This is a genomic window from Ruminococcus bromii (genome assembly GCF_002834225.1).
Taxonomy (GTDB): Bacteria; Bacillota; Clostridia; order Oscillospirales; family Acutalibacteraceae; genus Ruminococcoides; species Ruminococcoides bromii.
Map to the genome: position 1 here is coordinate 1 of NZ_NNSR01000056.1, position 83,909 is coordinate 83,909.

General features: G+C 40.7%; 78 protein-coding genes, 1 tRNA gene and 1 pseudogene. 34 read left to right on the forward strand and 46 right to left on the reverse strand.

Annotation, left to right across the window (positions count from 1 at the left end):
* On the forward strand, positions 1-1,033 hold a 1,033-nt coding region (locus RBATCC27255_RS05785), incomplete at its 5' end, for a sodium-dependent transporter (protein ID WP_101029138.1).
* A 204-nt stretch (positions 1,034-1,237) separates the two neighbouring features.
* Here the strand turns inward: RBATCC27255_RS05785 and RBATCC27255_RS05790 are convergent.
* From RBATCC27255_RS05790 to RBATCC27255_RS05835, 10 genes are all read right to left on the reverse strand, one after another.
* Complete coding sequence (locus RBATCC27255_RS05790) at positions 1,238-1,711, reverse strand: flavodoxin (RefSeq protein WP_101029139.1); 474 nt, start codon at positions 1,709-1,711, stop codon at positions 1,238-1,240.
* A gap of 20 nt (positions 1,712-1,731) precedes the next feature.
* The gene (locus tag RBATCC27255_RS05795; RefSeq protein ID WP_101029140.1) at positions 1,732-2,166 is read right to left on the reverse strand and encodes a cupin domain-containing protein; all 435 of its coding nucleotides are present in this window, start codon (positions 2,164-2,166) and stop codon (positions 1,732-1,734) included.
* A 20-nt stretch (positions 2,167-2,186) separates the two neighbouring features.
* Positions 2,187-2,693 carry a flavodoxin gene (locus RBATCC27255_RS05800; RefSeq protein WP_101029141.1) on the reverse strand — a complete coding sequence of 169 codons (507 nt, stop codon included), beginning with the start codon at positions 2,691-2,693 and terminating at the stop codon, positions 2,187-2,189.
* 368 nt (positions 2,694-3,061) lie between these two features.
* The gene (gene nrdR, locus RBATCC27255_RS05805; RefSeq protein ID WP_101029142.1) at positions 3,062-3,520 is read right to left on the reverse strand and encodes a transcriptional regulator NrdR; all 459 of its coding nucleotides are present in this window, start codon (positions 3,518-3,520) and stop codon (positions 3,062-3,064) included.
* 99 nt (positions 3,521-3,619) lie between these two features.
* Positions 3,620-4,972 carry a D-alanyl-D-alanine carboxypeptidase family protein gene (locus RBATCC27255_RS05810; RefSeq protein WP_101029143.1) on the reverse strand — a complete coding sequence of 451 codons (1,353 nt, stop codon included), beginning with the start codon at positions 4,970-4,972 and terminating at the stop codon, positions 3,620-3,622.
* A 27-nt stretch (positions 4,973-4,999) separates the two neighbouring features.
* Complete coding sequence (gene recG, locus RBATCC27255_RS05815) at positions 5,000-7,045, reverse strand: ATP-dependent DNA helicase RecG (RefSeq protein ID WP_101029144.1); 2,046 nt, start codon at positions 7,043-7,045, stop codon at positions 5,000-5,002.
* A 122-nt stretch (positions 7,046-7,167) separates the two neighbouring features.
* Positions 7,168-8,814 carry a DAK2 domain-containing protein gene (locus RBATCC27255_RS05820; protein ID WP_101029145.1) on the reverse strand — a complete coding sequence of 549 codons (1,647 nt, stop codon included), beginning with the start codon at positions 8,812-8,814 and terminating at the stop codon, positions 7,168-7,170.
* Positions 8,815-9,035: 221 nt separating this feature from the next.
* Positions 9,036-9,809, reverse strand: a complete 774-nt coding sequence (locus tag RBATCC27255_RS05825) for a TIGR00282 family metallophosphoesterase (RefSeq protein ID WP_101029146.1) — start codon at positions 9,807-9,809, stop codon at positions 9,036-9,038.
* Positions 9,810-9,890: 81 nt separating this feature from the next.
* Positions 9,891-11,069 (reverse strand): sporulation protein YqfD, encoded by a 1,179-nt coding sequence (locus RBATCC27255_RS05830; protein ID WP_101029147.1) that lies wholly within the window; start codon positions 11,067-11,069, stop codon positions 9,891-9,893.
* 9 nt (positions 11,070-11,078) lie between these two features.
* Positions 11,079-11,351, reverse strand: a complete 273-nt coding sequence (locus RBATCC27255_RS05835) for a YabP/YqfC family sporulation protein (protein ID WP_101029148.1) — start codon at positions 11,349-11,351, stop codon at positions 11,079-11,081.
* Positions 11,352-11,453: 102 nt separating this feature from the next.
* Between RBATCC27255_RS05835 and RBATCC27255_RS05840 the strand changes: the two genes are divergently transcribed.
* The 3 genes from RBATCC27255_RS05840 (at position 11,454) to RBATCC27255_RS05850 (ending at position 14,885) form a co-directional block, all read left to right on the forward strand.
* A complete protein-coding gene (locus tag RBATCC27255_RS05840; RefSeq protein WP_169923275.1) occupies positions 11,454-12,494 on the forward strand; it encodes a nucleoside recognition domain-containing protein in 1,041 nt (346 codons plus the stop codon).
* 13 nt (positions 12,495-12,507) lie between these two features.
* A complete protein-coding gene (asnB, locus tag RBATCC27255_RS05845; RefSeq protein WP_101029150.1) occupies positions 12,508-14,340 on the forward strand; it encodes an asparagine synthase (glutamine-hydrolyzing) in 1,833 nt (610 codons plus the stop codon).
* A 110-nt stretch (positions 14,341-14,450) separates the two neighbouring features.
* Positions 14,451-14,885, forward strand: coding sequence for a phosphatase PAP2 family protein (locus tag RBATCC27255_RS05850; protein ID WP_169923276.1), 435 nt, complete (start codon positions 14,451-14,453; stop codon positions 14,883-14,885).
* A 139-nt stretch (positions 14,886-15,024) separates the two neighbouring features.
* Here RBATCC27255_RS05850 and mscL read toward each other — a convergent pair whose 3' ends face one another.
* From mscL to RBATCC27255_RS05885, 7 genes are all read right to left on the reverse strand, one after another.
* Positions 15,025-15,462, reverse strand: a complete 438-nt coding sequence (mscL, locus tag RBATCC27255_RS05855; RefSeq protein ID WP_101029152.1) for a large conductance mechanosensitive channel protein MscL — start codon at positions 15,460-15,462, stop codon at positions 15,025-15,027.
* Positions 15,463-15,495: 33 nt separating this feature from the next.
* Positions 15,496-16,722, reverse strand: a complete 1,227-nt coding sequence (gene tyrS, locus RBATCC27255_RS05860) for a tyrosine--tRNA ligase (protein ID WP_101029153.1) — start codon at positions 16,720-16,722, stop codon at positions 15,496-15,498.
* 73 nt (positions 16,723-16,795) lie between these two features.
* A complete protein-coding gene (locus RBATCC27255_RS05865) occupies positions 16,796-17,557 on the reverse strand; it encodes a ComEC/Rec2 family competence protein (protein WP_101029154.1) in 762 nt (253 codons plus the stop codon).
* Positions 17,558-17,687: 130 nt separating this feature from the next.
* Complete coding sequence (locus RBATCC27255_RS05870) at positions 17,688-19,601, reverse strand: YgiQ family radical SAM protein (protein WP_101029155.1); 1,914 nt, start codon at positions 19,599-19,601, stop codon at positions 17,688-17,690.
* Positions 19,602-19,630: 29 nt separating this feature from the next.
* Positions 19,631-22,387, reverse strand: a complete 2,757-nt coding sequence (locus RBATCC27255_RS05875) for a DNA translocase FtsK (RefSeq protein WP_242958584.1) — start codon at positions 22,385-22,387, stop codon at positions 19,631-19,633.
* Between the two features lie 21 nt (positions 22,388-22,408).
* The gene (locus RBATCC27255_RS05880; RefSeq protein WP_101029156.1) at positions 22,409-23,368 is read right to left on the reverse strand and encodes an undecaprenyl-diphosphate phosphatase; all 960 of its coding nucleotides are present in this window, start codon (positions 23,366-23,368) and stop codon (positions 22,409-22,411) included.
* 142 nt (positions 23,369-23,510) lie between these two features.
* Positions 23,511-24,317 (reverse strand): ClpP family protease, encoded by an 807-nt coding sequence (locus RBATCC27255_RS05885; RefSeq protein ID WP_101029157.1) that lies wholly within the window; start codon positions 24,315-24,317, stop codon positions 23,511-23,513.
* A gap of 234 nt (positions 24,318-24,551) precedes the next feature.
* Here RBATCC27255_RS05885 and RBATCC27255_RS05890 point away from each other — a divergent pair, with 234 nt between their 5' ends.
* On the forward strand, positions 24,552-25,850 hold the full coding sequence (locus RBATCC27255_RS05890; protein ID WP_147639973.1) for a hemolysin family protein: 1,299 nt from the start codon (positions 24,552-24,554) through the stop codon (positions 25,848-25,850).
* A gap of 46 nt (positions 25,851-25,896) precedes the next feature.
* Here the strand turns inward: RBATCC27255_RS05890 and RBATCC27255_RS05895 are convergent, their stop codons facing one another.
* The 12 genes from RBATCC27255_RS05895 to RBATCC27255_RS05950 all read right to left on the reverse strand — a co-directional run bounded on the left by RBATCC27255_RS05895 (position 25,897) and on the right by RBATCC27255_RS05950 (position 36,366).
* The gene (locus RBATCC27255_RS05895; protein WP_101029159.1) at positions 25,897-26,289 is read right to left on the reverse strand and encodes a putative ABC transporter permease; all 393 of its coding nucleotides are present in this window, start codon (positions 26,287-26,289) and stop codon (positions 25,897-25,899) included.
* A gap of 67 nt (positions 26,290-26,356) precedes the next feature.
* Entirely contained in the window at positions 26,357-26,935 is a 579-nt protein-coding gene (locus RBATCC27255_RS05900; protein WP_101029210.1) for a ribonuclease M5, read from the reverse strand.
* The gene (holA, locus tag RBATCC27255_RS05905; RefSeq protein WP_101029160.1) at positions 26,935-27,978 is read right to left on the reverse strand and encodes a DNA polymerase III subunit delta; all 1,044 of its coding nucleotides are present in this window, start codon (positions 27,976-27,978) and stop codon (positions 26,935-26,937) included. The genes RBATCC27255_RS05900 and holA overlap by 1 nt, the downstream gene beginning before the upstream one ends.
* Position 27,979: 1 nt before the next feature.
* The gene (locus RBATCC27255_RS05910) at positions 27,980-30,223 is read right to left on the reverse strand and encodes a ComEC/Rec2 family competence protein (protein WP_101029161.1); all 2,244 of its coding nucleotides are present in this window, start codon (positions 30,221-30,223) and stop codon (positions 27,980-27,982) included.
* A 12-nt stretch (positions 30,224-30,235) separates the two neighbouring features.
* A complete protein-coding gene (locus tag RBATCC27255_RS05915) occupies positions 30,236-30,763 on the reverse strand; it encodes a hypothetical protein (protein WP_101029162.1) in 528 nt (175 codons plus the stop codon).
* 369 nt (positions 30,764-31,132) lie between these two features.
* Entirely contained in the window at positions 31,133-31,669 is a 537-nt protein-coding gene (locus RBATCC27255_RS05920) for a phosphoribosyltransferase family protein (protein WP_015524158.1), read from the reverse strand.
* Positions 31,670-31,684: 15 nt separating this feature from the next.
* Entirely contained in the window at positions 31,685-32,026 is a 342-nt protein-coding gene (locus tag RBATCC27255_RS05925; RefSeq protein WP_101029163.1) for a histidine triad nucleotide-binding protein, read from the reverse strand.
* A gap of 113 nt (positions 32,027-32,139) precedes the next feature.
* Positions 32,140-32,865 (reverse strand): glycerol-3-phosphate 1-O-acyltransferase PlsY, encoded by a 726-nt coding sequence (gene plsY / locus RBATCC27255_RS05930; RefSeq protein WP_101029164.1) that lies wholly within the window; start codon positions 32,863-32,865, stop codon positions 32,140-32,142.
* A complete protein-coding gene (gene der / locus RBATCC27255_RS05935; RefSeq protein WP_101029165.1) occupies positions 32,865-34,187 on the reverse strand; it encodes a ribosome biogenesis GTPase Der in 1,323 nt (440 codons plus the stop codon). The genes plsY and der overlap by 1 nt, the downstream gene beginning before the upstream one ends.
* 4 nt (positions 34,188-34,191) lie before the next feature.
* Entirely contained in the window at positions 34,192-35,499 is a 1,308-nt protein-coding gene (locus RBATCC27255_RS05940) for a DUF512 domain-containing protein (RefSeq protein WP_101029166.1), read from the reverse strand.
* Positions 35,500-35,655: 156 nt separating this feature from the next.
* A complete protein-coding gene (rpmF, locus tag RBATCC27255_RS05945) occupies positions 35,656-35,844 on the reverse strand; it encodes a 50S ribosomal protein L32 (protein ID WP_015524162.1) in 189 nt (62 codons plus the stop codon).
* Between the two features lie 27 nt (positions 35,845-35,871).
* Positions 35,872-36,366 carry a YceD family protein gene (locus RBATCC27255_RS05950; protein WP_101029167.1) on the reverse strand — a complete coding sequence of 165 codons (495 nt, stop codon included), beginning with the start codon at positions 36,364-36,366 and terminating at the stop codon, positions 35,872-35,874.
* 421 nt (positions 36,367-36,787) lie between these two features.
* On the opposite strand from RBATCC27255_RS05950, the gene RBATCC27255_RS05955 reads away from it, so the two are divergent.
* The 5 genes from RBATCC27255_RS05955 to RBATCC27255_RS05975 all read left to right on the forward strand — a co-directional run bounded on the left by RBATCC27255_RS05955 (position 36,788) and on the right by RBATCC27255_RS05975 (position 40,442).
* Positions 36,788-37,483 carry a radical SAM protein gene (locus RBATCC27255_RS05955; protein WP_101029168.1) on the forward strand — a complete coding sequence of 232 codons (696 nt, stop codon included), beginning with the start codon at positions 36,788-36,790 and terminating at the stop codon, positions 37,481-37,483.
* A 1-nt stretch (position 37,484) separates the two neighbouring features.
* Complete coding sequence (locus tag RBATCC27255_RS05960; protein WP_015524165.1) at positions 37,485-38,198, forward strand: queuosine precursor transporter; 714 nt, start codon at positions 37,485-37,487, stop codon at positions 38,196-38,198.
* Positions 38,199-38,495: 297 nt separating this feature from the next.
* A complete protein-coding gene (locus RBATCC27255_RS05965; protein ID WP_101029169.1) occupies positions 38,496-38,876 on the forward strand; it encodes a BlaI/MecI/CopY family transcriptional regulator in 381 nt (126 codons plus the stop codon).
* Between the two features lie 60 nt (positions 38,877-38,936).
* A complete protein-coding gene (locus RBATCC27255_RS05970) occupies positions 38,937-40,133 on the forward strand; it encodes a M56 family metallopeptidase (RefSeq protein ID WP_169923277.1) in 1,197 nt (398 codons plus the stop codon).
* A 3-nt stretch (positions 40,134-40,136) separates the two neighbouring features.
* Entirely contained in the window at positions 40,137-40,442 is a 306-nt protein-coding gene (locus RBATCC27255_RS05975; protein ID WP_101029171.1) for a hypothetical protein, read from the forward strand.
* A 56-nt stretch (positions 40,443-40,498) separates the two neighbouring features.
* Here RBATCC27255_RS05975 and RBATCC27255_RS05980 read toward each other — a convergent pair whose 3' ends face one another.
* Both RBATCC27255_RS05980 and RBATCC27255_RS05985 read right to left on the reverse strand, forming a co-directional pair.
* Positions 40,499-41,668, reverse strand: a complete 1,170-nt coding sequence (locus RBATCC27255_RS05980) for a DNA recombination protein RmuC (RefSeq protein ID WP_101029172.1) — start codon at positions 41,666-41,668, stop codon at positions 40,499-40,501.
* A 67-nt stretch (positions 41,669-41,735) separates the two neighbouring features.
* Positions 41,736-42,662: a S1 RNA-binding domain-containing protein gene (locus tag RBATCC27255_RS05985; RefSeq protein WP_101029173.1), complete on the reverse strand. Its 927-nt coding sequence runs from the start codon at positions 42,660-42,662 to the stop codon at positions 41,736-41,738.
* A 366-nt stretch (positions 42,663-43,028) separates the two neighbouring features.
* On the opposite strand from RBATCC27255_RS05985, the gene RBATCC27255_RS05990 reads away from it, so the two are divergent.
* The 5 genes from RBATCC27255_RS05990 to RBATCC27255_RS06010 all read left to right on the forward strand — a co-directional run bounded on the left by RBATCC27255_RS05990 (position 43,029) and on the right by RBATCC27255_RS06010 (position 49,754).
* Positions 43,029-44,045 carry a peptidylprolyl isomerase gene (locus RBATCC27255_RS05990; RefSeq protein WP_101029174.1) on the forward strand — a complete coding sequence of 339 codons (1,017 nt, stop codon included), beginning with the start codon at positions 43,029-43,031 and terminating at the stop codon, positions 44,043-44,045.
* A 9-nt stretch (positions 44,046-44,054) separates the two neighbouring features.
* On the forward strand, positions 44,055-44,903 hold the full coding sequence (locus RBATCC27255_RS05995; RefSeq protein ID WP_101029175.1) for an HAD family hydrolase: 849 nt from the start codon (positions 44,055-44,057) through the stop codon (positions 44,901-44,903).
* 818 nt (positions 44,904-45,721) lie between these two features.
* On the forward strand, positions 45,722-46,648 hold the full coding sequence (locus tag RBATCC27255_RS06000) for an AAA family ATPase (protein ID WP_101029212.1): 927 nt from the start codon (positions 45,722-45,724) through the stop codon (positions 46,646-46,648).
* Positions 46,649-46,650: 2 nt separating this feature from the next.
* The gene (locus RBATCC27255_RS06005) at positions 46,651-47,613 is read left to right on the forward strand and encodes a DUF58 domain-containing protein (protein WP_101029176.1); all 963 of its coding nucleotides are present in this window, start codon (positions 46,651-46,653) and stop codon (positions 47,611-47,613) included.
* A complete protein-coding gene (locus RBATCC27255_RS06010) occupies positions 47,610-49,754 on the forward strand; it encodes a transglutaminaseTgpA domain-containing protein (protein ID WP_101029177.1) in 2,145 nt (714 codons plus the stop codon). The genes RBATCC27255_RS06005 and RBATCC27255_RS06010 overlap by 4 nt, the downstream gene beginning before the upstream one ends.
* A 96-nt stretch (positions 49,755-49,850) precedes the next feature.
* Here the strand turns inward: RBATCC27255_RS06010 and RBATCC27255_RS06015 are convergent, their stop codons facing one another.
* From RBATCC27255_RS06015 to RBATCC27255_RS06025, 3 genes are all read right to left on the reverse strand, one after another.
* A complete protein-coding gene (locus RBATCC27255_RS06015) occupies positions 49,851-50,033 on the reverse strand; it encodes a hypothetical protein (protein WP_101029178.1) in 183 nt (60 codons plus the stop codon).
* Between the two features lie 88 nt (positions 50,034-50,121).
* Positions 50,122-50,640, reverse strand: a complete 519-nt coding sequence (locus RBATCC27255_RS06020; protein ID WP_101029179.1) for a hypothetical protein — start codon at positions 50,638-50,640, stop codon at positions 50,122-50,124.
* Complete coding sequence (locus RBATCC27255_RS06025; protein ID WP_101029180.1) at positions 50,637-51,152, reverse strand: nucleotidyltransferase; 516 nt, start codon at positions 51,150-51,152, stop codon at positions 50,637-50,639. Before RBATCC27255_RS06025 ends, RBATCC27255_RS06020 begins: the two co-directional genes overlap by 4 nt.
* Before the next feature lie 181 nt (positions 51,153-51,333).
* Here RBATCC27255_RS06025 and RBATCC27255_RS06030 point away from each other — a divergent pair, with 181 nt between their 5' ends.
* The 4 genes from RBATCC27255_RS06030 (at position 51,334) to RBATCC27255_RS06045 (ending at position 54,190) form a co-directional block, all read left to right on the forward strand.
* Positions 51,334-51,774, forward strand: a complete 441-nt coding sequence (locus RBATCC27255_RS06030) for a LytTR family DNA-binding domain-containing protein (RefSeq protein ID WP_101029181.1) — start codon at positions 51,334-51,336, stop codon at positions 51,772-51,774.
* Positions 51,775-51,783: 9 nt separating this feature from the next.
* Positions 51,784-52,230 carry a DUF3021 family protein gene (locus RBATCC27255_RS06035; protein ID WP_101029182.1) on the forward strand — a complete coding sequence of 149 codons (447 nt, stop codon included), beginning with the start codon at positions 51,784-51,786 and terminating at the stop codon, positions 52,228-52,230.
* 114 nt (positions 52,231-52,344) lie between these two features.
* Positions 52,345-53,256: an ABC transporter ATP-binding protein gene (locus RBATCC27255_RS06040; RefSeq protein WP_101029183.1), complete on the forward strand. Its 912-nt coding sequence runs from the start codon at positions 52,345-52,347 to the stop codon at positions 53,254-53,256.
* Position 53,257: 1 nt separating this feature from the next.
* A complete protein-coding gene (locus RBATCC27255_RS06045) occupies positions 53,258-54,190 on the forward strand; it encodes an ABC transporter permease (protein WP_101029184.1) in 933 nt (310 codons plus the stop codon).
* Positions 54,191-54,245: 55 nt separating this feature from the next.
* Here the strand turns inward: RBATCC27255_RS06045 and RBATCC27255_RS06050 are convergent, their stop codons facing one another.
* From RBATCC27255_RS06050 to RBATCC27255_RS06075, 6 genes are all read right to left on the reverse strand, one after another.
* Positions 54,246-55,358, reverse strand: coding sequence for a 5-methyltetrahydropteroyltriglutamate--homocysteine S-methyltransferase (locus RBATCC27255_RS06050; protein ID WP_046433635.1), 1,113 nt, complete (start codon positions 55,356-55,358; stop codon positions 54,246-54,248).
* Positions 55,359-55,458: 100 nt separating this feature from the next.
* Positions 55,459-56,355, reverse strand: coding sequence for a LysR family transcriptional regulator (locus tag RBATCC27255_RS06055; RefSeq protein WP_101029185.1), 897 nt, complete (start codon positions 56,353-56,355; stop codon positions 55,459-55,461).
* Positions 56,356-56,386: 31 nt separating this feature from the next.
* A complete protein-coding gene (locus RBATCC27255_RS06060; RefSeq protein ID WP_101029186.1) occupies positions 56,387-56,908 on the reverse strand; it encodes a nitroreductase in 522 nt (173 codons plus the stop codon).
* Between the two features lie 13 nt (positions 56,909-56,921).
* Positions 56,922-57,461 (reverse strand): nitroreductase family protein, encoded by a 540-nt coding sequence (locus tag RBATCC27255_RS06065; RefSeq protein WP_101029187.1) that lies wholly within the window; start codon positions 57,459-57,461, stop codon positions 56,922-56,924.
* A gap of 61 nt (positions 57,462-57,522) precedes the next feature.
* Positions 57,523-58,449, reverse strand: coding sequence for an AEC family transporter (locus RBATCC27255_RS06070; protein ID WP_169923278.1), 927 nt, complete (start codon positions 58,447-58,449; stop codon positions 57,523-57,525).
* A gap of 69 nt (positions 58,450-58,518) precedes the next feature.
* Entirely contained in the window at positions 58,519-58,701 is a 183-nt protein-coding gene (locus tag RBATCC27255_RS06075) for a DUF1540 domain-containing protein (RefSeq protein ID WP_015524182.1), read from the reverse strand.
* Positions 58,702-58,821: 120 nt separating this feature from the next.
* On the opposite strand from RBATCC27255_RS06075, the gene RBATCC27255_RS06080 reads away from it, so the two are divergent.
* The gene (locus RBATCC27255_RS06080) at positions 58,822-59,154 is read left to right on the forward strand and encodes a hypothetical protein (protein WP_101029189.1); all 333 of its coding nucleotides are present in this window, start codon (positions 58,822-58,824) and stop codon (positions 59,152-59,154) included.
* Between the two features lie 185 nt (positions 59,155-59,339).
* Here RBATCC27255_RS06080 and RBATCC27255_RS06085 read toward each other — a convergent pair whose 3' ends face one another.
* From RBATCC27255_RS06085 to RBATCC27255_RS06095, 3 genes are read right to left on the reverse strand one after another with little or no spacing between them, the layout of a single operon-like run.
* Positions 59,340-60,065: a hypothetical protein gene (locus RBATCC27255_RS06085; protein WP_101029190.1), complete on the reverse strand. Its 726-nt coding sequence runs from the start codon at positions 60,063-60,065 to the stop codon at positions 59,340-59,342.
* Positions 60,066-60,100: 35 nt separating this feature from the next.
* A complete protein-coding gene (locus RBATCC27255_RS06090; RefSeq protein WP_101029191.1) occupies positions 60,101-60,637 on the reverse strand; it encodes a hypothetical protein in 537 nt (178 codons plus the stop codon).
* Positions 60,638-60,655: 18 nt separating this feature from the next.
* Positions 60,656-61,477 carry a hypothetical protein gene (locus RBATCC27255_RS06095; protein ID WP_101029192.1) on the reverse strand — a complete coding sequence of 274 codons (822 nt, stop codon included), beginning with the start codon at positions 61,475-61,477 and terminating at the stop codon, positions 60,656-60,658.
* A gap of 200 nt (positions 61,478-61,677) precedes the next feature.
* On the opposite strand from RBATCC27255_RS06095, the gene RBATCC27255_RS06100 reads away from it, so the two are divergent.
* From RBATCC27255_RS06100 to mreB, 5 genes are read left to right on the forward strand one after another with little or no spacing between them, the layout of a single operon-like run.
* Positions 61,678-63,003, forward strand: a complete 1,326-nt coding sequence (locus tag RBATCC27255_RS06100; RefSeq protein ID WP_101029193.1) for a Mur ligase family protein — start codon at positions 61,678-61,680, stop codon at positions 63,001-63,003.
* A gap of 2 nt (positions 63,004-63,005) precedes the next feature.
* Positions 63,006-63,728 (forward strand): glutamine amidotransferase, encoded by a 723-nt coding sequence (locus tag RBATCC27255_RS06105; RefSeq protein ID WP_101029194.1) that lies wholly within the window; start codon positions 63,006-63,008, stop codon positions 63,726-63,728.
* 6 nt (positions 63,729-63,734) lie between these two features.
* A complete protein-coding gene (gene recD2, locus RBATCC27255_RS06110; protein WP_101029195.1) occupies positions 63,735-65,948 on the forward strand; it encodes an SF1B family DNA helicase RecD2 in 2,214 nt (737 codons plus the stop codon).
* On the forward strand, positions 65,932-66,594 hold the full coding sequence (locus RBATCC27255_RS06115) for a ComF family protein (RefSeq protein ID WP_101029196.1): 663 nt from the start codon (positions 65,932-65,934) through the stop codon (positions 66,592-66,594). The genes recD2 and RBATCC27255_RS06115 overlap by 17 nt, the downstream gene beginning before the upstream one ends.
* A gap of 36 nt (positions 66,595-66,630) precedes the next feature.
* Complete coding sequence (gene mreB / locus RBATCC27255_RS06120; protein ID WP_101029197.1) at positions 66,631-67,647, forward strand: rod shape-determining protein; 1,017 nt, start codon at positions 66,631-66,633, stop codon at positions 67,645-67,647.
* Positions 67,648-67,852: 205 nt separating this feature from the next.
* On the opposite strand, the gene RBATCC27255_RS06125 is transcribed toward mreB, so the two are convergent.
* Positions 67,853-68,431, reverse strand: coding sequence for a hypothetical protein (locus tag RBATCC27255_RS06125; protein WP_101029198.1), 579 nt, complete (start codon positions 68,429-68,431; stop codon positions 67,853-67,855).
* A 174-nt stretch (positions 68,432-68,605) separates the two neighbouring features.
* The gene (locus RBATCC27255_RS06130; RefSeq protein ID WP_101029199.1) at positions 68,606-71,797 is read right to left on the reverse strand and encodes an alpha-amylase family glycosyl hydrolase; all 3,192 of its coding nucleotides are present in this window, start codon (positions 71,795-71,797) and stop codon (positions 68,606-68,608) included.
* A gap of 520 nt (positions 71,798-72,317) precedes the next feature.
* Between RBATCC27255_RS06130 and RBATCC27255_RS06135 the strand changes: the two are divergent.
* From RBATCC27255_RS06135 to RBATCC27255_RS06175, 9 genes and pseudogenes are all read left to right on the forward strand, one after another.
* Positions 72,318-73,361 (forward strand): annotated as a pseudogene (locus tag RBATCC27255_RS06135) (ABC transporter ATP-binding protein); the annotation flags it as partial.
* 384 nt (positions 73,362-73,745) lie between these two features.
* Positions 73,746-74,537 carry an ABC transporter permease gene (locus RBATCC27255_RS06140; RefSeq protein ID WP_101029201.1) on the forward strand — a complete coding sequence of 264 codons (792 nt, stop codon included), beginning with the start codon at positions 73,746-73,748 and terminating at the stop codon, positions 74,535-74,537.
* Complete coding sequence (locus RBATCC27255_RS06145) at positions 74,537-75,343, forward strand: ABC transporter permease (protein WP_101029202.1); 807 nt, start codon at positions 74,537-74,539, stop codon at positions 75,341-75,343. The genes RBATCC27255_RS06140 and RBATCC27255_RS06145 overlap by 1 nt, the downstream gene beginning before the upstream one ends.
* Before the next feature lie 32 nt (positions 75,344-75,375).
* Positions 75,376-76,464, forward strand: coding sequence for an ABC transporter substrate-binding protein (locus RBATCC27255_RS06150; protein WP_101029203.1), 1,089 nt, complete (start codon positions 75,376-75,378; stop codon positions 76,462-76,464).
* Between the two features lie 386 nt (positions 76,465-76,850).
* A complete protein-coding gene (locus RBATCC27255_RS06155; RefSeq protein ID WP_101029204.1) occupies positions 76,851-77,672 on the forward strand; it encodes an ABC transporter permease in 822 nt (273 codons plus the stop codon).
* 12 nt (positions 77,673-77,684) lie between these two features.
* Complete coding sequence (locus tag RBATCC27255_RS06160; protein ID WP_101029205.1) at positions 77,685-78,431, forward strand: ABC transporter ATP-binding protein; 747 nt, start codon at positions 77,685-77,687, stop codon at positions 78,429-78,431.
* Between the two features lie 71 nt (positions 78,432-78,502).
* Positions 78,503-79,597 (forward strand): NAD-dependent epimerase/dehydratase family protein, encoded by a 1,095-nt coding sequence (locus RBATCC27255_RS06165; RefSeq protein ID WP_101029206.1) that lies wholly within the window; start codon positions 78,503-78,505, stop codon positions 79,595-79,597.
* The gene (locus RBATCC27255_RS06170) at positions 79,597-81,474 is read left to right on the forward strand and encodes a LicD family protein (protein WP_101029207.1); all 1,878 of its coding nucleotides are present in this window, start codon (positions 79,597-79,599) and stop codon (positions 81,472-81,474) included. The genes RBATCC27255_RS06165 and RBATCC27255_RS06170 overlap by 1 nt, the downstream gene beginning before the upstream one ends.
* Before the next feature lie 235 nt (positions 81,475-81,709).
* Positions 81,710-81,796 (forward strand) — tRNA-Leu (locus tag RBATCC27255_RS06175).
* A 1,000-nt stretch (positions 81,797-82,796) separates the two neighbouring features.
* Here the strand turns inward: RBATCC27255_RS06175 and RBATCC27255_RS10465 are convergent.
* Positions 82,797-83,909 (reverse strand): hypothetical protein (locus RBATCC27255_RS10465; RefSeq protein WP_169923279.1); only part of this gene is annotated, 1,113 nt, incomplete at its 5' end.

Genomic DNA, 83,909 nt, shown 5'->3' on the forward strand with positions numbered 1-83,909 from the left:
TTGGATGTTAGATTACTTCTATAAATTTGCAACGGGAACATTTAAAAGCGGAATGAACTCAGAACAGGTTTCGGGAGTGTTTAACAACCTTATGGCATCGCCTGTTGAGATGATTATATGGCTTGCGATAATCGTTGTATTCGGATTTTTTGTATGCAGTCGAGGACTTCAAAAAGGCATTGAAAAGGTCAGCAAGGTTATGATGGTTGCGTTGCTTGCACTGATTATTATTCTTGCAATCAACAGTATGATGCTTTCAAATGCGGGAGAAGGCTTGAGCTTTTATCTTGTTCCCGATTTCGGAAAGGTTAAAGATGTAGGACTCGGCAAGGTAATCACCTCTGCAATGAGTCAGGCGTTTTTCACACTCGGACTCGGAATCGCATCAATGGAAATTTTCGGCAGTTATATGAACAAAGACCGCACGCTTTACGGTGAGGCTGTTCAGATTTGTGCATTGGACACTTTTGTTGCAATTGTTGCCGGACTTATCATCTTCCCTGCTTGCTTTTCATTTGGCGTTCAGCCCGACCAAGGACCTGCCCTTATTTTTGTGACGCTTCCGAATGTTTTCGTAAATATGACGGGCGGTCGGATTTGGGGTACGCTTTTCTTTCTGTTTATGACATTCGCAAGCTTTTCAACGGTTATTGCCGTGTTTGAAAACCTTGTTGCTTTTCTTACCGACACATTCGGCATGAGCAGAACAAAGGCGTCAATTATCAATGGAATTATTATGTTCTTTGCGTGTCTGCCGTGTATTTTTGGATTCAACATTTGGAGTGACTTCAACATTCTCGGCAAAGGTGTGCTTGACCTTGAGGACTTCGTTGTCAGCAACCTTCTTCTTCCGATTGGCGCAATGGTTTATCTCCTGTTCTGCACAACAAAATTCGGCTGGGGCTTTGACAATTACTTTGAAGAATGTAACACGGGTAAAGGTCTTAAACTTTCAAGAGTGCTGAAGCCGTACCTTAAATACGCACTCCCCGTGCTGATTGTTATTGTGTTCGTTCAAGGCTTTATAGGGTAGGATTAACAATCCCCTACGGCTCAAATTGTGCAAATTCGAACAATGTTACATTCCGACAAAATAACATATAAAACAAAAAACTGTACAACCCATAATGACCCGACCCCCAAAAGTTAGACCAAAAAAATCTAACTTTTGGGGGTCACCACATAATCGGCTGTACAGTTTTTTTATTTTTGCGGTAGAACCGCATTACAGAAAGGCTTATTTAATTGAATCAATCCATTTTTGAATTTCAGACTTTGGTGTACGCAGAACTGATTCGTCAAAACGGATATTCATTCCCTGCTTTACATCGGCTGTACCGCAGGCATTTGCAAAATCTTTGAATGTGTGACCAATCCAACCGCCGTTGGTTGCAAACGGATAAACCGTCTTGCCCGAAAGGTCATTTCCCTTGAGAAATGTGTGCATTGCAGGGGCAAAAGTGTACCACCAAACAGGTGTTCCGAGAATTACCTCGTCATACTTGCTAAGGTCAATATTAAGCGATTTTATTTCGGGACAATATCCGCTGTTCACTTCATCCTGTCCTTGATTTACAACCGAGTTGTAGTCGCCGTCATACGGAACAACAGTTTCGATTCTTGCAATGTCAGCACCCGTGCTTTTCTGAATCATCTCGGCAATGCTTTTTGTGTTGCCACGATAGGAATAATAAACGATAACTTTTTTCATATTCAGAAGCCGCCTTTCGATTAACCGAGTTTATTATATTCTTCATCGGTTACGGGTTCACACCACTCGTTTGAACATTCTTCGCCCGGCATTTCGGTTGCGATGTGTGAGAACCAACTGTCCTTTTTAGCACCGTGCCAATGCTTAACCTCGGCTGGAATTACGATTACCTTACCCGGTGTAAGGCTTACAGGCTCTTTGCCCTCTTCCTGATACCAACCCTCACCTGCTGTGCAGATGAGGAGCTGACCGCCGCCGCTCTTTGCGTGGTGAATGTGCCAGTTGTTACGACAACCAGGTTCAAATGTTACATTTAAAAGGTGAAGTCCGTCCTCGGGCTTTGTGAGTGGATTTAGGTATGACTCTCCGATAAAATACTTTGCATAGGCTGTGTTTGGAGTGCCTGTGCCGAATACATTCTGCTTTTCAAATTCATCCTTGTCTGCAATTTTCATAATATTATCTCCTTGTGTAATTAAAATTTTTTAATCCAATCATTAACAATGCCTTCTGCCTTATCGGCATCACTTCCGAACAAGGAAAGTCCGTTTGTTACGGTTGCACCTTTGGCAGTATTTTTAATATCATTGACTGTGTTTGAAAGTCCGCTTCCCTCGTGAGTGCAGAACGGATGAATTGTTTTGCCCGTAAAATCAAATGTTTCAAGGAAAGTATAAACCGCCATAGGCATTGTTCCGCAGTAGTTTGGATAGCCGAGATAAATTTCATCGTAATCGTCAAGATTCGGCAATGAAACAAGTTCGGGTCTTGCCTTTGATTTAAGGTCTTTAACCGACTGAGCAACACATTCCTTGTAGTTTGCGGAATACGGAACTTTCTGCTCAATTTTAAACATATCGGCTCCTGTGAGGTCTGAAATCATTTTTGCAACCTTTTCGGTGTTGCCGACTTTTACATAGCGGTACTGACCGCCGAAATAATTTTCATCTGCTCGTGAATAAAATGCAATTAACTTTGCCATTGTAAATCTCCTTTGTTTCAGAATTTTTACTATTTTTCAGTTTGTTTTTTACTTTACAGGAATATATTACACCCTGAAGTTGACTTTAAGTCAAGAGGCATTTTTGATTTTTTCGTATAATTTTTAATTAACTGCATAGGTTGCTTTCCGTACAACACTCTTAGCTTAAATATTCTGCTGTTACTTGTGGGCATCCGATGAACTCCTCTATTTAAAATTGCAAAAGCAATCGCTATACTTACGCTCGGGCATAGTATGTTTTTGATATTGCAAACTATCTGCACGAACGGAGAGTTGCGGTACACCGCAAAAAAATACTGTACAACCGAGAAAGGCTGTACAGCATCGGAATTATTCTTTATAAGAAACTATTTCTTTTCAGTAAGAAGCTTATTGAGTTCGTCCATAAAGGTGTTAATATCCTTGAACTGACGATAAACTGATGCAAAACGGACATATGAAACCTCGTCAATATTCTTGAGCTGATCCATTGCAAGCTCACCGATTTGCTTTGAAGTAATTTCACGTTCAAGGCTTGACTGAAGCTGAGCCTCAATATCATTGACCATATTTTCAATCTGTTCAATTGAAACGGGACGCTTCTCGCAGGCACGGAGAATTCCGCCTGTAAGCTTGTTGCGGTCAAAAACCTCACGGGATTTGTCACGCTTAACAACAATTATCGGAACAGTTTCAATCACCTCATGTGTGGTAAAGCGTTTGCCACATCTCAGGCACTCTCTTCTTCTGCGGATTCTTTCGCCGTCATCGGCAGAACGGGAGTCGATAACCTTGCTTTCTTCATAACTGCAATATGGACACTTCATATGAAAACCTCCGAATAATTATTCCCTAAAATAATTATAACATACCGTTTTCAAATTTCAAGTATAGAAAATTTACAATTTAATTACACTTTTATTTCATCAGAGATTGCGGTAATGCTTGACATTTCTCTTCTTCTTTTTGCGTTTCGAACTGATTTTTGAAATAATAAGGTAAATAATCAGGATAAGAACAATGAGTGCGATAACCACAATAAACCAGTATGATTGGAACACTGTGCCGATAACATTGAACACATAAAGGATTCCGCTGAGTTCTATTTTTTCGCCTGCAACAACATTAACCTCGGCAAGCTTTTGCTTTTTGCTGTTTTCGTCTGCCTTATAGTAAATTGTAGCCTTGCCGACTACCGTGCCTTTGTCGATTGGAGCGTCAATACTTTCGGGAACATCCTGTTCAATAATTATATTCTCATCAGTGCAGTCTTTAGGAACAATTGCGCTGAGGTCGGTTTCGGGATAAAGCAATGTACTGTTTTTGCCCCAAGCAAGGTTGACCTTTACTTCGCAAAGCGGCTTTGACGATGTTGCTACCGTGTTCATTTCAAGACTTGTCAATGCCCATCGAAAAAGGTCAGCGGCATCGGTCATTGTTGCGTAATCCTCGGTCACACCCTCTTCATAAGGAGCGTGAAGAAGAATTGCCATATATGAATAGCCGTCAGCCGACGCTGTTGTTACAAGGCATCTGCCTGCCTCGTTGGTTGTACCCGTTTTGATGCCCTTTGCATACATATAATAATACTCGCCGCCTCGGTTAGCGTCAATGAGGTAGTTAGTGGTAACAAGGGGTGTATCGTCACCGTCACAAGTGTATGTGCAGGTGTTTGTGATTTCTTCAAAACGAGGGAGCGTGAGCGCATATGTAGTGATTTTGTACATATCACGGGCAGTTGTATAGTGGTTAGGATCGTGAAGTCCGTCAGGATTTGCAAAATGGGTATTTTTGCAGCCAAGCTCCTTTGCCTTTTCGTTCATCATCTCAACAAAATTATCAACATTTCCGTCGCCGATATAATCGGCAAGAACCATTGCGGCATCGTTACCCGAGGGAACCATCATGCTGTAGAGCAGGTCGATTGCTGTCATACTCTTGCCGACATGATTTTCAACATTTGCAAGGGAACTGCCTGTGTTTTTGAGAACATCAAGAACCGACTGCTTAATCGGAATTTTTGTGTTGTCAAGGTCGGCAATGTTTTCAACCGCAATTATGTAGGTCATAATCTTTGTTGTGGATGCAGGATAACGCTTTGCATCTGCATCTTTTTCATACACGGTCTGACCTGAATCCATATTCACAAGCAATATTGAATCCGACTGTGTTTTTACATCATTGGGATAGGACGCAGCACCCGCTGTTGTAAAGGCGGAACAGATAATGATGCAAAGCATACAGAGAAGTGAAAGTGTTTTGATTGCTGTTTTTCTCATTTACTTAATTCTCCCATTTATAGTTTGTCAGTTTAAAGCATTTTGTCCGCCGCGATCAAACAGGCGGTCAATCTCTGCTTTTAAAAGTCGTATTTCATCGTTTCGGATATCACCGTAACGGTTCATTATATAATCTGCAATTTTTTGCGAAAGCTCAAGGCTTTTTGTGTCGGCAAAATCGGCAATTGACATCTGCGGCAGACCGTGCTGTCTGTGACCGAAAAAGTCGCCCGGACCTCTCATTTTCAAATCCTCATCGGCAATGACAAAGCCGTTGTTCGTTGAACACATAACCTCAAGCCGTTCTCTTGTTGTTCTGCTGCCTTTGTCACTGATGAGAATACAATAGGACTGCGAACTACCTCTGCCTACTCTTCCCCTCAGCTGATGAAGCTGTGAAAGTCCGAATCTTTCGGCGTTTTCAATCACAATAACCGTAGCATTAGGAACATCAACGCCGACTTCTATTACCGTTGTGGCAACGAGAACGGAATATTCATTCTCGGCAAACTTACGCATAACCTCGTCTTTTTCGTCGGGCTTCATCTGTCCGTGAACAATGCCGACTGCTATGTCAGGAAATTCCCTCAGCATCAAATCTGCGGCATATTCTTCGGCTGACGCAACATCGTCAAGCTCGCCTTCTTCAACAAGGGGACAGACTATGTACGCCTGTCTGCCGTGTTTTACCTCACTGCGGATAAAATCATACACTCCGCCGCGCATCGCAGAAGTTCGCAACACGGTTTTCACAGGTTTTCTTGACGGCGGAAGCTCATCAATTATTGAAATGTCGAGGTCGCCGAAAATAATAAGTCCGAGGGTTCTCGGAATCGGGGTGGCACTCATTACAAGCAGATGCGGATTGTTGCCCTTGCCGAGAAGCTTTGCTCTTTGTGCAACGCCGAATCTGTGCTGTTCGTCGGTTACGGCAAGTGCAAGATTTTTAAACTCGGTTTTATCGGTAATGAGAGCGTGTGTTCCTATTACCATATCAATTGAACCGTCTGCAAGCGATTTTCTGATTTGTTTTTTTTCGGACTCCTTGAGTGCGCCTGTCAGCAGACCAACCTTGATATCCGTATTTTCAAAAAGCCTTTGAAATGTTTTGTAATGCTGTCGGGCAAGGATTTCCGTAGGTGCCATAAACGCGGTCTGAAATCCGTTTTTGGCAACCGTGTAGCAGACCGAGGCGGCAACCGCCGTTTTACCCGAACCTACATCGCCCTGAACAAGTCGGTTCATTGGAGATGATTTGTTGATTATATCGTTTATGCAGTCCGACACCGCCCGTTTTTGGGCATTTGTCATTGTGAACGGCAAAAGCGATTCAAATTCTTCTGAATAATCCTTTGTAATTTTAAGCGAGGTTACTCCCCTGCTGTGGTCACGCAGATTTCTCATTCCGAGGTTCAGCACAACAAGCTCTTCGGTAACAAGCCTTTTTCGGGCTGTTTCAAGCTGTTGGCAATTTTTTGGAAAGTGAATATCAAACAATGCCTGTCTGAGCGGGCAAAGGTCAAATCTTTCTCTTACGGCATCCGGCAAAGGGTCATTGATTTTTGATGGCAGCATTGAAAGTGCCTGTCGCACGGCCGATTCAACCGATTTGCTCGGAAGTCCTGCTGTCTGCCTGTAAATCGGGCGGATTTGCGTTCCTTTAATTGCAGGCGCAAAGGTCGGAGACAGCATCTGCATTCCGTAGCTGTCGGATGAAGTTTTTCCGTAAAAGAAATATTCTCCGCCCTGTCTGAGCATTGAGCTTATGTATTTATTGTTAAAAAACACAAGCTGGATTGAACCCGTGTCATCATAGACTGCGGTTTTGGAAATAATTCTTCCGCCGCTTATGCGTGTGTCATTTACCGAGGTTGCAACAATCGCCTTTATGCAGGCGGTTTCACCGTATTCAAGTTCATTGATATGCTTGATATTGCTCCAGTCCTCGTATGTTCGAGGATAGAAATTTATCAAATCTCCAACGCTTTTTATTCCGAGTCTTGCAAAAAGTGCGGCACGCTTTTCACCTATTCCGTTCAGGCTTGAAACAGGAGTTTTATAAAGTGATGTCATTACCGCACCTCCGTTTTTATTTATTTCAGAACAGCCTATCCATATTCGCAGGACAGCCTGTCATTACAAAATCGGGAGCATAACCGAAAAAATTATGCTCCCTGAAAAAACTGATTTAATGCTTATTCTACGCTTAAAATGAAATAGTAAACAGGCTGGTCGCCCTTGACAAGTGTAATATCGGTTTTTGAACCGAATTTTTCACGAAGCTCTTCATAAGCCTTTTCCGCCTCTTCTTCGGTAACATCCTCGCCGTATATGAGAGTGATAAATGAAGTGTCGCGGCTGACCATATTCTTTGCAAGCTTAACAAGAGCCTTAACGGTGCTCTTTTCCGTAATTGTCAGCTTGCCGTTTTCAAGAGCGATAATGTCGCCCTCTTTGATTTTCTTACCGCCAAATTCACTACTTCTTGCGGCAAAGGTTACAAGACCTGTTCCCACCGATGCAAGTGCGTCAGTCATAAGCTGTGCGTTGCTTTCGGCAGAAATTTCGGAATCAAAATTGAGCATAGCCGTCATACCCTGCGGAATTGTTCTTGTCGGAACAATGATGACATTTCTGTCTTTTACCATCGGGATTGTCTGCTCTGCGGCAAGAATGATGTTTTTATTGTTTGGAAGAACGAGAACATTCTTGGCAGGAGTTGCCATAATTGCCTCATAGATATCGTCTGTACTGGGGTTCATACTTTGGCCGCCGGAAACAACATTGTCACAACCGAGGTCTTTAAAGAGGTCTTTAAGACCGTTACCTGCGGCAACTGCAACAAAGCCGAAATCGTTTTCTGGTTCTGCGGGAACAAACTTTTCCTTTTCAGCCTTTTTCTTTGTTGACTTGACATTCTTGTGCTGTTCCTTCATATTCTCAACCTTAACCGTGAGAAGCTGACCGAACTCAAGTCCTTTTGAAAGAGCATTGCCCGGCTGTTCAGTATGAACATGAACCTTGATAATCTCATCATCATTTACAACAACTACGCAATCACCGATTGATTCAAGATAACTGCGAAGCTCGCCGATTTCGGTTTCAATCTCGGCATTTCTGCCAACGATGAACTCTGTGCAATATGTGAATCTGATGTCATCGTCAAATTCAGCGGCGGCACTTTCAAATGTGCTGACGGTTGCAGGAGCTGTGTCATCGTCAGCTTCAATCATAATGCCGTTCTTAATTACAGAGAGCATACCCTCAAAGATTACGCAAAGGCCCTTACCGCCTGCGTCAACAACGCCTGCCTTTTTAAGCACAGGCAAAAGCTGAGGAGTGATTGCAAGCGCCTCGTTAGCCTTGTCAACGATTGTCTGCCATACAGACACAACATCTCTGTCATACTTAGCGGCTTCGATACCTGCCTCGTAAGCCATTCTTGCAACCGTGAGAATTGTTCCCTCTGTCGGTTTCATAACAGCCTTGTAAGCGGCGTCAACACCGATTCCGAGTGCTGCGGCAAGATTTTTGCCGTCAACTTCTTCAATGTCTTTAAGTCCCTGGGCAAAGCCACGGAATATCAGTGAAGTGATAACACCCGAGTTGCCTCTTGCTCCACGGAGCATTGCAGACGCTGTGATACCTGCGGCATCACCTGCACAGGTACCGTCAAAATCTTCAAGTGCTGCGACAGCCGCATTGACTGTCATTGACATATTTGTACCCGTGTCTCCATCGGGTACAGGGAAAATATTAAGATCATTTATACTGTTTTTTTGGTTTGAAATATTATTCGCACCGGAAATAACAGCCTGTTTGAGAATTTGTCCGTTTATCATTTAGGCACATCCTTTTAATGTACATTTCTTAATCAACTGCATAAGCCGATTTTGCACCGACAAACGCAGTTTTACAATAATTCACATTATAACATTATACATTATCAGCTTGTTTTTTGCAATAGTATAATACACTAATTATCTGCAAAAAAAGCCGACTTAATCGGGATTGTTTCATATTTTTTAACAATTGGAAACAATTTACTTTATGCTGATTTGTGTTATTCAATACGCATTGACTCGGCTGAAACGCACTTTCCGCTTTTGTCATCAACATCAAAAAGCGTACATTCCATTTTGCATTCTCCGCTTGCAAGGTCAAAACGCTGCGGAAGCTTATTTTTCAGCTTTGCAATTATAATTTCGCTCTTTACACCGAGAACGGAATGGATTGTACCCGTCATTCCCGTGTCGGTTATGTAGCCGGTTCCCTTCGGAAGAACCTGTGCATCAGAGGTCTGAACATGGGTGTGTGTTCCGAACATTGCGGAAACTCTGCCGTCAAGGTAATAACCCATTGCCCTTTTTTCACCCGTTGCCTCTGCGTGAAAATCAACAATTATGATTTTGCTTTCAGCCTGTTTAATCATTTTATCTACACATTCAAAAGCGCAATTCAGGTTGTTATCCATATAGGAATTACCCATAATATTTATAATCGACACAATTCTTCGCCCTGTGTCAACATTAATTATACCTTTGCCGGGTGTTGAATTTTCGGGAAAATTGGCGGGTCTGACAATGAAGGGATTTGAGTCAAGATAGTCGTAGATTTCTTTTCTGCGAAACGAATGGTTTCCAAGAGTAATTGCGTCAACTCCGCTGTCAAAAAGGTGTTTTGCAGACACGGGAGTCAGTCCGTTGCCGTCAGCGGAATTTTCACCGTTGCAGATTACAAAATCAACGCCTTTCACCTTTTTGAGCGTGGGAAGATTACTGCGAAGAAATTCACATCCGATACTGCCTACGACATCACCTATACATAAAATTCTCATAGTTATCCCTCCGTTTGTGTCCGATTGCAAAATTTCAGTCGTTCAAAACAAAACATACAAATTGATTATAACACAACTTTTCTATTCTGTCACATCAAAATCAACCTGATCTGCAATATTTTCGTTAAAAATATAATCTGTTATCACCCTGTAGCTGTCTTTATTTTCTTTAACGGAAATTTGTTTTGAAATAACCTTGCTTTTATTCTTTGTAAAAATCTCATAGAGAATACAATCAGCCTTTGCAATATCTTCCGCCTTGTTTTTGCTTACAGAGTTTTCGGTTGTTACAAGTTCACGGTCGGTTCTGATTTTAAGTCCTACCGGCAGAACAACATCATTGATAAACAGATTTTCTCCGTAAACTGTGCTTACAAAATTGTCGTAGTTTTCAAAGGCAAGGCTGCACGGAAAATCAAGCCATAAAAATCTGAAATTTTTCCTGTCAACATAATTATCGGTAACGGTACTGTAAGTTATTTTTTTAGGAAGTGAAAGCGTTCTCTGCTCTGAAACATCGGCAAAGACCTTTGCGCTTGCTCTCAAGTAACGCATATCGCCCTGCTTGGTTTCGTCAAGCCCACTGACAAGAATCTGACCGTTCACAACTCCGCTTCCCTTTGTAACAACAGGTCTGCCGTTATATGCCTGAATACGCGTTATGACGCCGTCCTTAACAGCTTTTACATTACACGGATTTTTTGAGGTATCAAGCTTCGGCTTTTTGTAGGTTTCTTTAATTTCAACCGTAACAAGACTGCCCGTTATGTTTATGCTCATCCAACGGATATCACCGCATTTTCTCTGAATATTGCGTTCTATCTGGTCAACATCGGAATTGTTTTTCCACATACCTACAGAAATTCCGTTATCTTCAAGCAACGATTCAAGATATGTATTGCTGATTTCCTCTGTTCCTGAAATTTTGACCGACCAGATAAAATTTGAGAGAAAAATGCAGAGAATAATTCCACATACCGCACCTGCAAAAAGTCCTGTCCTTGCCTTATAGCGGTTAATAATAAACGGCAGTCCGTGTTTTGCGGTTACTCTTGTTTTAACCCTTGATTTGCGCGCAAGAATTCTGATTTTTTTGTAGTCGGAAAGATACATTGAGGCTGATATTGCGTTCTTTTTCGGTATGGGATTCCAGAGATTTACACCGTTTTTTGAGGTTATGTTCATAAACCTTTCGGGAAATTTTCCGCTTGCGGTAAAGTCCACACTTCCTCTGAGAAAGCGTATTATTTTAAGGAGCATAGTTTCACCTCACGAGAGAAAGTTGATGTCGGTTACAAAGCCTTCAATTTCAACACAGGAGCTTGAAATGCACTTCAATTTCATTCCTCTCCCGCAAAATGAAATTACGGTTTTGCAGGTGTTTATTTTTATATTTTCGCTGTCATAGAGCAGAACTCCGGTTGAACCCTCAACTGTTATCCTGCGGTTTCCGAGCATTTCTATGTACGGCATTGTTCCCATATCAAACATCGGAGAAGGCAATCTTTCGTTTTTATCGGCAATTCGTTTCTTCTTTGGCAAAAAAATCTCCCCTGTTTTCGTTTCTTATTTATTTTTATGCAATACAGCTCATATATATAATTGGTGATTGTTTTGTTTATGAGTAAAAATGCCGCAAGGACGGTGAATATTTTTAAGGCAACAGGGATTTTTCTGTTGTGCGTTGTCTCCTTGCGTTTTTCGGAGGAATGTTCAAAGGGAGCTGAAAACGGCATAGGCTTGTGTCTTTCAACGCTTGTACCGTCACTGTTTCCGTTTATGGTGCTTGCCTCATACATCACCGAAAGCGGTCTTGCAGAAAAAATCGGCAGACATCTTTCATGGCTGACAAAACCGATTTTCGGACTTGACGGTTGTTTTGCCTCGGCAATAATTCTCTCCCTTGTCGGAGGTTATCCCGTTGGTGCAAAGACGGTAAATTCGCTTTATAAAAAAGGTGCGGCAAGTGAAAGTGAGTGTAAACGGGCAGGTCTGTTTTTGGTGTGTTCGGGACCGGGATTTCTTGTGAATTTTATCGGTGTACAGCTTTATTCAAGCATTGAAGTCGGGTTTATTATATTTGCCGCCCAATGCATCTCGGTTTTAGCACTCGGATTTGCTTTAAAATTCGTTTGCAGAAATAAACTTGATGATAATTCCAATTCGGAAACATTAATAAGCACTCCGCAAAAAGGCGACGCACTTGTAAAGTCTGTTCTTGACGGTGCAAGGGGAATGTTTGCAATCTGCGCATTTGTGGTGCTGTTTTCGGCATTTACTGAGATTTTCTGCTCACACATTACGGATGAAAATATTCAAAAACCGTTTTTAATACTCACGGAAGTTTGCAATGCGGTTACTGCGGTATCGAAAGATTTTCCGATTGAGGTTGTTGCATTTTCGGCAGGATTCGGCGGACTTTGCGTACATTTTCAGATTTTCTCGGCACTTGGAAATATTAAGGTTAATAAAATGTTATTTTTCTTTTGCAGAATTTTGCAAGGATTTATCACCGCATTGCTTACGCATTTAGGTATAAAACTTTTCTCCGTCACAACCGATGTTTTTTCAACATCAACGGTTGAAAATTTCAGCTTTTTCGGAGGAACTTCCATTTCGGGAGCGGCTTTGCTTTTTACCGCTTTATGCTTTTTATATTCACTCAAAAATTACAAACAAAATTGACGGAGGTTACTTTATGTGCGGAATAGCAGGATGGATTGACCACTCACAGGATATGAGCGAAAGAATCGATTTGCTCAACAGAATGTCGGAAACACTTGACAGGCGAGGTCCTGACGAAAACGGCTTGTACATTAACCGAGGTGCGGCGCTTATGCACAGGCGGCTTGTTGTAATTGACCGTGAAAACGGCAAACAACCGATGTCCGTTCGTCACAGGGACACGACCTATGTAATAGTCTATAACGGCGAACTCTATAACACAGCCGAGCTTCGTGAGGAACTGAAAGCATCGGGATTTCATTTCAGAGGTCACAGCGACACGGAGGTTGTGCTGAAATCATACATTAAATACGGTGCTGACTGCTGTAAAAAGCTGAACGGAATTTTCGCCTTTGCAGTCTACAACACAAGCGACAAATCGCTGTTTTTGTGCAGGGACAGAATCGGCGTTAAGCCTCTGTTTTACTATGAATACAACGGCGGATTGCTGTTTGCGTCAGAAATAAAAGCGTTGCTTGCAAGCAAGGTTGTGAAGCCTCAAATTGACGAACAGGGACTCAATGAAATTTTCTTTTTAGGACCTGCAAGAACGCCTTCGTTCGGAGTTTTCAAGGGAGTATTTGAGCTTAATCCGGGCGAATGTGCAATGTATAGGCACTCAAAGCTTCGCCGAAAAAAATACTACACCGTTGAGGCAAAAGAGCATACAGACAATGAAGTAACTACCATTGAAAAGACGAGATATCTGCTGACTGATGCAATTCAGCGACAGCTTGTGAGTGATGTTCCGCTGTGCTTTTTCCTTTCGGGAGGGCTTGACAGCAGTATAATTGTCAAGACCGCATCAATGTACAACAAGGAACACAAACTCGGCAAAATCAACACCTACTCGGTTGAATACCGTGACAACGAAAAATATTTTCAGAAGAGCAATTTTCAGCCTACTCCCGACTACGAATTTATTTCGATGATGTCAAAAAATGCCGACACAAAGCACAGGGAAATTGTCCTTGACAACACGCTTGTGTGCGACGCACTTTATGAAAGTGTTCAGGCAAGGGATTTGCCGGGGTATGTTGATGTTGACTCGTCACTTTTGCTCTTCTGCAAAGAAATCAAGCAAAACTACACCGTTGCACTTTCGGGAGAATGTGCAGATGAACTTTTCGGCGGATATCCGTGGTATCACAACCATGAAATACTTTTTGAGGATTGTTTTCCGTGGTCAAAAAGTCAGGATATTCGCAGGAGCATTCTCAAGGACGGTGTACTGAAAAACGGCGAAGAGTATGTCAGACAAAGGTATCTTGACACAATAAGCCTTGCCCCAAAGCTTAAAAGCGACACCGACCTTGACAGGCGAATGCGAGAGATGTTCTACCTGAATTTTTACTGGTTTATGCAATGTCTGCTTGAGCGAAAAGACAGATGCTCAATGTTCAGCGGACTTGAGGTAAGAGTGCCGTTCTGCGATTACAGACTTGTTGAATATGCGTACAATATGCCATGGGAATTAAAGGCATGGGGCAACCGTGAAAAGGGAATTGTGCGAAAGGCTTTTGAGGATATTCTGCCCGAAGAAATTTGCTGGCGAAAGAAAAGCCCGTACCCGAAAACGCACAATCCGATTTACTTCAACGAGTGTGTAAAAAGGGTTAGAAAAATTCTTAAAAAGCGTTCAATTCTAAACGAACTGCTTGACAGTAAAGGGATTGAAGATATCATTGAAAATCCCGATAAAATCACAAATCCGTGGTACGGTCAGCTGATGAAAGCACCGCAGATTCTTGCGTATATAATCGAACTTGACTACTGGTTTGATAAATATAATGTTGAAATAGTGTAACGGTTATGTTAAAATCTGAGTGTAAAAAGCTCCGGGAGATGTAGAAAATTAGCCGTAAACAATATATTAAACTGATCGATTTCTTCAAGAATAACAAATCCGCAAAAAATGTGTTGAAATTCGTATATAAAATTTTTCCGCTGTTTGTATTTGCAAGCTATCCGATTTTGCTTGTATATACATTTTTATGGCAAAAAGATTTGTTTTTAAAGTCGCTGACTGTGCCTGCGGGGGTGTTTTTGGGAATAACACTTCTGCGAATTATCATAAAAGAAGAACGCCCGTATGTGCGGTACGGAGTTGCGCCTGTTTTTGCAAAGAACAGCAAGCCCGACAGTATGCCGAGCCGCCACACCGCAAGTGCATTCATCATTGCAATGGCAATTTTGCGGTTCAATGTGTGGGCAGGGATTGCATACCTCTTCATTGCGGTTATGATTTCCGTGTCAAGAGTGTGTGCAGGAGTGCATTTTGTGCGTGATGTCATAGTCGGCGCAGCAATAGCAATCCTCTGCGGAATTGTATTTTTGTTTTTGTTATTGTAATATAAAATTGTGCAGACGGTAACAATGTTACGCTCAATCATAATTTTCAATTTAAAAAGCCACAGTAGATTTTAACTTTCTACTGTGGCTTTTTTGTTGGTTGTTAAGTTGTGTAATATCTGTTTATGTAACAGCGATATTATTTTTTGTCGTCTGTTTTTTCTGTAAGATCGATGATATCGCCTGTGCAATGGGGACATTTTGTGGCTTTGATATCAATATCACTGAAACAGAACGGACACTTTTTTGTTGTGGGAGCTTCTTCGGGTTCAGTTTTTTTGCCGAGTGACATAACCTTGTTGACAAGCTTTACGATAAGGAAGATTACGAAAGCCATAATCAGGAAGTTGATTACCGCTGTGATAAACTTACCGTACATAATTGTTGCGCCGTTGATTGTAACCTGAAACTGGTCAAAGTTGACACCGCCGAAGATACCGAGAATCGGCGAAATGATGTCGCTTGTGAGAGAAGTTACGATTGCCTGAAAAGCCGCACCGATGATAACGCCGACTGCGAGATCAAGCACATTTCCACGCATTATGAATTCCTTAAACTCCGAAAAAAACTTTTTCATTTTGCCCTAATCCCCTTTATTTAATTTTCAAAATCAGCCAAGAATTGCCTTATGGTAAACCTTTTTACCCTTTTTGATTACAACATAGCCTTTTTCAAAATCAGACTTTGCAACCTTTGCGTAAACATCTGTTACCTTTTCATCATCAACAGAAACACCGCCCTGCTGAATAAGTCTTCTGCCCTCGCCGTTTGAAGGGATAAGTCCGCACTTCTTCATGAGGTCAAGAATTCCGATTTCACCGTCTGCAAAATCAGCCTCTGTAAGAGTTGTTGAAGGCATATTGTCAGTATTTGTCTTGTTGCTGAAGATTGCTCTTGCTGCCTCCTGAGCCTTGTCAGCCTCCTCTTTGCCGTGAACAAGCTCTGTAAGCTCATGAGCAAGAATTTCTTTTGCTTTGTTGATTTCACTGCCCTCAAGCTTTGCAAGCTCATCAATTTCTTCAAGCGGAAGGAATGTGAGCATTTTAAGGCACTTGATTACATCGCCGTCATCAACATTTCTCCAATACTGGTAGAAATCGTAGGGGCTTGTCTTTTCGGCTGAAAGCCATACTGCACCCGACTGGGTTTTACCCATTTTCTTACCCTCTGAATTGAGGAGAAGGTTGATTGTCATTGCATATGCGTTTTTGCCGAGCTTTCTTCTGATAAGCTCTGTACCGCCGAGCATATTGCTCCACTGGTCATCGCCGCCGAACTGCATATTACAGCCGTACTTCTGATAGAGAGCATAGAAGTCGTATGACTGCATAATCATATAGTTAAATTCAAGGAAGCTGAGTCCCTTTTCCATTCTCTGCTTGTAGCACTCTGCACGAAGCATATTATTAACGCTGAAACAAGCACCTACATCACGGAGAAGTTCAACATAGTTAAGGTCAAGAAGCCAGTCTGCGTTATTTACAAGAAGAGCCTTGCCCTCTGAAAAGTCGATAAAACGGCTCATCTGCTTTTTAAAGCAATCAACATTGTGCTGAATTGTTTCCTTTGTCATCATCTGACGCATATCTGTTCTGCCTGACGGATCACCGATCATACCTGTGCCGCCGCCTACGAGTGCAATTGGCTTGTTGCCTGCCATCTGAAGTCTTTTCATAAGGCAAAGAGCCATAAAGTGACCTACATGGAGGCTGTCGGCTGTCGGGTCAAAGCCGATATAGAATGTGGCTTTACCGCTGTTTACAAGCTCTCTGATTTCTTCTTCGTCCGTAACCTGAGCGATAAGTCCTCTGGCTACGAGTTCTTCATATACTCCCATATTTAAAAATTCCTTTCGATTTTTGTCAGTTAAACAATAATATTATAACATTATTTAATTTATAGTCAACCTTTCAGGCATGAGTTTTGGTGCAAATCTCGCCGTTTTCGACTGTTATCATAACGGTTTTATCGCTGTCTGTCCGATAAACATTTTTGCACACGCTGTTAAGCAAGGCTGTTATATAGTAATCGGGAAGTGCCGTATCGTCAGCCGAAACGCTTATTACAGCGGTTTCGGGACTTGCCTTTGCAAGAAAATCTTCACTTGAAGAATACTTACTGCCGTGGTGTGCAACCTTGAGAACATCGCATTTTAATTCTTTGTCGGAATTAACCATTGATTCTTCCCTTTTTGTCGAAATGTCGCCTGTAAAGAGAAATCGCTTTCCGTCATATTCAAGCATTGTTACAAGCGAATTATCGTTTGTGTTGCCGAAGTCCTTTTCGGGTTGATAAAATTTAAAGGTCATATTTCCGATTTCAACGGGTTTGTCTGAAACGGAAATTACGGTTTTTATATTATTTTCTTTTATAGAATTAACAAGCTTTTCGTATTCGGGGGTTTTGTGGCTGTCGGAATATTTTCCGAAATAAACAACATCCGTACCGAATTCATCTATGATATCGGGCAACGAACCGATGTGGTCGCTGTCGGGGTGTGACACTATTACGGCATCAAGATGAGTTACCGAACTGCGTTTGAGATAGGCAGTAATTTTATCGATAACAAGATTTGTTCCGCCGTCAATCAACACATTTTTGTCGCCGCATTTAATCAGCGTACAATCAGCCGAACCGACATTGATAAACGAAACAGAAAAGTCGGATTCCATATCGGCTGAAATTCCGAAAAATGTATAGACATCGTTCCAATCGGGGATTCCGAGAGGTTTTCCGAATGAAACAAGCAGTACACAGGCAATGAAAAGTACGCATACCGATATTTTCAGTATGAAAAAGATTTTATTTCTTTTTGTTTTTTCGTCTGTACTTTGCGAACTTATCTTTGCCGTTTTTGCCTCTTCCCTTCTGATTCTGCAAATTGCGGTTGTTGTTCTGTTTTGAATAACCGCCCTGTGTTTGTCCCGCCATCGGAGTTACAAGACATTTTTTATCGTTACCGATTAAATCCCGTCTGCCGGCTTTGATGAGTGCTTTGATTACAAGCGGTTTGTTTTCGGGAATGAAATACTGCAGCAACGCCCTTTGCATTGCCTTTTCATTTTCAGACTTCGGAACATAAACCTCTTTGAGAGTGTACGGATCAAGTTCCGTATAGAACATACTCGTTGAAATTGTACCCGGAGTCGGATAGAAGTCCTGAACCTGTTTTGGGTGAATGTTTTCACGCTTGCAGAAAAGTGCAAGTTCTACGGCATCCGAAAGTGTTGAACCGGGGTGTGAGCTCATCAGATACGGTACGACATACTGGTCTTTATTTTCCTTGCCCGTAAAATCGTAGAACATCTTACAAAAACGCTTGTAGCTTTCAATATGCGGCTTGCCCATTTTGTCAAGAACCGCCGCCGAACAATGCTCAGGGGCAACTCTCAGCTGACCGCTGATGTGGTACTTTACAAGTTCACGGAAAAATTCGTCATTTTCATCTTCAATAAGATAATCAAAACGGATTCCGCTGCGGATAAACACCTTTTTAATTCCCTTGAGATTTCTCAGTTTTCGCAAAATATCAAGATATTCCGTGTGTGACACCTGCATATTCGGACAGGGTGTCGGTGCAAGACATCTTCTGTTTTTACAAAGTCCGAGCTTTTTCTGCTTTTCGCATGACGGAAGTCTGAAGTTTGCGGTAGGTCCTCCGACATCGCTTATGTAACCCTTGAATCGTGGATTATCAAGAAAACTTTCAGCCTCCTCAATAATACTCTTTTCACTTCTGACGGTTACCGCTCTGCCCTGATGAAAAGCAAGTGAGCAGAAATTACAAGCACCGAAACAGCCACGGTTGTGTGTGATTGAAAACAGTACTTCGTTGATACCGGGTACGCCGCCGAGACTTTCATAGCACTTTGGATACCAACGCTCATACGGCAGAGAATAGACATAATCAAGCTGTTTTGTGTCAAGCGGCTGCATCGGAGGATTCTGCACAAGAATATACTTTCCGTGCCTTTGAATGAGGGTTTTGCCCCTTACTGCATCAGCCTCCTCAAGCTCCCTGCGTGATGCAATTGCATAGTCACGCTTGTCCTCTTTTACACGCTCGTAGCTTGGAAGTTCGACAACCGACTTTGGCACATAATCGTCTGTACGAATTTTATAGCAAACACCTCTGATGTCGTAAAGCGATTCAACAGGATAGCCCTCGGAAAGTCTTTTTGCAATTTCAATTGTCTGCAGCTCGCCCATTCCGTACACAAGCAAATCTGCCTTGCTGTCGAAAATAATTGAGGGCATTACCTCGTTTTTCCAATAATCATAATGAGCAAATCTTCTGAGTGATGCCTCAAGACCTCCGATTATAATGGGAGAATCGGGATATAGCTTTCTGATTATGTTGCAGTAAACGGTGACGGCTCTGTCGGGACGCCTGCCGTTTTTACCGCCTGCCGTATAGGCATCATCATGTCTTTTACGCTTTGCAACCGTGTAGTGGGCAACCATACTGTCAATGTTGCCTGCCGACACCATAAAACCGAGCCTTGGTTTTCCGAACTGTGTAAAATCATCATCGTTTTTCCAATTAGGCTGTGCAAGGAATGCTGTTTTGTAACCGCAATCCTCAAGAACTCTCGTGATTATTGCCGCACCAAATGACGGATGGTCAACATAGCTGTCACCGCAAACATATACAAAATCGACTTCGTTCCAACCTCGATCACGCATTTCTTTTGCGTTCATCGGTAAAAAAGCCATATTAAACCCCCTTTTGTTTTCAATGTTTATCAATCGGCTCTGTTTTCAAGTGCATTTCTGCGTTCGAGCCATTCGTTGTAGGTCATAAGAACATCTCTCGGTTTTGAACCCTGATGAGGGCCTACAACTCCCATTTGTTCCATATCGTCAATCATTCTGCCTGCTCTTGCGTAGCCGACCTTGAGTCTTCTCTGCAAGAGTGAGGTTGATGCCTGTCCTGCTTCAATTACGCACTTGATTGCCTCTTCCATTTTGCTGTCAACATCAAGACCTTCGTCAGATGCTGAATCGGAGTCACCCGATTTTTTGCCCTGAGCAATTTCTTCTGCGGCAATTCTCTTGATTTTTTCTTCGATTTCAGAATTATACTGAGCCGAATATGCTTTCTTTATGTAGTGAGTTACGCCCTCGATTTCTTCATCGGAAGCGTAGCAGCCCTGAACACGAATAGGCTTTGGAGCGCCTACAGGCAAAAACAGCATATCGCCTCGGCCGATAAGCTTTTCACCGCCGCCTGTATCAAGAATTGTACGGGAGTCTGTGTTTGAACTTACCTTGAGTGAAATACGGCTCGGTACATTCGCCTTGATAAGACCTGTGATTACATTAACGGTAGGTCTTTGGGTTGCAAGGATAAGGTGCATACCTGCGGCACGAGCCATCTGAGCAAGTCGGCAGATTGAGTCCTCAACCTCGCTCGGAGCCGCCATCATCAAATCGGCAAGCTCGTCAATTGCAATTACAACACGGCTCATTTTTTCTTTGGCAACGGGAAGTCCGTTTACTTCAAGAACAGGCTGAACCTCTTCTCCCTCTTCATTAACAACAGGTGGATTTTTCTCCATATAATTCATATTTTTTTCGATAAGAGAATTATATGAATCAATATCCTTACAATCGTATTCGGAGAAAATTTTATATCTCTGGAGCATTTCGTTTACCGCCCACGCAAGCGCACCAGCCGCCTTTTTTGCGTCGGATACTACGGGAATGAGCAAATGCGGAATACCCTTGTATTTTGAAAATTCAACCATTTTCGGGTCAATAAGCAAAAGCTTTACTTCATCCGGAGTTGCCTTGTAGAGAATACTCATAAGAATTGAGTTTACACATACGGATTTACCTGAACCCGTAGTACCTGCAATGAGCAAGTGCGGCATTTTGGCAAGGTCGGTAACTACGATTTCACCCGAAATATCTTTGCCGAGAACGGTTGTGAGTTTGCTCTTGCTGTTTTTGAACTTGTCCGAATCAATCAGTTCACGCATTGTTACCATACTTACAACCTTGTTCGGAACTTCGATTCCGACTGCGGCTTTGCCCGGGATAGGCGCTTCAATACGAACGCCGTTTGCGGCAAGGTTGAGTGCGATATCATCGGAAAGATTTGTAATTTTGCTGATTTTAACACCGGGGGCAGGCTGTAACTCATAGCGTGTTACCGACGGACCTCGGCAGATATTTACAATGCTTGCCTTTACACCGAAGCTTGTGAGGGTATCAATAAGTTTTTTGGCATTATTCTGCATTTCTTCCATTGCGTCGCCGTCATCGGAATTTAGCTTCGGCTTGAGCAGCTGAATCGGTGGGAACTGATACTTCTTTTCTTCTTTTTGAGAATTATCGGAACGAACAGCTCTGTCAAGCTGTTCCGCAATTTCATCGCCGGCCTCCTCGCTGTTGTCTTTTTTGCTTTTGAGAAGTGCTTTTTTAGCGATGCTTTCAGTTTTGGAATCAGACTCATTCTGTAGATATTCGGCATCGGAAGCTGACTTTTCATTTGAAATATCCTCTGCAAGTGCCGAAACGGTGTTATCGGCACTTTTGCCCATAGGCTTGCTTGCACGATTGATTATGTTGATGAGATCCTGTGACAGATCCTTGTCTGCGGCATTTTCTTCCTTTGAATCGGCAATATCCGTGTCAATTCCGTTTACTGCCGACTTTGCTTTCTTGACCTTTGTCTTTTTGTCATCAAGCGGAATGTCAATAAAACTTCCCGAGGACTTTCTGTTTTCGCCTTCAAGCGCAATGTCGATATTGCCTCTTTCGGCAAGCTTTCTCTCACGGTTTTCTTCTCTGCGCTCTCTGCGTGCTCTTGCCATCTCTTCACTCGCTTCACGGATATGTACGGCTGTTCTTGACGCCGCCGCTGTCATATCCTTAATTGAAATGTTCGCAACAATAAGAACAAGTGCGGCTGTTACAACAAAGCTTGTAAAAAGTGCGGCTGTACTGCCGAACAGGACAACGAGCGGATATCCGAGCAATCCGCCGATTATTCCGCAATCGAAAGTCATATACCTTGAGGTGTCGGAGGCGTCCTTGAACAGATTGCCAAGACAAGCAAAAAAGTTCATATCCGAATATTTTGCGCCGCTGCCTGCATAAATCAACGCCCCGATAAACAGAATTATGACGACACAAAGAAAAAGCTTCAGCTTATAGTGTGCAACCTGCTTTTCCTTTTCGGTCATAACACATAAATAGAAAAGCGTTACGGGAACAAGAAAAATTCCGAAGCCGAGGACTCCGAAAAAGAAACTGCGTATCATTGTCCAGACATTTGAGCCTTTAATGAAAATTATACAGACAAAAACAGCCGCAACGGCGGCATAGAGAATTGCCCTTACACGCGGCGAAAGTCCGCTGCTCCTTTTCGGAACAGCGGATGCTTTGGTTCGGCTTGCATTTTTTGTGCCTTTTGACTGTTTTTTTGAAGAGGTCTTCTTTCTGCCTGCCGCAGTATTTTTAGTTTTGTCAGCTGTTTTTTTGTTAGCTGCCAATAAAATCACTCCATTTAAAATTTATGCAATTGGCGCACCTGTGAAAAGGTTTACGCCCGTATTCATTTCGATGATTGAAATTACAATAAATGCAACACCGACAATCGCTGTGTAGATTACGAAAATTTCCATTTTGTCAGATTTCAGGAACCACTTAAAAATTACGATTGCAAGATAGCCTACAACTGCGGAAACTGCCATTCCGATAATCAGCGGAAGAAACTCAATATTGCTTAAACCTTCGGGTGACTTGATTGCATCCACACCCTCAAGAAGTGCCGCCGCAAGGATTGACGGGATACCGAGTACAAATGTGTAGTCAAGTGCCTTCTGCTTTGAGATTCCTCTCATCTCACCGACCGAAAGTGTTGAGCCTGAACGGGAAAGTCCCGGAAGGAGTGCGGCACAAACCTGTGTTACACCGACAAGAATTGCGTCAACAACATTAAAATTATCTCTTGTTGCCTTTGCATTGCTCTTTGTTGCAAGATGTTTGTGAGTTGAGGCAACACTCTTGCGGTTACGGATAATACCGATTGTTAAAAGTACGCTTGTGAGAATGAGCGAACAGGCAGTTACTATAAGAACAGGACTTGCGGAAAGCCGGTCTGCAAGGTCTTTAAGCTTCATATCTGTTCCGGGGATTGGCAGAAAAAGCAAGAACAGCGGTATAAGACCGATGATGAGCATTACAACGAGATTACGGTTGTAATTCATTTTGCTCCATTTAAACTTGCCTGTGAATATATCCTTAATCATAAGTATAAATTCCTTGATGAGATCCCACACAAGTTTGTGGTAGAATGCAACAACGGCAACAAGTGTGCCGACATGGAGCATTACATTAAAGAAAAGATTGCTTTCGCCTGTGCCTGCACCGAGAATGTGCTGTGTGATTGCGAGGTGTCCGCTGCTTGATACGGGCAAAAATTCGGTAAGTCCCTGAACAATACCCTGAATAATAGCATCTAAAATTGACATGGTTATGTATTCCCTCCAAAAAATAAGTTTTAAAAATCTTCTTTATTATTTGTACGCTGAAATGCCGTGTGGGTTGGCATTTCGGATTTCATAAAAATCATAAGCGTCACGGTATATATGTATTCGGGCAAAATGCCCGAAATTATTTTTCCTGCTTTTTTGAGCGGGATTTTTTAGGCTTTGACCTGCTCTTGTTTTCTTTTATCAAACCGTAGAGAGCGTCGATGGCGTCGGAAACTGTTCCGACCTCGTCAATCAAGCCTTCTTCAACAGCCTCTTCTCCCTCAAGAATAGTCCCGATATCCATTACAAGCTCGCCTGTGTTGAGTACAAGCCGGTTGTAACGGTCCTTTGTAATATTGGAATTTTCGGCAACAAATGTTGTGATTCTGTCCTGCATACGCTGAAAATATTCAAAGGTCTGCGGAACTCCGAGTGTAAGCCCTGTTGACCTGACCGGATGAACCGTCATTGACGCACTCTTTGCGATAAAGCTTTTCTTTGCCGCTACAGCAAGCGGAATACCTATTGAATGACCTCCGCCGAGAACAATTGAAACAGTCGGCTTTTTCATTCCCGAAATCACCTCGGCAATTGCAAGTCCTGCCTCAACATCTCCCCCGACCGTGTTAATCAGCACAAGAAGGCCGTCAATTCTTTCGTCCTCCTCAACCGAAACGAGCAGGGGGATAACATGCTCATATTTCGTTGTTTTGTTCTGCTGTGAAAGAATGTAATGACCTTCAATTTGCCCTATAATTGTCAGACAATGAAAAACGCAGTCCTTGTGAGTTGTCAGAACAGAACCTGTTTCGTCAATTTGGTCAGTGTGTTCTTCACTTATTGGGCTGTCGTTTGCAAGCCTTTGCGGTTCATCTTCCAAAGCGGGATTTTTAACAAAGTTTCCTTTTTTTAAAGAGGTTTTAGAAGATTTTGATTTTTGTGGCATTGTATGCACCTCCGAGAATAGTTTCTCCGAAATTGCGCATAAAATGTATACCGCACATCAAATTAGGACATTCACGGCACATTACCGTTTCATTATATCATTTTAGCAAAGTTATTTCAATAATTTTATTTCTTTATTTCTAATAAGCAATAATTATTTTAAAGAATTATAGTAGTATAAAAGAAATATTATCCCGACAGAACCTGTCGGAAGTTGTTATGGAGTGATATTCAGTTGACATCTGACATAATTATGGGTGTTGTCATTTTAGTTCTTATTGCGTTTTCTGCATTTTTTTCTGCGATTGAAACGGCATTTTCCTTTGTAAACAAGGTGCGTGTTCAGCGTTACAAGGATGACGGCAATAAAAAAGCGGCAGCAGCGCTCTACATAATCGAACATTTCGACAATGCCCTTACAACAATTCTCATCTGCAACAATGTTGTAAACCTGAGTTGTTCTTCAATTGCGACTGTACTATGTATGAATCTTTTCGGTGACGCAGGCTCGGCAATTGCAACCGGTGCAACAACCTTTCTTGTGCTGACCTTCGGTGAGATTGTACCGAAATGCCTTGCAAAGGAGCATTGCGACGCCTTTTCGCTCAAAACAGCCGGATTGCTCAGAGGACTTATGGCAATCCTTACACCGCTGGTGTGGATTTTCACACGGTTCAAAATGATTGCCTTAAAGATTGCAGGCAGCAGCGGCGACGCTCCGTCAGTTACCGAAAACGAGCTTAAATACATTGTTGAGAGCATCGAGGAAGAAGGCGTTCTTGAAGAGAGCGAAAGCGAAATGGTTCGCTCCGCACTTGACTTTGACGAAACTACTGCTGAGGAAATTCTCACACCGAGAGTTGATATTACATTCATAAGCATTGATGATTCACCTGAAAAAATCAAGGATATCATCATTGAAAACCGCTATTCGAGAATCCCCGTGTATGAAGGCACGGTTGACCATGTTGTCGGTATTCTTCACACAAGAGATTATCTTGAACGACTTGCAGACGGCAAAGCTCCCGATGTTAAGGAGCTTATGCAGCCGCCTTACTTTGTGTTCAAAACACAACAGCTTTCAAAAATTCTGAGTGCATTCAAACGCACAAAAATTCATCTTGCGGTTGTTACGGATGAATACGGCGGCACACTCGGAATTGTTACAATGGAAGATTTGCTCGAGGAAATTGTCGGTGAAATATGGGACGAGGACGAGGAAATTGAGCATAACTACTACAAAATCGGCAAGGGCGAGTTCCTTGTAAACGGTGATATGGAGCTTGAAGATATGCTCGGTCTGTTTGATATGGACGAGGACAGTCTTGAATGTGACAGCGTAACGGTCGGAGGATATATTCTTGAACACGCAGGAACAATCCCCCACAAGCGTGACAACATTAAGGCCGACGGCTTTAAGTTTACCGTTATGGAGGTTAAGGATCAGCGTATTTTACGGGTTGTTGTCAAGAAAAACGATACCGCCGAAGAAAACAAATCCGATGAAAAAAAAGAGGACAAAAAGTCCGAATAAGCAAAACATAACAGGAGCAGTATTTTTACTTACCGCTCCTGTTTTTTTACTGTATTTTTTTGCAGAGAGAAGTGCATAATGCGCTGACAGGAATACAAAGAAAAGCCCACAAGGTGCTGTAAAACGGACAAATCTGCCCTTTAAAATTAAGTCGGCAATTGGAATAATCCCACACATTAAGCTTGAATTTCAGATTGACAACACAGCCGCAGCAGTATTCAAGTGCGGTAATTATCGCACTGCCCAATATGCATTTTTGCAGCATATTCATTTTTGAAAAATGCTTGTAAAATCTGAAAAGCGACACAAACGCAGTTCCGCCCGTGACCGCCATTGACCAGTGAGTTTTTCTCCGCCACAAAATTTCAAGCAGAGCGTAGCCTGCCCCGCCTATTGAAAAAAGAATGCAATCGTTACGCAGTCTTAAACTTTTTTTCATAAAAAATCACCTGTTTTAGTTTTCACGGAAACAGGTGATTTATTTAGCTTATGTAATTTTTATTTTATCACAGCATACTTTTTAGTTCTTCAAGAGAATAAAGACAGTTGATTGCGGTCAAAAATGCGTTTGTTGAAAGATATGACGGCAGACCGAGTTTTTTAAGAATTTTTTTGCGGTTGATTTCTGAATTTTCAGTTCCCGTAAGTCCGAGGACAAAGAGGTCGGCTTTAGTAATTTTCCTTTCGGGAATATTATTTTCTTCGCCGATTATCTCGGCACCGCTTTTACGGATTGCGTTTATTATAACCTCATCGCTGACGCCCTCAACGCCTAAAAGCCCCTCTTTACCGCCTTTTATTTTGCGTTTTTCCTTGCCCTTGATTTGCGGAATATAGCAATTTTTAATTTTTGAATTATCGACCGAGCCTTTGAGAAAATTCCTTATTACAAAGCCTGCACCGTCGCTGTCTGTCATTATGAGTATTCCCCTTGTTTCGGCAATTTTGCGGATAAGCGACTGTTTTTCTTTGTCGGAAAAAACACGGAAGCCGTTGGTTTCAATTATGGGAGCGTCAACAATTGATGAAAGCTTTATTTTGTCATATCTGCCCTCAACTATGACTGCCTCGCGGATTTTGAGCATCAAACTCTGCCCTCCTTTGCAATCAGAAGCAAACGGGAAATAAGCTGTTCAATCAAAAACCTTTGGTTGACAGAAACGGATTTCAGCTTTTCATCGGTTTCAACAAGCACATCAAGGCTTTTCCGAAGTGCCTCGGTTGAAGTCCTTGAAACGGAGGTTCTCGCCCTGTTTAACACAAACGCACGGTTTTTGTAGGCAAAATCCTTTGCCACGGTTTCTTTTCTTATTCCGCACTCATCAGCAACACGCATACGATACGCGTCAACATAGGCGGACGAAAGCGCATATAGAATGTTAATCGGCTCTTCACGCTGACAGAAAAGTATATCGAGCTTTTTAAAAGCTCTGTCACCTCTGCCGTTGATAACATCGTCAGCCATATCATAGGTTCTCGTTTCAAGGTTTACGGTTGACAAAAGGTCGATGTCACGGTCGGTAATTTCCTCACCCTTTGCATATGCGGCAATTTTGTTGACCTCGTTTTTCAGAAGATTTAAATCCTCGCCTACATTGGAAATTATCCTTGTGGCATTCAGGTGTGAAATCAGCTTGCCGTTTTCATTTGCCCATTTTGCAACATATTTCTCAACAATCTGCGAATTGATTTTTTCAAAGCAGCATACGCTTCCGATTTTTTCAATACGCTTTACAAGTGCATTAAACGAGTTTTTATTCTTTGAAGGAATATAAGTCGGCATTGAAACAATGAAAACAGTACCGTCCCAAGCCCTGCCTGCCAGCTCCCTAAATGTGTCAAGGTCATCCTTTAACATATTATCAAAGTATATGTCACTTGCAACAACGCAGTTTCTCTCTGCCATAAACGGTGTTTTTTGAAGTGCTGTTGCCAACTCCGAAAGGTTAATGTCACCACTGAAGGTTTGACAGTTAAAATTATTGGGATTTTTGCCTGCAACAGCTTCCCTAAGCATTTGGGTATAGCTTTTTACAAACATCTGCTCAGTGCCGTAAATAAGATAAACAGGCGAAAAACTTTTGTTCTTGATTTGTTTTTTCAGGTCTGCTTCTGTAATGCGTGGCATTTTATCCTCCGTTCAAATTTACCGTTATACTGCCGTCAGCGGTTGAAATAACTGTCGGGCTGATTTCTTTTATAGAATCATAACGCTTTTGAAGCTGCTTTTCAGTTCCCGAAAATATCACGGCTTTGCATGATATCAATTCGGAATTTTCGGGTACGGAATCAATCAGCAAATAGTCGGGATTGCGATATTTTTCAGGCAGCTTTGAAACATCTCCGTGTGACGGAACAAACAAAGCTGTCGCACTCTTCCCTTTTATATACTGGAACATTGTGTTATCTTCGCAGATTACCTCATCCGTCACCGTATCGGAAAGATTCAGCGTAAAACGCCGGTTTCCGCCGAAAGTCTGTCGGCTGTTGCCGTCAAAAGCGTTCAAAAGGTTTTGTTTTTCAATGTCACTATCATATACCAAAATATTATTCAAGTCAAATTTTGTGACTGCAAAGCGTTCAAAAGAAGAGTATTTATTATTCTGATTTGGAATTATCATATATTCAATATCGGAATAGCTTTCGCTGATATCGGCTGTCACATCATCTGCGCTTGCCCTGTTGCCTCCGCATGAAATCACGGAACAGCTGTCTGGACAATTTACGGTTGCAAAAACACCGTTGCCGACACTGTAAATTTTCATTTCACCGTTATCGGCTGTTAAAAGCACATTGAGTGAAGCACCGATTATAAGGACAGAAGCTGATAACAAAACGGAAATTTTAACATAGAATTTTCGATTATTTATGGTAAACCATCCGCCGATTGCAAGAAAAATGCTGACGCCTATCCACACAAACCAATAGAGCGAATGGGTTTTGACTGTGCTGAACGGGAGTTGTGAAAAAGTTGACACCAACCACAAAATTGCTTTTGAACATAATCCCGAAACGAGCGCAAACGGGTATGCAAAAAATGATATAAACGGACAGATAAAAATTACCGAAGACAGCAGAGAACATACAAGAAGTGCCGAAACAAACGGTTCACATAACAGAGAAACAAGTATGACTGTCGGGGAAATTCTGTTGAATGCAACAGCGGTTATCGGCAAAATCCACAGAAATGCAGATACTGAAACCGACAGCATATTTACGCAGATTTTAAACAGCCTTTTGATATAATAGACAATCGTTCCGACAAAACCGTCCTTACGCTTGTTTTTGTAGTGAAAAAATCTAAGCACAGAGCGTTCAATCGGTCTTGACCACAGAATTATGCCCGTCGTTGCCGAAAATGAAAGCAGCATTCCGATATCTGCTACCGCATATGGATTGAAAGCTGTCAGGACAATTGCGGCAAAACCAAGGTTATTCAGCGAGTCGGCTATTCTGAGATTTGACGATGCAAACGACACAATTATCATCATAATTCCGGCACGGACAACCGAATGTGCAAAGCCCGTTACAGCCATAAAAGCAATAACCGTGAATGTGGTAAAACCTGTTATTAAAAATCTGTTTTTTGTTAATTTTCTTACCAAGAACAATACAAACGAAGTGATTATAACAAGATGCATTCCCGAAACCACTATTAAAAACGAAGTGCCTGTCAATGAAAAATCATCTTTAACGCTTGAATCAAGAGCTGTTTTCTCGCCCAAAAGAACGGCACGGCAGAGCGTTGAATAATCCTCCGGCAACAGCATATCAAGGGAATTTTTCATTGCCCGTCTTATTGAAACCGCAAGTGAATAGAAGGTTGTTGTTTTCTCCCCTGTCGATTCGATTTTGAAGCCGTCATAGGAATATGCTTTCAGAAAAATTCCGTGACTGATTTGAGAGTTTACATTATTCTTGTATGTATGAGCCGTGAAGTTGACCTTTTCAAAGGGCTCTGCATCAACATTTGTATATGAAATAATTTGAATTTTCGCATCTGACGGCTGACCGTTGATTTTGTCGGTTTTGATTACGAAGCTGCATGATGAATCGGTGGTAATGATTTCATCACAGATATATCCGCTTGCTGTAATTTCTTTATCAGAATAATTATTTATGACCGTGTTGTTAATATATTCGGAATAGCCGATTATATTGCCCGCAGAATATATTACAGCAAAAGCAAATACGCACAGCGACTTGCCGAATGATTTATTTTTCTTTGAAATAATTAAGAATATACCTACTGCAACGGATAACACTCCTAACGAGCCGATTATTGCAAAGACAATTTCGTTAAAATCGGAATAAAAAACGGCTGAAAGGACAAACAGGAAAGTAAATCCTATAAGTCCAAACAGCCGTTTCATAAAAATCAATCCTTATTCAGTAATCATTTTTTTAATATAATTATACACTCGGTTACCATTCAATCCTTTTTTGCAATAAAAAGAATATTTATAATTGTTATCATTATATTCTCCTACTACAATTTTACCTTTTTCATTTACAAAATTCGCACCCTTAATTTCAAAAGTCGCCATTGTGGGAGAAAGTCCGTTTGTATTGACTCCGCTGAGATTTTCACTGTTTTTTACAGCATAGCTGACAGCCTTGCGCAAGGTCACAGTATTGTCAGAGGCAGATTTATCTAACGAACAAACCACTTCGATCGCCGTGTATGGAATAGCTCTTACACTTACAATATTTTTCAAACTTTCGCCAAACTTAATTCCGGAAATTTCTTCCGCTTTATCAATACTCGCTCCGCAATCTTCCCACTTTTTCAAAGTAACATCTACGGAAGGATTCACGGTTTCAGAGGTACTTGGTGCAGGTAAATCAGAGCAGGAACATAGAATACATACCGCTGTCAACACAAAAGCAAGGCATAAACATACTTTTTTCATAATGGCATCTCCTTTTATTATTTATTTGGTTATTTTTATCTACAAAAAAACAATTAGTCCATTTTTATTACTTCAAGTATATCATTTTTTGGTATTTTTATAATATCATATAGAATTTCATTTGTCAATATAAATATTATTTTTTAAAAATATTTATATTTTTGTTTATTTTGCTGCTATCTCTTCTCATTAAATTATCTATTCACCACTGTTTCTATTCAATTATTTATAAGTTGAACAATTTCTACACTTTAATTTTTACACTTTATATCTATGGTATAAAAAAGGAAAACAGCCGTCAAAATATGCGGACGGTATAATCTGCACACTTCAACAGCTGTTTAAATTTGATTTTATAATTACTCAGTATTACTTAAAGAAAAGCGGAAGTTCGCTGAGGAATATAATGTCATCTCTGTCCTTAGCGTCACCTTCGGCAAGGACTGATGCCCTGCCAACGATATTTGCGCCTGTTTTTTCAACGAGCGTTTCAAGAGCGTGAAGACTTTCGCCTGTTGAAATTACATCATCAACAAGAAGAACTCTCTTGCCGTTGAGAAGATTTACATCATCTTCGCCGAGGTAGAGTTTCTGTTCGTTTTTTGTTGTGATTGAATTAACGGTCACTCCGATAGGATTGCCCATATAAACCTTAACGCTTTTTCTTGCGACAACATAGTTTCTGCAGCCCTGACGAGCCATTTCATAGCAAAGCGGAATACCCTTTGCTTCGGCAGTCACAACAACATCGTGTTCGGGAACACGCTTGAGGAGTTCTCTTGCGGCAACCTCTGTCATCTCAATGTCACCAAACATAATAAATGCGGCAATATCAAGCTTATCGTTTACAGGGAATTTTCTGAGTTCTCTGTCAAGTCCTTCAATGTTAATCTTATATGTATCCATTATTGCAGTCCCCTTTTACGCCATTGTGCCATTGAGCTTTTTGCCGCCGAGGATGTGGAAATGCATATGCTTTACGCTCTGACAGCCGTCCTCGCCGCAGTTATTTACAATACGGTATCCGTTTGTAAGTCCGAGTGATTTTGTAATTTCGGGAATTTTAGTGAAAATGTGAGCAATATTGCCGACATTTCCTTCATTAACTGCGTCTGCACAGCAGATGTGTTCCTTTGGAATTACAAGCACATGAACGGGAGCCTGTGGTTCAAGATCATAGAAAGCGAGAATTTTTTCGTCTTCATAAACTTTTTTTGACGGAATTGAGCCGTCAACGATTTTGCAGAAAATACAATCTGACATTTTAATTCAACCTCTCAATATAATTTATTTTCCGTATCAGAAATATTTAAAATACAACAAATATCATACCAAAGTTATTGTACAACCAAATCACTTTTCGGTCAATACTGCCGTCATTTTTTGGCTGTAATTTTCTTTTCTTCACCTTTAAGAAGTCTTTTGATGTTTTCTTTGTGCTTTACAAGAACGAAAACGCCGATTAAAAGAGCCGCCGCAGTTGAGAAAATTACATATGTAAGAGAATAATCCTTGTAAATTATGAAGTCAAAGATAAATGTCATTGCAAAGGTGTAAGGCGCATAGAGAATCGCACAGAGAACACTTGCAAGTGATATGATTTTTGAGCAGAGGAAGATAATTAGAAAAGTTACAATAATTGCGATAAATACACGCCAATCCTCTGTCAGCATAAGAGCGGCGGCGGTTACAACACCCTTACCGCCCTTAAAGTGAAAATACACGGGGTATGAATGTCCGAGAATACAGAAAATACCTGCAACATATTTTCCGCAGTTGATAAGCTCGTTTATAAAAACAGGGCTTTCACCCTGAAATGCAACCGATGCAAACGAAAAGATGAAACCACCGATAAGCACGGCGATAATACACTTCAGTGCGTCACACACAATGGTGATAATTGCCGGAACTTTACCGACACTGCGCAGTACATTTGTAAAGCCTGCATTGCCGCTGCCCATTTGACGGATATCCTTTTTACCCTTTGTCACAATGCCTGTGACAAGAACAGCCGTGTTGATACTGCCGAGAAGATACGCAATCAATGCCGAAAGCAGAATCATCCACCAACAGTTTGCTAAAATTGCCGAAATATGCTCCATTACTTTTCTCCTCTCTCTCTTACCACAATTTTGATCGGCGTACCCTCAAGAGCAAAAGCCTCACGGATTCTGTTTTCAAGATAACGCTGATATGAGAAGTGGAAAAGCTGTGCATTGTTGCAGAAGAAAACGAATGTCGGCGGTTTTACGGAAGCCTGAGTCATATAGAAAATTTTAAGTCGCTTACCCTTGTCCGACGGCGGCTGAACTCTTGTTGTAGCCTGTGCAAGAAGTTCGTTGAGCATACCTGTTCTGATTCTGCGGTTTGCGCTGTCATTACAGCTTATGATATATTCAAACAGCCTGTCGATACGCATACCTGTTTTTGCGGAAATAAATACCTTTGGCGCATATGACATAAAAGCAAAATCTGCGTCAAGCTTTTTGCGGAACTCCTGCATTGTCTTATCGTTCTTTTCGACAGCGTCCCACTTGTTTACGGCAATTACACACGCTCTGCCTGCCTCATGCGCAAGACCTGCAACCTTGGTATCCTGTTCTGTAACACCCTCTGTCGCATCGATCATAATAACGCACACATCACTGCGTTCAATCGCCATTTTTGCACGAATAATACTGTATTTTTCGATATTATCATAGATTTTGCTCTGACGGCGGAGTCCTGCGGTATCGGTAAAGTTGAATTTTCCGTACTTGTTTTCAACAAGCGTGTCGATTGTGTCACGGGTTGTGCCTGCTATATCAGACACAATACAGCGTTCCTCGTTTGTAATTTTGTTTACAAGAGATGACTTGCCTGCGTTCGGCTTGCCGATTACCGCAACATTGATAATTGTGCCGTCATCTTCCGCATTTTCATCATAATCAAAGCTTGAAAAAGCCTTGTCTAAAAGGTCGCCCGTACCGTAACCGTGAACGGCTGAAACCTCGATAGGATCGCCTAAACCGAGATTGTAAAACTCATAGAATTCAGGTGACGGTTCGCCGAGTGTGTCACACTTGTTTACACAAAGCACAACAGGCTTGCCCGACTTCTGGAGCATCTGTGCAACATCCATATCCGTTGCCACCATGCCCGACTTGCAGTCTGTTACAAGAATAATAACATTAGCCGTGTCGATTGCAAGCTGAGCCTGACGGCGCATCTGCACAAGAATAATATCATCTGATTTCGGTTCAATACCGCCTGTGTCAACAATAAAGGCAGTTTTTCCGCACCATTCCACCTCACCGTATATTCTGTCACGGGTAACACCGGGAGTATCGTCAACAATTGACAATCTCTGACCGATGAGTTTATTGAAAAGCGTTGACTTTCCCACATTTGGTCTGCCGACAACGGCAATTACGGGTTTGTTCATCTTATCAGTCCTTTCCTGCAATTACAGCCTCTACAAGGTCGTTTCCGTTGTTATTGACGGGAACAAGAGTTACACCGAGTTCCCGTTCAACATCATCTGTTGAAACATCATCAAGAAACAAATCGTTTTCAAAACGGAGCATTGATGACGTGATAATAAGCCTGTCACCAAGGTCATCGTCACGGAGCTGATCAATAAGATCACCGCCCGTGACAAGTCCCGACACATTTACTCCGCCGCCGAAAAAGTTGTTCTTAATCGCCCTTGTATTTATAGTTATATTCGGGAATTTTTCGTTAATCATCGACATAATCCGCTTCATGTACGGAAACACACCCTCGCCGCAGGCAATTGTTACCTTATGGCAAAGGCTTTCGTCTGCATCAAGCTCTTCAAGCTTCCAGCCGACATCATCGGTCAGATACGCAATCATACCGATTCCGTCCTCAAGAGCGGAAAAGTCCTCATAAAATTCAGGTGACGGGATTTCTCTTTCGGCAAGGAGGTAAAATTCATCACCCGGAAAGAAAATTCGTCTGCCGTGCTTTTTGACGCACTCATCACCCATTTTTTCAATTATATCAATTGTCTGCCCTGCCGTTTCCTTATTATAAGGAACAAGCGGATAAAGGTTTTCACGGTAGCGTGTAAGTCCTACAGGAACAATCGCAGTCATATTAACACCGAGGTTTTCAAGATCGGTCAATGTTCTGACAAGCTCGTCACCGTCATTGATTCCCGGACAGGAAACAATTTGACAGTTAAGCGTTATTCCTGCGTCTGCAAAGCGTTTGAGATATTTTAGCGTATCGCCCGCAAAGCGGTTATTCATCATCTTGCAACGAAGCTCGGGGTTTGTTGTGTGAACCGACACATTTATCGGGCTTATGTGCATTTTTATAATTCGGTCAATTTCGTGCTCTGTAATATTTGTCAGCGTGATATAGTTGCCGAACAAAAACGAAAGTCGGCTGTCATCGTCCTTGAAATAGAGCGACTCACGCATTCCCTTCGGAAGCTGGTCAATAAAGCAGAAAATGCACTTGTTGCGGCACGAATGCTGTTTGTCCATAAGATAGGTTTCAAACTCAAGACCGATTTCCTCATATTCGCCCTTGGTCATTTCTATGGTACGAACATTTTTGTCCTCATCCTCAACCTCAAGAGTAAGCTTGCGATTTACCTGATAAAATCGGTAATCGAGAACATCGACAATCTCGTTTGAATTGATTGAAAGAAGGGTTTCTCCCTTTTTTATTCCTGCTTTGTCGGCATGACTGCCGATTGTGACATCATAAATTTTAACAGCCACACCTTCACCTCGCAAAAGATTTTTATACACACATTTATTTTACACAAAACAGCGTTTTTAATCAACAGATTTGCAGATTGTTTTGAATAATTCGTAAATTTTGCAAAACAAAAGGGCGAACAGATAACTGCCGCCCGTAATGCTTGTAATAAAAAATTACTGTTCATCTTTCTTTACAACAACCTGTCTGCCGTTGTACATACCACAGTTTGTGCAAGCCTTGTGAGCTGCTGTTAATTCACCGCAGTTAGGACAAGCAGTAAGTTCAGGAGCATTGATCTTCCATACTGTTGAACGTCTTGAGCTCTTTCTTGCGTGTGATGTTTTGTTCTTGGGTACTGCCATTACAAAAACCTCCTTACAAAATTTATCTTAGTCAATCAACTGTTTAAGTATCTCAAGTCTTGGATCCGTTTGACGCTTATCACAGGAACATTCACCGTTGTTGAGGTTTTGTCCGCAAATCTGACACAGACCTTTGCAATCGTCCCTGCAAAGATTCTTTGACGGGAGCGAAAGAAAAATGTCAGAAATTACAACATCATCAAGCTCGAGTGTAAAATCAGGTGTTTCAATATAGTCGTCATTGTCCTCATCGGCAAGAGTCTGAATAAGCCTGTGTTCAAAGCTCATATTCATCTCTCTTGTATAAGGCTCACCGCAACGGTCACAGTCACGGCTGTAATCAAAGTGTGCGTTGATTACAAGAGTAATCAAACTTGCTCTGTTTGTTGCTTTAGCAGTCACGACAACGGGAGTTTTGAATGGATAAACTCCGTCAACATCAAGACCTGACAAGTCAAGGTTATATTCAACTTGTTTTTCTTCACCGTCATTCTGAAAGACGGATTTAAGCTCAAAAAGCATATCTGCACCTCTTGACAGCATAGACACATATTAAAACGCTGTTTATTATTATACAAAAGGATTGTCCCTTTGTCAACTAAAAAATACAAGAAAATAGGCTGTTTTTTTTGAGAATTTATGACAATGTTAGCTAATTTTCCTATATAGAATTTTAAGCCTGCAAGGTTGTTCAAGAAGTTACTTTGCACTTGATTTTCGGTTTTCATTATACCCCTTAAACATATATAATGCAATAATAAATTGCAGTTGACATAAAGCGGAATTTGTGATAGCATACTGTGTGGCAGTTCGTAACCATCCTGCCGGAAGGACGCCGATAGGCTGCTCCTTCTATCAAAACTAAGGAGAAAGGCACAGGACTTTTTACGCCCTTTTTGCACCCTCTTTTGTGTGGGTGCTTTTTTTGTGCCGGAAAGAGAGTATGGAGAGATACAGTATTATCAATGAAAAGAACAGTCGGGAGATTGTTCTTCTGCGCGGAAGCGGCTGCGTTTACAAAAAATGCATCTTCTGCGACTACTACGCCGACAGGTGCAGTGATGAGGACGAAAACTTTCGTCTTAACAAAGCCGTGCTTGAAAAAGTTACGGGAATTTTCGGTGACCTTGAGGTCATTAACTCAGGCTCGGTTTTTGAGCTTGACAAAAAAACACTTGATTTTATCAAACAGGTGTGCAAAGAAAAAAAGATAAGTACCATTCATTTTGAGGCACATTACCTTTATCGTAACAAAATCAGTCAGCTCAGAAAAGATTTTGCGGATTTTGATTTGAAAATGAAGCTCGGTCTTGAAACCTTTGACTGCGATTTCAGAGAAAATGTCCTGAAAAAAGGAATCAAAGAGAGCAGTCCCGCTGTTATTGCAGAGAATTTCGACGAAGCTAATTTCCTTTTTGGAATTAAAGGACAGACAGCCGAAACAATGCAAAATGACATTGAACTGGGATTAAAGTATTTTGAACGAATCTGCGTCAACATTATGTGTGACAACACCACGGGAGTCAAACCCGATAAGGCTGTCATAAAAGAGTTTATGCAGAAGGTCTATCCTATATATAAGGATAACAAGAGGACGGATATTTTAATTAACAACACGGATTTTGGGGTTGGTGACTGATATGATAAATGAACTTTTACTTATATTCTCGGTGGTATTCATATACGGTATGGCAGTTTTAGGCTATGCTCTTTTCGGCAAAGCCGGGCTTTACTGCATTTCAGCCGTTGCGACAATTCTTGCAAACATTGAGGCTTTAATCCTTGTAAACGCTTTTTCAATGGAACAGACTCTCGGAAATGTGCTTTTTGCGGTAACATTTTTGATTACGGACATTCTCTCGGAATGTGAGGGCAAAAAAGCCGCAAACAAGGCGGTTCTTACGGGAATACTCTCATCGGTATTTTTTCTTGTGCTTTCACAAAGCTGGATGCTTTACAATCCGAGTCCGAACGACACAATTATGCCGTCAATCAAGGCGGTTTTCTCAAACACTCCCCGAATGATTTTTGCATCACTTATTGTATATGCGATAAGTCAGCTGTTTGATGTGTGGCTCTATCACAAGTGGTGGAAGTTCACGGAAAAGAAATTCGGTGACAAGAGAAGATTTTTATGGCTGAGAAACAACGGTTCAACGCTTATCAGTCAAATTCTTAACACAGCCCTTTTCACCGCATTTGCATTCTGGGGAACTTATGATTTCGGAACACTCGTTTCAATCTTTTTGTCAAGCTATGTAATTTACATTTTTACAAGCCTGCTCGACACGCCTGCGGTTTATCTTGCAAGACTTATTCACGATAAAAAGGAACAGAAAAAGATTTCGGAATAAAAACAGCTTAATTGAATATTTTCAATAAAAAGACAAGTCGTCGCAATATTTTTTGCGGTGACTTGTTGTGCTTTTTCAGGATTTTGTGAATAAACCATAATATTATGCTTTTTATAATATGTAATATTCCGCTCTTTTATAGTCATTTTTTAACAATATGTGCAAAATTGGCTGATTTTGTCCTGAATCACATAATTTTTTAAGATTTTTATTGACTTTTTCTGTACCAAATAGTATAATGAAGGCAAGTTGAATGCTTAATATTATTTATAAACTTAATTTTTGGAGGTAAATATCATGCTTACTAAAAGTGAAGAAGAAATTATGTACTTATTGTGGGACCTCGATGAGCCGCTCACAAGCTCAGAAATTGTTAAGAAGGCTGTAAACAAAACATGGAAAAAGAGTTACATTAACCTTCTTATCAATTCTCTTCTCAAAAAGGACATGATTAAGGTTGTCGGCGTTAAGCAGATGACTAAGAACTATGCCCGTACTTTTGTTCCTACAATGACAAAGGACGCTTATGCAATCAAGCAGATTTCGGACAGACCGAATTTTGCCGACAGCGATATTCCGACTCTCTTCTCCGAGCTTATTGAAAAAACCGAAAGCTCAGAAATTTTCGATAAGCTTGAGGCTCTTCTTAAAAAGCGTCGCGAAGAACTCGGCAAATAATCTATGCAAATAAGTTTTTATTCATTCTTGTTTTCTATTGTAATAAGCAGCATTTTTATAGTGCTGCTTTACTTTTTCAGAAAAAAGATTGCCTTTTCTAATTACTACGGTCTTTATACAATTTTGGGATTGTATGCTGTAACATTTGCAAGAATGGCTCTGCCGTTTGAATTCAAATTTACATATACATTTTCCGATCACAATGTATATGCCTCTATAATGAATGTCCTGACCCCCGACAAGGGAGCTGTGTTTGTTCCTGAATTCACATTGCTCAATCTGCTTGTGTCAGTATGGATTGTCGGAAGTGTGATATACATTTTATGGGTGATGATTAAGTATTACAAAGCAGTCAAAGCTCTGAAAGCAAATGTTATTGACGGCACACCCGAAATGCAGGCAAAGCTTGACCTCATTTCGCAAAAGTGCGGAATCAGAAGAAAAGTTAAGCTAAAAATTACCGATTGCGTTATCTCCCCTGTTACATACGGATTTTTCAATCTTGTTATTCTTATTCCGAATCGTGAATTTGACGACAGGGATTTTGGATATATCGCAATGCACGAATGCTGTCATATAAAGAACAAGGATATTTGGATTAAATTGCTGACGGAATTTTATTGCGGAATCTTTTGGTGGAATCCGTTTGTCCACCTTTTGAAAAAGGATTTAACCTACTGTCTTGAGCTCAGGTGTGACAAGCGTGTTACAAGCAAGCTTAGCGAGAACAGATGTACTGTGTATTACGAAGTTCTTGTAACGCAAATGAAAGCCTATAAAGAACAACAAGAAAGTGAAGAGAGCGACAGGGAAACTGCACTGAAAAGTGCGCTTGTCGGAATGAGTTTTGTAACCAACGAAAAGGGCAAAAAAATTGTAAGCAGAATGGAAATGATTCTGTACCCGAAGAAAAAGCAGACAATTATAAACAATGTTATTACAGCTTTTATGGCATTGCTTATTGTCGGTATATTCTTTGCTTCATACTGCTTTTTGATTGTCCCCGGTTGGGACACGACATACGAGGATTGTGTAGCCGATCTCATTGAATCGGGTGAATACAACGATAGTGTCAAAGTGTATGACGAAACAAATATGTATGTGTATGTTGAAGACGACAACACCACTCACCTTATTTTTGAGCCTTACGATGAAAAGAAAGGCATTGTCTATACAGACGACAATTCTATTATTATCCCCTATGAGCAAGTTGAGAACGGCGAATATAGTTACTGTCTTGTATTAAGGGAGAAATGACAGATGAAAAAGAAAGCCGCAAAAATTTTTACAGCATTTATTATGACAGCAATTATCGCACAGGGAACCGTTATGGTTGCAAGTGCAGCAGAAACAGATTCAACCCCCGACAGCGTTATAGTTATTGAAACCGCAACTCCTGACAGTTCATCTTTGGAAAGCGGTGCTGATACAACTGCTATTCAGCCAAGAGCTGATGTTATAGTAAGAAAATGGCGTCGTGGAAGTCGTGGACAGCTCCAGTACAGAAGATGGAACGAAACAAGACAAAAATGGGTTGATGACGAATGGATTGACTACAAAGGTTAATCAACAGTAACAACAAAGGCGAAACAGATTTGTGTCTGTTTCGCCTTAATTTTTGCTTATTCAAAAAGATTCTGTTCCGACAGGCTGACCGATTCAACATCTTTAAGCTGACGCTGAATTTGACGGGTACGAACTCCGACAAGCTTGTCAAGTTCCTTGTTTGCCTGATCAAGTCTTTGCTGTGTCATTACAAGCACATCATTGAACTTGTCGAACTCGGTCTTTACACCGCCGAGTATTTTCCAAACCTCTGCACTTCTCTTTTGCACGGCAAGGGTTTTGAATCCCATTTGCAACGAATTGAGCAGAGCCGCCATTGTACTCGGACCTGCAATATTCACCTTGTACTCACGCTGAAGAACTTCAACAAGTCCCATATTGACAACCTCGCTGTAAAGTCCCTCAAACGGAAGAAACATAATCGCAAATTCCGTTGTGTTCGGAGGATCAATGTACTTATCGTGAATATCCTTTGCCTCGCCCTTTATACGCTGAACAAGTGCTTTTTTTGCCGATTCAATGCTTTGCCTGTCACCGCTTTCAACAGCCTCACGGAGGGCAGAATATGTATCGCCCGGAAATTTTGAGTCAATCGGCAGATACACTGTGCCGGCACCGTCAGAGGGCAGTTTGACCGCAAACTCAACAACATTTTTTGAACCTTTTTTCGTTGCAATATTTTCCTCGTACTGTTCCTTTGAAAGAATTTCAGAGAGAATTGCGCCAAGCTGAATTTCGCCGAGTATGCCCCTTGTTTTGACATTTGAAAGAACCTTTTTCAAATCGCCCACGCCTACCGCAAGCGTTTGCATTTCGCCGAGTCCCTTATAAACCTGTTCAAGTCTTTCGTTGACAAGAGAAAATGACTTATTCATTTTTTCCTCAAGTGTTTTTTGAAGCTTTTCATCAACTGTCTGTCGCATTTCATCAAGCTGACGGAGATTTTCCCGTCTTATACTTTCAAGCTTTTCATCAACCGAGCGTCTGATATTTTCAAGGCTCTGAGTGTTGCCTGACGAAAAGCTGTGAAGTCTTTGTTCAAGCTGAACCGCTCTGTCATTTTGTGACTGTGCAAAGCTCTGCTGATTGAGCAATATTTTTTGAAGCTCATCTTCCGCCTTATTGTTACTGTTCTTTTTGAAAACTGTTATCAATGTAATGATGCTGACTGTAAGCGTTATTAAACACAGTAAAAGCAAAATTATTTCAGCTGTTGTAAATTGCATTTTTAACCTCCCGAACAATAATTCGATTTACAGTTAAATAATATCATTCGGGAGTTTTTCTGTCAACTCACGGTTTAAATAATGTTTCAACACGCTTTTTACAGTTTTCGGGTGAGTAAACAAAGCGGTCAATATGGTCACTGCTGCAGTAGTATTCAGGAGATGTGGGATTGTATTTATAATCAAAAACATCTATTATTATCAGTTTTATTTTCATCTTTTCGGGAATGATGCTTTTTATGTAAACGCTTACCTGATCTCCCACACAAACGCCCTCTTTTGTTTCTGCAAGACCTGCAAGGTTTGGTGAAAGCTCAACAAAAGCACCGTAATTTTCAACGCTGCGAACAATTCCGGACACGGTTTCTCCGGCACAAAACTTTTCGGCATTTTCCTCCCATGTTCCGAGAAGCTCTTTATGACTCAAGCTGATTCTGCCGTTTTCAATTGATTTTATTACAGCCTTAATATCCATCCCAACAGTAAACCGCTCACGGGGATGCTCAATTCTTGAAACCGAAATTGTATCAATCGGCATCAATGCAATAATTCCGCAGCCGATGTCGGCAAATGCGCCGAAACTTTCAAGATGAGTTATACGGGCAGGCACAATATCTCCGCAGCGCAAGCCTGAAATATACGCGTCAAGGCACTTGCGTTGAGCCTTTTCCCTTGAAAGCATAACAACAGGTTCTCCGTTCGGGGCTTCGGTTATGTCGGTAACCACAAAACAAATGGGACGGTTTACTCTTGAAATTACGGCAATGTCACGAACCGAGCCGTCTTTTATTCCGATTACCCCCTCTTCCCTCGGAATTATGCCCTTGATGCCCCCAAGGTCAACAATAAGATTGTGACTGCTGTCACAAACAATTGCCTTTGCCTCAAGTATTTTTTCACTGTTTTTTGCCTCTTCAAGCAATTTCAGAGAATGAATTATATTTATGTTTTCCTGTTCGGATATAAGTTTTCCTTCGGGTAAATATTCTGACATTTTAAAGCCTCCGTTATATTTAGGTTTACAAAAAATCATATGAAGTTTTTTTGCATCTTATTACACGGATAAAATTTTTCACCTGAGAATTTTATTTGCATTTGCAACGCTTTCCTTCATAAAATGCGGTAAACTTGCATTTTTATTTCATTTATGGTATAATAGGCACGAAAAGTGTGATGAAATCTAAGCTTTTGTTGAGTGCTTTTATATCCCCTCAAATTTTGCTCCGCAAAATTTTCGATGGGTAATTTTACCGTAATTCAAATTGTGACTGCGGTAAAATAATGTGTGTTTTAGATCCAGATTAGAAGAGCCGAGGTTATGTATCATAGCTATATGGCTTGACAGGAAGGAAACAAACCTATGAATACTTACAGTCTTAAAAAAATATGTGCCGTATCGGTTGCGTCAATTATGTGTGCTTCTGCGTTGGCATTTTCGGGTTGCGGTGATAAAAAGATTGAAAACTCGCAGACACCGGATGAAACGGTTCCCGCAACTACTGCGGCTGTCAGCACTGCCGATGAGCCTACCGCACAGAATTATCTTGAAAGCATCGGCATAGATACCGCTACTCTCGGCATCAACCCGAACATTATTCACGATTCAAACCCTGTAGGCTTCCAGCTTGATATGCCGAAGGACGGCGATACAATCGCAGTTGTTCACACCTCATACGGTGACATTACAATGCGGCTTTTTCCCGAGCAGGCTCCAAAAACTGTTACTAATTTTGTAAATCTTGCAAAGGCAGGAAAGTACAATAATTCACTTTTCAGCAAGGTAACAAAGGACTTTATGATTAACGGCGGTTACTGCGGCACAAGCTCATACGGCGATGTTTTTGAAGATGAATTTTGCGACAGGCTTTTCAATATCAGAGGTGCTGTTGCAATGTCAAACACAGGTGCGGATACAAACGAAAGCGCGTTTTTTATAAATCAGAAAACTGCCGAAGCATATAAGAATGAAGGCGGCTGGGAACATCTTGCAAGTCAATGGGATTCTATCAAAACCCAGCTTGCAAACTACAAGGATTCAAACCTTCTGACTGCATTTATTGACAAAAACGGCACAAACTGTTACGACACGGACAGCGTTCCCGACAGCGTTAAAAAGCTGTATGAAGAAAACGGCGGCAACGCCTACCTTGACGGTGCATACAATGCAGTTGACAGAGGCTACACGGTATTTGCACAGGTAATTGACGGAATGGATGTTGTTGACAAAATTGCGTCTGCAAAAGTTGACAAGGACGGTATTCCTGTCAAAAACATTGTTATAAAAAGCGTTAAGATTACACAGTACAAGGAGAAATCGACAACTCAGGCAGCTTCAACATCTGCCGAGGGCGTTACGCAGCCGACTACAGTCGGATAAGGAGAAATTATGGAGAAAATGCCTGTTGTAGCAATTATGTACGACTTTGACCGTACCCTTTGCACAAAGGATATGCAGGATTACAGCTTTATTCCTCGTCTTCATATGACCGAGGATGAGTTCTGGAGGTTTTCAAACGAACTCGGTCAAAACGAGCATATGGACTCAATTCTTGCGTATATGTATGCCATGGTGAGAATGTCCCGAGAAAAGGATATTCCGCTTCTGCGAAATGACCTTGTTGAAATGGGTGCGAATGTTGAATTTTTTGAGGGCGTAAAGGATTGGTTCAAGAGGATTTCCGACTTCGGCAAAAATCTTGGAATGCAGGTTGAACATTATGTTATTTCATCCGGTATGAAAGAAATTATTGAGGGAACGGAAATCAGCAAAAACTTCAAAAGTATTTTTGCGTGTGAGTTTCTTTACGATGAGAGCGGCAACGCCGTGTGGCCTAAAACAGATGTAAATTACACCAATAAAACGCAGTTTGTTTACAGAATAAACAAGGGTGTTCTTGATGTTGCGAATGATATCGACCTCAACCGTTCAATGCCTGAGGACAGCAAACGGGTTCCATTCTGCAATATGATTTACATAGGCGACGGTCTTTCGGATGTTCCGTGTATGAAAATGATGAAGGCCTATGGCGGATATTCAATTGCAGTTTATCAGAAAAAAGACAGCAAGGTTGAAGATTTGCTGATGAAAGACAGGGTTGATTTTATCTATCCTGCCGACTACTCGGAAAACACAGGTCTTGACCTCACCGTTAAAAATATCATCAGAAAAATGGCTGTCTGCGGTCTTTTGTACGATGAAAACCATGAGCAGAAAAAAGAAATTCTCGGAAGATAATTTCGATTGAATAAAAAATGTCAAGTATCAAAACGATGCTTGACATTTTTCTTTATTTGGTTTAATATAATCGTAGAAGAGAGATACCTGCGATAAGCGGATTCTCACTCTTTATGGTTAGGAAACAACCGCCGGAGCTTCGAAATTCGGGCGGTTATTTTCTTTTTTATTTAAATGTACATATATGTACGAAGAAACAAAATTACTTTTTGTTGCCAAATATTTGGTAATAAAGGAAATGTCAGGTACCCGAAAGGTACTTGACATTTTTCTTTATTTGGTTTAATATAATTATAGAAAAGGAGATACCTGCGATAAGCGGGTTCTCCACTGTATTGGTTAGAAACTAACCGCCGTTGGGAGAATTTTGGGCGGTTAGTTTCTTTTTTATTTAAGTGTACATATTGCTATGTACTAAAAAGAAGTCATTTTTTGTTACCGAAAACTTGGTAACAAAGAGCGATAACGCTGACGATTAAAGTGCCGAGTAAACATACATCGGAAATTGTCATGGTTATCACCTCCTCTTGTGAGGAGAAACCGCCTACCGTTTAATGCAGGTATCACGGTTTTATTCTAACAGTTTAATTCTTATTTGTCAATTTAATTTTCAGACGGCAGTTCTTTACGGACTGCCGTTTTTTTGCATATATTCTGCATAACCTAAAAACATATCTTCACATCTGAAGTTGGTCTGTATTTTACGAAAAAGACTTGCAATAAAAAAGCAAATCAAATATAATTTAAAGAGAGCGTTGTTCAGGCTCAATTATTGTATAAAAAATATAACAACAACTTTTAACACAAAGGGACAAATAATGAATAAATTTCAACTTATAACCAATGAGGTAAAAAAGGTAATAAACGGTAAAGACAGGGCTGTTGTCACCACTCTGCTTGCGTTGCTCACAGGAGGAAACATTCTTATTGAGGATATTCCGGGTGTGGGCAAAACAACAATGGCGGTTGCGTTTTCAAAGGCGCTCGGTCTTGAATACGGCAGAATACAGTTCACTCCCGACACTTTGCCGTCTGATATCACGGGCTTTGCGGTCTATAACAAGGATACAGGAAAATTCACTTTCAACAAAGGCGCTGTATTCTGTAATCTTTTTCTTGCAGACGAGTTAAACAGAACTTCAAGCAGAACACAGGCGGCTTTGCTTGAAGCAATGGAAGAACGGCAGGTTACTGTTGAGGGCAGCACTTTTAAGCTTGAAAAGCCTTTTTCTGTTATTGCAACACAAAACCCGACAGGAGCGTCGGGAACACAGCTTTTGCCTGATTCACAGATTGACCGATTCACGGTAAGGCTTTCAATGGGATATCCCGACAGCGATGCGGAATGTAAAATGCTGCTTAACAGAAGCGGTAAAAATCCCCTTGACTCCGTAAACTGCATTGTGTCCAAGAATGAATTTCTTGAAATGCAGTCGGAGGTTCAGAATGTTTTTGTCAGCGACGATATGGCAGGATATATTGTGTCACTCATTTCGGCAACAAGAAAGCATCCGCTGATTTCGAGAGGTGCAAGCCCCAGAGCAACTCTGTCGCTCAGCGATATGGCAAAGGCTGTTGCATTTGCCGAGGGCAGAGATTACATTGTGCCGAGAGATGTTCAAAATATTTTTGTCTGCACCGTAAATCACAGGATAATTCTAAATGCAAAAGCCTCTGCATCAAAAAAGAACGGCGAAGAAATTCTGCACGAAATTCTCAGAAAAACTCCAAAGCCGAGGACTTGAAAATGATAAGGAACATAATAATTTATCTTTGTCTGCTGACGGGAACATTTTTGTTCAGCATTTTTTATTATGCTTGGTTTTCGTGGTTTTTGTTCCTGACGGTTGTTTCAATTCCGATAATCTCGCTTTTGCTGAGTCTGCCTTTTATGATACGGAGTGCTTGTTCGGGCATTGAAATTTTTGCAAAAAACAATGTTTATGTGAAAGACGATTTTTACATTGCAATATCAGGCAAGAAGAAGAAACCGCTCTTCTGCCCTATGCTCACGCTGAACATAAAATCCACCAACCTTACAACTAATCTTTGTAAGAACATAAAAATCAGATTTTCGGGTACATTTACAAAGCCGTTAATCAGACAATGCAGAAGTCTTACACAGCATTGCGGACAGCTTGACATTGTATGCAAAAACGGTAAAATTTACGATATGCTCGGTATATTTTTTCTTCCGATTAGAATAAAAAAGCACAGCTTTGTTCGTGTTCTTCCAAAGTCGCAAAAGCCGGAAATCATCCCCGACAGCAGTAATTTCACGGTTACGGGGTACAAGCCTAAGCCTGTCGGCAACAGCGAAATTTATGAGCTTCGTGAATACCGTCACGGTGACAGTCTGCGCAATGTTCATTGGAAGCTTTCGTCAAAAAGTGACGATTTGATTGTGAAAGAACCGAATGTTCCGATAATCAAGAACTGTCTTATAATGCCTTTTTTCGGAGATAATGCAGACGAAAATGATGTTGTTTTTGCAAAGCTGATGTATGTCTGCCGATATATGATTAAGAGCATAGGCATTTGCTTTGCCTGCGACAGGAACGGCAATCCTTTCGAGATAAGATGCGAAAGCGATCTATTAAACTATTTTTCCGCACTCTATCTAAACACGGAAAGCAGCTTTGTTGCCGACACAAATGATTTTCAGCATTATAGTATATTTGCCGATCGTGAGGAGGTTGACTTGTTGTGAAAAACAAAACAAGCTTTACGATTGACATTCTTCTCTGCGTAACATTGATTTCAAGCCTGTTTTACTGTCTTGTCACCTCTTTTGATATAAAAACAGAATGGTACATCATAGTAGTTCCTACGGCAATTTTCTGCACAATTTACGGATTGCTTGCCTCCCTTGTCAAAAAGTCGGGTGTGCTGTTTATCAGCGTAGCAATCACTATGATTGTTTTTGTATTCACTCTGCTGTTTTCACTTGAAAGCATACTTGAACAATTGAGTTATGTTATTACTCAGGTTTTAAAACCGCTTTCGCAGTATCTTCCCGTACAGAACAAAATTATTTTGGGAGATACCCTCGGTACAAGCGCAACAGGACTTTTTGTGTTTATTTCGGCAATACTAAGTGCTGTTTTTACAATCAGCCTGATACGATACAAGCGCATTTTGATTCCGTCATTGCTGTCAATGGTACTGCTCGTCCCCTGCTTCATTCTTGTAAACACTCTGCCGTCACTTGTTTGTCTTTTTATTGCAATTGCAAGTCTTATTGCCTTGTACATTTCAAAGAACACACGAAAATTCAGACCGTCACAGGGCGGTGTGATTGCGGCAATTTCATTCGGAATAATGCTTGTTGTGATGACAATTCTGCTTGCGTTCAATCCGATTGAAAAATATGAGCGATTTGACTGGCAGGAAAACCTTTTGCAGAGCATTGAAAACGGCTTTAATATTGATGACGGACGAAAAACTTCCACAGAAAAAAACCTTAATGAAATCAAAGGTTCACTTGAAGAAAAAGAAAATCTCAACGATATTTCTCCGCTGACGCAGACGCATACACCTGTTATGACGGTCACTTCGGCAGTTGGCGGTAATATTTATCTCAAAGGCACAGCATATGCCGACTACAGGGACAATATATGGAGTATCATTTCCGACAATGATGCCGCAAGATATCCGCAGGATTTCGTACCGTTTACGGCAACAATCGGAAACAATGCTTTAACCGATACAAGGGTTCATATGCTGAATGAAAGTAAGATTGCCTATGTTCCCTACTTTTTGGAAAGTCTACCCGACAATCTCAATTCGGTTGCCGATGTGTGCGTAAAAAACGATACGGATAAAAACGAATTTTATTATTCGCACTATCCGTTTTATGCCGAGAACACATACAGATACAATAATTCAACCGAAGCGGAAAATTACAAAGCATTTGTGTATGATACCTATCTTGAGATTCCGAGAAAAACACAAATTGAATTGCGTAGAATTGCAGACCAAGAGGGCTTTCTCGACTCAGAGCTTACCGTTTCCGAAAAGATTGAAATGGTAAAAAATTATATTTCAAGCAGTAAACCCTATTCACTCAAAACTCCGAAAATGCCTTCGGGCAAAGATTTTGCAGCTTGGTTTCTCAACGAGAGCGACACGGGATATTGCGTTCATTTTGCCACGGCAGGCACGCTTATGCTGAGAGCGGTCGGAATCCCTGCAAGATATGTTACAGGCTACTACGCAACCGCATACGCAAATCAGACCGTTACCGTAACAACCGACAACGCTCACGCATGGGTTGAGTATTACAGCGATACGGCGGGTTGGATTCCGCTTGAATGTACACCGTCATCGTTTCAGCCGGCAAGGTATGTCGGCTCTCAAAGAGCAAGCGGCGGCAGTACGGACACAACTCAGCCAACAACCGTTGAACCGACAACAGCACCGACTGCTCCGACAAACGGCACGGTTTCTCACAGCACAAAACCGAAAAATGACATTAAATCTTCATTTGAATTTAACGGATTTACTATCGCTATGATGTCATTGGGAATTGTTGCCCTTGCTTTAATCGCAATTTTCTCAAGAAGAATTATCATTATCAAAAAGAGAAAACAAAGATTTGAAACAGGAAGAAACAATAAACGGGCAATCTGCATTTATAAAGAACTTAAAAATCTCACGAAAATTTCGCATCTTCTGATTACAGATGAAGTGAAATCCGTGTACGAAAAGGCGAGATTCAGCAATCACACGATAAGCGATGATGAACTGAAAATTATTGAAAACGCTTACTATAATTCCATTGAAGAAATTTACAATAATCTCCCTCGCATCAAAAAGCCGTATTACAAGTTTATAAAAGCGATAAAATAAGAAATGCTCCCGTACAATACGGGAGCGTTTTTCGTTCTTAATATCACAACAAAAGGCTCTTGAAAACAACTCAAGAGCCTTAGATTTTGCTTTATATTATTTAAAAAGATTCTTTTTATCATAATAATCCTTATCGACAAACTCGTCCTTTTCGTCAAGATTGCTGTCACTGCTCTTGAAAAGTCCCGAGCCAAAACGATAATCGTGATTTGCCTTTCTGCGAATTCCGTAAGCAAGAATTGCAACACACACCAAAATCCAGAAAACTAACCAAAACATAAACAACACCTCTCAAAAGCAATACAATGTTAATCTTTTTGTTTAGCTGATTATATCATTGCAATATTATATTGTCAATATATTTTTATTAATATTCATTAATAAATGTAAGAACTTTTCTTACTGTTTCAACACTCAATTTATCAGTGTTGCCGTATTTGAGAAAAGAATTGACATTACCTGCATTAAGGTTCAATTCTTTATAAATGCGGTAGTTTGTAATACACTTTTGCTGTTTAACTTCACAGATTTTTTTATACATCAAATTTTTAATTTTTGTTTCATTATTGTGTTTGTTTAATCTGTAAAGGTAGTTATCATAGATTGTTTTGTACTCGCTTAATTCTTTTTTGGAAACATATTTTTCAACATTATTGTCCGTAATTCCCGAAAGTTTTTCGCAACCGTCATTAAGATAGTCGTACTTTTTAAGAAGTTTATTCTTTAAATTTTTATCGGTAAACATCATAAGATAAAGACATAAAGCATCTTTAAGACGAAAATTATTTTCGGCAAGTTTTGAAAACGAGTACAACGATGTTCCGCCCACTCCCGACAATTCCTGTAGTTGTGAAAGAAGATATCCTTTAAATGTCAACGCTCTCATTTAAACCTCTCCTTGTAATCTTTATAATGTTCTAAAAGAATATTTTTATCAAAATCAGTCAACATTCCATAACAAACATCATCAACAAGTCTATCGAGCAAATCCCAATCTAAGGAATTGTAAACTAACTCATTTTCGATATCCTCTATATCTTTTCCTCGCATTGCACACAATTTTGACACTACCAAATCTTCAAGTGACAGAGTGTAAAAATTAACTTTCTTTGTTGGTATATTAACCTTTACAATTCGTTCAAGATAGTTTTCAGGAAAATTTATTCTATAAGCATTTACATTCATATTTATATTGTACAGTTCTAAAAGCTGTTTTATTTCATCACTTGCATCAATTGAATCAATATCGTGTGTTGATCTGTAAATTTTCTTCATTAATACAAGAGCACTTCCGCCTGCAATAACACAGGTGTAGACATCATCAGAGGTATCAATCAACGCCATATCTCTATCAACCTGTAAAAGTCTTTCAATAATTTCTTTTTCGTATAAATTCATTGCTACACCTCTTTATATATTTTGTTTTCAATAATAGTATTATTCAATTTCTATTATATTTAAAAAAAATTTTTTGTCAACAAAAAATTGTAATTTACCGACATAATTTTGCAAGTTAGGGTTCGGTACTGTTAATTTTCTTTTTGATATGGTAAAATGGTTGATGAACGGAGGGAATGCGATGTTTAATGTTACAATCCGTCAGGTTGGGATTGAGGAACGGGAAGAAATTATAATTTGCTGTCATGAAATCAGCGACGAGGTTATGTCGCTTGCAAACAGCATTAAGGGGCAGAAAAGTTTTCTTCTTGCATCAAAAGACGGCGAGATGTTCAAGCTTGACACAAAGGAAATTTTCTACATAGAATCGGTTGACAACAAAACCTTTATATACTGCAAAAACAATGTTTATGAAACCAAACAAAAGCTGTATGAGCTTGAAGAAATTTTAAAAGGAACAAAATTTTTCAGATGTTCAAAGTCGATGATACTGAATATCGGTAAAATCCGTTCCGTGTCACCGTCTGTCAACAGCCGTTTTGAGGCAAAGCTTGCGAACGGTGAAACGGCAATTATTTCAAGGCAGTATGTGCCGACCTTGAAGAAAAAGCTTGGAATGTGAGGTATTGTTATGAATGATTCTTTAAAAGAAATTATAAAAGAAATCATAAAGGACTTTTTCATAATCACGGTTGCAATGCTTTTTGTTGTAAGCCTTGCAAATTCAATTGCGTTAATCGAATACTATCCCCCCTATTTTCCGTGGGTTGTAATGGGAACAGGTGCGGTAACTTCAATTCCGACTCTGCTTTTTTACTTTAAAGAAGAACCCACCAAACTGCAGGCACGCATACGAATTGTCATTCATTTCTGCCTTATTCAGGCAATTGTTATGACCGAGGGATTTTTGCTTGGTTGGTACAAGAATTTTCCTATGGCGCTTTTGGTTTTTGCAATGGTTACCGCCGTGTATCTGCTGACATTTCTTTTCAGCTACATTACACGGACAAGCACGGCAAAATCAATTAATGAATCGCTCAAAAGATTTAACGCTGACGAGGATTATCAGGACGAATAACTGCATTTTGACATACAAAATCGCAACTTACTCCCCTCTTTTTGCAACACAGCTAAAATTGCTTTTCTTTTGAATTGCAAGGTGCTACTATGTTGAAGAAGGAGGGGATTTTTAATGAGTAACATAATCGAAGTTAAAAATCTTGTAAAGAATTATAAAGATGTTCACGCAGTAAATGATATATCATTCACGGTTGAAGAAGGTTCGTTTTTCGCATTTCTCGGAATTAACGGTGCAGGCAAATCAACCACAATCAACATTCTTTGTACGGTGCTTGAAAAAACATCGGGCAATGTTAAAATCGGCGGATATGACCTTGACAAAGAAAAGAACAAAATCAAGGAGCTTATCGGAATTGTTTTTCAGGGTTCTGTACTTGACAAACAGCTTACCGTTAAAGAAAATCTTGAATCGAGAGCGTCATATTACGGACTCAACAAAAAAGAAATCGCCAAAAGAATTGAGAGCCTTACACAAACCTTTGACCTTTCGGAAATTCTCAAAAGAAAATACGGCACATTGAGCGGCGGTCAGCGCAGACGGGTTGACATTGCAAGGGCGCTTATTAACCGACCGAAGCTCCTGTTCCTTGACGAACCGACAACGGGACTTGACCCGAAAACAAGGCTGCAGGTGTGGGAAATCATCCACAATCTTCGCAAAGAAACAGGACTTACGGTATTCCTCACAACCCACTATATGGAAGAAACAGTTGACTGCGACAATGTGGTGATTATTGATTCGGGCAAAATTGTTGCCAACGATTCTCCTCACAATCTCAAAAAAGATTATTCGTCAAACAGCCTTGTTTGGTACACGGAAGAAAATTCTGAAAACGATAATCTTCTCAAGGCCGATAATCTCGACTTTGAAAGAGTCGGAGATGCGTATAAAATCAAAATTAAGGACAGCAGACAGGCTCTTGAAATCACGAACAAACATACTGAAATTGTCGATTTTGAGATTATCAAAGGCAATATGGACGATGTGTTTCTGACCGTAACGGGTAAAAGGCTGGGTGACTGATATGAAATTTCAAAGAACACTTTGCTCATACAAGGGTATGACAAAACGAAATATAAAGGTATATTTAAAGGACAAAACCGCAATTATCTTCTCAATGATGACGCAGATTATCATACTCGGATTGTATCTTTTGTTTCTCAAGCAAAATTATGTTGATTCAATGACTTCAATGCTTGACGGCTTCAACATCAAAACAGAGGACAATCTGATTAACGCACTTGTAAATTCATGGCTTGTATCGGGCGTTATCGGAACATCTGTTGTAACGGTTGCAATGAACTCGCTTTCGGTAATGATTTCCGACAAGCAGAACAAGATTGACTACGACTACAACGCTTCTTCCGTAAAGGGCAGTACGGTTGTTCTCTCCTACTTTTCGGGTGCGGTTATAAACACAATTGTAATCAGCGCAATTTTGCTGACGGCAGGCATCGCATTTTCGTGCATATCGGGTTCAAGCTTTCCCGAATTTACAGAGCTTTTAAAATTATACGGACTTGTGATTTTAGGCTCTGTTTCGGCTGTACTTATTCTTATGTTTGTTGCGTCATTCTTCAAAAAGAATTCAACCTATGCCGCATTCAACACACTTATTTCGGTTGCAATCGGTTTTGTAATCGGCGCATACATTCCCGTCAGCCAGTTTTCGGACGGAGTTCAGACATTTGTAAATCTTATCCCCGGCTCACACATTGCGGCTATGATAAGAAATGTGCTTGTCAGCCCGTGCATTAACGATATTTCGACCTCACTCGCAGGAGCAGACCACGGAATGTTTGCCGCAGAGGCAGAAAAAGCGTTTGCAACCAACCTCAACCTTTTCGGAAACGAAGTGGATTTCACATTTATGATGATGTACTCAATCGGTGCAATCTTAATTTTCCTTGTCCTCAACCTTGTATCATTCAGATTCAGTTCAAAACGCAAGGACTGATTTATGGCAGATAAAAAAGCCGACACTCCGAAAAGTGTCGGCTTTTTATATATAATCACTTCCAAACTTCTTCTGCAATTTCTTTTACAAGAGCAAGCTTTGCCCACTGCTCTTCCTCGGTAAGCTTATTACCGATTTCGCATGATGCAAAACCGCACTGCGGACTGAGATACAATCTGTCAAGCGGAATATACTTTGCCGCCTCATGAATACGATTGATTACAGTCTGCTTATCCTCAAGAACAGGTGACTTTGTTGTGATAAGACCGAGAACAACCTTTTTGTCACCGCTCACATATTTTAACGGTTCAAAACCGCCTGAACGCTCATCGTCAAACTCAAGATAATAAGCGTTGACATTTTCTTCACCGAAAAGTTTCTCTGCAACAGGATCATATGCACCGCTGCTGAAGTATGCAGAATGATAGTTACCTCTGCAAACATGAGTATTGATTACGAGGTCATCGGGCTTACCCTCAATTGCAAGGTTGTTTACCTTGAGAAGTTTCTCACTGATACTCTTAAAATCTGCATCCTCGCCATAGCGGTTTACGCTACCCTCCGCAACAAGAACGCCCCATGTGCAGTCGTCAAACTGGATATTTCTGCAACCTGCATCGTAAAGATCTTTGATTACCTTTTTGTATCCGTTTGCAATATCGTTGATAAGTTCTTCATCTGTCGAATAGAACTTCCTTGTCGTTTCAATATTTGCAGGAATGATGAACTGCTGGAAAAACTGTGCGGGAGCAGGAATTGTCTGCTTTGCTACTGTGTTTTCATCCTCAAGAGCCTTTACAAATTTGTAATGTTCAACAAACGGATGACTGTCAACCGAGATTTCGCCGGAAAGCCATGTATCGTCAATCAAAGCCTGTTCGCCGTGGAATGCAACACCGTTTTCGGTTTTTTTGTGTTCAACTCCGTTAAATCCCCACATGAAGTCAAGATGCCATGTTGCTCTGCGGAATTCACCGTCGGTAATCGCTTTTATACCGGCTTTTTTCTGTTTTGCAACAAGGTCAAGAATAGCCTTGTCCTCAACTGCGGTAAGCTCTTCTTTTGTGATTTTACCGTTTTCAAAATCAAGTCTTGCTTTTTTAAGATAATCGGGTCTTAAAAAGCTGCCTACTGTTTCAAATCTAAATGGTGTGTGCTGTTTACTCATCTTAAATACCTCCGTGGAAATTTGATGAGTTAATTATATTATGAATTCACAGACTTGTAAAATACTTGTTATCAGCCGTTTGCTATTAGTTTTTCTTATATCAAATATGTTTCTTTAAAGCCTCAATATATGCCTCGGCAAGGTTACTGTGTAAAATCTTTTTATTTTCGATATAACCGATTTTCATATTGCCCTCTTCATCAAGGGGGATTGCGGTTATATTATCACCGTTAAGCTCATTGTCGATTACACCGCTGCAAACTGTGTAGCCATTGAGTCCGATTAAAAGGTTGAACAGGGTTGCTCTGTCTGTCACTCTGATATTTTTTGTACGCCCGACCATGCTGAAAATTTCTTCCGAATAATAAAAAGAATTATGCTCCCCCTGTTCAAACGAGAGATACGGATAATCGGCAAGCTCCTCCATTGTAACGGATTTTTTGTCTGCAAGCGGATGGTCGGTTGATACAAACACATGAGGCTTTGCCGTAAAAAGCTCGGTGAATGTCAGCGACTTTGATTTTATAATTTTCATCAGCGCATCTTTGTTAAAGCTGTTGAGATAAAGAATTCCGATTTCGCTTTTCATCTTTGCAACATCGTCAATAATTTCGTAGGTTTCGGTTTCACGAAGTGAAAAATCGTACTCCTCGCCTGCAAACCGTCGGATAAGATCAACAAATGCATTGACTGCAAACGAGTAGTGCTGGGTTGAAACGCAGAACTGTTGCTTTATCTTTGTTCCCGACTTATACACTCCCTCAAGCAGGCTTGCCTGTTCAAGAACCTGTCGTGCATAGCCGAGAAATCTTTCACCCTCGTTTGAAGTTACAACGCCCTTGTTTGTGCGTGTAAAAATCTTTATGCCCATTTCCGTTTCCAACTCACGGATTGACGTTGTAAGTCCCGGCTGAGAAATAAAAAGTTCTTTTGACGCTTCACTCATTGAGCCTGTGCGGGCAACGGTGACAACATATTTCAACTGTTGCAAAGTCAACCTTGTTCAATCCTTTCAAAAACAAATTCCCTCATTCAACATAAAAAACACGGTTTTCTCTTCTCGGTGAAGTTTTGGGATATTCACCGTTCACATAACCGATAACGCAGTGACCGATACCCTCATAGTCACCCTCAATACCGAGTGATTTGAGAATTTCTTTGCCCTCTTTGCTTTCAAATTCTTCCTTTGCACGGTGAATCCAACAGCTTCCGAGTCCCTCATCATGGGCGGCAAGCATAAGATTTTCCATTACAAGAGTACCGTCATACAAATATGTAGGAGCAGCTTTGTCGGCAAGCACAATCAGCACAACGGGAGCGTTATAGAACGGATCAACATCTTTTCCCATAATTTCGGCATTCATTCTTGAAAGCCTGTCACGCATTTCTTTGTTTGTAACGGCAACGATAATAACCGGCTGTCTGTTCATTCCTGACGGTGCATACAGACCTGCGGAAATGATTTCGTCAATAACTTCCTTTGGCGGCATTTCAGACTTAAAGCTGCGAACGCTTCTTCTTGATTTCATTTTTTCGATAAATTCACTCATTATGTAAACCCTCTCATTCCTCGTAAAATTTTGCAAAATCCTCAAGAGATTTTCTCTTCGGTCTTACGATTTCGGAATCAGTGTAACCAACTGCGATAACGCTGACAACAGCCTCTGTTTCGGGAATGTCAAATTCTTTTCTGAGCTTTTCACCGTCACGGATACCCATAACAAGGGTTGAAATGCCAAGTTCGGTTGCCTTTAGCAAAAGTGCCATATTGTTAAGGCCGAGATCGTAATATCCCCAGCCGTTGCCGATTTCAGTCACGGCAGTACCGTCTTTGTCAAAACCCGAACGGTTGAGAACAACGGTTGTCACGATATATGCGGACGCATTTTCTGAATTTTTTCTGTTAAATTCAGGGAGTGCCTCTCTTACGGCATTCTTACTTTTCTCGCCTGTTGCAACATAAAAGCGCGGCGTCTGCGAGTTCTTCCACGAAGGAGCAAGATTTGCCGCCGACAGCATTTCATCAAGCAAGCTTTTGTCAACTTTTTTATCTATATAATGTCTTGTGCTTTTTCTGTTATTTAAAGCCTCGGATAATTCCATAATCAAACCTCCAAAATTTTTATACCTATATTGTACCAATGGAGTGGGAATTAATCAAGGGTTAAAGCAGAATATAGAACAAAATCGGTATAGTAAAAACTGCCGTAAGCTGTGACACAAGCGCCATACTTGCACCATCATCGGGACTTTTTCCGTAGGCCGATGGAATGATTACCGTGTTAAGCCCGAGCGGCATTGCGTTTGCGCAAAGCGTTGCAACAACTGCCTCCTGAGGTGCGTTAAAAAGCTTTAACACAAGCACCGAAACCGTTGGCAGAAACACAAGGCGGATTCCTGCAACAACATAGGTCTGCCATTTGCCGAAAAGATTTGCAAGACTGTAGCCGCCTATTACAAAACCTGTCAGAATCATTGCAATGGGCGACATACAGGCGGCGGTTGAATTGATTATTGTTGTAACAAGTCTGAATTTCGGAATCGGCAATAAACCGAGAATTGCTCCGATAAAAATTGAAACAAAAATCGGATTGACAAAATTTTTCATTGAAAATTTGCCGTGTCCGTTCGGCACAAGCCACGCAATTCCTATTGAATAAGTAAACAAATTGAGCGGTAAAGTGAACATAAGATAGTCGAAAAGCTCCATACTTTCGGTGCCGTATATTCCCGACACCATTGCAGTTCCGACAAATCCGAAATTTGAAACGGAAATTGAATAGCGGTACACCTTTTTCAGATATTCCGTTTTGCCGAGATACCTTGAAACGGCAAATCCCGTTGCAATGCAAAACAGCAGAACACCCGTGCTGTAGGCAATGAACACCCATTTTTCGCTTATGTTTTTTACCGTACAATTGGTGCGGAAGGTGTTGATTACAACGGCAGGCATAAGGATTCTGTTCTCAAGCTTTGAAAAAATTTCGGCTGAATTTTCCGGCAGAAATCCGCCCTGTCGGATTATAAAACCGATAAATATAAACGAAAACAAAACCGCAATTTGAAAAATCACCGATGAAAAAATCCCCACAAATCCGCCCCCTTTTAAAGTCAAAACACCCCCAGTCCGAGCGGCTGAGGGTGTAAGCTTCAAATCAAATTACTTGCAGCTGCACTTTGCTTCAAAGCTCTGGCAGTCCGTACACTGACAAACAGTCGGATTTGCCTCATGAGTGCCGACCTTGATTGCCTCAAGCGAACAGTAGTCCTTTGTGCTGTTGTGATGCTTACAGTTTGTTACCGAGCACATAATGCTCTGATTACAATATGCATTGTTTTCCATAGTATTCATTCTCCTCATTCATTTTTGCGGATTAGCCGCTTTTTATATTGTTTCTGCATTTTGCGGATTTATACCGCACACTTTGAAACATCTGCAATAAAATGTACTGAGGTGAATTACATGAATGTTGTATCGGCTGTTTTTCTTATTGTTTTTGCCGTAATCGGAATTTGTGCATTTGTCCGTGAATTTACAATTTTTCTCTTTCGCAGCAGAAAAAATAATACCGTTATGTTTGTTGCTCCCATCAGCGGAAAATGTGAAAATGCCGAATATATTTTGCGAAGTGCTGCCGCAAGGGTAAAATGGATAAGCAGAGGAAGAAACGACTGTGTAATTTGCCTTGACTGCGGTATGGACGGTGAAACAAAAAGGATTTGCCAAAAAATATGCAGTGACTACGGCTTTGCAAAGCTTTTGACAAAACAGGAATTTTTTGAAATGATAAAGTGAAAATTCAAACGAAATTCAAACAAAAAAGCTGCCGCGGAAAACTCTGTGGCAGCTTTGATTTGTTATAATATTTCAGAAAAATTTCGTTGTCTGCAGGCTCTCCTCGGTAATTTCAGCGGGCTTACAGTCGCCGTTATAATTTTCAAAAAGTTCAACAGTGGTTTTGCATAAATTTGCACTGCATCTTAGTTAGGTTTTAAAACATCCGAGTCATCTCTCACCCATTTTATCCATTTTACAAGGTAAAAAACAAATCTAAATAAATATGCACCAAACAACAAACTGCTGAAAATTATATCAAATTTGTAATCATGCCTTGCATACACAAAACTGACAGATTCAGGATCTATTATATACTGTACATCCAAGCACATCTCCGAAACAGCAAAATAGATATTTATAGCATACTTTGTCAGCAACAAAAGCAACTGAACAAGGCAATATCTTATCTTCTGTTTTCTGCTTACAAAATCATAACTTTCAACCGCAACACTTTTCACATGAGCATTTTTAGTAATATGAATATCTTTCACAACTTCTTTAGCATCAAAGAAGTTGTATCTGATATAATTTCCTACAGAAAAACTTATTTTACTATTTGACCTTATATCAATTTCAATTTTCTTAATAAAAAAGTTTGTTTTATTATTCCAACTGAGTATATGATTTAGAATGCCTCTGTTTTTATACCCTTGAAACAATGTAGGTCTAAAACTGAATGACATTGATTTTAAAGTGCTTTCAAGATTATAATCTTTCATTTTAGTTCCGATTACAATCATTGTATGCTTACCCTGCGGCAGTTCAATATTAAAGCTCGGATTATCTTTACTAAGGCAATACGACTTATTATTTATATAAATATGTAAATACCAACGAAGATTTTCTCCGACTACTTCTAAATTCACCATTTAGTCATCCATAAAAATTCACCTGCGATTATAAATCAATCGTCTTCACTAATCTGATACAAAAACACAAATTCTGTCTTGTTGCCGTTTTGGTCGGTATATGACAATTCTTTGCTGAGACAATCAGGTTTATTTTCAAGCTTGTCATAGTTATCCTTCATAACCACTTCATAATTAACCTTAGCGTCAGAAAATTCGATATAATTATCAAGTTCAATCTTGCTTTGCGGATTTTTTCTGCTCTGACAGTTGAGTAATGCAGTATCTCCAAGGTCGTAGTATTTGTTATCTTCAACTGACATTCCCTCAACAACAATTGTATCTTCATTGCTATCATCAGTATATACAAGCCAAATTGCAGATTTTTCTGTTATGTCAACCGTAGCAATTTCTTCTTTTACATCAAAGCTTGCATCTGCGTGATTATACGCTTCGAGGGGCGTATCATAATAATTTCCGTTGATAACAGTGTTTCCAATCTGCTGTGTGCCGAACGGTGCAAACAAAAACACACCAATTGCAGCAGCTGCTGTTACCGCTATTAAAATAATCTTTTTATTTTTCGGCTGCATATAAATCTACCTTTACATTTAAAATAAAAATACAAACAGACCTGACAAAAGGTATGCAATTAACGATATTCCTTCACATTTTACATATTTTGAAATTTTTTCGACTTTTTCTGTTCTTTCATCAAAGAAATCGTATTTTGACAAAAGTTTTCTGTAATCCGAAAAAGAAGTGACAAAATATGAAACTGCAATTATCAAGCCGATTGCGTAGAGAATTACTACCCACATCAAGCCCACTATGTCGTAATACTTTGTGAACAGGCTGATATAAAAGAAACCTGCCTGAAAAACTAAGGCTATTTTTACATTTTTCAAAACACGGTTGCACTCGTACCCGTGATTTTTAAAGTCTTTATCAGATTGATAGTAGCTGTCGGGAATCAACTTTGTGTTCACATAAACCCTTCTGCCAAAAACTTTTGCAGTTCCCGACCAAATAACCAACAACAGCATAAGAAAGATTATAATAAAATTAAAAAAGAAAAATTTCGGCATCAACATTATCATATCGGTTTCAATAAACAAATCTGACAAATAAACGACTCCGTTTAAAACAAAAATCCATTCTGTCATTGTACTTTCATCTTTTAAAAGCGCATATGCCGTAATCGTTGTTAATGCAATCAAAAAAATCAGCAAAATCAAAAACACGACAAGGTCATATTGATTTCCTGTTTTAAAATAGTTTGCAAATGAGCCGAATACCGAATTGTATATTGTGGTAAAAAACATTTTCATCTGCAAAGTACACAGGCAATAACCTATATTAACAAGCATAAGCACAATAAAAATGCTCTGCAAGGCTACGGTTATAATCCCCACTGTGTTTTTTGACTTCATTTTGTTCACTCCTACACAAAATTGTCTGCCCTTATTGTATTAAACAATTATACGGCTGTCAAGATTTTACCGTTACCGAGATCATAAAAATAATTTTAAGAATATATATTCAAAGAAATAAAATTGTGGTATAATGATGAAGAGTATATACAAGGTATGTACAGGCAACACAGGTTGTCTTTGATTAAGGAAGTGGCAAAATGAAAAAACTATTTACTATTATTGTGTGCAAGGTTCTGAAATTTGTCGGAGGATTGCTCGGCAAGGGCAGCAGTCTGCCGGGACAGATTGCGCTTAAACTCTGCCCCGATATTCTCGGACGAATTGAACTGCCGAAATATATTGTTGCCGTAACAGGCAGTAACGGCAAGACATCTACCGTTGAGATGATTGCACATATTCTTTGTGAAAGCGGCAAAAAAGTTGCCTGGAACAAAGAGGGTTCTAACCAGATTGAGGGCGTTACAACTCTTATTCTCGGCAGTTGTACTCTTTCGGGCAAGGTTAAGTCTGACATTCTTCTCATTGAAAGTGACGAACGCTTTGCAAAATATACCTTCAAATACATCACACCTACTCACTATGTTATCACAAACCTTTACCGTGACCAGCTCACACGAAACGGTCACCCCGAATGGGTTTACAATGCCGTAAAGGAGAGTATTCATCCCGAAACTCAGCTTATTCTTAATGCCGACGATCCGCTTGTTTCGTGCTTTGGCTACGGCAGGGATAATGTTGTGTGGTTCGGCGCAGGCAATCTTCCTACCGATACAAAGGACTTTGTCGGCGTTTACAATGACGGTGCATACTGTCCTCACTGCAAATCTCCGATGACATATTCAAGCTATCACTACGACCACATAGGCAACTATGAATGCCCTAACTGCGGTCTTAAAAGACAGGATACAAGCTACACAGTTACATCTGCCGATCTTGAAAAAGGTGAAATTACAATCAACAATAAGTACAAGATTGAACTTACACTCAAATCGCTTTATAATGTTTACAATTTGCTTGCGGCATTTACCGTTGCTTCAATCACAGGTGTTGACGGCAACACAATTGCAAAGAGCCTGAGCAATTATGTTCTCAAAAACTTCCGTGTTGTAACATTCACGCTCGGAAACAGAAAGGGTACGCTTGTTACATCAAAACATGAAAACAGCATTTCGTACAATCAGTCACTCAAGCTTGCCGCATCCGACAAGGATAAGTGCGATGTTTTGATTATTGTTGACGCAGTCAGCAGAAAGTATTTTACAAGCGATGTTTCATGGCTTTGGGACATCAACTTTGACCTTCTCAAAAGCGACAATGTAAAGAACATTGTGCTTGCAGGAACATATTGCAACGACCTTGCAACAAGATTTTCTTTCTCAAAAGTTGACAGGAACAAAATCAAGGTTATCAAAGACATTGAAGAAGCCGTTGATTATCTTGACAATGACCGCAAAGAAAAGATTTATGTAATTACCTGTTTCTCGGACAAGGGTAAATTTCTTGAAAAGGTAAAGGTGGACTGATTATGAAAATTCTTCATTTGTATCACGATATAATGAACCTGTACGGAGAATATGCCAATGTTTCCGCACTTGAAAGAATGCTTGAAAAGAGCGGTGTAAAATTTACAACCGACAGGCTTACCCTGTTTGACAATGCCGACCTCGGCGATTACGATTTTATCTACATCGGTTCGGGTACAGAAAAAAATCAGAAGCTTGTTTTGCAGGATTTTAAAAAGTACAAGGATTTTCTTGTTGAATATATCAACAGCGGCAAGGTAATTCTTATGACGGGCAACTCGTTTGAAATGCTCGGAAAAACAATTACAGACTCTGACGGCAAGGTTTATGACGGACTCGGAATTTATGATTTTACAGTTACCGAGCAGAACAAACGCAGAATTACAGGCGATATTGTTTATACATCTGACATTCTCACAAAACCGATTGTCGGCTTTGTAAACAAATGCAGTGAAATTAAAGGTATTGAAAATCATCTTTTCACTGTTAAACACGGACTCGGTGACTACGAAAATGCAAAAGCAGAGGGCTTGAAGGTCAAGAACCTTTTCGCTACTCATGTTACAGGGCCTATTATGATTAAAAATCCGCATTTTCTTGAATACATTGCTTTGCAAATTTCAAAAAATACGGATGGCTTCAAGCCGTGTACGAATTACCTTGACTACGAAAGAGCGGGCTACGAAATTACTCTCGGCGAACTCACAAAAAGATTTGAGGAGTAAGTTTTAATGAACAACGACAATCTTCTTCAGCTTGAGGGAGCAATTGAAAGCGTGGTTTTCCGAAATGATGAAAACGGCTACACGGTAATTGAGCTTGCTGACGGTGACGATTATCTGACCGCTGTCGGAATTATGCCGCAGGTGTCGTCGGGTGATGTTGTTAAGCTCACAGGCAAATATACAAATCATCCCAGCTACGGCAGACAGTTTGCCGTGCAGATTTGCGAAATCAGCAGACCTACCGAGGCGGCTGATATTCTGCGTTATCTGTCATCGGGAGCAATCAAGGGAATCGGCACTCAAACCGCACAAAGGCTTGTAAAGGAATTTGGCGAGGCAACACTTGATGTGCTTGAAAATCAGCCCGAAAGAGTTGCATTGCTAAAGGGAATTTCTCCTCAAAAAGCCGAGGATTTTTCACAGCAGTTAAAACAGAACACGGGTGTAAGAACACTTATGCTTTTTCTCGGCGAGTACGGAATTTCAAACACCGCATCGGTCAAAATTTTCAACGCTTACGGTCCGAGCTGTGTCGATTTAATCAAGAAAAATCCGTATATTCTCTGTCAGGGTGACCTTGGAGTTTCGTTTGAGAGTGCGGATTTTATTGCGAAAAAAGAAAATTTAGGACCTGATTCAAATGTCCGTTTGCGTGCGGGAATTGCGTATGTTTTACATCACAACGAGCGAAACGGACACACCTGTCTGCCAAAGGAAAAGGTGCTGAAGATTTCAGCAGATTTTCTCGAAGTTGACGGCGTAAAAGTTTCGCAGTGTATGGAAGAAATGCTGTTTGACCGTTCACTTATCGAAGATGAAATTGACGGCAAAAAGTTCGTGTTTTCCCCAAATGTTCACCTGTGTGAAATGTACATAGCGTCAAGAATAAAAATGCTGCTTAAATTTCCTTCAGAGAAAATTAAAGACATTGACAAGGCGATTGAAAAGTGTGAAAAAGAGGACGGAATCGAATATGCCGATTTGCAAAAGCAGGCAATCACAATGGCACTCACCGAGGGTATGCTCGTGCTGACCGGCGGCCCCGGTACAGGAAAAACGACAACCCTCAATGCTATAATAAAGATAATGAAGGCAAAGGGCAAAACCGTTTTGCTTTCTGCCCCCACGGGAAGAGCGGCTCAGCGTATGAGCGAACTCACGGGCGATGAGGCGAAAACCCTGCACAGACTGCTTGAGGTCAGCTGGGATAAACACGACAACCCCATTTTTAACAAAAACGAACGCAATCAGCTGAAATGTGACGCGTTGATTGTTGACGAGGTTTCAATGGTTGACACATTTATTATGGAAAGCGTTATGAGAGCGCTTGCAATCGGATGCAGACTTATTCTTGTCGGCGACTCCGACCAGCTTCCCTCTGTGGGGCCGGGCAATGTACTCAGCGACCTTATCGAAAGCGGACTTATCCCCGTTGTACGGTTGAATGAAATTTTCCGTCAGGCACAGCAGAGCCTTATCGTCACAAACGCACATAAGATTGTGAACGGTGAAATGCCTGTGCTTAACTCCGCCGATAAGGATTTTTTCTTTCTTCAAAGGAATAATAAATCAGAGGTTTCAACGGTAATAACCGACCTCTGTGCCAACCGGCTGCCAAAAGCATACGGCTACTCTCCTTTTGAGAATATTCAGGTGCTTGCACCGTCCAAAAAAGGCGAACTCGGAACTGCCGAGCTTAACCACAAATTGCAGGCGGCGCTCAATCCGAAGGATGATGAAAAACCTGAAATCACAATCGGCTCAAAAACCTTTCGCACAGGCGACAAGGTTATGCAGATAAAGAACAACTACGATATTCGCTGGTTTAGAGAAAACGGCGAAACCGGCGAGGGAATTTTCAACGGCGACATAGGAATCATCACAAAAATTGACAAAAAGATAAAATTGCTTACCGTTAAATTTTTTGATAAGACTGCACGGTACACCTTTGAATCTGCAAGCGATCTCGACTTTGCCTATGCAATTACGGTACACAAAAGTCAGGGCAACGAGTTTGAAGCAGTTATAATTCCGATGTTTTCGGGACCTCCTCAGCTTTACTACAGGAATCTGCTCTACACCGCTGTTACAAGGGCAAAGAAAACGCTTGTGCTTGTCGGAAATCCGTCAACCGTTGAATATATGGTAAACAATAACCGCCGTACAAAACGGTACAGCGGTCTTAAAGAATTTTTGCTGAGAGATGACACACTTTATTGATAAAATTTACAGCCGAATAAAGGGCTTTCTCTTTACGGTTCGTTGTCCGTACTGCGGAAAGGTTATTGAACCGAACAAAAAATGTTGCGACAAATGCAAAAAAGAATTTCCGAAATTTCCGCTTGTACGGTATGCAACGGGAGGTTACATCTGTACCTCTCCCTTTCCCTATGACGGAATTTTTCGCAGGGCGGTTCTCAACTTTAAATTTCACAACTGCGGTGCATATGCCGAATTACTTTCATACGAAATGGTTCGTGCAATAAAAGATGTTTACAGTAACAAAGAATTTGACATTGTAACCTGCGTACCGATGCACAAGGATACCCTAAAAGAGCGTGGCTTCAATCAGGCGGAGCTGCTTGCACAGGAATGTGCGGCACTTCTCGGTATGGAATACGGCAACTTGCTCGTAAAAACAAAGAAGAACAAAACTCAGCACAGCATAAAAGCGGCTGAAAGAGCAAAAAATGTTATAGGTGTCTACTCACCGATTGACAAAAATTTAATCAAGGGCAAGCGAATACTGATTATTGACGACATCATCACAACAGGCAGTACGCTTGGCGAATGTGCAAGAATACTTAACAAGTGCAAATGCGGTGAGATTTGCTGCTGTACGCTTTGCACATCATTGCTTTTATAAATTTAAACATTGCTAAACGGCATTGGAGTGATTAAAATGAATATAGCTATAGACCTCGGTTCTGACAGAACAAGAGTTTTTATTGAAAACAAAGGAATAGTGCTTGACGAAGCAAGCGTTGTTGCGTTTGATGTTGACACCTACGACATTATCGGCGTCGGCAACGAGGCTTATAAAATGATTGGCAAAACACCGGCAGGCATAAGAGCAATGCATCCGATTGACGACGGCGTTATTTCACGCTCCGAGCTTGTTGAAGATATGGTTTCAATTCTCATCAAGGAGGTTGTTCCTTCAAAGGTAACTATGCCGAAGGTTGTTGCGTCAATACCGAGTGAGGTTACAGAGGTTGAAAAAAGAGCGGTTGTAAACGCAGTAAGCTCAATCGGCGTCCGCAAGGTGTATCTTATTGAGGCACCAAAGGCGGCGGCAATTGGCTGTTCACTCGACATAACAAGTCCGCACGGTGTGTTGATTGCAGATATAGGCAGCGGTACGGCTGACATTGCGGTGCTTTCACTCGGCGGAATTTCGGTTTCAAAGTGCATTAAGTCGGCAGGCTGTGCAATGGATGAAGAAATTGTTAAATACATCAGAAAAGAACATAACCTGATTATCGGTACAAATATGGCTGAGGAGTGCAAAATTTCAGTCGGCTGTGTAAAAATTCCGAAAGAACCTAAGCTTTTCAGAGTTAAAGGCAGAGATGCCGTAAGCGGTCTGCCCAGATTTATTGATGTGGGATATGCCGAAATCAAGCCGGTAATTGAGGACATTGCGCTAAACATTATAAGAGCAATCAAGGATGTGCTTGAACAGACTCCGCCTGAGCTTGTCGGCGACATTTACTCCGACGGCATAATTCTTACGGGCGGTCTTGCCAAGCTGACGGGATTTGCAAGGCTTCTCAGCGAATCCACAAGGCTGAAGGTAAGAGTTCACAAAGCCGCCGCAGACTGCGTTATCAACGGTTGCGGCAAGGCAATCGAGTACATTGACCATCCCGAAAAAATACAGCCGGGTGCAGTCAATCCGCTTATAGAGGCATTTTAAAAAAATTTAATTTTAAACATTTTATCCGCAGATTTTACCGTCTGCGGATTTTTTGCAACATAATATTGACAAATTCTAAAATATGATTTAACAATTGTCTTTATCCCATTTTAGTGCCGTATTTTTTCTTTCTTCTTTTTTACATAAAAATCTCCCCTCAGAGCATTCCTTGATAACTGTTTTTCAAGAATCTGCTTTAAGGGGATTATATCAGTAAAGCGTTGTTTTCAGCTTTTGTTTTATCATTTATTATTCTTTCAAGGAAAATTTGTACCTTTTCTTCTGCCATTTTGCCGCTGTTTTTCAACTCATCATTGCCAAGATAAAACTTTTTTTCAGAAGATTTTTTCATTATGTTAAGAATCCTCTCCTGTTCATTAGGCTTTGAATAAAAAACAGGGACAGCGCAATCACACGCTATTGAAAACTCCGGAAGATTGTGCGATAAAAGCGCGTCGTAAAATTTTTCCTTAACAAGTTCAAACTTATTATCGGAATCAACAGGCAAAAGCCTTACAAGTATTTTCCATGTGTTCCATGCAAGATAGCTGTTCTTACTATCAAGACCTTTTGCAATGTATTCAAAAAACGGGTACAAAAGTTTTGGATTTTCCCCGCTTATACATTCAAGAAGCTGTTCCGCCCACAAAGAATTGGCATAATCATCGTCAAGAAAAACTTCGATGAGAAGGGGAACAGTCATAACCTCTTTTTTGGCAAGTTCCATATAATATTCATTTTCTAAGGCTCGTTCAAATTCACGAAAAATTTGTTCTATCTTCATAAGCGTCAATCCAAAACTTTTTTGATTTTTCTGTGTTTTTTCGACAATATATCTCTAAAAAGTATGATACTGTATTTCCGACACTTTTTCAAGAAAAAACTGTTCTAAAATAACATTCCCCCCGACTTTTCATCGAGGGGAATGTTTCAGTTCAATAAGCTTTATCCGAACAGATTATTCTGAATAACTTACCCAGACACCGCCGGACTTTGAACCCGGATTTGCACGGAAACAGTTCTTGCCGTCAGCAACTGTCAAGTCGTTTGTCTGTGTTTCCCAGGTTGATTCTGTGTCCTTAAAGAGGAAACAGTTTGCACCGGGGCTGAGCGGTGTGTCAAAATCGTAGTACCAGATATCTGTACCTGCAATCTTATTCATATGAACGGCTGTTTCATTAAGGCCGCTTTCTGCCCAACCGTAGATATAAACATCGCTGAAGTTTGCCTTCGAGTTATCAAAGTAAACTCTTGAAAGTGTGAATGCAGGCTTCTGCTCGGGAGCATACGGAGCTGTTGAAACAGCTTCGTCATTGCTGAGTGTGATGCAGTTGTTTGTTTTTGAAACTGTTGCATCCCAGCAATTGTAAACATTACCGTCGTCGCCGCCTACAGGCTTTTCGTCAACCTCTGAGAGATTACGATAAACACTGACATTTGTTACTGTTGCGGGAACTTCGGCTGTGTAAACATTCGGATAAGCGTCTGTATCCTGCTCAAGCTGATAGCTTACGCCTGTGTCAAGGTCATAAGCAAAGAGCGAAACACCGTCAGATGTCATCCAGCCAAGCTTAGTCTTGAAGTAAAGAGTGTATGTGTCAGCAGGCTTTGTTGTAGGTTCTGCCGTTGCAGGAGCTTCGGTCGGCTTTGCAGTTGTTGGCTCTGCGGTTGTTGGTTCAACCGTTGTATAAGCCTCACCTGTACGGCCGCTGCCTTCAGAATGCACAATATACTTCTGAATTGCAGTAGCATCAACAACCGAAACAACATTGTCGCCGTTTACATCAGCAATAATCTGCTGTTCTGTTGTGAGCGACTCATTATGAACAATAAACTTCTGTACAAGTGTAGAGTCAACTACAGAGATAATTCCGTCATTGTTTACATCACCGTAAACAGCACCGCCTGACGGCTGTGAGGGCTTTGTGTCCGGCTGTGTCGGATCGGTTGCAGGAACAGGAGCGGTTGTCTGAGCCTCTGTTGTCGGCTCTGTTGCCGTACCCTTTGTAACATCTGTAGCCTCAATCTCAACCTTTGTCGGGGTAAGTGTTGTATCCTCCCAAGTACCTGCCTTTGAAAGTGAGTATGCCTTTGAAGAACCGTTAAGGCTGATAGCAGCATCTGTTCTGCCGGGATACTGCTCGCCGCCTTTTTCGGAAATAATTACTCTTGTGTTGGCTGAAGACGAAAGGTCAAAGTTTGATGCAGCCTGATTCTGATCATCTTCATCAGCTGAAATACATGATGACTTCGGAACTTCGTAGTAATAGTAGCCTGTAGCAGGATCAAGAGTCATTGCTTCGCCCGGCCAGTTTGCATTCTTGTAAACCATACCCTTGTCTGTGTTTTCATCATAGATGTAAACCTGATAAGGAGCTGACCAGTTCTTCTTTGTAGCAGGGTTGAAGAATACATAAACGCCCGATTCCTCAGCAGTACTCTTTGTGTACTTATAAACCGTTGAAGTAGTTTTTACACCGTCGGTTGCCGTAACTGTGAGGTTGATTGTTTCACCCGGCTTGTAGTCTGAACCGATGCGGATTGATGTTGTGTCAGTAAACTTAACAGGAGTTGAATCATCAAGGCAGTATGTGCCTGATGCTGCGTTTTCAAGACCGAGTGTAAGTGTCATTGTGTCGCCCTTGAATGTACCGCTTTCAACAGAGTTTGTTACCTTTGGAGTTGTTGTACCGTTGTAAACAACAGCAACGCCTGTCTTGCCGATTGAGCCTGTGAGGACACCGTTTACAACCTTAAACTCTGCACCTGAAACTGTATCTGTGTACTTGCCGTCTGCAAGACCTGTGCCTGAAATGCTTACGCTTGCGTTTGTGCCTTTACAATTTGAAAGAACAATACCGCTTGTGCCTCTTGCAACATAAGCAATGTCGCCTGAAGAACCGAGCTTTTCCGACTGACCTACAAAAAGGTTGTGGAACTTGTTGATTTCAGAAACAGCTGTACTCTTGTAGGTTGAATCTGTTGAAACATTGCCCATAAGAGCTGTTCCCGGACGAGCAAAGAAAAGTGCTGTTGAATCTTTTCTTGAAGCAACGATTGCCCATGCCTTTACAACATTTTCATCCGAAACACTTGAAGTATTTGAGTAGCCCCATGAACCTGAGTTGCCCTCATATGTGTCATGGCTTTCTGCCCAAATAACCGCATTTGATGCTGCCACGCCCGACTGGTATGTTGCATTTGCGGCTGAACTTGCCTTACCCTTTGCAACATTGTAAAGCACAGCGTCACCTGTTCTGTTGTCGGTAACATTGATATACTTTGTGTATGAGTTGTAGCTTCTGCCTGCACCGCAGTTATTGAGGATTTCACCGTAGATATAGAGGTCGTTGCCTGTTTTCTGTGTGTAGTAAGAAGAAGCCGAGGTTGTTACATTCTTCCAGTAGTCTGACGCATATTCACCGTCATCCTCTGTTTCAATGTGTTTTGCTGCATCAAAACGGAAGCCGTCAACACCGCAGTCGATACATTCCTTGAGAAGGTTGATAATATAGTTCTGGATAACAGTATCATTTGTTACAAGGTCAGGACACCTTGAAACATGACCTTGAACAACAGCCTGAACCGAACTGTCGCTTGCATCGCCTTTGTATGAATAACGGGTAAGAGTTTTTCTTTTCTTATAGAAATCAGGCTCATACTGTTTAACCTGACTGCTGACAGCGTTTGGCTTGTCATCATCAGCGTTTGCAACATGGTTTGAAACGATATCGCAGATGATTTTGATGCCGTACTTGTCAGCCTCATCACAAAGCGATTTAAGATCGTCCTTTGTGCCGAGCCAAGACTTCTCTGCAATGTGGAAGCTGATTGGCTGATAGAGCTTCCACCACTGACCGACTACATCACCCGAGGTTGAATAGTCCTTCGGCTGCTGAACGGGAGAGGTCTGAACTGTTGTGTATCCTGCCGCTGCAATTGCGGGAAGATTTTCCTTGATTGTATTGTAAGACCAGTTGAATGCATGAAGCATAACACCATCGCCGACCTTATCACGAAGGGTATTGTCGGCAGACGCAACCTGTGCGGAATCAATCTCGGCAGCATTTACGGAGGTAATTGCCGCAAAAGAAGATGTCAAGAGTGCAGACGCAACAACAAGACTTGCAATTTTTTTTGCTTTCTTCATTGTGAAAACATCCTTTCATAAAATTTTCATTTCAATTATAACAAATTTGTCCAAAAAAGTACATACCCTATGTTACAAATTAAAGCAGACTTTTTTGTGCAGATTTTACTGCTGATACTGCAAAGGAACAATCGGTGACAATAAATTTGCATTAAATAACATTATATTCAATTCTCATAGCTTTGATTCTCGGCATGTTTCTCTAAAAGAATTTTATTTTTCAAAAAAATACATTTTGTTTTTACGCAATATTGATTGACATTTTTATGCATTTAGAATATAATTCAAATTGTATTGCGACTATTGCTTTTTAAGCAATAATAAGGATTTATGTGAAAGAAAGGACGGAGCAACACAGCCGTCTTATTTTTCTGCACAAAACACCGAGCATCATGGTTATGTCTTTGCAGAAACGGCAAGGCGGACTGTGTTCGCCTGCACTTTATGCAAGTTGACACATTCCGCCTTTATTTCATTTACTTACAGACTTCTACTATATCATCGGAACAGGGGTGCATAAATGGAACAGACATCAAAGAAAACAATAGTTTCACTCAAGGATATTTTCATCAAATTTGACGGTGAGGTAATTCTTAACCACATCAACCTTGATATAAATGAAAAGGAATTTGTTACGATTCTCGGTCCGTCAGGCTGCGGCAAAACCACAACCCTGCGTATTATCGGCGGTTTTGTTGAACCCGACAGCGGCGATGTCATTTTTGACGGCAAAAGAATTAACGGAACTCCTCCGAATAAAAGAAATGTAAACACGGTGTTCCAGAAATATTCTTTGTTTCCTCACCTCAATGTTTTTGATAATGTGGCTTTCGGACTTAAGCTCAAAAAAATGCCGAAAAATGAAATAAAAAAGCGTGTAACCGATATGCTTGCAACCGTTGACCTTAAGGGCTATGAAAAGCGTTCAATTACAAAGCTTTCGGGCGGTCAGCAGCAGCGTGTCGCAATTGCAAGAGCGCTTGTGTGCGACCCCGAAATCATTCTGCTTGACGAGCCTCTCGGTGCGCTTGACCTCAAGCTTCGCAAGAGTATGCAGCTTGAGCTTAAGGAAATTCAGCAGAAAACTCAGAAAACATTTATATATGTTACTCACGATCAGGAAGAGGCTCTGACAATGAGCGACCGTGTTGTTGTTATGAACAACGGTGTTATTGAACAAATCGGCTCTCCTGAGGATATATACAACGAGCCTGTGAACGCATTTGTTGCCGACTTTATCGGTGAGGCAAATATTCTCAACGGAATTATGCTTGACGACTGCAGAATCCAGATTCTCGGCAAAGAGCTTGAATGTGTTGACAAGGGATTCGGCAAAAACACTCCTGTTGATGTTGTCATCCGTCCCGAGGATATTGAAGTTACCGCTCCCGAGGACGGTCAGCTTGTCGGAATTGTTGAGAACACAACCTTCAAGGGCGTTCACTATGAGATGAGCGTAAGATGCGGAAAGTGTGAAATTCTTATCCACTCCACCAAATCGGCTGAAATCGGAAGCAAAATCGGTATGAGGGTTATCCCGTTCAACATTCAGATTATGAACAAGCTTCTTCCTTTTTATGATAATGTTATTGAGACAACCGTTACATACTCGAATCAGAACGACAATTCATTTGAATTTGAGCTTGAGGGCGAAACCGTTACTGTTCCCGATAAATACTATGAAGAAGGCACAAAACTCAAAATCGCTCTTCCGCCCGACGCTCTTTCACTTGCAGGCGACGGCGTTGGCGATTTGAAGGATTTGTACATCGAATCGGTAGTTTACAAGGGTGAACAAAACGAAATCATTCTTGAATCGGATGAAAGAAAGTGGCTCATGCTCAGCGATACAGACGAGCAGGTTGCAACCTATGTTCCGCTTTCATTTGACTTTTCAAAGGCTCGGTTTGAGGTAATCTCAGAGTTTTCGGAAAAGGAGGGCTGATAAATGAAATCACGCAAGCCCTCTATTCCCTACATAATCTGGATGGTTGTTTTCACAATGATTCCGATTATTATGATCGGCTTTACCGCCTTTACCGACAAGAACGGTAATTTTTCGCTTCAGGCATTTACAAATGCGTTTTACTACACAAACATTTTTGTAAAATCACTTTGGATTGCGCTTATTTCAACGGCAATTTGTCTTGTACTTGCATATCCGCTTGCATACCTTCTCACGAGAATGAAAGAATCAACCCAGAACACGCTCATTATGTTGCTTATGATTCCTATGTGGATGAACTTTCTGCTCAGAATCTACGCATGGGTAACGCTTTTGCAGGATAACGGTCCGATTGATATGATGCTCTCGCTTTTGGGTATTCATTCAACCTACATCGGCAACACAGGTGCGGTAATTCTCGGAATGGTGTATGAATATCTTCCGTTTATGGTTCTGCCGATTTACACCGTTATGAGCAAAATCGACAACGGTCTTATTGAGGCGGCGCAGGATCTCGGTTCAAACAACTTTACCGTATTCAGAAAGGTTGTCGCACCGCTCAGCGTTCCCGGAATTATTTCGGGTGTGACAATGGTATTTGTTCCGAGCGCAAGCACATTCCTGGTTGCACAGTATCTCGGCGGTCCGGACGACATTATGATTGGTGATGTCATTGAAAAAATATTCTGGACAGATCAAAACACGGGTTCGGCAATTTCATTGATACTAATGATTTTTATTTTCGTGTTCCTGATAATCATGAACTTGTTCGGTGATGAGGAGGCGATTGCATAATGAAAAAGAAAACAGGTATTCTTTCAAAAATTTACATTGCAATCCTGCTTATTTTCCTTTATTCACCCATTGCCGTACTTATCTTCTATTCCTTCAACAACGGCAAAACTACCGTCTGGAAAGGATTTACATTCAAATGGTATGTACAGCTTTTTCGTGATGACAATATTATGAACGCATTGTGGAACACTGTTATTATTGCCGTTCTTGCTTCAATTTTTGCAACAATTCTCGGAACTGCCGCCGCAATCGGCATCAGTAATTTTAAAGGCAAAAAGAGAATGCTTATTCAGAATGCGTCAAACATTCCGATTATCAGCCCTGACATTGTAATGGGTGTTTCGCTTATGCTTTTGTTTACGACTCTCGGGGTTATCTTTAACTTTGAAATGGGATTTTTCACCGTTTTGATTTCGCACATATGCTTTTGTGTTCCGTTTGTTGTGCTTAATGTTATGCCGAGAATCAAACGAATGGATCAGAGCATTTATGATGCCGCCCTTGACCTTGGCTGTAACCAATGGCAGGCATTTTACAAGGTAATTATTCATGAGCTTATGCCGGGCATTGTTTCGGGCCTGCTCATGAGCTTTACATATTCTCTTGACGATTTCATCATAACATATTTCACAAGAGGTGCAAAATTCCAGAACCTCTCTATTGAAATTTACTCGATGACTCACAGGAGAATTTCACCGAAAATCAACGCTCTTTCCGCACTGCTTTTCCTTGCTGTACTCATTGTCATGGTTGTAATCAACCTGCGTGACAGACACGAAGAAAAGATGCAGAAAAAGAGAACTTGATTTTTAAAATTTTATTTAAGGGAGATTGAGAAATGAAAAGAATCATCAGCATTGTCCTTGCATCTGCAATGACGGCAACATGTGCGGCTTGCCTTTCAGGCTGCGGCGGAGGCGCTTCGGCTGACTCAGCTGACGCAGGAGAAGTTAATGTTTACAACTGGGGCGAGTACATTTCAAATGGCGAAGATGACTCACTCGACATTATCGAGGAGTTTGAAAAACGCACCAACATCAAGGTAAACTACACAACCTATGAAACCAACGAAGAGCTTTACAATATGCTGAAAAACAGTAATGTAAGCTATGATGTTGTCATTCCGTCCGAATATATGATCAGCAGAATGATTGATGAGGATATGCTGTTGGAGCTTAACTTTGACAATATTCCTAACTACGACAATCTTATGGATCGTTTCAAAAAGCTTGCCTGCGATCCCGAAGGTAAATATACCGTATGCTACAGCTGGGGCGTAACCGGTATGGTTTATGACAAAACAAAGGTTAAAACAAAGCCCGATTCATGGGACGCACTTTGGAACAAAGACCTTTCGGGTCAGATTCTTATGTTCAACAACAGCCGTGACGCAATGGCGATTGCAATGCAGCTTGAAGGCATTGACCCTGCCAACTGTACAAAGAAAGATGTTGACAAAGCCGCCGCTAAACTTAAAGAGCAGAAGCCTCTTCTTAAAAAATATGTAATGGATCAGGTATTTACCGAAATGGAAAACAGCCAGTCGGCAATTGCTCCGTACTACGCAGGCGACATTATGACAATGATTGATAACAACGAGGATCTTGACTACGCAATGCCAAAGGACGGCTCAAACCTTTTCTATGACGCAATGTGTATTCCGAAATGCAGTAAAAACAAGGAAAATGCAGAGAAGTTCATCAACTTTATGCAGGATCCGGAAATTGCCGCCGCAAACTTTGAATATCTCAACTATGCAACACCTAATCAGGTTGCGTATGACGATTACATTGATGAAGATGCAAAGAAAAACGAATTTATCTTCCCAAGTGACGAGTATCTTGACAAGTGCTATGTATTTTCAAATGTTTCCGATGAGGTTTATTCATATATGCAGGAACAGTTTGTAAAAATCCAGGCAGACTGATAAAAAACAAATTCAGCCCGGGCAAAGCATTTTAGGCTCTGCTCGGGCTTTTATTTCGTTAAGATTTTTATTAAACCGCCGTATCGCCTTTTAAAAAACACAAAACATTTATGTACTGCCCTTTTATTCTTATCGGAATATTATTCCTTATTTCAAACAGTTTCCGTGACAGGTTGTCATATTCGCCTCCCGAACACCTAAAATACACAGAATTAACGGGGATTCGCTCAATCTTACAAATAGATTTCAATTGCCTTGTTTTGATTGACAAATTAGGAAAAAGTAATATAATATATACTGTTAAAGAGTGCATAATACATTTTTCGATTTTATTCACTTGCAGGCGGGCGCCTGTGCATCACAAAAGAGATAGGATGGTATAATAATTGTTTACAATTTTAAAAGAACATCGTGGCTTCGGAAAGCAGATTTTGCTCCTTGCCAAAAACGAACTTATTAAAACTTACAAAGGCGCCGTAATCGGTCCTCTTTGGGCTGTTGTTAAGCCTGCGTTTACAATTTTTGTTTACTGGTTCGCTTTTTCCTGCGGTATCAAACAGCTTAAAACACTTAACCTTGACATCGGCGGAGCACAGCCTTTTTCCGTTGACTTCTTTACTTTTATGTTCATCGGTATCATTCCGTGGTTCTTCATTCAGGACAGCATAACGCAGGGTGCAAAGGAACTGAGAATCAACCGTCAATTTATTACAAAGGTTAAGTTCCCCGTTTCAACAATCCTTACTTATACAGAGGTTTCAAGGCTTTTTGTTCACCTGATTCTTATGGCATTTATGTACGCATATGTACTTTTCACAATAGGACCGAGCTGGTACAATCTGCAATTTTTCCTGTACTGTCCGTTGATGTTTATCTTCTTCCTTGCGCTCACATGGTCAACAGCCCCGATGTCTGCGTTCAGTAAGGACTTTGAAAGCCTGATTGTTTCCGTTATGTCAGGTATTTTCTGGTTATCGGGTATTATGTACAACTCCTACGGCTTTGATTCGCCGTTCCTCAACAAGCTTATGCTTATCAATCCGATTAACTTTTTCGTAAACGGCTACCGCAACTGTTTCCTCTACAACAGACCGTTCTATGCAAACAAAACGGAATGTCTTGTGTTTGCAATTGAATTTGTTGTAATTTTCGCCCTTGGTATTTTCAACTACAACAGACTCAGGAAAAAACTTCCTGATGTACTTTAAGGAGGTAATATTATGGCTGAAACAAAAGTATCCGATCCGATTATTACCTTTAAAAATGTCAGCAAAACCTACACACTCTACAAAGATGACAAGGCAAGATTCAAGGCTCTTTTCTTTAAACCGAGAAATGCAAAAACAAACAAGGCACTTAACAATGTTTCAATGGTAATCAACCGTGGCGAATCGGTTGGTATTGTCGGTGACAACGGTGCAGGCAAGTCAACTCTGCTCAAGATGATTACGGGCGTTGCATTTCCCGACGAAGGCGAAATCACCGTTGACGGCAAGGTTGCCGCATTGCTTGAGCTCACTGCAGGCTTTTCCATGGAAATGACAGGCAGAGAAAACATTTATCTGAAGGGTTATGTTCTCGGTCTTGAGGACAGCTACATTAAGCAGATTGAGGAGAAAATCATCGACTTTGCAGAGCTTGGAGATTACATTGACCAGCCTGTAAGAACATACTCAAGCGGTATGAAAATGCGTCTTGGTTTTGCTATCAATGTCAACATTGAACCCGATATTCTTGTTGTTGATGAGGCGCTCTCGGTCGGTGACGCAACCTTCAAAAAGAAGTGTAAAAGTAAAATTAAAGAGATTATCGAAAGCGGTGTAACCGTACTTTATGTAAGTCACAATGCCGCTTCGGTTAAAGAAATCTGCGCGCGTTCAATCTTCCTAAAAAAAGGAACTGTTATGTTTGACGGCCCGACAGATGAAACCCTCAGAGTGTATGAGGAATCAAAAAAGAAAAAATAATTCCGTTTCGGAATAAAGCAAAAGCTCCACAATTGCGGAGCTTTTCTGATTTATCTGAGAGGTAAACCCATATGGACTGTACCGTAAAAGGCAATCTGCCCTCCGAAATTTTTGAGGACATTAAAAAAATTGCAGACACCAGGATGAATTTTCAACAGTTAAAAAACAAGACTGTTTTCGTGTCGGACTGTCACGGACTTATTGCATATTACATTATATGCACATTGCTTGAGGGCAATGATTTTTTCGAAAACAACACAAGGGTAATCATCCTTGCAAAAAGCCGTGAAGATGCCGAAAAGCAGTTCGGCAGCCTTACTCTCCGCAAAGATTTTGTTGTTGAAATCGGAGAGTCAAAGAACTTTCCGGAGATTGAAAGAGCCGACTTTGTAATATACTGCAACTGCCCGTGTGAGGTTGCAGAGGAAGATTGCAATAATCCCGAAATTGCGGATACAATCATTTCGGGCTTTGCAAATGTGCTTGAATATGCAAAAGAGTCAAATGCCGAATCGGTTCTGCTCGTATCTTCATATATGGTTTACGGGGAGGTTTTCAGCGGTAAAAATAACATTTGCGAAAACGACCTCGGCTATCTTGATCCGACCGATGCCGACAGTGCATACGCACAAAGTATGCGTTCAGCCGAAACGCTTGCCGTCTGCTATGCTGAAAAGTTCGGTATGAATGTAAAAATCGCCCGTCCCTGCCCCACACTCGGAGGTGTCAGAATGAGCGATGAAAGAAAATGGGCAAAGCTGATTGTCAGTGCGGCAAAAAATCAGAGCATTATGCTTACAGATAACGGCGGTGAAAAGTTCAGCTTTTGCTATGTGACGGACACGGTTTCTGCATTGATTGATATTTTGCTTAACGGAAAAAGCGGTGAGGCATACAACATTTCAAACGGTAACGCAAATGTGACAATGCGGGAATTTGCACAGCTTGTAAAATCGGCAAATCCCGAAAAGAATCTCTCCGTAGTGTTCGTTCACAGAAAAGACGAAGAAGAACCCGAATTTTCTCCGTCATCCCCCACACCGTATGTTTTGTGCAACGATAAAATAAAATCACTCGGCTTTAGTCCGAAAACCACGCTTAAAGACGGAATAAAACGCAGTATAAGAGCAACAGAACTGCGTGCAGAATTACGAAGGATAAAGTAATGCGTATTAAAGATTTTTTAAACGAATTTGAGGCCGACAGGGCGGCATTGCCCGGAGTTGAAAAAGAAACTCTTGCAAAGCTCAGGAACAAAACAATTGTCATCTCGGGCGGTGAACTTGCAAGGTGTCTTTGCTATGCCTTTCTGTACAATAACGAGGCTAAAAGGCTCGAAATAAAAGTTATCCTTCTCGGCAAATCACGCAACGCAATGGCATCATACCACAGCGAACTCTTGTTAAGAGATGATTTTGATTTTGTCGATTATAATTCTGCATCAGAAATTTCGAGTGCCGACTATGTAATTACAACAGGAATCTGCGGTGAACATACAGACAACAACCCACAGATTATGATTGACGGCATTGCAGAGATAAATGCCTGTGCCAAAATTGCAAAAGCCACAGGCGCAAGAGTTGTCGTTGTGAACGACAGCAGAATTTACGGCAAAGCCAAACCGCACAGAGTTTATTCTGAAAACGAGTACGCAGAACTTGATACAACCTCTCCCTCATCGCTTGCAGGTCAGCTTATGAGAACGAGAGAAACCACCTTGCACTCGGTTTTGAAAAACAGCGAATCAACCGTTACAACGCTCAGAACGGGCATAATTTTGGGAGCGTCAAGCAACTTTACAAGCGTGCTTGATCCTGTTTTTGACGATATAGCCAACCGCCGTGACACAGTTGTCCCGGCAACAAGGGATCGCTGCACCTTTGTTTATATCAACGATATTTTAAAGGCGATTGTTTTCGCAATGACAAATCTTGAAGAAAACGCAGTTTATAATGTCGGCGGCAAAAACTGCAACGCATCGCTGATTATGATTGCGGCTGTTCTCAACGATATTTACGGCAGTCGCTGTACAATTGAGTCGGGCGATTTTACGGAGCTTGACGGCTGTGCAATTAATTCAAACAAAATTTCCGTAAACGAATGCACTCCCGACATTGACCTTGAAACCATGCTGAAAATCTGCATAATGGACAAGATGAAGTCCGAAAAAGTTCTGCGTATCCCCCACTCACACGAGCGCAGACTTGATTCAATTCACGAAATTCAGCTTGCATTTCTGCTTGAAACCGACAAAATTTGTCGAAAGCACAACATAAAATATTTTCTCGGCGGCGGAACACTTCTCGGTGCAATTCGTCACAAAGGGTTCATTCCGTGGGATGATGATGCCGATATTATGATGTTGCGTGAAGATTTTGACCGCTTTTGCGAGATTGCGCCAAAGGAACTTCCGAGCAATATGACTTTTCAATCGTACCATACGGACAAGGCTTGTTTCTATGAATTTGCCAAGGTCAGACTTGACGACACTTTCTTTGCAACCGACTTTGCAAAAGACCACCACGCAATGCACAACGGAATTGCGTTTGATATTTTCTGTCACGACAAAACAGCAAATTCAGCAATCGGACGAAAAATTCATATGGCTGTGACTCTGTTCACAAGAGCACTGGTGTTCAATAAATGGAATAATCGCAAGGCTGAAAACGGCAGTAGAATCCAGAGCATTGTAACAAATTTCTGCAAAAAAATATTTCCACTCAGATTCAGTATGTGGCTTGAAGTCCGCACTTTAAAATTCTTTAAAAACAAAAAGAATGCAAAATATCTCTATGACGGAATGGGCAGAAATATTTATAACGGTGCTTTTCCAAAGGAATATCTTGACGATGTTGCTTATGCCGACTTTGAGAGTTACAAGTTCCCCGTGCCAAAGGAATATGACAAGTACCTTACTTTCCTCTACGGCGACTATATGGAGCTTGCACCGCTTTCAACAAGAATGGGCTGCCACGAAATTGCCCTCTGCGACATCGGAAAATATGACGGTTTCAAAATCCGCAAACCCGACTCTGAAAAATAATCAGCGTAAATCAGACCGATAAAGTAAATGTCACTTGACACTTACCTGTCGGTCTGCTATAATAATATAGCACATTTTGAGTGCTGTTGCGAAATCAGCTGAAGAGTAGGATTTATCTGAAAGTAAGCTCCGCCTCGGTTTCCACACCGTGTAAAAATCAAGGGAGTTTAAATTGATTATGCAAAGGTTGACACAATCATTTTCAACTTTCCATTTTCAATTTTCAATTTAATAAGCAGGTATGGCGGAATTGGCAGACGCGCATGGTTCAGGTCCATGTGAAAGCAATTTCATGCAGGTTCAAGTCCTGTTACCTGCACCAGTAAAGGTGGTTTTTTAACCACCTTTTATTTTTTGCCAAAATTACTTAAAATGCCTTAAAAGTGGCTTAAACACTGGGTTTTTGAGATTTTAAAAATTCAGTTGAGTAATTTTGAATTAAGTTAAAACAAGATAAAATGCAGTCAAACTTACTGTCAAACTTACTGTCATTTTAGTTTGCCTGCCGATTTTCAAGGAAACAAGATAATATATTTTTAAATTTTATTACACCGTAACACAAAAGATTTTTCTATTATTAAAACAACAAAGAGGTTAAGCAATTTTTTCTAATGCTTAACCTCTTTTTTTATTTTGTTGATTACAGAGCATTCCCATACCATAACAATCCTCTATATTTTTGTTCTCAATTAACATTATGCCTCATCGCCTACAAAACTGCATATTGTCATCTTAATACCTCTTTTCTATTTTAAATATGATTACTTTTCTATTAAAAAGTGTACCACATATAAATCACAACCAGTAAACCTACTACTACTGAACAGATAAATAGTAGTACTCCAATATCCATATACTCTACAACCTTTCTATTTTTAAATAAGTAATTATTTTTACACTATTAATACCCTTGGTTTTCCATTTTACAAATTACTGAAATACATAAATAGCAATAAACATTAACACCATAGCTACTAAGGAAGAAATAATTACCAAGATACCTAAAAAGCTATTCCTACCATAAGTTATACTATATAAATGATTCTCATATGTCGCTACCAAAGCTACAATAAAAAACATTACAAGGAAAATATATAAAATTATCATAAGTACAACCACACCTTTCCTTTTATTTTATTATATTATACCATATATTATAATTAAATTGAATACTTTCTTTAATATAATATTTATTTTTAGCATAGAAAAAGAGGGTTCATAAAGAACCCTCTCTTCCCAATAATTTTCTTTAAGGATTTATTCGATTTTAACTTGTTATCAAATTAATACCAACACACTTAGTTGATAGGAACTTTCTTATCCTAGTGATCATTTTCAGATACTTCCTCGTCGTAAGCTGGGGTGATTGTTTCTGTATAAGCTTCTCTCCAATGACCGTCTTCTACTGTTTTTGTGCCTGTCTGTACATATTCTTTCTCATAGTGATATGCTCCTGATCCATGTTCTTCTACTTCCCATGCAAGATGCTCATTTAGGTTAGCATCTGTTAACTTCATACCACAATAGTTGCATACATTGTAACCTACCCAACCATATACTGGCTCCTCGTGAGTACCTGTTACAATCCATTCCTTATCGTGAAATTTTGTCACAGCATCGTGATGCTTATAGTACTTATACTTCTTAGCTGCTGTCGTTTCAGTATTTGACGCTGGCTTCTTGTTGTTACTTGAAGAAGTAGCTGGCTTCTGATTATTACTTGAAGAGTTGCTTGGCTTAGATGCTGGCTTCTTGTCGTTATCAGATGTATTTGTCTTTGAAGTGTTGTCTTTCTTAGTATCTTCTTTCTTTTCGGTGTTACCCTTGTTGCCGTTGTTTTTGTTAGATACTGTAGTTTTTACATCGTCAACCTTAACTGTAACTGTCTTACCGTCGTCGGTTTTTACTTCTACTTTGCCGTCTTTTACTTCGACTTTCTTACCATTCTTGTCTGTGATGTTGCCGTCTTTGTCAACCTTGATTTCACCCTTGTCTACCAAATCTTTAACTGCCTTTGGTACTGTAGTTTTAGGTACAGTTGTTGGAACAGTTGATGTCTGTACGGTTGAAGATATTACTGACGGTTCTGTCGGTTCTTTCTCAGCGTTACAGCCTGCAAGAATGCTTATGCCGACTGCTGATGTGCCTGCAAGTATTGTAGCACCGCAGACAACGGCAATTACCTTGGTTTTTACTGTCGCAGTTGCTGTTGCCTTTACAATAGATGAAACTGTTGACTTTGCACCTGTCGCAAAGCCTTTTGTTGCAGATGTTGCAAGTGTCTGTCCGTTCGGGAGCTTGATTGTAATGTTCGGTACTGCAAGGCTCTTTGCTTCTTCCTTGAAAATAGTTGTAAAGAAAGGTACAACAACAACACCGTGAAGCTTGTCACCGCTTTTGTTTTCGTAATCTTCAATTGCAGTTTTCATCTTTGC

Coding starts and splice junctions, on each gene's coding strand:
- RBATCC27255_RS05790 (WP_101029139.1), bottom strand. CDS start 1,711: ATGAAAAAAGTTATCGTTTATTATTCCTATCGTGGCAACACAAAAAGC.
- RBATCC27255_RS05795 (WP_101029140.1), bottom strand. CDS start 2,166: ATGAAAATTGCAGACAAGGATGAATTTGAAAAGCAGAATGTATTCGGC.
- RBATCC27255_RS05800 (WP_101029141.1), bottom strand. CDS start 2,693: ATGGCAAAGTTAATTGCATTTTATTCACGAGCAGATGAAAATTATTTC.
- nrdR (WP_101029142.1), bottom strand. CDS start 3,520: ATGAAGTGTCCATATTGCAGTTATGAAGAAAGCAAGGTTATCGACTCC.
- RBATCC27255_RS05810 (WP_101029143.1), bottom strand. CDS start 4,972: ATGAGAAAAACAGCAATCAAAACACTTTCACTTCTCTGTATGCTTTGC.
- recG (WP_101029144.1), bottom strand. CDS start 7,045: ATGACATCACTTTATAAAACTCCTGTTTCAAGCCTGAACGGAATAGGT.
- RBATCC27255_RS05820 (WP_101029145.1), bottom strand. CDS start 8,814: ATGATAAACGGACAAATTCTCAAACAGGCTGTTATTTCCGGTGCGAAT.
- RBATCC27255_RS05825 (WP_101029146.1), bottom strand. CDS start 9,809: ATGAGAATTTTATGTATAGGTGATGTCGTAGGCAGTATCGGATGTGAA.
- RBATCC27255_RS05830 (WP_101029147.1), bottom strand. CDS start 11,069: ATGCTCCTTAAAATAATACGCTTTCTCAGAGGAAGTGTGGACTTTACC.
- asnB (WP_101029150.1), top strand. CDS start 12,508: ATGTGCGGAATAGCAGGATGGATTGACCACTCACAGGATATGAGCGAA.
- mscL (WP_101029152.1), bottom strand. CDS start 15,462: ATGAAAAAGTTTTTTTCGGAGTTTAAGGAATTCATAATGCGTGGAAAT.
- tyrS (WP_101029153.1), bottom strand. CDS start 16,722: ATGGGAGTATATGAAGAACTCGTAGCCAGAGGACTTATCGCTCAGGTT.
- RBATCC27255_RS05865 (WP_101029154.1), bottom strand. CDS start 17,557: ATGGAATCCGACTTTTCTGTTTCGTTTATCAATGTCGGTTCGGCTGAT.
- RBATCC27255_RS05870 (WP_101029155.1), bottom strand. CDS start 19,601: ATGGCTTTTTTACCGATGAACGCAAAAGAAATGCGTGATCGAGGTTGG.
- RBATCC27255_RS05880 (WP_101029156.1), bottom strand. CDS start 23,368: ATGTCAATTTTAGATGCTATTATTCAGGGTATTGTTCAGGGACTTACC.
- RBATCC27255_RS05885 (WP_101029157.1), bottom strand. CDS start 24,317: ATGCCACAAAAATCAAAATCTTCTAAAACCTCTTTAAAAAAAGGAAAC.
- RBATCC27255_RS05895 (WP_101029159.1), bottom strand. CDS start 26,289: ATGAAAAAAAGTTTAAGACTGCGTAACGATTGCATTCTTTTTTCAATA.
- RBATCC27255_RS05900 (WP_101029210.1), bottom strand. CDS start 26,935: ATGCTCAAAATCCGCGAGGCAGTCATAGTTGAGGGCAGATATGACAAA.
- holA (WP_101029160.1), bottom strand. CDS start 27,978: ATGCCACGCATTACAGAAGCAGACCTGAAAAAACAAATCAAGAACAAA.
- RBATCC27255_RS05910 (WP_101029161.1), bottom strand. CDS start 30,223: ATGAAACGGCTGTTTGGACTTATAGGATTTACTTTCCTGTTTGTCCTT.
- RBATCC27255_RS05915 (WP_101029162.1), bottom strand. CDS start 30,763: ATGAAAAAAGTATGTTTATGCCTTGCTTTTGTGTTGACAGCGGTATGT.
- RBATCC27255_RS05920 (WP_015524158.1), bottom strand. CDS start 31,669: ATGGATACATATAAGATTAACATTGAAGGACTTGACAGAGAACTCAGA.
- RBATCC27255_RS05925 (WP_101029163.1), bottom strand. CDS start 32,026: ATGTCAGATTGTATTTTCTGCAAAATCGTTGACGGCTCAATTCCGTCA.
- plsY (WP_101029164.1), bottom strand. CDS start 32,865: ATGGAGCATATTTCGGCAATTTTAGCAAACTGTTGGTGGATGATTCTG.
- der (WP_101029165.1), bottom strand. CDS start 34,187: ATGAACAAACCCGTAATTGCCGTTGTCGGCAGACCAAATGTGGGAAAG.
- rpmF (WP_015524162.1), bottom strand. CDS start 35,844: ATGGCAGTACCCAAGAACAAAACATCACACGCAAGAAAGAGCTCAAGA.
- RBATCC27255_RS05950 (WP_101029167.1), bottom strand. CDS start 36,366: ATGCTTTTTGAGCTTAAATCCGTCTTTCAGAATGACGGTGAAGAAAAA.
- RBATCC27255_RS05955 (WP_101029168.1), top strand. CDS start 36,788: ATGGAGAGATACAGTATTATCAATGAAAAGAACAGTCGGGAGATTGTT.
- RBATCC27255_RS05960 (WP_015524165.1), top strand. CDS start 37,485: ATGATAAATGAACTTTTACTTATATTCTCGGTGGTATTCATATACGGT.
- RBATCC27255_RS05965 (WP_101029169.1), top strand. CDS start 38,496: ATGCTTACTAAAAGTGAAGAAGAAATTATGTACTTATTGTGGGACCTC.
- RBATCC27255_RS05975 (WP_101029171.1), top strand. CDS start 40,137: ATGAAAAAGAAAGCCGCAAAAATTTTTACAGCATTTATTATGACAGCA.
- RBATCC27255_RS05980 (WP_101029172.1), bottom strand. CDS start 41,668: ATGCAATTTACAACAGCTGAAATAATTTTGCTTTTACTGTGTTTAATA.
- RBATCC27255_RS05985 (WP_101029173.1), bottom strand. CDS start 42,662: ATGTCAGAATATTTACCCGAAGGAAAACTTATATCCGAACAGGAAAAC.
- RBATCC27255_RS05990 (WP_101029174.1), top strand. CDS start 43,029: ATGAATACTTACAGTCTTAAAAAAATATGTGCCGTATCGGTTGCGTCA.
- RBATCC27255_RS05995 (WP_101029175.1), top strand. CDS start 44,055: ATGGAGAAAATGCCTGTTGTAGCAATTATGTACGACTTTGACCGTACC.
- RBATCC27255_RS06000 (WP_101029212.1), top strand. CDS start 45,722: ATGAATAAATTTCAACTTATAACCAATGAGGTAAAAAAGGTAATAAAC.
- RBATCC27255_RS06005 (WP_101029176.1), top strand. CDS start 46,651: ATGATAAGGAACATAATAATTTATCTTTGTCTGCTGACGGGAACATTT.
- RBATCC27255_RS06015 (WP_101029178.1), bottom strand. CDS start 50,033: ATGTTTTGGTTAGTTTTCTGGATTTTGGTGTGTGTTGCAATTCTTGCT.
- RBATCC27255_RS06020 (WP_101029179.1), bottom strand. CDS start 50,640: ATGAGAGCGTTGACATTTAAAGGATATCTTCTTTCACAACTACAGGAA.
- RBATCC27255_RS06025 (WP_101029180.1), bottom strand. CDS start 51,152: ATGAATTTATACGAAAAAGAAATTATTGAAAGACTTTTACAGGTTGAT.
- RBATCC27255_RS06030 (WP_101029181.1), top strand. CDS start 51,334: ATGTTTAATGTTACAATCCGTCAGGTTGGGATTGAGGAACGGGAAGAA.
- RBATCC27255_RS06035 (WP_101029182.1), top strand. CDS start 51,784: ATGAATGATTCTTTAAAAGAAATTATAAAAGAAATCATAAAGGACTTT.
- RBATCC27255_RS06040 (WP_101029183.1), top strand. CDS start 52,345: ATGAGTAACATAATCGAAGTTAAAAATCTTGTAAAGAATTATAAAGAT.
- RBATCC27255_RS06045 (WP_101029184.1), top strand. CDS start 53,258: ATGAAATTTCAAAGAACACTTTGCTCATACAAGGGTATGACAAAACGA.
- RBATCC27255_RS06050 (WP_046433635.1), bottom strand. CDS start 55,358: ATGAGTAAACAGCACACACCATTTAGATTTGAAACAGTAGGCAGCTTT.
- RBATCC27255_RS06060 (WP_101029186.1), bottom strand. CDS start 56,908: ATGAGTGAATTTATCGAAAAAATGAAATCAAGAAGAAGCGTTCGCAGC.
- RBATCC27255_RS06065 (WP_101029187.1), bottom strand. CDS start 57,461: ATGGAATTATCCGAGGCTTTAAATAACAGAAAAAGCACAAGACATTAT.
- RBATCC27255_RS06075 (WP_015524182.1), bottom strand. CDS start 58,701: ATGGAAAACAATGCATATTGTAATCAGAGCATTATGTGCTCGGTAACA.
- RBATCC27255_RS06080 (WP_101029189.1), top strand. CDS start 58,822: ATGAATGTTGTATCGGCTGTTTTTCTTATTGTTTTTGCCGTAATCGGA.
- RBATCC27255_RS06085 (WP_101029190.1), bottom strand. CDS start 60,065: ATGGTGAATTTAGAAGTAGTCGGAGAAAATCTTCGTTGGTATTTACAT.
- RBATCC27255_RS06090 (WP_101029191.1), bottom strand. CDS start 60,637: ATGCAGCCGAAAAATAAAAAGATTATTTTAATAGCGGTAACAGCAGCT.
- RBATCC27255_RS06095 (WP_101029192.1), bottom strand. CDS start 61,477: ATGAAGTCAAAAAACACAGTGGGGATTATAACCGTAGCCTTGCAGAGC.
- RBATCC27255_RS06100 (WP_101029193.1), top strand. CDS start 61,678: ATGAAAAAACTATTTACTATTATTGTGTGCAAGGTTCTGAAATTTGTC.
- RBATCC27255_RS06105 (WP_101029194.1), top strand. CDS start 63,006: ATGAAAATTCTTCATTTGTATCACGATATAATGAACCTGTACGGAGAA.
- recD2 (WP_101029195.1), top strand. CDS start 63,735: ATGAACAACGACAATCTTCTTCAGCTTGAGGGAGCAATTGAAAGCGTG.
- RBATCC27255_RS06115 (WP_101029196.1), top strand. CDS start 65,932: ATGACACACTTTATTGATAAAATTTACAGCCGAATAAAGGGCTTTCTC.
- mreB (WP_101029197.1), top strand. CDS start 66,631: ATGAATATAGCTATAGACCTCGGTTCTGACAGAACAAGAGTTTTTATT.
- RBATCC27255_RS06125 (WP_101029198.1), bottom strand. CDS start 68,431: ATGAAGATAGAACAAATTTTTCGTGAATTTGAACGAGCCTTAGAAAAT.
- RBATCC27255_RS06130 (WP_101029199.1), bottom strand. CDS start 71,797: ATGAAGAAAGCAAAAAAAATTGCAAGTCTTGTTGTTGCGTCTGCACTC.
- RBATCC27255_RS06140 (WP_101029201.1), top strand. CDS start 73,746: ATGAAATCACGCAAGCCCTCTATTCCCTACATAATCTGGATGGTTGTT.
- RBATCC27255_RS06145 (WP_101029202.1), top strand. CDS start 74,537: ATGAAAAAGAAAACAGGTATTCTTTCAAAAATTTACATTGCAATCCTG.
- RBATCC27255_RS06150 (WP_101029203.1), top strand. CDS start 75,376: ATGAAAAGAATCATCAGCATTGTCCTTGCATCTGCAATGACGGCAACA.
- RBATCC27255_RS06160 (WP_101029205.1), top strand. CDS start 77,685: ATGGCTGAAACAAAAGTATCCGATCCGATTATTACCTTTAAAAATGTC.
- RBATCC27255_RS06165 (WP_101029206.1), top strand. CDS start 78,503: ATGGACTGTACCGTAAAAGGCAATCTGCCCTCCGAAATTTTTGAGGAC.
- RBATCC27255_RS06170 (WP_101029207.1), top strand. CDS start 79,597: ATGCGTATTAAAGATTTTTTAAACGAATTTGAGGCCGACAGGGCGGCA.